This is a genomic window from Gemmata obscuriglobus (assembly GCF_008065095.1).
Classification (GTDB): domain Bacteria; phylum Planctomycetota; class Planctomycetia; order Gemmatales; family Gemmataceae; genus Gemmata; species Gemmata obscuriglobus.
The window spans coordinates 2,986,068-3,101,410 of sequence record NZ_CP042911.1 but is presented as its reverse complement, the minus strand read 5'-3'; the positions used below and the strand labels follow the sequence as shown (position 1 = coordinate 3,101,410).

Here is a 115,343-nt window from a genome sequence, read left to right as displayed (position 1 = left end):
CGGGCGTGATCGGGCGGCCGGCGCACTCGTTCTGTTGGCCCGCCCCCCGCCCCCCGTACAGCGCGCTCGGTACCGAGCGCGGGGTGCTGCTGCCCCCGCTTGACGACAGCCTCGCTCGGTTCGCTCGCGCCTTCGATGTCGTACTCGCTCCCTGACCGATGACGGCGCCGCCCACCGCTTCTGGCAACCCGAAGCGACAGTCCGGAACGTTTATCTTGCCCACAGAGCGCCGACCGCGATGAGAGTTCGGCCCACCGGTGCGGCCCGCCCTGCCCGAACTACTCGACCCGGCCGCAGTCGCTGATGGTGACCTTGGCCGACGTCTGCCCGCTCCGCGAGCCGACCGCTTCGATCTTCTGGACCACGTCGTACCCTTTCACCACCTGCCCGAACACGACGTGCCGCCCGTCCAGGTGCGGGGTCGCGGCGGTACACAAGAAGAACTGGGAACCGTTGGTGTTGGGGCCAGCGTTCGCCATCGACAGGGCGCCCGGGCCGAAGTGCTGGCCGGCTTTGCCCTCGAACGTCTCGTCGTCGAACCGGCCGCCGTAGATCGACTCGCCGCCCCGCCCGTCCCCACGGGTGAAGTCCCCGCCCTGGCACATAAAACCGGGGATCACGCGGTGGAACGACGACCCCTTGTAGGCGAGCGGAGTCCCCGTCTTGCTCGTGGCGCCGACGCACAGTTGGAGGAAGTTCTCGGCGGTTTTGGGGCACGTGTCGGCGAACAGTTCCATCTCGATCCGCCCGGCGGCCTGGCCGCCGATGGCGATGTCGAAGAACACCGTGGGGTTCTTCGGATTCACGGCGTGGTAGGGCTTGTAATCGCTTGACATGGGTTCACTCGTATGGGTGCGGTGGGCCGGCGGCTCGTGGTGTGCGGCGGGTCCGTGGAGCACGCGGGTCAGGGCACTCGGCCGGCCAATGGAACGATTCGACGCAGGAGGGGCCGCGGCCCGTGGCACATTGCCCCCGTTGAGAGCATCGGACTTGAGGAGATTATCGGCCCGCAACTCGGGTAAGACAAGGAAGCGGCGCCCGGAAGGGCCGTGCCGAGCCGCCGGAAGCCGGACGGCCCCGGGGTGCACCCTACGCGCCGTCTCAAGCGGTCATCGTGCGACCGGTTCCCCACACAATTTGGAGTTCCGCAATGCCGACTCACGAGTTCGGATCTCGATCGGAGTGCGAGGCGAACCTGGTGTTAACGTGTGGGGTGGTCCCTCGGCGAGAGCGCGAGACTGTTGGGGCGAGAAGTTCGGGGTGCGAGTTGGAACGGCGGAGTTCGGCCCGGCCCCCGAGATGTCTCCGTCGAACCCGAGGCTTTTGCCGAATGGGTGAGCAGCAACAAAGTGCCCGGAAACGTGGCCGAAATGGCGATGGCAGGGAGTTGGTGCTCCCGGCTGTACACGTTAACTCGTGGGGGCGTTATTCCGCACCCGCTGACTCAGCTCCCCGACTTGGATTCGAACCAAGAACCTAGCGGTTAACAGGAGACCAACAGAACCCCTCGCCCGTCTCTGGAATGCCTTAAACTTCAAGCATTTTCGCACATCGCGGCGGCTTTGCAAGGGGGTAGTTGGGTTGCGTGAAATCACAAGGAATTGCGGGTGTTGCGGGACGTTTTGCGGGAATTGCGGGAGCCCCGAGGGCAGTCATCGCCGTTGGAGCGGCGGGAAGTCATCCAGCATGTCCGGCATCTCCGGCATGGTAAGCGACGATTAAGTAGGTGTAATAATCACGAGCAACGCCGGCTGCGCCGCAGAAGCTGACAGGTGGCGGCCGGATGGGTCAGAAAAGGGTGGCAAAAGGGCGCGACGGTTTGCGAGGTTGAGGCACTCATCGGTCACGAATGCGGCTCGCGCATTCGCCACGCGACAACGCAAGCGACTCGAGAAGACCCGCGGTAAAAACAACCGCGAGAACGTGTCCCCCGCCGAGTTGTCTCCCTCGGCGGGGTTGAGCTACATTTGAGCAGCATGGCAACGCATCGGGTATGCGTTCACCCGACGAGCAGCGCCTGCCGGGCAAGGCCGGCGAGCGCCTGGTCGAGGATCGCGGTCAGGGTGGCCCGCACCTCGGTCGGGTCGTGCAGCGGGCGGCCGTCACGCTCCAACTGCAACCGACCCGTGGCCACCTCACCGGCCAGCACTTCGGTCAACGCCGCACGGTCACGGGTGCCGTCCAGCAGTGGCAACAGCCGGCGTTCCAGATCCGGGAGCCGGGCCAACTCGTGCCGCACGGTCGGGATCGGTCGGTTCTGAGCGGCCCGCACCCGCGCCGGGCCGAACGCCACCGGTCGCTCCCCCGCTACCCGCTGCGCCACGACCGGGACGCCGTGCAACTCGATCAGGTCGGACCCCAGGTAGCTGTCTACCAACCCGGCGGCGAGACCGCGGGCGTCGTTTTCGCCCCCCTCCGTCGAGCCGCACCGCTCGCGGCTTTGGGTCAGCAGTTCGGCGAACGGCACCGTAGCAGGCCACGCGTCGGCCAGCACCGCCATCGCGGCCTTGAGCAGCGGGCGGGCGGTGGACAGCGTCACCCCGGACGGGCCACGGTACTGGACCACCGCATCCGACCGCACGTCCGGTGACTCGGTGCCGACCGGCGCGGCTCCGGACGCGATGTGCAGCCGCCCCACCGGCTCGGGCCGGATCTGCCAGCTCGGCACGTTGCGGGCGTGGACCACTAGGGTCTCGCGAAACGTGCGGTTGCGCAGGAAGTCCAGGTACTGCTCGGTCTGGACCTGGTCGGTGGCGAGCAGCTTCAGGGCCTTCTCGACGTCCGGGCCGAGTGGCCCCGGGAGCATGGTGGCGACCCGCGCCTCGCCCAGGTACCGAAGACCGTGTGCGCCGGCCCGGTCCACGAACTGATGGAAGTACAGGGGCTCGTTCACCTCCTCCAGGTGCTCGTGGAACAGGTAGTGGTCGGCCTGGTGCCGGACCGCCTCGAGTTCCTTCTTGAGCAGCGCCGGGTACAGCTCGGTGCCGGGCTTGGCGGACTCGGCCAGGAAGTCGAGCAGCGCCCGGGCCTGGCGGGTGCGCTCGGCCGGCGCGGCGAACTTGGCGGCGTGGAACCGCATCATGTCGCGGATCATGCCGCGCATGTGCCAACCCGGGTACGTGTTGTAGCTCACGTACCCGATCCCGTGCGGGCTCAGGTGCCGGGCGCACACGGCCAGGATCTTTTCTTGTACCGGGGCCGGGACCCACGAGAACACCCCGTGGCACAGGACGTAGTCGAACGACCCGTACGAGTCGTCCACGTCCAGGATGCTGGCGTGCCGCAGCTCGATATTGGTGAGCCCGAGCCGGGTGACCTGGTCGCGGCCGTCGGCGATCTGCCGGGCGGACAGATCGACGCCGACGAAGGTGGCGCTGGGGAACGCGGCAGCCATCGGGATCAGGTGCCCGCCGGCCGCGCACCCGAGTTCGAGCACCCGCGCGGTCTCGACCGCGGGCGGGGTGAGCCCGAACAGGGTGGCCACGGCCGCAAGCCGGGACGGGTGCGCCTGCGGGTACGGGTGGCTCTCGTACGGCACCTCGTCGTAGCTGGTACGGGGGGGCGGCAACGGAACGGCGTCGTCGGACACGGGCGGCCTCGCCGGGTCGAAAGGGATGGCAGATGAATCGAAATTGTAGCGGCGCAGTGCGGAGATCAAAGCCAGCTTCAGCTCTCAAACGGCACGACCTCTTCCTTCATGCAATTCACCCGGTCGATGCAAATCTTCACCGAACGGCGTGGCGACTACTTGCCCGTTACACAACTCGCTGACAGGCACACCACGTGTCGAACGGTGAGCCGCATCGCGAGCGAGTGCTGGTCGTCGTCGGCCCGATCCACCGCGTCGTAGAACCTGAGGAAGTCTTCGGCGTTGAGAACCCTTGGCAGCTTGCGGCCCTTCCTGGCCGGGCGAAGCTCGCACGCCTGCCGCACCCGCTTGCTGACCTACCGCCAGCCCTCGTAGTCAAGGCCCGCCTTCCGCACCAGCCGCGCGATCTGGCCGATGATCGCGGACTGCGCACTTCCGCTTTGCGTCTCGAAATTGGCCGCGTTCTGCCCCATCGTGGTGCCTCCCGAGCCGGTGAAATCGGCCTCGAACTTCGTGGTTCCACTCTTCTGCGAAATCGACCGTACTCTATGGCGGTGGCAAGAGGGGGCTGAGGTGCAAGTAGCCGAACAAAGTCAACCGTATTGGTGGTTGTCCCAGGGCTGCGCAAGGGTTTAATTTGGGTAGCTTGGGCAGCTAGCCGAGCCACTCGATAAAACGACGAAGGGATTGGAAACCAAGGAGTTACGACATTTCGCTCCCGTTGTCATTCAACCGAGTTTGGATCTCTGCGTAGCCCTGGTGGTTGTCCCTGCTCGGCTGCTTCATGGTGGTCATTCGGGAATGGTCTGGTCGATCACGGCTTGTCGTGTCTCGGCTCTCGGCGCTGCGGACACCTCGCCGGTGTCGCCGTCGATCACGAGCCAGTGAACCGCCTCTTCCTCACTGTTGCCGAAGCTCAGTTCGTTCTCGTCCCGCCAAGCCCACACGTCCTTGCGCCGCAGGAAGCTCAGGTAGAGGTGGTTGTCGGACAACCCGCACGCCGACGATTGCCCGTCGTCAAAGCAGGCTTCATCGCCCATTGATGTCCAGAACAACGCAACGAAACGTCGAGGACCGGGGTAGCCGAACGCCCGCAGGAAGCCGCTCGGAACGAGGAACGGTACTTTTATGAACACGGCTGCTTCCTCCTCAGTATTCGCTGGGTAGGAGAAGGCAGGTCGAGGAGCGGTCGGCTTCGATGATGCCCCAGAGGTCTTCGCCCTTGCGGGTCTGGTAGGCACTCAGCAGACGACCGCCTTCACACAGAGCGATCTGGTTCTGCTTGTAATCGTGCCCGTCGAGGTGTTCGCCCCAGTCGCCGTTGACGTGGCGGCGAAGGAACTGGCTCGGCGTCTGACCTGAAGAACGGATCGCTTAGAGTGCGCCCGGCGTGGCGACGATCTGACCCAACTCGAACTTCGGCATTGGTGAAACCTCTCGTGAAGTGCCTCGGTATTGAGGCTGTTACGAGAGGTGGAAGTATGGTCACCACCGAGAGATTTTTCGGTCAGAGGTGAAGTGCTGCGAGCGATGCCGAGCAATCGAGCAAAGGGTAAGTTCAGGCAGGAGGTAGACTTTGCTCGCTTTGCTCGCTGGGTCAGTTCTATTCCCACCAGCGAACATCTCCGACAAGATGATTGTCGGAGTGATATCATTGAAATTATTCTACTGTGCCAATGCATTCAAGTCAGACTGTTGCCCACCAGATATCTTTAATAGACATCCGTTCGTAGTCAATACTATTCGTTAACTGTCTGCCGAAACAAGTCTCAAGTAGGTTTCTATCTACGGCAAAAAAGACATCATCAAAAGAGGATAATGAATCGACCACAATATCTTTCCCGAGGTCGTGCTGCAGGTTGAGGCCACATGTATCAGGAAGGATGAATATCAGTGGAAATCTGTAACAAACCAGGGCAACGAGACGATCATGGCAAAGCAATCTTGCCCATTCTTCATCACCCTCATCCCAGTCCACACGAGACGAAGGACAATGTTGGAGGAGCAAATCCAGAACGTTCCGCATTTTCGTTGGAGTCCAACTGTTTCGGAGGCTCCAAGCACGAGTAATCTCTTCCTCCAGATGATTCATTGTGGACTCCCTGGCGAACCGTGTATGTGGTTGTTTTTGTTGCGGTAGATATTTAGTACATTTGTTGGCTGTCCTGTTCGGGCATGGATTCCAATAGGCTGGTCAAAGAAGACCTTAGCCTTGCTCTCTACCCAAAGCCCAGCGTGTTCGGCATAAGCAGAAGCATCAAGAAGCAGTTCCCTCGCCCGGACATTAAAGCCAAACTGGCTCTTGCCTTCGGGATTTTTAAAGTGACCCGCTGTATGCACTTCCATGCCAGTTTCATCGAGAGAAAAGATGCGGTTATGCATAACATCATGGTTGTTCCCAAAACGCCCACGGTAAATCTGCGGTGGGGTCCAACCATCAGGTCCAACGATCTTACTGACGCCCGGAACTAAAGGCAGTTGCGGAGGGCGCAGATCTCCCGCTGCTTCCGCCATCTCGACAAGGCGGTTGACGATTCGACTCGCCCGACGTTCCCCAATGTTGGGGAGTTGATCGAGCAACTGTGCCGCCCGGTCGAACTGATTCGCCCGCATCGCTTCCACGACATCCGCTCTCAACCGCCCCCTGCCTCGGAAAGATGCAGTGGATAGCACATCCCTTGTGGCTTCCGTGACCATCTCCGGCGTACAGCCGATATTGTGCGCCCAGACGCTGAACCCCCACTCGTCGCAGCCGACGAAGTAGGTGTGGTGGTCCGCAACGCGGAAGTTATAGACGGTCTCCCACTGGTTCGTAGATTTAACTGCATCCACGGTAGCCCAGCCGCTCGCCTCCGTCCAGATACGCTCCCCTTCGTGGATCTGGTTCAGCGGGGTCCACCCCTTGCCCTCTACGAAGAACGGGTGCTCGTCGGTGGACCGGATCGTCTGCCCCAACACCGTGAGCACGCAGATCAGCCCTTCACGAACGAACACCTCCTCAATCTCCTTCGGCTCGATGTCTCCTTCGGGAGAAAACTCGTCCCGCGAGAGAACGAAATCACCGACCCGGAGGTTCTCGATGTTGCACCACCCACCCGGAGTCCGCATCGGTGTGCCAGACGCAAAGCACACCTCGAACCCGAGTTTGTTTAGGGTCCACGCGACCGGCTTGTGCAACCGCCCGAGAACCGGCACTTGCGGTAACACATTGTGGACGGCCACCGCTGTCGCTTGATTCAGCCTCGGAGCATTTCGAGCAACCACACCTCTCGGGGCCACGGGCACCAAGGGCTCCGCAATGGCGGGTGTGATTTGTGGCTTAGCGCGACCTTGCGGCCCACGCCCTCGGAAAAAGCCGCCAGCCACGCTAACATCCATCACGAGCCCGAAGACACCGGAGGTGATACGTTCCGCCCGCTCACCCGGGGACAATTTGGCGCGATCGTTCGGCCCTCCAGTCTCATACCCGTCAATGCCCTCTTCGATCTGCCAGCCGTTCCGCGCTAACCACATGTTCTTTAGAACGGCTTGCGAGACCGCTACACGGCGATCCAACTTCCGGCCGCGGGCCGCACGGTAGTCCTGGACCGCGCTGTCGAAGGAGAAGAACGGGTTTTGGATAGGTAACGGTCCACCATCAAGCATCCACGCGCCGAAATCCGTCCACAGTTCTTGCTCGCTGGCGGACGGCTTCTGCTTCCACCGCTCTTCGATGTGATACAGCCGTCGTGTCCCCGTGCTCTCGAACATGCTGCGCGGAACGTCGAGCCCCTTGACGATTCCGTGCAGAATACCGGCCGCATCTTCGAATTGCGTGCCGCGGGCCTTGTTCGCGAGCGCCTGCGTCCGCCCGCTCATGAATATGAGTTCCCACCCCGCCGGCGCTCCGGGATATGCTTGCTCGCTCTTGTCCAGTTGGTTGGGCGCGTTGTTATTCGCAACTGGGTACGGGTTCAGTCCGATCCCGCGGCCGCTTTCTGTCAACTGCCGGCCGATGCGGCCGTCATACCACGAACCGCCGAGTTGCGCCAAACCGCTCGTCTGGTCGTACGTCTGGCCGCCCAACTCGAACCGGTCGAGCCCGATCACGCCGCTCCCGACCCGCTCGGCGTTGAGCCCCTCGTACTTGATGCGCTTGAGCGTGGTGCCGTCAATGGTCACGATCTGGAGCACCGAGTTCTGCCGGTCGGTCAGGTAGAAGTGGGGCTCGGTCGCGCCCGGAGCCAGGCCGGCCAAAGGTTGGCCGGCAGGGCCGAACAGGTGCCGCGCGGTGATCGACCCGTTAATGCTCACGTCGGCGTACGGTTGCCCGTCGGCGTATAGGTACAGGTTTGCGGTGGCGCCGATGCCCGTATCGTTCATGTTCGCTGTTTCGTACCGGGCCACCAGCCGGTCGAAGGTGTCGTACACGTAGTTGACCCGGAACTCGGACGTAACGCCGGTTTTCGGGTCGATCTTCTTTACTTTGACCGCCACCAGCCGATTCCGCCCGTCGTATTCCAGTTCCCACCGCCCGGTTTCGACCAAAGCACCGGTACTGCTGGTGATGAAGAACCGTTCGCGGGTCACGTTGCCGGCGGTGCCGGTCGGGAGCTCGGGGCTGGAGAGCCCGTCGTACGTCACTTCCAGCCCGCCCGACGCGGAGACCTGGGACGGCACCCGGTACCCCTTGCCCTGGGCCGCCGCCTTACTCGGGTACGGGCCGTTCCCGCTGGCGTCGTGCGGCGTCGGCGTGCCCTTTGAGGTCGGCTCCGCAGACGGATCTGCGCCGGGCATCGTATCCTGCTGCAGTACCTGCCCAAATCCGTCGTACGTGTATCGCACCGACCGCGGGTTCCAGTTAGCCTCGGACGTGGACGCGATCCCGGCGCGGGTCTCGGTCCATACCCGGCCCTTCAAGTCATACGTCGTGACCAAGTACTCGTTGTGCGCCGTCTTGCTCGAAACGGACCAGCCTCGGGAGACCTCGCGCCCGAGCCCGGTCGTCTCGTACCCGATGTCTTCGCGGATCTTGGGCGTGGCGGCCCCGTTCTGCTCGGCGGTAACGGTCAGGAGTCGGTCCCCGCGGGCGGTGGTGGACTCCGGCGCGTACGTGAACTGCACGGACGCGCCGGCCCCGGCCGCACCGCTCAGCGTGCGGGCGGTGACCCGGTTCGCCCGGTCGTACGCGGTGGTCTGGTACCCGCCAGCGTCACCCACCTTGGTGCCGCGCCCGGCTGCGTCGTACCAGTGGGTGAGCGTCACCCCCAGGGCGGTCTCGGTTCGGAGCCGGCCGAGACCGTCGTAGTCGAGTTGCGTGACGGTGTACGGCACGATGGTGTCGGGGATGATCGGGTCGGGCACCACCCGCACGAACAGCGGCTGCTTCTGATTCGGGAGCAAATTCGGGGCTTGGTCGCGCTGGAGCTGCAGCGTGGCCTTGCCTTGCAGGGCGTACGTGATCCGGTCGCCCGCGTCGTACCAGGTGGCCAGTACCGTGCGCTCGCCGCGCGACAAGGCTCCGGCCCCGAACGGCTCCAGCCCCGGGTTGTCCTTGGTGGGCGAGACGGCCTGGTCCCACGCCTCGTACACCTGCCGGCCGACCGCGTCGTACCCGTACCAAGTGATCTTCCCGTCCCGCGCCCACACGGCCTCGACCCGGCCCAGCGCGTCGTAGTAGTAGTGGGTCGTGTGCCCGGTCGGATACTTGTTGTCCCAGTACGTGTCAGTCTCACTCACCCGCCGCCCTAGCGCGTCGTACGCGTAGTACTGCGTGGTCGTGCGCCGCACGTCGCGGCTCGGTCCCGTTTCCTTTTTGTTCTCCAGCCACAGCGGGAACACGGTGTCGTCCACCCGCAGCAGGTTGCCCGCCAAGTCGTACTGGTACGTGAGTTCCTCCCACGTGCCCTTCTTGACCTGGGTGCGCAGCCGGCCGAGTCGGTCGTACCGGTTGGTCACCTCACCCTCTGATTTGTTCTGGTCGGACTGCTGGACCACCTGATCGAACACGTTCCACACGTACGCGGTGTACAGCGGGTCCGTGGGCGGGTTCGTGGGCGGGTCGACTTTCGCCAGCGGGTCCAGCGCCGGCGTGGTCTGTTTCGTCACCCGGCCTAGCGCGTCGTAGTCGTACCGGGTCCACGACGGGTCGCCCAGCGTCACCTTGCCGACCACTCGGTCCAGCGTGTCGTACCGGACGGACGTGACCCGCTGCTCGGACTGGTTCCCGTCGCCCCCCTCGCCCTCGTTGGTCTGCCACACTCGGCCCAGACCGTCGATGAGGTACCGGGTCACGATGACCGCGTCGGCCCCAGGCGTGGTGCTCGCGTTGGTGAACGTGGCCACCGTGTGCCCGGCCGCGTCGTACGCGAACGTGGTCCACGGGCGGGTGTGCCCGAGCGCCGCGACGTCGGCCGCCGACAGGTTCGCGCCCTCGTCCACCCGGGCGAGCCGACCGAGCGCGTCGTACGTGTACCGGGTCTCTACCGGGCGGTTGTACACCAGCGCGTTGCCGGTCGGGCCGGTCAGCGTGGCGGTGGCCGACACACCGGTGGTCACGGTGACCGTGCCGTCGTCGTTGTACCGAGTGAGGGTGCTCCGCGCGACGGCCGAGGTGGCCCCCTCGGTCACCCCGGTCGGGCGGTCCAGGAGGTCGTACGCGTACGTGGTCCACGCGGTGGTGGCGTCGGTGTTGGCCAGGTTCAGGTTGCGCACCCCGACGGCCGTCTTGCGGTCGGCGGCGTCGTACCCGTACTCGCGCTGCAGGGCGACGAACCCCTGGGTCGTCGCGTCCCCCTGGCTCGCGCCCTGGGTCTCGTCCCGCAGCCGCCCGAGCGCGTCGTACACGTACGTCGATTGCACGCCCCGCGGGTCGGTGGTCCGGATCACCCGGTCGGCCGCGTCGTACTGGTAGGTGGTGACGGGTAACTGGGACTGGTGCCCGAGCCCGCCCGGGTCGGTGACGCCCGAGAACTCGCCCGGGGCCACGTACGCCTGGATCGTCGTCTTGAGCCGGCCGAGGCCGTCGTACGTGTACTTGGTGGTCGGCCGCTGCCGGAACTTCTCCAGTTCCTGCTCGTTGGCCGGAACGCCCTCGAGCCGGTACTCGTTCGGGGTGAGGCGCTCGAGCACCACGTGCCCGGCCCCGTCGTACTCCCGGGTGGTGGTCCGCTGCTCCGGCCGTCCGACGGCCTCGGTCACGGCCACCTGACGGCCCGCGGCGTCGAATACGAAGGCGGTGGTCGTCGTGGCCTCGACCATCGTCGCCACGCCGGTTGCCATGATGCCGCGCGTTTGCCCGACCAGGTTGTCCTGGCCGTCGTACTTCATTGTCGTACGGCGGATGGCGGCGAACGGGGTTGCCGCCTGCGGGTCCCACCGGCCCTCTTCGACCGTCACGGCCCGGTCGAGGGTGTCGTACGTGTAGCTGGTCGCCTGGCTGGTGTTCCGGAGGAGTTCGGTGCTCCAGGTGGCCGGGGCGATCTCGAGGATCTTACGGCCGGCGGCGTCGTACCGGTAGGTGGTTGCGGGCGGGGCGTGTCCGAGTTGAGCATCGGGCACGTTCGCCGCCTCCGTCACCCGCGTCAGCCGGTTCAGCAGGTCGTACTCGTAACGCGTCTCCGGGCGCAGCGCCGGCTCGTTGAACAGCGAGGTGTCGACCACCCGCGGCGTCACCACGGTCCGGACGTTGTCCGCGGCGTCGTACGTTGTCTCGGTGGTGCGCGTCCACACCACCACGCCCAGTTCATCCACCGGCTCAACCACCTGCGTGCGCCGGCCGAGCGCGTCGTACTCGTAGGTGGTGGTGCGGGGCAGCGGCTCCTGCACGGCGCGGACCAGGTCCCCGGCGTCGTACACAGTGGTGGTGGTGCGCTGCAGGGCGGAGACCCCGAACGCCTCGATCACCTGGGTCCGCCGGTTCAGCGCGTCGTACCCGAAGCTGGTGGCCACGTGCCGGGGCTCCCCAGGCGCGAGCAGATCCGAGTCGTGGTACCGCGGGGTCCACACGGTCAGCAGGTTGTCCGCGGCGTCGTACAGCATGGTGGTGGTGCGTTGCACCCCGCCCGGCCCGGCGTCCCCGAACGCTTCAACCAGCTCGACCTGCCGGCCGAGCACGTCGTACCCCATGCTCGTCCGCCGGCCGTCCGGGTCGACGGACTCGATCAGGTTGTCGGCGGCGTCGTACACCGACGTGGTGGTGAGCCGCAGCAGCGGCGCGCCACCCGGCGGCACCGCCCGCTCGGGCTCGCCGACGGTCGACGAGATCGGCCGGTTCACCGCGTCGTACGCGTACGTGGACAGTTGCTGGTTCGTGGTCGATTCGGCACCGCCCACGTTGGCCGTGATGGCGGCGTGCCGGCGGACGACGTTGTCGCTGGCGTCGTACCAGGTGCGGGTGGTGCGGGCCGCGGTCCCGTTCGACTGCCACACCTCGAACGCGGCCACCGGCCGGTCCAGCGCGTCGTACGCGTAGCTGGTGGTGCGGCCGAGCGGGTCGATCACCGACACCACGTTCCCGACCGCGTCGTAGGTGGTGGTGGTGATCGGGTTGGCGTGCCCGAGCTGCTCGGGGGCGACGTTCACCGCCTCGATCACCTGAGTCCGCCGGTCCAGCCCGTCGTACACGTAGCTGGTGACGACGTGCTTCGGCTCCCCGGCCGGCGGGGCCTGGTTGTCGTGGTACCGCGGGGCCCACGTCGCGAGCACGTTACCCACCTTGTCGTACAGCATGGTGGTGGTGCGCTGCACCCCACCCGGCCCGGTGTCCCCGAACGCCTCGATCACCCGCGTCACCCGATCCGCCGGGTCGTACCCGTAGCTGGTGACGGTGCCGCGCGGGTCCCGGGTCCAGAGGACGTTGCCGACGGCGTCGTAGTGGGTCTCGGTGGACCGCTGGTCGCTCGTCCCGAACGCCTCGTAGGTGACGGTCGTCCGGTTCAGTTCGTCGTACCCGTAGCTGGTCACGTGGCCCAGCGGGTCGGTCACCGACAGCACGTTCCCGACGTCGTCGTACTCGGTGGTGGTGGTGCGCTGGAGGCGGGCGTGGCCGAACGCCTCGATCACCTGCCCGAGCTGGTCTTGGAGGTCGTATCCGAGCCGGGAGTACAGAACCTTCGGCTGCCCGGTGGTGGACAGCCCGGAGCGGGTCCACCGCACGTTCCCGGCCCGGTCGTACGCGGTCTCGGTGCCGCGCAGGTACGCGCCCGCACCGGTCACCCCCTCGTACACCCCCTTGACCCGGTTCAGCGCGTCGTATTCGTACGTCACAGTGGTGAGGTGCTGGTACGAAAGCGGTGCGGCCGCTCCGCCGATCGTGACGGTGGGGTTGGCCGGGGCCAGGCCGCTGGTGACGGACTTGAGGTTGCCCGCCGTGTCGTAGACGCGCGCCTCGGACCGCTGGGCGGGCGGCACCCCAGCCGGTAGCCCGGCCGCCGGGGCGATGCCTTCGGTCATCCCGGTCAGCAGCCCGCGCCGGTCGTACGCGTAGGTGGTGCGCCGCCCGAGCGCGTCGGTGACGGCGTCGACCAGCCCGCTGGGAGCGAGTTCGGTGCTGGTGACGCTGCCCCGCGCGTCGATCACCCGGACCAACTGGTTGCGCCCGTCGTAGACGGTGGTGGTGGTGCGCACCTCGCTCGTGTTGCCGGTAAGCGACGGGTTGGTCAGAACCTTCAGCGGGTTGCCGGCGGCGTCGTAGGTGGTGGTGACGATCCCTCCGGCGGGGTCGATCACCTGGCTCACCCGGCGGTGCTCGTCGTACGCGTAACTGGTCACGTGGCCGAGGGCGTCGGTCACGGTCTTCAGGAGCCGCCGGTCGGCCCGTGTCCCGCCGCCGTCGGCGTCGGGGTAGTACTCGTACTTGGTGACGTTGTGCAGCGCGTCCTCGACGGTGCTGAGCAGGCCGGTGGTGCCGTCGTAGGTGAACACGGTCGCTCGGCTGAGCTCGTCGGTGGCCCGGGTGACGGTGCCGAACTTGGGGTGGTACTGGTACGACCGCTCGGTCTCGTCCGGGTTGACCACGGTCCGCAGGTCGCCGTTGAAGTCGTACTCGAACACGGTCTTGCGGTCGAGCGGGTCCGCGTGCCAGACCACGTCCCCCGCTGTGTTTAACAGGTAGCGGTCGAGCGCGCCGAGCGGGGCGTCGACCCGGAGCGTGCGGCCGCGGGCGTCGTACGTGTAGGTGGTGACCGGGTTGATCGGGTCCTTGAGGGTCGCCACCGCGGTGCGGGCGTCGGCCGGCTTGTCGTTGGTGGTCGCCAGTGATTGCGCCGCCGCCGGGACGATCGTGTAAACCGTCCCGAGCCCTCGGTCGACCGACTTCACCATCCCGTTCTTGTCGTACGCGATCCCGGTCTGGAGCGGGCTCCACGTGTCGCTCGTCAGCCGGTCCCCGCTGTACCCGAACGTGCGGGTGCCGGCAGTCTTATCGACGTCCGCGTACGCGCTCAGGTGCTTGGTCGAGTCGACGTCCTGGATCGCGTTCAGCGTCTTGCCCGCGACGTTCAGAGTGACGGTCCGGTTGCCGGGCTCGGTGATGGTGACCTGGGTGGGTGTGTAGGCGATGGCGGTGACGCCCCCGTCCGGCGTCTGCACCCCGGTCAGCCGCCCGGCGGCGTCGTACCCGTAGGTGACCACGAACTGCTGCGGGTCCACCACCTTGGTCAGCAGCCCGGCGGCGCTGAAGTACATTTTCGACGCGTCCCGCGCCGTGTACACGAACGACTTGTACTCGGGCGAGTTCGCGTCCATGTTCCGCTGGAGCGCGCCGAAGTCCTCGTCGGACCAGTAGTCGGTGCCGTCGAGGCGCTCGAACAGCCGGGCGTCGCCGGTGCCGGTGACCCAGATGACGTCCCCGTGGCACTCCCACACCAGCCGGTCGATGCCGGCAATGCCCCACCCGTGGGCGACCGGCACCGGCACCTCCGGGTGGTCCTCGGTCACCACCGTCAGCGACCGGTCCTTCACCTCCACCTCGATCGGGGCCCGGTTCGCCCCCATCGCGATCTGGACGTGCGACCGCCAGTCGTACGCCCCGGTCTCGGTCACCTCGTACGCGGACTGGGTGCCGAACAGGTAGTTCGCAAACTGCGCGCCGGGCGTCACCGCGAACGTGACGGCCGGCTGCTCCTTGCGGTCGGCCCAACTGGTCGTCACGCTGATTCCGCTGGGCGAGGCTTCGCCCAGTCCGGTGAGCTGGAACTCGGCGGTCGGGCGCACGTCTACGGTGCCCGAGTTGTACACCAGGGACGGGCTGCGGCCGACGGCGGTGCCCGGGCTCAGGTCGAAGTCGAGCGGGTGGCTGACGGTCACCGCGCCGGTGTTGAGCGACACCGCGGCGGTGCCCAACTGCACCCAGTCCCCGCGGTCCGGGTCGGACGTCCGCTGGGTGGTGTCCAGCGCGGCCCGGTACACCGGCACGAGCCCGCCGAGCGTGAACACTTTCGGGCCGGCCGTGACGGTCAGTTTGGCGTCGTAGATCCCGGCCTGGGCGTAGGTGTGACGGCCGAGCACCTCGAACGAGGTAGGGCCGGTCTGGCGCAGCCACACCTCGCCCGCTTGTGGCGCGGAGCCGTCGCCCCAGTTCACGGACAGGGCGGCTGCGTTTGCCGCCAGGGCGGGATCGACGATCGCCCCGAGCACGATGTCACCGGTGCTCTGTCCCTGGAGGGCCGCGAACCACTCCGCACCGGTCTGGCTAACCCCGGCCTGGTCGGCCGTCACCCTCGCCTTCAGCGTGGCGACCATCGTTCCGGCGAGCATGTCGTCGTCGACGCCGTCGGGCGCGTCCTTGTGGACGAGCACCGTGATCGCGAAGTCGCCCACCTGGTTGTACGTGTGGTCGGCGTACACCGCGAAGGTCCGGTCGTCGATCCGCACGATGCGCGTGCCGTCGTCGGACGGCTCGGTCCCGTCGCCCCAGTCGATCCGGGCGTGGAACTGGTCAACGGTGGCCTCTGTTCCCTCGTCTGTGAAGGTGGCGATCGGGATAGACCCGATCGCCCGGTCCTCACGCGCCGCGAGCACAGGACGGGTGCCCACCAACCGGTGCGGTGCGGTGGCGACCGGCAGGGACCAAGAGTCGGTTACGTACGGGTCGCCCACGTCGTCAGCCGCGCCACCGGTGACGGTGAGCACTCCGTCTTGCCGAAACACGTGTGCGCCGCTCAGCAGGATGTCACTTCGCTGCGGCAGTCCTCCCCAGACCTGGCCGCGGTCACCCGTGAGGCGCAGGCTGCCGTCGCCCCAGTCGATGTAACTGCGGTCGATGATCTCGTTTGGAATGTTCTCGCTGTTCACCGTAAACGCGGCCCATTGGAGCGGCGTGGTCGGCACCTCCATACGGTACGGCACCGAGAGCACTCCGGCCGCCGTTGGGCGCACGTCTACAGTACCATATCCGGTCGCCAGCCCTCCGGGACTAGACACATTCACCTGGTACTGGTACTGGCCCGCCGATGCGTATCCGCGACTGGCAACGACGTAGTAGTGGCCCGCTCCAAAACGCACGACCCGCGCCGGGCTTGAGGAGGGTGGATAGCCTGCCCAATTGACCGAGGCGGAGAAGGTGCTGGCGGGAGGGTCGCTCGGGTCAGTGAACTCACCTACCACCACGTCCCGCAGGTCGGAGCTCACACTGGTCTGAAGGTCGAACCCCTTCACCGCCCCTGACAAGACGACGACCACGCCGGTGCCAACCGTGTCCGGGCAACTCGCGCTCCGGCTGATCAACGTGACGGTGGTGTCGTACACCCCCGTCGCGCGGTACTGGTGGCTACCGACGATCTGGTACAGCAGCAGCTCCCCGTCCTCGCTCGGGAGCGCTTCGATCCGCCCGCGGGTCGGCGCGGACCCGTCGCCCCAGTGGATCTCCGCCGCGAAGCCCGCGACCGACTGGCCCTGGCCCCGGATTCGGAACCGGGCCACGACGAGATCCTGGGCCTGGTACGCGCCCTGGGCGATAACCGGGTCCACGAACAAATCGACCAGATCGTTGGTCGGGGCCGGCAGTGGGGGGGGAGGCGGGGCGACCGTCACTCCCAACCGCACCGCGTACACCTCCGCTCCGCGGCGCGCGACGACGGCTGCGATAAACGGCCCCGACGCACCATACGTGTGGCTACCGCTGACGGTGAACGTTCCGCCCGTTCCCGCCACCGTACCGAGGGTTTTGGTCCCATCACCCCAATAAATGTCGGCCGTGTACTCAGACGCCGTAACCCCCGGCCGGGGGTCGGTGATGACGGCCAGTGCGACGTTGACGGGTGGCGTGCTCTGAGTTGCCGCGAGCGGATCCTGCGCGGCCGCAATCGACACAGCTGGGACGGTCACCTTGATCGTGTTGGTCGTGCTCGCCGAGTGGACCAGTTGCGTCTGCACGTTCGGTGGCCGCTGTTCCACACGAACGCGCACATTGTACAGACCCTCAGAGGCGTACGTGTGTGTGCCCGAAACGGAGTAGGTTGCTCCAGCAATCACCGCGACCTGCTGCTCCGCGGAACCGTCGCCCCAGTTGATGTAAGCGGTCACGGTACCGTACGCTGGATCGCGTAGAGTGCCGGTCGCAACGACCCCGGAGAATGACTGCCCGACCGTGCCAGCCATTGAGGCACCGGTCACCGACAGCGAGGTGGCCCGGAATGGCGCCTCGCTGACAATAGCTGTTGTAGTACTCTCCGCCGATGTGTCTATTTGATTAGTGTTTGAGTAGGTTTTATAAACTCTCACCTTTACTTGGTATATGCCATCGTAATTATAGCGATACGATGTTGAGATATCGTACGTTCCGTATCCCGTGTTGGTTATTTGGTAAAACTGATACCACGGAACGTTTGCGGCATAATGTCCGTTGCCCCAATCAACAGATACGCTAAAGGTGCCTGTCATTTCGGGGAATGGATCAACAAACTGAGCGATCTTACCATCCCAGCGCTGTCCTTCAACTGCTGTGATCGGCAATGCAGTGACGATTGGCGCAGTGTTCGATATCGGTTGAGATTGAGGCAAAATTACAGGTAGCCCCCAGGTCCAAGGCGTATAAACTTTTGCCGGACCGTCGTCGGGGGTGATCGTGATGGTAATTATGTACGTGCCAGCGGCTGCATAGGTGTGCCGCGGGAGGGCCTCGAACTGGCCTGGTGTTAGCCAATAGTAGATTTCATCAATTCCATCGCCAGCTGGATTGTATGATGAGAAAAACGCATTTCCGTTATAATGATCGCCGTATCCGTACACGCGATGCATAGACGCCGGGGTGCCATCGCCCCAATTGACGGTGGCGGTAAAGTTCTCGCCGCGATCGTACGGATTTTCCTTGAAGCCAACACGCATACTGAATGACAAGTCGCCGTACCCGCTGCCGATCAAATTAACATATTCGATTGCCAGTTCTGCATTTATTACTGTAACATCACTCTGCACTATCGCGGTGCTGCCGCCAAGGTTGTCGCGAATGGTAACTGTGGCGGTGTACGACCCGTTTTGCTCGTACCCTCTGGCGAGCCTAACCTCGAAGTGGTTCCCGTTTTTAGAGATCGGAGCGGACGCTACGTCACCGTTCCCAAGGTCGACCCAGGCCGAGTAGTCTGTTGCGGTCGTACCGGCCACTGCATCTGTGAAGGTTGCGATGACCTGCCCTGACCCGAGCCCGGTACCTTCGCGCACGGTAATTGGGAGCCCGGTGGCCGTGATTTGGCCCCCCAGGACCAGAGCCGATCCCTTGATCGTTCGTGCCCCGTTATTGCCTCCCGCTGCGGGACGGATCGTGACCTGAATCTCGTACCCACCTGAGCGAGCGTACAGGTGGGTGCCAGCGACCGTGAACCCGCCGCCGTCCCGCGCCACGACAGGACGGCCGAAATCGATCGCAGTGCCGTCCCCCCAATTCACATCGGCCAGGACCGTCGCCGGATCGAAATTCGTGTCGAGGGTGGTGAACCAGGCCACCTCGCCGCTGAACGCGGTCCCCTCCGTGGCGGTCACGTTCACGCCGTAATCGCTGGCGACCAGGGCGACGGCGCCGACGGTGGCCGTGCTGGTCACCGCCTGGGCGCTGCCGTCGACGTCCTGGATCAGCACAGTCACCGTGTACGGTTGGGCCCCGGCCACCTGGTACGCGTGCTTGCCGACCACCGCGAACACGCCGGCCCCGAGCGGGCGGATGGACGCACCGGTGAGCTTTTCCTGCGTGCCGTCGCCCCACTGCACCTGGGCCTCGAAGTTGGCCGCCGGGGACAGCGTGTTGGCGTCCTCGAACACCGCGATGGCGCCCTCGTACGGCACCTTCAGCCCGGCCGTGAAGTTGTGCGACCGGCCGGTCAGGGCCGCGTCGGCAATGGCCAAACTGCCGGACGCCGACGCGGTGCTGCCGTCGGCCCGCGTGGTCACCGTAATCACCACTTGGTACGGGTTCCCGGCGGCACTCCGCTCCCGGTACGCGTGCTTCGCCCGGACCTCGAACAGGCCGCCCCCGAGGGGCACGATCTCGACCCCGCTGGTGGTGTTATTGGTGGTCCCGTCGCCCCAACTGACGGCCGCCTCGAAGTCGCTCGGGTCGCTGAACAGGTCCGGGTGAGTAAACGTGGCGAGTAGCGCACCGAACGGGTCGGCCGCGCCGATCAGCTCGCCTTCCTTGAAACCGGCCGGCGGCGTGACCGCCGGGTCGTTGTCCGCGATGACGACGGTCGCATCGGCGGGTGCGCCGACGGCGTACCCGCCGCCCGCCTGAACGGTGAGCGTCGCGGCTTCGGGAACCTCGCTCGCCGCGTCGTCGACTGGGGTGAGCAGCACGTCCACGAACGACGCGTCGGCCGGGATCGTGATCTGGTTGCCCGCCACCGGCACCCCGCCCACGCTGAGCGTGTAGTCGGCGCCTCGCGTCGCGGTGCCCGAGAGCGCAACCGCGACAACCAGTTCGACCCCGATTGGGCCGGTGCGGAAGATCCGGTACGTGCCTGAGTTTGCCGACTCGCCCGCGTCCGCGTCCGTGGCCGTCACGGTGACAGACGGCGTGGTGTTCGCGAGGGTGTCGTCGTCGGTGATGGTGACCGTTGCGGCGGCGAGAGCACCGATCGTGTACGTGGCGCCGGCCTGCAGCGCCAGCATTGCGGTCTCGGGGGTCTCCACGATGCCGTCGTCGGCCGGGATCAGCACCACGTCCACGGACGACTGCCCGGCCGGGATCGTGATCTGGTTGCCCGCAACCGGCACCCCGTCTACAACCAGCGAATAGTCGGCGCCCCGGGCGGCGGTGCCCGAAAGTACGAACGTAACCGTTAGTGGGCCGCCGGCGCCGAACTGCGTGATCCGGTACGCGCCCGCGTTCGACGGCTCACCCGCGCCGCTGTCGATTGCGAACACCGTGACCGTCGGGCGGGTGTCGTTGTCGTCAATGCCGACGACGGCCGCGGCCGGACTGCCGACGGTGTAGGTGGTGGAGCTCAGGACCGTCAGCACCGCGGTCTCGGCGATCTCGCTCACCGCGTCGTCGACGGGGGTCAGGAGCACATCGACGAACTCCTGCCCGTTCTGGATCGTGATCTGATTGCCCGTTACTGGTACCCCGTTCACGCTGAGCGTGTAATCGGCGCCCGGCGTGGCGGTGCCCGACAGCACGAACGTTACCGGCAGCGCGCCGCTGGTGCCGGTGCGCCAGATCCGGTACGCGCCGGTGTTCGCCGGCTCACCCGCACTGACGTCGGTTGCAAAGACCGTAACCGTCGGGAAAACGTCGCTACTGGCGATGAGGACCGTCGCGGCGGCCGGGCTGCCGAGGGCGTACGCGGAGCTACCCTGGAGGGTGAGCACCGCGCCTTCGGTAAACTCCGCTACCCCGTCGTCGATGGGGGTGAGGAGCACATCGACGAACTCCTGCCCGTCCTCGATCGTGACCGTGTCGCCCGTCACCGGCACCCCGCCCACGCTGAGCGTGTAGTCGGCGCCCGATGCGGCCGTACCCGACAGCACGAACGTCACCGGCAGCGCGCCGCTCAACGCCCCGGTGCGGGAGATGCGGTACGTGCCGGTGTCCGACGGCTCACCGGCGGTAGCATCGAAGGCCGTGACCGTGACCGCCGGCGGCTCGTTGTCGGTTATGCTGACGGTGGCGGCCGCCGGGCTGCCCGCGGTGTACGTGGTGCCGCTCAGGACCGTCAGCACCGCGTCCTCGGTGAACTCCGCCGTCGCGTCGTCGACGGGGGTGAGCAGCACGTCGACGTAACCCTGCCCGTCCTGGATCGTGACCGTGTCGCCCGCCACGGGAACCCCGCCCACGCTCAGCGTGTAGTCGGCGCCCGGCGTGGCGGCGCCCGAGAGCGCGAAACGGACCTCCAGCGCCCCTGCCTGCGGGCCGGTGCGGGAGATCCGATACATCCCTGTGCTCGACGGCTCGCCGGCGGTGGCGTCGAGGGCCGCGGCCGTGACCGCCGGCAGGTCGTTGTCGGTGATGCTGACGGTGGCGGCGGCCGGGCTGCCCACGGTGTACGCGGAGCTACTCTGGAGGGTGAGCACCGCGGTCTCGGTAAACTCCGCTACCCCGTCGTCGATGGGGGTGAGGAGCACATCGACGAACTCCTGCCCGTCCTGGATCGTGACCGTGTTGCCCGTCACCGGCACCCCGCCCACGCTCAGCGTGTAGTCGGCGCCCGATGCGGCCGTACCCGACAGCACGAACGTCACCGGCAGCGCGCCGGCCAACGCCCCGGTGCGGGAGATGCGGTACGTGCCGGTGTCCGACGGCTCACCGGCGGTAGCATCGAAAGCCGTGACCGTGACCGCCGGCGGCTCGTTGTCGGTGATGCTGACGGTGGCGGCCGCCGGGCTGCCGACGGTGTACGTGGTGCCGCTCAGGACCGTCAGCACCGCGTCCTCGGTGAACTCCGCCGTCGCGTCGTCGACGGGGGTGAGGAGCACGTCGACGAAACCCAGCCCGTCCTGGATCGTGACCGTGTCGCCCGCCACGGGAACCCCGCCCACGCTCAGCGTGTAGTCGGCGCCCGGCGTGGCGGCGCCCGAGAGCGCGAAACGGACCTCCAGCGCCCCTGCCTGCGGGCCGGTGCGGGAGATCCGATACATCCCCGTGCTCGACGGCTCGCCGGCGGTGGCGTCGAGGGCCGCGGCCGTGACCGCCGGCAGGTCGTTGTCGGTGATGCTGACGGTGGCGGCGGCCGGGCTGCCCACGGTGTACGCGGAGCTACCCTGGAGGGTGAGCACCACGGTCTCGGTGGGCTCGCTCACCGCGTCGTCGACGGGGGTGAGCAGTACGTCGACGAATGATTGGCCGCTGTAGATCGTGACCTGGTTGCCGGCCACCGGCACCCCGCCCACACTCAACGTGTAGTCGGCGCCCGACGCGGCCGTGCCCGACGGCACGAACGTGACGGCCAGGTCGCCGCTGGTGCCGGTGCGCGAAATCCGGTACATCCCCGTGCTCGACGGCTCGCCCGCGCCCGCGCCTGTCGCCGAGATCGTAACCGTCGGAGGAGGCAACGACGGATCGTCGTCGGTGATGTTGATGGTGGCCGCATACGCGGCCCCGAGGGAGTACACGGAGCTGCCCTGGAGGGTGAGCACCGCGGTCTCGGTGGGCTCGCTCACCGCGTCGTCGACGGGGGTGAGCAGCACGTCGACGAACGACTGGCCGCTGTAGATCGTGACCTGGTTGCCGGCCACCGGCACCCCGCCCACGCTCAACGTGTAGTCGGCGCCCCGTGCCGCGGTGCCCGACGGCACGAACGTGACGGCCAGGTCGCCGCTGGTGCCGGTGCGCGAAATCCGGTACATCCCCGTGCTCGACGGCTCGCCCGCGCCCGCGCCTGTCGCCGAGATCGTAACCGTTGGAGGAACGACTGGTGGGGACGAGCTGCCACCGCCCAACAGGGTGAAGTAGATGCCGTTGCCGCTGCCGTCCTGGCCGTCGCTCTGCCAGGCGACCACCGCGTCCCCATCCGCGTTCACCGCCACTGCCGGGAACATCTGATCGCCGGCGGTGTACGTGTTGACCCGAAGTGCCGTACCTTGCGTCGTGCCGGCCGAACTGTACCGTTGGGCGTAGATGCCGTTGCCGCTGCCGTCTTCCCCGGCGCTCGTCCAGGAGATGATGAAGTCTCCGTCCGCGTCCACCGCTACCGACGGGTCAGCCTGGTAGCCGGTGGTGTACTCGCCGACGCGAAACTCGGAACCGAGCGCGGTACCGCCGGCCGAGTACCGCCGGGCGTAAATCCTCCACCCCCAGTCACCTTGCCCACTGCTCTGCCAGGCGACGACGAAGTTCCCGCTCGCGTCCAGGCCGACTGATGGGGCTACCTGGTGACCGTCAGTGTATGTGTTGACCCGGAACTCGGTGCCCAAAGGATCACCGCCGGCCGAATACCGTCGGGCGTACACCTCAGTCCCGCTACCGTCTTGGCCGTAGCTCTGCCAGGCGATCACGAAGTTTCCGCCCGCTGCCACAGACACCGACGGAATCGCTTGGTCGTTGGTGGTGTACGTGTTGACCCGGAACTCGGAGCCGAGCGCGGCACCGCTGGCCGAATACCGCCGGGCCTGGATCTCGTACCCGCCGAGCCCGGACCCCGGTACGTAGGTCTGCCAGGCGACCACGAAATCCCCGTCCGCATCCACACCCACCGACGGTTCGGTCTGGTTGCCGGTGGTGAACGTGTTGACCCGGTACTCGCCCCCCAGGGGCACCCCGCTGGCCGCGTACCGCTGGGCGTAGATCCCATATCCGCTGCCGTCCTGCCCCGCGCTCGCCCAGGCGACCACGAAGTCCCCGTCCGCGTCCATCGCCACCGACGCTCCGGCCTGGTGGCCGGTGGTGTACGTGTTGACCCGGAACTCGCCCCCCAGGGGCATCCCGTTGGCCGCGTACCGCTGGGCGTAGATCCCGGTCCCGCTGCCGTCCTGGTCTTGGCTCGTCCAGGCGACCACGAAGTTCCCGTCCGCGTCCGTTGCCACCGACGCTCCGACCTGGTGGCCCGTGGTGTGCGTGTTGGCGCGAACCTCCGGTCCCGCCGGTGGTGGGTTGGTGGGCGGAACGACCGGCGGAGGGGAGCTACCGCCGCCCAACAGGGCGAAGTAGATGCCGTTGCCGCTGCCGTCCTGGGCGGCGCTCTGCCAGGCGACCACGGCATCCCCGTCCGCGTCCACCGCCACCGTCGGGAACATCTGATCGCCGGCGGTGTACGTATTGACCCGGAACTCGGACCCGACAGCGGTGCCGGTTGAGTTGTACCGCTGAGCCCAGACTCCGTACCTGCTGCCGTCCTGTCCGTAGCTCTGCCAGGTCACGACGAAATCGCCGTCCGCGTCCACCGCCACCGACGGTGAGCTCTGATGACCGCCGGTGTACGTGTTGACCCGGAACTCGGACCCGAGCGCGGTGCCGTTGGCCGCGTACCGCTGGGCGTAGACCCTCGACGCACTACCCTCTTGACCGGAACTCAGCCAGACGACAACGAACCCCCCGTTCGCGTCCGCGGCTACCGCCGGGCCCATCTGCTGGTTTGTGGTGTACGTGTTGACCCGGAACTCGGACCCGAGCGCGGCGCCGCCGGCCGTGTACCGCTGGGCGTAGATCCCGCCCACACTGCCGTCCTGGCCTTGGCTCTCCCAGGCGATGACGAAGTCGCCGTCCGCGTCCATCGTCACCGCCGGGTCCATCTGACTGCTGGTAATGTACGTGTTGACCCGGAACTCGGAGCCGAGCGCGGCGCCGCTGGCCGAGTACCGCTGGGCGTAGACGTCATACCAGTTGCTCCCGGGCCCCTGCCCGCCACTCGCCCAGGCAATGACGAAGTCGCCGTCCGCGTCCATCGCTACCGATGGTTGGAACTGGAGGCCGTAGGTGAACGTGTTGACCCGGAACTCGGAGCCGACAGCCGCCCCACTGGCCGAGTACCGCTGGGCGTAAATTCCCAAGTTGTGGCCGTAATAATTCCCATAGGTGCCCTCTTGTCCGTAGCTCTGCCAAGTGACGATGAAGTCGCCGTCCGCGTCCATCGCGACCGATGGTGAGCCCTGGTCACCGAGGGTGGTCGTGTTGACGCGGAACTCGTTCCCGACCGGTGTACCGTTGGCTGCGTACCGCTGGGCGTAGACCCCGTACCCGCTACCATCCTGACCATCACTCATCCAGGCGATGACGAAGTCGCCGTCCGCATCGCTCGCCACAGCCGGTACGGTCTGATAGTTGGAGGTGTAAGTGTTGGCCCGAACGTCGGATCCGGGCGGGGGCGGGCTGGTCGGTGGGACCACCGGCGGGGTAGTTGGTGGGACTACCGGGGGGTTCGTCGGACGCATGCCCGCGTCGATGGTGGTGTTCCCTGCTCCGTAGGTCACAAAGAAGAAGTTGGAAAAGCCGCTGAGCGGGTCGGCGTCGCTGTCGACCGCGTCGTCACTGCCCGCGTTCGCAGGCGAGAACTGGTAACCTGTTAGCAACTGAAATTGAAGCTGATAGTAGCCCGCGCCAACACCTGTAAACGCGTAGCCGCCGTTGGAGTCTGTGACCGTGCTAGCGTAAAATTCCGAGTTCTCGTCGTACATGCGCACGAGAACACCCGCTAACCCCGGTTCACCCCCATCCTGAATCCCGTTGCCGTTCGTGTCGTTCCACACGCGGTCTCCGATAACCGGCGGAGACGTGGGTGGGCTGACCGGCGGGCTGACCGGCGGGCTGACCGGCGGGCTGACCGGCGGGCTGACCGGCGGGCTGACCGGCGGGCTGACCGGCGGGCTGACCGGCGGGCTGACCGGCGGAGACGTGGGTGGGCTCACCGGCGGGCTGACCGGCGGAGACGTTGGCGGGCTGACCGGCGGGCTGACCGGCGGGCTGACCGGCTCGGGGGGGAGTGGCGGAGACGTTGGCGGGCTCACCGGCTCGGGGGGGAGCGGCGGAGACGTGGGTGGGCTGACCGGCCCGGGGGTGACGGGCGGGCTGACCGGCTCGGGATTGGTTGGCGGGGTGACCGGCGGACTCACCGCCGGGGTGATCGTTACCGGATCGGCGCCGGGCGCCGAGTCGGGGGTGACTGCAGAGGCGAAGAACGTGGGGTCGAGGCTCAGAGAGACAGCCCCGAGCGTCGGCGGGCGCTCCGTGCCTGCGTCGCCTGGTAAGTTGGCCGTCGGGGAGCTGGGGCTCGGGTGCTCGGCACCCGAGGCGCTCGCGGGCGTCAACGCGTCGCCCGGGAGCGGTGTCGCACCCGGGCCGGTGTTGCCGGTTCCCGGCGTATCCGAGCCGACCAAGTTCTGGGGCTCAGTTCCGGTTAAAACCGGCGGCACACCGCTGACCGGGTCCGGTATTGTGTCGGTGACAGCGATGCCATTAAATGCACCGCCGAACGGCTCCGGTTGGTCGCCACCGCCCGCTCCTGTACCACCGAACCACTCGGCACCGGCGTACGAGTCGACGGCCGGGCCGAACGAATCGAAGTCGCCTTCGGACGAACCGGCTCCGTCCAAGGCGAGGTCGGCCCCGTCTCGCGGTGTTAAGTCGGATTCGTCGTCGGCTGGTGCAACGGAACCGGTTGCTTGGTCTAGGGTTGCCGCCGGTTCGGCAAGCGTCGGCGCCCAGTCGGCGTAACCGTCGACCGGCCCGCCCCCACCGCCCCCGGCCCCGACCTGGGCCGCGGCCACCTGCTCGGCCGCTTGCCAGTCGGCCAGCGCGTACACCGCGATCGTTGCGGCGGCGGCCGTCGCCGCCAGCGGTATGGCGGCCGCGCTGAGGGTCTCCGAGGGCGGGTTCCGCCAATCCATCGGGCGCAGCTCGGGCTTCGCCAGAAGGGGCTGCGGGTCAATTTTCCCCGGTGCGGCGAACAGACGCGTCAGCGGCGCCGCGGCGCGTCGGCATCGTCCGGCGACGAACGCACGCAGGTCCATGAGGGCGGCGAACGGGTCGATCCACAGGCGGATGCGGCGGGGCATGGGCGGGATGGGTTGGGGTTTATTCCTGCGACACGCGCAGGACCACATCGGGCCGGGTACGGCACCGACGGACGGTATCTCATCAGATTGAAGAGGCAGGTAGCTTATCCGACGCCGAGAGTTCGTCCAAGGCTAAAAAATGCTCTCGCACAAAAACTTCGCGGATTCGGTAGGCCCGTTTCGAGCTTCGCCCCGAGTGAACTTTCGGCCCATGCCGCCGGCGCAAGTCGTTATTTGCAACGGCCACCGAGCGCGGGTGGTGAATGCGGGAGGTGCCCGCGTCGTCGGCGCCATACTTTTGCCACTATGACCCACTCGTTCGAGTGGGGTGCGGAGAGTAGACTCACAGTCCGAGGCGAGAATGGCCCGGTTCCTGTTCGGCCCGAGTGACGACCCCATCTTTTTCGATCGGTACCTACACACGCCGGTCGGCAGCGGCGCGTGGGCCGTTTTTTCTGCTCGCGCCGCAAATTGGAACGAGGTCGAAGCGCGTGCCGGTCAGCTCCCTGAGGCGGTGCTTGTGTGGCCCGAACGTGCGAGCGTGCCCGCGTGGGTGTGGGCCGCGCCGGTCCCGGTGGTCGTCCTGGCCCGAGACACGCGCTTGTTCTGGAGCGGGTTACGGCACCTGCTGCCCCTGGCCGATCTGGTGCTTACAGACGCACATTCGGCGGACCGGTTGCGGCGGGCCGGAATCGGCCCCGTACGGGCCGCCAACCTGTTCGGCCTTGATCGGCACTTCCGGGCGGAAATTGAGGCCCCGGAGGCCGAGCGGGACATCGACGTTCTCATCGTCGGACGTCGGGAATCAGCCGCCCGAGATGCATGGCCTCCGGACTTCGGGCGACTGGCCACCTTAGGCGAGCGGGTCCGGGTGCAGGTCACCGCCGCAGAACCCGGAGCCGAGTACCGAGCGCGACTGCGGCGCAGCAAGCTCGTGGTTGTGAGTGAAGTTCTGGGCTCGTACGACCCGCGGGCGCTGGAGGCTGCGGCGGCCGGTGCGGTGGTGCTTCAGCGAGCCAGGGGCGACCACGCCCGGAGTTCACTCGAACCCGAGACCGAGTGCGTGACGTATACGGAAGCGGATCTCGAGGCGGTGGTCGGGAGGCTGTTGACCGATGAAGGGGGGCGGCGGACGATCGCCGCTGCCGCCCGGGACCGGGTACGGCCGCTCGCGTTCGACGCACTGGTGGAGGCCGCGGTCGCCGCCGGTGCGGCAGGGTGGGACGAGGTGCGTGACCGAGCCGCCCGACGGTTCCGGAGTGCGACGCAGCTGTCACTGTCCGGCCGCGTATGGCAACAGGCGGCGTCCGACGGACCGGACAGCGATCCGGTACTGGAGGCGGACCTGACGGCCGCAGCCGACCACCACGCCCTCGGGGTATTGGCGCGGCCGGATGCCGGCGCGGAACTGCACCTGGCGGTCGCGGCGGGTACCGGCAACCGCGTTTCGGCCGTCGGCCGCGCGCTCGCGCTGGTCGCCCTCGGGCGCGCCGAGGAGGCCGTGAATGTGGCCCGGGCGGCGGTCGACGAACTGAAGGCGCGTCCCGCGTTGACTGTGGCAGAGGCCGACTGCGTTCCGTACTCGGGACCGTTCGACTGGGTCCGTGTCGGGTGGAACCGGGCCGGGTACGACCACCCGGACGACGCGGAGGCTGAGCGACAGGAGAAGGCGCGGCTGTTACGCGGTCGGGCGCTCGAACTGATCGCCGAGCTGACCAGCGGTGTGTCGGATCACGAGGCCGCAGCCGCATGCTGCCCGGAACAGCCGCACCTGCAGGCAGCTCTGGGGCTTGCACTACTAAGGACCGGGCGGGCCGCCGATGCGGTCGAACGGCTCCGGGTTGCGGTCGAGGCCGATCCGTTCGACGCCGCCAGCGCGACGCACCTGGTCGAGGCGCTGGCGGTACTCGGCCGCACCGCCGAAGCCGCGTGCGTTCGCCACGGGCAGGCGCTCCTGGCGAACGCGACCGGGCTCACGGGGGAGCCCCTGGTGCCGCTCGAAACGTCCCGACCCGCGGCCGAACAGTTGCACCCGCCCCCGGCGCCCGCGCCGTTAGAGGGGGGGCGAAGCCCGTTCGTGCGCCTCACCGCGGACACGTTTACGGCCCGTTTCGGTAGCGTCGAGGTGGCCGAACCGCCGGGTGCCCTCGTTCCGCCAGCAGACGTGCGCGTCGTGCTCGCGCTGGTCGCCCACTTCGCTCCGCGCCGAGTGCTGGCGATTGGAACCGCGGCCGGGCGCCTGAGCGCCGACGTGACCGCGATCGCTCCGCCCGACGCGGCCGTCTACGTGCTGGGGGCACCGGCCGGCGACCCGCTCGGTCCGGTCGCCCGCGCACGGAACCGCATCGGCACCGCCCAGGGGATGCGGTTCGTCGGTGCCACCAATGATCACTTCGAAGTCGGGAACTTGGCCCCGCTCGATCTCGCGATCGTGGGGACCGGGAGCACCCCAACGCCCGGCCGGTCGCACGCGGTTGGCGCGTACAACGCACTGCGGCCCGGCGGGTGTCTGATCTGGCCCGACCCGCCGGAATTATTCGACGGCGAGTGGGCCGCGTGGGCGGGCGGGTTCCCGGAACCGGTCTACGGGGTCACGGGGACCCGGGTGGCGTTCCTGATCAAGGGCGAGGGGGTTGGGGCGACCGCCGGAACGGACAGCGGGCGGGTGGCCGTCGCCTGGGACGGGGAGCTGGACGCGGTTCACTCGCTGGCCCGTGTGAACCGGGCCGTGTGCGCCGAACTGGTGGCGCGGGGGCACGCGGTCGGGCTCGCGCGCCCGCTCGGGGGCACCGCGGTGCCGCTCCCGCCGGAGCTGGCGGCTCTCGCACAGCGGGCTCCGAACCGGGCGGTACACGTGCGGCACCGGTGGCCGCCGGACTTCTCCGCACCGGTCGGCAGCGAGCCGCTGGTGCTGATGCAGCCGTGGGAGTTCGGCCGGCTTCCCCGGGCCTGGGTCCGACCCATCGTCGAGGGCGTGGACGAGGTGTGGGCGTACTCACGGGCGGTGCTCCGGGCGTTTGTCGCGTCCGGGGTGCCCGAGGAGCGGGTCGCGCTGGTCCCGCCGGGCGTGGACCCGGAGCGATTCCGGCCCGGGCTCGCCCCGCTCTCGCTACGCACGGCCAAACGGGTGAAACTGCTGTTCGTGGGCGGCACCATCCCGCGCAAGGGGTTCGACGCGCTGCTCGCGGCGTACCAGAGGGCGTTCACCGCCGCCGACGACGTGTGCCTGGTGGTGAAGGAGATGGGCGCCGGCACTTTCTACCGGGGGCAGACCGCCGAGGCGCTGGTCCGGGCGGCCCAGGCGACTCCCGGCGGCCCTGAGGTACTATACCTGACCGGGGAGCTTGCGGACGTCGACGTGCCGCGACTGTTCGCCGCGTGCGACGTCCTGACGCACCCGTACCGGGGCGAGGGGTTCGGCCTCCCGGTCCTGGAGGCGATGGCGTGCGGGCTACCGGTCGTGGTCACCGCGGGCGGGCCGACCGACGAGTTCGTGCCCCCGGCGGCCGGGTGGCGCGTGCCCGCCCGGGTCCGGTACTTTGAGCGGGAGGAGGTCGGGGGGTGGCCTACGGCCGGGTTCCCGTGGTGGCTGGAACCGGACCCCGGCGCTCTGGTGGCCGTCCTGCGCGAGGCCGTTTCGGACGCCGCCGCGCGGGCGGCGCGGGGCGCGGCCGGTCGCCGCGCGGCGCTGGGATGGAGCTGGGCCCGGACGGCGGCCGCGGTCGAGGACCGCGTCCGGGTGCTGGGGGCGCGCACGCCGGTCCGGTTCCGGAACCCGGTCCCGTCCCCGGGGGCAAACCCGCCCCGTGCCGAGCCGCCGGCCGCGGTGCCCGCGGTCCCCGCAGTGGCCGGGCGGCCTCGCGTGTCGCTGACCATGATCGTGCGGAACGAGGCGCACAACCTGGGCGCGTGCCTTGAGGGCGTCCGGGACCTGGTCGACGAGGCCGTGGTGATCGACACCGGGTCCGCCGATCGGACGGTCGAGGTGGCGAAGTCGTTCGGGTGCGTGATCGGAACCTTCCCGTGGGCCGACAGCTTCGCGGCGGCGCGGAACGCGGCCCTGGATGCGGCCACCGGGGACTACGCGTTCTGGATGGACGCCGACGACCGGCTGGACGGCGCGGGCCGGGAGAAGCTCCGCGCTCTACTCCAGCAGCTGCCGGCCGGCAACGCGGCGTTCGTGCTGCGGTGCCTGTGCGTGCCCGACGGCCTCGGGAGCGGGGGCACCGCCGTGGACCACGTGCGGCTGTTCCGGCGGCACCCGGCGCACCGGTGGACGTACCGGGTGCACGAGCAGATCCTGCCGGCCCTGCGTGCCACCGGCGCCGACGTGCGGTGGGCGGACGTGACGGTGCGGCACGTCGGGTACGTGGACCCGGCGGTGCGGCGCCGGAAGCTGGACCGGGACCTGCGACTGCTGGGCCTGGACGAGGCCGAGCGCCCGGGCGACCCGTTCACCCTCTTTAACCTGGGGTGCGTCCTCCACGAGCGGGGCGACGTCGTGGCCGCGGCGCGGGCGCTCGAGCGGAGCCTGGCCGCGTCGCACCCGCGGGACTCGATCGTTCGGAAGGCGTTCGCCCTGCTGGCCCGGTGCCGCCGCGCGAGCGGCGACCGGGCCGGGGCCGTCGCCGCGTGTCGCCGCGGGCGCGAGCACTACCCGGCCGACGCCGAGCTCCTGTTCCTTGCCGCCGGGTACGCGCGCGAGGCCGGCAACCCCGGCGGCGCCGAGCACCTGTACCGGGAGCTGATCGGCGGTTCCGAGGGGCCGCACTTCGCGAGCGTGGACACCGGCCTGCGGACGGTCCACGGGAGGCACAATTTGGCGGTGCTGCTGTTGGAGCACGGACGCGCGGGTGAGGCCGAGGAGCTGTGGCGGGCGGCGCTGGCCCAGGACCCGCAATTCGCCCCCGCTCTGCTGGGGCTGGGTGAGACCGCGATCAAGGCCGGGGACGGCGCGGCGGTGGCACGCCAGGCGGCCGCGCTCCGGAGCCTGGGTCCGGCCGGGGCGGCCGAAGGGGCCGTGCTGGAGGCCCGGTGGAAGACGGCGCGGGGGGACCACGCGGGGGCGGCCGCGGTGCTCGAAGCGGCCGTCGCAGAGCAGCCGGGGGCACGGGGGCCGCGGGTGGCGCTCGTCCACGCGCGGGTGGCGGCCGGCGCGGCGCCCGCGGCGCTCGAGGCGGCGCTCCGTGGAGTACTCGTCGTGGACCCGAACAACGCGGAGGCGCGGCGCAACCTCGAGGCGCTCTTGTCCCACGGGTCCGCGAGCGGGCCTGAAAGTAATCCCGCAGGCCTCGACTGATGCGAGGTGCCACGGACCTCCCACCCCGTGCACCCGCCTCAAGGCACTGCCGGTGGCTCCGGCAGCGCGTTCGCGGGTCGGAGCCAGTAGCTGAAGGCCGGGGCGGTGAACGCGTCGGTCTGAGCCGGGTGAGCGGGGTTCAGGAGCATCGGCCGCCGCACCCCGGGCAGCCACGCGACCTCGAACACCTCGGTGCACCCGGCCGTGAACTCGAGCAACCCGACCCGCGCTCCGGTCCGCGTGTCCACCACCGCGACCCCGCACAGCAGCGCCGGGTGCGTCTGCTGCACCGGGAGCCCGCCGAAGATGTGCTTCTCGCGGATCTGGCACAGGCCGACCAGCGCGTACGGCCCCACCAGCGACAGCCCGCGCAGGTATCCGGACAGCCCGCACACCGCCTCGCGCGTGCCCCGCTCCGGGTCCGCACGCAGCAGCGCGCCCCGGCCCGAGTCGAGCAGCCACAGCGCGCCGTTGTGCCACCGCGGCGAGTGCGGCATCGACAGCCCGCGGAGCCGCACGCTGCCGTCGGCCACGTCCACCAGCACCCCGCCGTCCGCCTTCTTCCCGCGCCACGCCCCGGCGGCGTCGGTGGTGCCCAGGCAGGTCACGTACCGCGGCCGCCCGTCCACCAGCGCCAGGCCGTTCAGGTGGCACCGGTCCTCGGGCACCGTGTCCGACACGAACGGCGGGCGCCACGCCGGCACGAAGCTGAACGCGTGGCTCAGCCGGGCCAGGCACGAGAACCGAGTGGCGGTGACCCACGGGCCGTCCGCCCCGACCGCCACGTCGTGCACGTTCAGGTCGCCGGTGCAGTACCGGGTGCGCGGCAGGTACAGCGCGTCGTACCGCCCGGGCTCGTCCGGCTTGAAGTCCGCGGCCAGGGCCGGGGCGTCGGCCAGGAGGACCACCTCGTGCCGGGTCGCCAGGAGCAGCCGCGGGCCGTCGACCGCCAGCCCCATCGGCTTGGGGAAGTCGCGGGCCAGCACCGTCACCCGGCGCCCGTCCCAGCCGACGAGCACCACCTTGCCCGCCTGGTACGTGGTCACCGCGAGGCTCCCGTTCGCCCCCGCCAGCCAGCCGGCGAACCCGTCGTCCACGCGGCACTCGATCCGGCTCGGGGCATCGGCGGTCGGCTCGGTCACGGTCGCCTCACGGGAGCGGGCATAGGATGATGGGCACCGGGCAATGTATCAACCTTCCGGCCGAAGCTCCATGACCACCGCCGCCGACCACTTCCGCGCCGCCACCGCCGCCTGGGCGGCCGGGGACCACCCGGAGGCCGAACGGCTCGCGGGCCAAGCCCTGGCGGTCGACCCGGGGCACGCGGACGCCCATTCGCTGCTGGGGCTGGCGCGGCTCCAGTCCGGGGACCGCGGCGCGGCGTTACCGCACTGGCGAGCGGCGGCGGCGTTACGCCCGGACGTCGCGGCCCACCGCTACAACCTGGCCGAGTTGTGCCGGCGGCTCAACGACCCGGTATCGGCGGAGCCAGAGTTCCGCGCCGCGGCGGAGCTGGCGCCGCAGTGGGCCGAGGCGCACTTCGGGCTGGGCAACGTGCTCGGCGATCTGGGGCGGGTGAGCGAGGCGCTGGCCGCCTACGATCGGGCCGTCGCGCTCCAGCCGTCGTTCGCGCGGGCGCTGTACAACCGGGGCAACCTGCTCCGGGAGGAGGGCCGGGTGGTCCCGGCCGAGCGGGACTACCGGGCCGCGCTGGCCGCGGACCCGGACCTGACCGACGCCCGGGTGAACCTGGGGGCCGCACTGGGCGAGTTGCACCGCTGGTCGGAGGCGGAGCGGTGCTACCGCGAGGCGCTGGAGCGGCGGCCGGGGGACGCGGACCTGGAGGCCGCGCTCGCCGGGGCGGTTCTGGCCCAGGGCCGCACGGCCGAAGCGGCCCGGCTCATGGAAGCGTGCGAACCGCGTGCGGCATCTCCGGCCCTGACCCGGATGCGGCGCGAGGCCCTGCTGCCGCCGGTGCCCGATTCCGCGGCCGCGCTCGCCGCCGCCCACGTGCGGCTCCGGGACGCGCTCAGACGGGCGGCCGCGGACCCGCCGCGCCTCGATCCCGGTCGCGTCCACCAGTCCGGCGCGGAGCCCCCGATGGGGCTGGCGTACCACAGTGCGGACCCGCGCCCGGCGCTCGAAGCGTTCGCCGCATTGTACGCGCCGCAGATTACGCCGCTCGAGCCGCTTTCACCGAAAGAAGGTATCCCGCGGGTCGGGGTGGTGGTGACCCACGGCCACGAGGGTGTGTACGACCGGTGCCTGGGGCGTCTGGTGGAGCGGATCGCCGCCCGCGAGCGCGTCGCGGTGGCGCTCGTGTGCAGCCGGTCCGGAGCGAACGTGCTGCGGCACCTGCGGCCCTCCTTCCCCGGCGAGTACCTGGTCCTTCCGGCGCACGTTCACGAGGCCGCAGAGCGAATCCGGGGCGCCCGATTTGACGTGCTGCACTACTGGGAGATCGGAACCGACGCAACCAACTACTTCCTGCCGTACTTTCGCCCGTCCCGGGTGCAGTGCGCGACCTGGGGCTGGCCGGTCACGAGCGGGAACCCGCGGGTCGACTGGTACGTGTCTGGCGCGGACCTCGAACCGTCAGGCGGGGAATCGCACTACACCGAGCGCCTGTGCCGACTCGGTTCGCTGCCGACGTGCTACGAGCGCCCGCCGGCCCCGCCCGCGCCGCCGGCCCCGGCCGCGCGCCGCCGGACGTTCGGGGTGGGGCCGGACGTGCCGGTGTACCTGTGCGTCCAGAACCTGCGCAAGTGGCACCCGGACTTCGACGCGACGGTCGCCGCGCTCCTCGCCGCGGACCGCCGCGGGCGCCTGGTACTGGTGGGGGACGAGCAACCGGCGATCACGCAGGCGCTGATGGCACGGCTGCGGCGTGCGCTCGGCCCGAACGCGGAGCGGGTCGGCGCGATCGCCCGCCAGGAGCGCGGCGGTTACCTGCGGCTGGTCAGTCACGCCGACGTCGTGCTGGACACCCCACACTACGGGTCCGGGGCGAACACCGTGGCCGACGCGGTCGCCTGCGAAACGCCTCTGGTAACCTGGCCCGGGCCGTTCCAGCGCGGCCGGTGGGCTGGCGCGGTGCTCGGACGCGCGGGGCTGAACCCGCTCGTCACACGCTCCGCCATGCAGTTCGTCGAGACGGCGGTGCGCGTCGCGAATGACGAGCCGTTCCGGCGCGAACTGGCGGCGGGGCTGCGCGCGTTCGGCGCGGTTTGGTTCGATCATCCGGACGCCGCCGTCGAGCTGGAGGGGTTCTGGTTGGAGCAGGTCGCGCGCTAACGACCGGCACTTGCCCGGCAACTCAAACAGACATTGCCTGGGGCGGACCCGGTGCCAGATAGGAATACCGGGATCACGTCCTGATCCCGAGCGAGTGGCGCCTGGGGTACGTGGTTCGGGAGTTCGTAGCCCATTCCGACGACGAGCGTTCGCACCGGGTCCCAGGCAACGTGCCGCTCCCCGAGGCTGATAAAACGGAACCGCGGCCCCTGAGCTGCTGACCGGTGAGGTGAAATGCAAGCAGCACCTCAGCGGGCGATTGAAGCACGGCTATCGGGCCGTAGCGTGGGTCGCGAGCGGCCTCAGTACATCGGTGCGCGTGGGCGCGATTTCGGACCGCTTCGCGACAACAGGGCGTCCAAAACTGTCCTCGCCACTCTACCCGTTTAAGCGTCGCTGTTGGCCCCTGCCTCCGCACCCGTCGTCGCGCTCGCGCGTGAGCCGTTCGGATCGAGCCGAAACGGATCCTGCACCTCCTTCAATTCCGGCGCCCGCTGTGACGGAGATGCAGGAGGTGCAGGGTACGTGCGGCAGCACGGCTTCTGCACCGCTCTTGGATCGGCGCGTCGGCCCGGTTCGTGGTGCCCGGCCAAAACGAACCCACCGTATCACCCCGGCCCTTCGACCGACACGTTCAGGTCCGCGACGACGGGCGGCGGCACCGACTGGCCGCCGCGCCGGGCCTGGAGCCGCTCGAGTTCGTGGAGCGTTGACGTGAGCAAGCCGTGCAGGTGCCGCTCGTACTTCGCGATCCGCTCGTCGCGCCCGTCGCCGGGCAGCAACTTCGCCACCCGCTTGCGCTCGACCCGAGTGTCCAGGAGCCGCGCCACGGCCACGCACTCCGATTCCAGCCGGCGGACCTTCCGTTCCAATTCCTCGGCCCAAATCTCGACGTCCTCCCGCACCGCCGCACCGAACCGCTCGGTCGGTTCGTGCGCGAATTCCGCGTACAGCATCAGGCCTCGACCGATGAGTTCTCGCGTCCACGCAACCGGTGCGGGGGCCGTGCCACCGAGCCCGAGCTTGCGCAGGAACGCTTTGCCCCCGAATTCGGGCGGGTCGCTCTTCAGTCCCTCGGCGGCCACCGCCCGCCCGTACGCCGCGTCGAGGATGGTCTCCGCGACGGCGAATGAGCCCACCTCGGCCCCACCACCGTCGGTCCAGAATGTGAGGGCCGGGGCCACCTCGGCGAGTTCCTGTTTGGCCTCGCGCAACTCGCGCCGCAGGTCGCGCAGTTGGCCGTCACGCGTGGGGTGGTCGCGCGTCACCGGGAACGGATCGTCGGACGGAAGAGGGGGCACACCGGCGTCCTCCAGCGTCCCGGCCACCGTCTCGGCCTCGTACCGCGCGAGCCGCTGGAGCCGCCACAGCAGCAGGGCGGCGCGCTCGGCCAGGTTTATTTCCAGCAGCCCGACCGGTGCGAGCGACGCGACCACCCCGGCGCGGTGCACGTCCCAGGCGTCGGCGCGCTCGCCGGGCAGCACCGGCACCGCGGCGAAGATGCCGTGCGTGGTCGCGTTCCGGGCCGCCGCCGCCTTGCCCTCGGCGGTCCGCGGTCCGGTCGAACGTTGCGCGTTGCGGCGGTTCGCGTCGAGCTTCGCGAGCGTCGTCATGTCGGTCTTCCTCATCGGGTCGGGAGCAGGCTACCGGGTGCGGCGGTTGAGCCGCTTTTTGATCAGAGTGAGGGCCTTCAGGGCGAGGCCGAGTTGTTGCACCGACGCGCCCTCGATAAGGGACATCCCGCTCGGGCCGGCGCGGGCCAGGGCGTACACCCGGGCGTCGCTCTGCTGGGTACTGGTGTAGGTCAGCTCGTGGCAGCGCCGGCACCCGAAGTACCGGCCGCACAGGTACAGTTTGCGCGCCCGCCGGCCGCACGCGACACCGCCCTTCGTGAGCGGGCACCCGAACCACCACCGCACCCCGCCCAGGTGGCACCGGGTGGTGACCAGCGGGACCGGGTAGTCGAGGTCGGCGTTTGCCGACGCGATCCGGTACAAGAGCCGGAGCGTTCCGGCGGTCGCACCCACGGTGAGCGCGTACGTGACCGACGAGGCCGGTTTCCCTCCGCCGGGCCGGCCCCACTGGTACGAGCCGACCCGGTTGGTGGTGCCCGGGACCAGCCGGTTCCACCGTTTCAGGTCCGCCGTGTCCAGCGCGTAGTGCCCCTCAACCGTGGCCTTCTTGGACCACCGCGCGCCGCTCCCCGAACCGCCCATCGCACGCTCCGGTTTTCCGAAATCAATTGGCCGGTTAACACCCGCTACGCCGCCCCGCATTGCGGCAACCCATTGATGACGAATCGGTTGCGCGCTGTGAGTCGCTCAACACGTCCGACACCGGTCCCACGCCGGGTTCATCCGGTTCGTGCCACTGTTCTGGCCGGGCGGGCCGTTTCAGGGGCGGCGAACAGCTCCGGGAAGTCGATCCGGGCATCCGGGCGGACCCGGTCCCAGACTCCGTCCCCTTCGACCGCGAGCAGCGCGACGTCGGCGGGGATCGGGACCGACGGATTCAGCTCGACCACGCGCGGCTTGCCGTCCGTGGAGCCCCACCAGCGCCGCCCGGTGAGGACCGCGCGGATGCCGGTGTGCAGCACCCGCAACAGGACGTCCAGCTCGGGCGGCGGGTCGGTGGCAAAGACCAGCTCCGCGCCTTCGGCCGCGGGTCCGTACCCGCGCACCCGTGCCAGCAGTTCGGTGGCGGTGGTCACGCGACGTCCCTCCGGTCGTGCGGGCGGTCGTCGCTCCGGTACCGCGGTCCCGCGCGCGACGGCTGCGGGCGGGCGGGATCGGGCCCGTCTTCTCCGGCACCTCCAGCGGGCACCGGGGCCTCCGGCACCGGGCCGGGGCGGACCTCCGCACCGCTCGCCGGGACCACCTCCCAGCGGTTCGAGTTGGTCCGGTCGGAGCCGCCCTTGCACAGCATCCGGCCGCCGAAGTTGCGCCGCTGGAAGTGCCGGAACCGGCCCCCCAGGGCCCGCCCGTCGAGCTTCCCGCATAGCTCCTCGACCGCGGCCCGCAGCTCGGGCACCCAGTCCGGGGCCGGTCCCGTCGTGTCCCGGATTCGCCCGATCACCTCGGCCGTGGTGACCCCGCGCCGGTTCGGGTCCATCTGTTCCAAGCACGCGAGCAGCGCCTCCATCGCGACCGCGTCCCGGTCGGCGCTGGTCTGGAGCGCGAGCCGGGCCTCGCCGGGGTCGGGCAGCCCGGCGAATACCACCGCCTCGCGCACCACCGCGGACCAGCCCTCGAAGCTGCCCCACGGTGCCAGCCCGTGCCGCGGGCGCCCGGCGCTGTACCACGCCCGCAGGATCGTGAGCGCCGCGGAGAGTAGCGCACCGCGGTTCACGCGCACGTGCCCGCGCAGGTCGGTGTACGTCACGTCGGTCCGCAGTTCCGGTCGCTCGTCGCGGGTCTCGAGTCGGCAGTGCGAGCACCGGCGTGCCGTGTCGGCCGCGAGTTGCACGTTGTTCCCGGTCGCCACCCAGGTGACGTGCAGCGGGCCGTCGTACACCTTGTTCCCGCCCAGCACCCGGTCCCGCCACCGGTCCCCGGTGAGCGCCATGTCGAGCACGTCGTTCCCCACCGCGCCGGCCAAGTTGTCGAGCAGCACCAGGCGCTCGCCCTCCATCGCCAGGCTCGTGATCTTCTTCCGCAGCTCCTCCTTGTCCGCGGAGTAGGACATGACCGCGAACCGGCGCCCGGTCAGGATCAGCGCGATCAGGTCGGCGAGCAGCCCCTTGCCCACGCCCCGGGTGTTGCCGTCGATCAGGAGCATCGGGGCCGGGCCGTCGAACCCGAACCACGCGAGCGGGGTGAGCAGCCCGCCCAGCCACGCGGCCCGGTGCGCCGGATTCGCAAACGGGAAGTCCCGCAGCACATCTTCGAGGGTCGCGACCGCGTTTACCGCGTCGCGCTGTGTTGGCCGGTCGGACACGTTCAGGTGCAGGTCGGGCGGGAGGCACACCAGCAGCTTCGAGGGCGCGTTGTACCCGTTGGCCGCGAGCAGGGCGCCGTTGCCCAGCACCACGGGGTGGTTCACGACGGCCTCGAGGTGCCGGACCCCGGGCCACGCGCCGCGGGCGTGGACCGCGTTCACCGACCACATCGGCGGGTGGACCGGCTTGTAATCCTCGTCCTCCTTCCCCACGTACCTCACCCACCGGGCGCACCGGGTCAGGCGCTCGCGGAGCAGGGGCAGCGGGACCTCGCGCACGACCCGCGCCCCGGGCGGCCGCCGCACCGCGGCGCCCGCGGCGGCATCCGCTTCGGTGCTCACCACCTGGACCAGCATCCCGCCCCGCTGGTACAGGTCCGGCTCGGCCGCGAGCGCGCGCACCGCCTCGTCGTTCACCCGGTGCTCGTCGGTCCCGAGCACGATCTCCGGCCCGCCGCCGTCGGGGGCCGGCGGCTCCGGCGGGCCGGCCCCGCGGATCAGGTCGCGGAGCGCGCCCGCGCCGCGGCCGACCAGGACGTCGTCCAGCGCCACCTTCTCGCCCGCCGGGCCGCCCGGGAACCGCAGCACGCGGACCACGGCCCCGGCGGTCCGGAGCGCCTCGGCCAGGTGCCACTCGGCCCACCGCACCTGGGGGTTGGAGGCGACGTCGGAGTCGAACGCCAGCACCACCGGGCGGCCGGCCCAGACGACCCGGGCCAGGTCCGGGATCAGCTGCCGCGGCCCGGTGCCGCGGCCGTGCGGGTCCTTCGGGCGCTTCACCTGCCACGCCCACACCCCGCTCAGCCCGACGCACGGGAACCCGTGCTGGTCCGCGGCGGCCGCCTTCTTCTCGCCCTCGGTGAGCACCAGCGGGACGGTCGGATCGGCCAGCGCGGAGCGGGTGCCCGGCGGCAGGTACGCGCGGTTCGGGGCCCCGGCCGGGGCCTCGTACTTGACGACCTTGTCGCCCCCCGTGCGGGTCCGCGGGCGGTCGGGTTTGAGCCGCACGTACCCGGTCGGGGTGCCCTCGGGGGCGTGGTACGGGAATGCCAGGCACGGGCCGAGCTTCGCCGCCCGCGCCGGCGTGAAGTGACCGCGGAGCAGCCCGGCGACGACCTCCGGGTCGCTCTCGGAGTAGAACCCGCACGCCGCGATCTGCCCGTCGGTGAGCCCGGACGCGTGCAGGTCGGCCCGGTGCTGCGGCAGCAAACCGGGATTGCGGGAACGGGCGCTGTCGGGTACCGTTTTCATGAAGTGTTTGTCGCACCGGGTCGCGGGACGCTCGCCAGCTCTCCCCGCGGCCCGGTGTGCTTTTTGGTGGTGCCGGGAAATGGTGTGCGGCGGGACCGCCCCGCCGCGCGGGGGAGCGGTTCACGCGCCGATCGCGCGCAGCTCGTCGGCGGCGCGGGCGCTGGCCTTCTGCCGGGCGGTCGGGGAGCGGGGGCCGCACGGGGCGGGGGCGGTCGCATGCGAACCGTCGGACCCGCCGAGCGCGTCCGAGAACCGCCGGAGCGCGGGCTCGGAGGTGAGCCAGCGGGTCCCGGCGCGGACCGCCTCGAGCTTCACCCGGCGGCCGTCGCGGGCGCGGACCCCGTTGAGGATCCAGCGGGTCAGGGTGGCCGGGTGCAGCCGCGCGGCCCCGCGGTGCCCGGGGAACTTGGCGGCGGCCTGGGCCAGGGAGATGAGCACTTCGTCGCCGAGCATGTCGGTCCTCGCGTCGGGTGTTGCCGGACGCAAGGATCTTCGCCCATTTCCGTGTCACGCGGTGTCTACGCCGTCTGGACACCCGTGGACAACTTCGGCGGGAGCCGCAGCGCGTACCCGGTGGCGTCGCTCTCGATGAGGTTCCGTACCGCCGCCGGCAGCGCGTTCAGCACACGGGTCTGGTTCTTGCCGCGGCACCCGGGCGCCGCGTTGGTCACGGTCCGCCACGGCACCGGGTCGGGGTACCGCGCGGCCAGCATCTGCACGAACGCGAACTCCTCGCGCTTCAGCTCGGTGGCGAGCACCCGCCCGTCGAGCCGCACCGAGCGGTCGGTCTCGTCGCACCGCAGGCGGGGCGGGGGCGGATCGATGTACGGCACCCAGCGGCGCCCGAACCCCTTCACCTGTTCGACGTGCTGGTCCAGGTCCCAGAACAGCACGACCCGCCCGGTGATCGCGCCGCGGACCGTGGCCTCGATCTCGGTGAGGTCGTCCTCGAACTGGGGCAGCATGGGCGGCGGGCACAGCTGGCGGGCGCGGCGGCGCATCGCGGCGAAGTGCGTCTCGAGTTCGTCGGACCACTCGCGGCGCCGCTGGTCCGCACCCGGGTCCGCGGGGGCGGTCCCGAGGGACAGGGGGGACAGGTGGCTGGTCGCGCGGACCAGGGCGGAGACGACCGCGGCGACGGACCGCTCGATCGTGAGGCCGGCCGACACGATGTGGTACGTGATGCCATCGGACTGCTGAGACACCGTCATGGTGGTCGCATCCAGTTGAGCCGCGGCACGTCTTGAACCGCGTACGTACTGTTTATCGCACCAAAGTGCGTGCCGCCAGCGGTGTGCATACGTGCAACGAGAACTTGCCCACCAAAAGCTGCCGGTGACGTCGAGTGGGACGGTTTTGACGCGCAACCGGTGTGCGGGAGGTGTCCGGCACACCCGTCAGGTCTGCCTAACGTGCCGCTGTTTCGGGACCGGCACATACGAGCGGTAAGCTGTATTCGCGTCGAAGGGTGATCGGGGTGAGACGGTTCGGGCGCGGGGAACGGGGGGGCCGGAGATGCCGGAGATGCCGGAGCACCTCGCCGTCGAAGCGGAAGCTCGGTGCAGAAGGGCTGATCCGCGAGAATCCGGAAGCAGAAACGTGCGTGAGTGGCGTGCGCCCCATCTCTGTCGAACCCGGCGACGGTTCACCGACCGCTTGCCTTCGGGCGCTGGACCCCGTTGCTTCGAAGTGATGCGAACCGCCGCGCGGGCGGACGGAAACGAAAACACCCCGCCGGACGTCGGCGGGGCGCGGTCGGGCCGCCGTTCAACCGATTTTCGCGGCAATTTCCGCGGCCAGGGACTCGTTGCGTTCGGCGTACACCTGGGTCACGTCGGCCCGCGAGTGCCCGAGCAGCACCTGGGCCGCCTCCAACCCGTACACGCGCCGCACCTCGGTCCCGAACGTGTGCCGCAGCTGGTTCGGGTGCCAGCGGGCCACGCCGGCCTTGGCGGCCGCCTTGCGGATCGCGTGCCCGTACGCGGTCACCGTGAACTCGGCTCCCGGTACGCGCTCGGGGGCGCCCTTGCGTCGATTCTGCTGTGACGGGGGCACCTTGCTCTTACGGTTCTTCCGCGCGGCCTTGAACCGCTCCTCGCGGGCCACGGCGGGGCTGAACAGCGGAGCGCCCGGGTCCACGACACACCCGGCGATGAACACGATGGGCCGCGCGAGATCGCGGAGCAGAGCCGCGTCACGCTCCCGGCCCGCTTCCTGGTACGCGTCCACGAGCACCAGCCGCGCGGTGTCGTCGCCCGGGGCGGGCGGTACGAACCCGGCGGGCGGCGGACCGTCGCGGAGCAGGAATGCGAGCAGAGCGGCGCGGGCCTTCGGGCCGATCGGGATCACCCGCCCACGCCCGTGGTGCGCGGTCTTGTGCCGCTCGGGCCGGTAGAACCACACCTCCCCGGTGCGGTCCACCTGTGCGAGTCGGAACCCGCACGCCTCGCCGGGGCGCATGCCCGTGAACCGCTGGAGCTCGATCATGGCGCGCAGGTGGGCGTCGAGTCGAGGCAATGTGGCATCGACGGTGGCGCCGTCCACGGGTCCGACGGGCTTGCTCTCGCGGGCCTCGGTCCGCCCGCGCCGCAACCCGGTGACGGTGCGAAGCGCCTGGTACACCGCCACCGGCACGAGTTCTTCCGACGAGGCCCACTTGAACACGCGCTTGATGCGGTCGGCGCGGCGGTTGATGAGGGTGCGGCTGAGCCCCGCGTCGATCATCTGCTGTCGGACCGCGGTCAGGGCCTTGGGGCCGAACTCGCGGGCCGGGGTGTGCCCGTACAGCTCGCGCACCGGGCGTGCCGAGAGCCGCAACTCGACGACCTCGTGGGTGGGCTTTCCGTCCGGGGTGCGGTAGTACCCGTCGGCCCAGCGGAGGAACGCGAGGAGCACCTCGTTGACCGTCGGGTTGGATCCGACGGACCGATCCGGTGTGGCCGCAACTTCGGCGAGGATTCGCGCGAATTCCCGTTCGGCCTCGGGCGAACCCCAAGGGCCGAGGGTGACGGTGCGACGTTTGCCGCCATCATAGAAATCGATGACGGCCCGGTTTTTGTGGCAGCGGGGCGTGGGGATGGGATTCTTCGGACGCGGCATTCTGACACCTCTTGTATTGCGGGAGTTCCCGCAAAACTCGGCATCCAGAGACCGCGCTCCCGAACGCCGGGAGGTAAGCTAAGTAGCTTCGGCGAAAGGACTTCTGTCAGCTCCCCGACTTGGATTCGAACCAAGAACCTAGCGGTTAACAGCCGCAACGTCTCAGGTTCGCCAGCTCGGTTGAAACGCTTGAAAACTAGGCACTTTCGAGTGTGACAGGTACCAGTCCGGCGGACGGCACTTCTCTATAGTTTACCGCGTTTTGCCGGGTTTGCTACGGGTTCTCTGCCACGAACTCTGCCACTTCTCTGCCACACACTGCGGCTATGGCGTCTTTTGTTTGGGGGCAGCTTTTTCCTTCACTTCCAATGAGTCCGGATCGACTCCCCACTTGCTGCAGAAGTACTTAAAGCTGTCGGGATTCTCGGTCCTCCACTGCTTTGCAACCTGTGTGGCCTCGACGATCAAATTGCCACGAAGTGACGAAAATGAAATTCCGCTGTGAATCACTATTTCCTGACGCTGACCGCGTGAGCCTTGCTTGTTCCCACCGGGGGGAGATTTAGGGCCGAAAGCGTCCACGCTCGATGGGTTGGTATTAAGTGCTTGGTCGATTTCTTTGCTAAATGCACCGCCTTCGAGATAGCGGGTGAAATCTAGCATCCATTTATTTATGGTTGTTTGGCGGGCCGCATCTGGTTGGCCGCTTCGCGACGACTCAACAAAATAATGGAGGCCCATATGCCATTCAGTATGGAAGCCTCCTTCACTCTGCCATTTGGCCTTGAACCCTTCACCCTTGAGGTACATCAGGCCGGCGTGAAAACAGCTCCCAGCGTGGCCTTTGTCGGCCCCACGGCGAAAGGCAGCGAGGGCTTGCTCATCACTCCGTTGGTACACTTTGCCGGTTTGGTACCATTTGCCCAGCATGAAATCCGATTCCGGAGCCCCGTATTTGACAGCTTGCTCGAGTCTTGCTTTCGCTTTCTCTGGGTCTTTAATGCCACCCGACCCATCGGCCAGCATTAGAGCAGATAGGCATAGAGCAGTCGCTTCGCCGAGCTCCCCCGCCTGCTCGAAAAATTCGAATGCGCGAGGGAGATCTTTGGCTATGCCCCAATTGGCATCACCGGTAAAATAAAGCGTACCAAGTCCAAGGAGAGCCGTCGCGTGGCCCGCTTCACATGCCTGTAAGAGGTGGGATCTCGCCTTCTTGAAATCTCTCGCAGTGAGAAGAGCTTTGCCACGCACAGACTGGCCACTGTAGAGTTGAGACAAAAAAAAGTGAGCTCGGGAGAACCCTTTGCTCGCAGCCGACTCCAGCAGCTGGATGGCGCGGGCCTCCAGTTTGGCGTCCGCCGACCGGAGGTTGTCCTCGAGCAAGCAAAGCCCAAGCTCAACGTTCGCAAGGAGTACACCCTCGGCGACCGCTTTTTCAAGTAGATCGTATACTGCTTGCCGCTGATCCCGGGAGAGCTGCGTACCGTCGCCGTAAAGATTTCCGGCGTGCGCCAACTGGGCCGGCCCGAACCCTTTCATCGCACTCTCTGCGAAAAGACGCTTTGCTTGCTCTTTGGAACGGGCTTCCGAATTCGGCGTAATGTACCCTTTGTTGTAGCAGTACCCTATCAGATAGCTTCCCACGCCCGGTGACTGCCGCACCCGATTTGCTTGCCGTGCCCAATAGACAACTTGAGCCAAGTCCTTCTCGACTCCGAGACCCTTCTCGTAACAGCAGCACAATGCCGCCATCGCCCACACATCACCCATCAGTGCGTTCCGATGGTAGCGGGCGAACTTTTGTTCCCAGCCCTGGCGCTGCTCTTCCGCGTTCACGGCAAAACGGTATTCGGTTGCGGCGAGGGCGGCGAGGAACTCCGCGTAGGTGGTTTTCTGCTTGGCCTGGTTGGCGGCGCGATTAATTACCCCGGCGACGCCCGCGTTACGGTTGGCGAGTAAGGTAGCGTTCTCGGCGTTCAGATCGCTTTCGATTTCTTCCTTCGGAATCGACATCGGGATGAAAACGAACATGCCGGTTCCCTCGCCGAACTGCGCAAACTGCGGCTGCATGTTGCCGTTAACTTTCTCGGGGACGACCCGCGATAGCGGGTAGTAGATGTCGAGCACGCTGGCCGCGTCGGTCTTGCTTAACTCGTTGAGTAGAGCGGCGGTGAAATACCCGTGCTTACCGGTTGCGTCCTCCCGCGCGAGTTGACGGCGGTTGGTCGCGGTAATCACCGTGCGTGATTTGCCAGTCAAGAAGTTCTTCAGGTCCCAGCGCTCTAGAGAACCGCGTGCTGTCATGTACCCGCTGCAACAGGCGTCAGCAATGAAGACCGTGTGCTGGGCGGTCGCCTCTTCCATTTGGGCGGTCAACTGCTGCATGTCAATCGCCTGCTCCGCCCAGCGAGACGCATCTCTAGCGTCTTTCAGATCGAGGCGAGCGTCTGCCGGGATGAGGTACCCCGCCTCACCATGTCCCGCCAACTCAATCACCTGACCATGTCCGGCGAAGTAAACGACCAGTGCATCGCGTTCGCCCAGCTCTCGGCCATTTTTCTGGATGGCTGTCTCAATGGCCGCTTTGGTAGCCTGTGCCCCGAGGAGTGGGACGATCTGGTAGCCGTAATGGCGGTCGAGCAGGTCACCAACCGATCGAGCGTCGGATTCGGCACACGCCAAGTTAGCTGTGCCCGTGAGGTGCGGGTAATTGTTAATCCCGATGACGATGGCCACTACCCGGCGGAACGGGAACAGTCTTCTCTCGGTACTGGCCGCCTTCGGCGTGCCGGCAGAAGGAGACTCGGAATTGGGCGTGACAGGTGTAGCTGATCCGTCACGTTCAGTATCGCGGAACGTTTGCTCGGTAGCCTTCTCGTGGCGAGGTTTGGCCAGCAGCCAGTACACTCCACCGACCCCAAAGCCTGTCGTGCCGAGAACCATCAGGGTCAGCAGCACCTTCGACCGAGACAATTTCATGGGGCTGGTCCTCAGCTATCGGTCGCAGCTGGCTGATGCGATACTTTGGGCATTTTACAGGAACTACGGCTTGATTCGCACGATCTCGGCTGCGATTCCTGTGTACCCCGCGTCACTGAGTTTGGTTTTCAATGCGTCGCCGAACTTCGCGGCGTCGGTCGGGGCAATCGGGTCCGTGGCCATCCCCCGCACCACTTCTCCGGCAGGTGTTCCCGTCAACACGACAACCACCACCGGACACCCGTCGAAGGCGGCAGGAAGGTTTTTGACTTCCCGGTCGCCACTTGGCGCAACGCTGATGAACTGTTGCTCTTCGCGGTAGTGGACGGCCGGGCGGCGGTCAGCGGCCAGCCCCACGATGGTCAAATATGTCTTCCGACTAGTCCGATTCGTAACGGCGACGCCGGCTACGGTACCGGGACCACGGGTCGGGTCTTCTTGTGCCGTTACCCGCGCTGCGAGGGCAACCTCGAGTGCTCCGTCGTCTCGGCCACGCTGTCCGACAAAAATGCCGAGGGCGATTAATATTGATGCCGCAAGCGCTGCGCCACCTGCGTAGGCCAGATAGCGAATTCGATCGGGCCGACGAGACTCCGTGCGCATACTCGGTGCGGGATCTCCAGCTTGGGGAGGCGGTTGCTGATCCGACGCTTCCGCCCAGGCCCAGTTTTGCCCGAACGGGTCTGGCCCGAAGGGGTCTTCCTCCCATTCGGGAGACGGGGGCGGGACGTACCCGGGAGCCGAAACCTCGGCATCCAGCCGGGCGCACAGGGCGGCCACCTCAGGCGACCGAAGGTGCTCCTCAAACGCATCAAGCCGTGACATCGGGGTGCTCCTCGAGGCTTCTCCAGCCGCCAAGTAGGCCGACCCGAAATAACAGGTAGGGTCGGAGCCATTCAGAGATAGCGACCGGGACGAGCCCGGCCGCGACTTCTGGAAATCGAAGCCTGACTTTATGGAAAACGTCGGTAAGAACCTGCGCTTCTAACTCGGGATTTTGAGTATTCCGTGAATGTCCCTCCGCATATGCCCTCGACTGCACGTGGCGCGCGAGCCATCGGACGCAGGCGAACTCCTGCCTTGAAAGCGTTCGAGGACCGCGACCTAAATCCTCTTGACGAATTACATTCATTGTCTGGCTGACAGCTTGCCAGGCGATCTCACGAATCGGCGGGAGGTCAATGTCTTCAATTTCTTTCACGAGAACGATGACCAGGCTGCCGAGCACCTTGTCAGCTTGAGGCGGCGTTCTTCCGTTCAGCCATCGGCTGATCGTTCCTGAGTTTTGCCCGAGCAGGCGCAGTAGTGCCTGCTCGGGCAACTCGTTGTCTCTTTGCAGTGGCGGCTCGACCGTTCCAGCATAACGTACCACCGCCCGCCAATATGCATTGGTTATTGAGTTAAAAATTCGTTGCCTAATAATTACATTTTGATATTCACAATCATTAATATTAGCATCGCCTAAAAGGCGATATCCTTCGTTTATCCAATCGATCGCAATGTCCGATCTAAAACGAGCCATTCTGACACTCCCGCTACTGTCGCCGGACGAGTAAGCCTGACCGAAACTTCGTTCGACCTTGTTCTACTTTTTGCTGGTCGTTGCGTCTGGATCTTTTAACTCCGCCCGGTCAAAGTGGGAGCCGGACGGGTCCGACAGCCGTTCCGGCGACGTGGGCGGGACGTAGCCGGGAGCCGAAGCCTCAGCATCTAACCTGGCGCACAGAGCAGCCACCTCAGGCGACCGAAGGTGCTCCTCAAATGCAGCGAGCCGTGATGGCTGACTGAGACCATCGAATCCACCTTGCTCGGTAGTACTTTCTTGCGCCGGTCCTGCATCTCGGCCTTGAGGCTCACTGCTGTTGGTCGTTGCGTCTAGGCCTTTTGGCTCCGCCCAGACAAAGTCGCCTCCGAACGGGTCGTTCCCGAACGGGTCCGGAAGCCATTCCGGAGACGGTGGCGGGACGTAGCCGGGAGCCGAGACCTCGGCATCTAGCCGGGCGCACAAGGCAGCCACCTCAGGGGACCGAAGGCGTTCGATGAACGCATTCAGCGGTGATGGTTTACTAAGATCGCCTAATCCGCCTTGCTCAGTAGTAACTCTTTGCGATGAGGTTGTACTTCGATCTTGCGGCTCTCTCCCGCCTTGGTTTTGGTTGACTTTGTCTGCTAGCATATCCAGTTCTCCGAATCTATTACCCCTCATCTAGGGGTAAATAAGTCATCGGAGCAGTTATGCTACTTGTGACCAATCGTGAAGCTTTAGGCCACACATGTTCCCGAGCCCAGCAGAATTTGACACCAGCATAAATGCGTCGCCGCCAATTTCTCCGGGTTCCTGATCGCTCGTACCTCAGCGAGTACGGAATCAACTTAATGAGTACCATCCTCGCTGCGGTAGATACCAGCTAATTTAAGCTGACTATCTAGAGTTTCAGGTGCTTCGATTGCGAACGTCGAGTCGCCCACGTGCGATCAATTTGCGGAACAGACGAGCGTTGCCGGTACTCCGTTATCGCCTCAGGGGCGATGCGGATCGTGCCGCGCCCGAGGCCGAATCGCTCGTGCTTCAGCTTTCCCGCGTTGCACAATCGATAAATCAGTGACGGGGACACGCCCAGTTCCTTTGCAGCAGTTTTAACAGAGTGCATGTACGTGACCCGATTGGGAATGAAAAAACGCCCGAGGCATTCGTGGCAAAGAGCGTCACTCCTCCTTAAGAATAACGATGTCATCGTCGAACAAATTGGCGCAATCGACCTGATCCCCAAAAATCGTCCATCCGGAAATAGCTCTCCTCCCGAAGAGCTCAAGGTACGGTCCCGGACTCACCCTGTGAATCAGGCGCCGAACGGCTTCCGGTTTGCGGCTGTGGTCAGCCCGGTCATGGATTAGCCAGTTTCGGATCGAACGATCGCGGAACGTGCATTTGCCGCGCACTCCAAGTACCAAAAACTCAACCGAGCTTCTCCAATAGTAGCCGGTTCCGAGCTGGGGCTTAGCCCATACGAAAACCCCTCGGTACTCAAAGCCCCAAGCGGTCAGGATGTCTCGGGCCTCAAAGAGGAACGAGTGCGTCGCCCAGAAGTGTAAATGCGCGTTCGGCAGCGTCAGTGCCGGCACCGGCAGCGCAGCGATCTCCTCAAGGCTCATCGTTCGATAGGGCGTTGCACCGCGTGGTGCGCGGTCGTAACGCCATGGCACGTCGGCGTAGATGCAGCCGAATTTCGACCCACGATTCACCAGGACGTCGAGTCGGTCAACGACAAAGCCACTTGGCAGCGAATCGTCGGACGAGGCATTAGGCATTGGGGAGGGCCCTCGGTGTTCCGGTTTGTGGCGTCAAGCGAGTGAAGATCCAGTCGCGATCAGGTGCCATCGTGAAGCCGTAGACGCTCCCGTTCACTCAAAGCTGTGAACCGCTCGAGGCCTGCGGTCGTGTGGATGAGGACCTCCTCGAACGCGTCTCGTAACTCCTCGTCGCGCAAGAGGGGCGCGAACACCTGAACGATTTTTTTGGCCGTCTCGCGCGCCGTATCGTTGATCAGCCGTTTTTCGCCCACGGATGCTTCTCCTCAACGAAAAGCGGGCGAGGTGTCTTAAGCCCCGCCCGCATGTTCGGATCATTTTCGCAAGTGACGCGCTATTGCTCGATCTTAAGTTGGATAAATAATCGATATGCTGGCAAGTTAAATGACAGCTGCGTATCGCCTCAGTCTTCTTTGTTCGCCTTAGGCGCTGGGAGCGTCTTCTGCTTCATCACCTCCTTCAGCTTGTCGACACTCTTGCTAAACGCGGCCAGATCTTCGCTGTAGAGCGACAGCGTTGTGAACCAGTTCGCAAGGCTCGGGCTGTCGAGCGCGGACGGGTACGAGTTGAACGTTTCGTCCCACTTTTGATGCATCGCCTGCAGCTTCTTCATGTTCTCGATCGTGCGCCGCAGGTTAGTAGCGTTCGCGCGCTGCGACCGCTCGCTGCTTCCTTCGCCCGCCTTGACCTCGCCGAACAGCTCCTGGCTGCGGCGCTCGCACAGGGCGGCGGCCGCCTCGCACGTTTCGATCATGGCGGTGTAGTTACTTTTCTCCACATCAAGCGTAGCTGCCGCCAACAGCCGGCGCCGTTCCTCAATCATCTCCCGGAAGACGGCCGGGGCGTCACCCAACCGCTGCCGGAACGTGTCGAGGTGGCCGCTCAACTTGGTCTCGTAAAGAGCCACGACCTCTTTGTTGCGGGCCAGGAGAGCTGCGTTCACCGTTCTGGCGCTGGCGACCGAGCGGTCCATGGCGTCCCACTTCTGGCGTTCGGCTGCGAACTCGGCAGTGGACCGGGCCAGTTCCTCGAGGCCGCTCTGGACCTTCGCGTCGAGCGACTCGATGTCGTCCTTGAGCACCTCGCCTTTGGTCGGCGGGGGCGATTTCTTAGCTCCGGACTCAGCTGCGGCCGCCGTGCGTTCAGGCACGAAACCCCGCGCGACAAAAATACCGACCGCGCCAGCTCCAACAGCGGCGATCACCAACATGGCCTTCATCTTCACTGGGCACCTCTGTGGAACGAGTCGAAGGGACACCGCCTATCAGTTCCGGGGGCGCGGCAAGCCTAGGCGCTTGTAGTCGTCCTCGGACCAGGGCCGAAGCAAGAAGTCTTTCGGGTCGCGCGGGGCCGGCGGGGCCTGGGGCGCGACTGTAGGAACCAGCGCCTTGAGCAGGTCCGGGATGCGGACCCGGAACCGGAACGGGCGAAACGGGAGCGTCACCATGAACCCTTCGATGAACGGGGTCGCCGGGGTCGGCACGGGGAGCGACTGGATCATGGCCGCCGTCACGTTCTCCACCGTAGTGAGCTGCTCGGACCAACCCGTGCTCGGGTTCTTGCCCCCCTGGGCGGAGTTGAACTTCATGAAGCCCTGTTGGTCCGAGAAGACCTTCGCGCAATACTCGGCGTCTTCCCGCGACGGCTGGTTGAGCACGATCGTGGTCTTCATCAACCCAGTCATCGCGTCGAATTTTTCCTTGCCGTGAACGGTCCGGCAGTGGGAATGGCTCTGGTACGCGAACAACGGGCAAATACCCGTCTCTCTGCCTTTCACGAGCGTGAGGTCCAGGTTGATCCCCCCTGGGAGGAGGGCCAATTCGTCGAGGAGCAACAGGAGATACCGGTTGCGCACAACGGTACTCAGGGCCCGTTGCTGGAGCACTACGAGCAGGTAGCGGACGACCGCAGCGAGTGTGGCAACCGACTTGTCATCGTAGGGCAGTGACAGGAGCGCGAACCGCTGCTTGAGGAACGAGCGGATTGTCACGGTTCGCCCTCGGTCGTTTGAGTCCCACAGAGACGCCACGTACTCGTATTTGCCCACCTCGTTCATCAGCGTCGAGATCACCGAAAGACCTGACTCGGTTCGGTTCACCAGCGGTAAAGCGTGGCGGCTCTGCGGATGGCTCCCGATGACCCGGCGGATGTTGTTCGCCGACATCCCCGACAGGAACACGTCACGAGTTGTTGCGCGGCCCGGCGTCACCAACCAGTGACGCAGCATCGCGGCTCGGAACACATGCTGTGCGGCCTGAGGGAAGTACGGCTGGCTGTCCTTCTCCCGCACCTCAATGATGTTGGCCGCCATCTGGGCGATGTCGCGCGGGTCCTCAAGGTCGCCCATGAAGTCGTAGCGGTCGCCCCACAGAAACGGGTTCAAGTCGAAGACCGGGGCCCACTGGGGAAATAAGCGAAAGATCTCATACAGATCGCGCTTGCCCCCATCGAAGTCAACGGCAAGGATGTCATAATCTGGTCTATTTTTGATTATAGTGGCAAGCGTTGCGCGGAGAGCTTTAAGCATGACGCTCTTGCCGCTGCCGGGCGAGCCGATGAAACGGATTCCATGCCGCAGCACCTCCATGTCTAGCCAGATGCCGCACCAGACCTGGTCGCTAGTCGTCATCGTCCCCCCGTTTTTTTGGCCTGCGGAACTGCCAACGGTGCTCGTTCTGGGCCTCGTCGCGCGAGGCCACAGTCGGGCCACGCCAGTGCATGAACCGCTCGCAGCGCGAGAAGGTCAGCCACAAAAACAAAGCGATCACCACAAGTCTCTCGGTGTCCACAGTGGTTTCCAGTTAACGTGTCCGGGGGCTTAAAATGATTGACTCTGTTGTGCGACGTGCGCGCGGTAGGAGCCGTACGCGGAGGCGAGCAGGTAAACCATGCCCGGTGTGCGGGTCCAAGCTTCGTCATGCATTCCGAGTACAAGCGAGAGGGCCGCTTCCCACGACGACGGCGCGGCGAAGAACAAAAACAGGAGGGCAATAAGGCCCTGGGGCACGAGATACGCGAGCACGAACTGCACGCGCAGGCTTTCGTTCTCGTCCAGGTCGCAGTTGCGCCAGAAGACCACCGCACCCGTTATCAGTGCGATCAGAAACGCATGGGAGTTTCCGTGCGGCACCACGTACATAGCGACCCCGGCGTGGAACGCACCCAGGATGCGCAGGTATCCGCTGAAGAAGGCATTCATCGCCGTGGCCCCTTTCTCTGTTGGTTGAGCTGCTGGCGCTGTTGTTCCACCAGAGGAGCCAGTTCCTTGGCCCCCTCGCCTACCAGCAGCAAGTGCCCCTTTGCCTTGCTCACCAGCTTGGTGATCCGGGCGATCTCTGCGGAGTCGGTCACGCGAACATCGGCAATTACGAGCGATCCTTTCTTCGGCCCACCTTGACTCGCGCGGCGGATGTGCTCGGCCACGCCGAGCTTTTCCATGAGCGACCCGCGCGTGCGCAGCCCACGCCAGAGCGCCACCATGTGCGGGGTGCGCGTGGCCGCCGCCACGAATTCCTTGGGAGTGAAAGACCCGTCGCTGCCGGTGCGGTCGATGCGGTAGACCTTGCGTCCATTGCCTTCGTAGGCCCCGATCACTGCCGCCCGCGTTTCGTGACTCTTGGTCAGGCCGGTGGAATCGATCGTGACCCCGCCCGAGCCTACAAGTGACTGCACCCGCCGCAACTCACGGGCGTCGTGCCCACGGCCCGCCAGTGCCCGGGCCACCTGTTTGGAGGAGAGCTTGCCGTGCGTTCGGTAGGTGCCGGCCGCGAGCGTCTCGACGGCCCGGCGCTCCGACTGAGCCTGCACGGCCCCAGTAAACTCCGCCTGCCCGCCGCCGAGGTCGCGCACCTTGGTCACGCCCAAGTGCTCTATGCGGGCCATCTCCTGACGGAACGCACGCACGAACACGCCCGGCCGCACGTGGGGCAGTGCCATGTGGGCTGCTGCCGCCTTCACGTCGCGGGTGCTGAACCGCAGGTTGCCGTCACTGCAGAACCGGACCGCCGCGCGCACGCACTGCCGTGCGAACCGCCGCTGGCGCGATTTGGAGAGCCGAGTAATTTTGCGTTCGACCGCGCTGCGGAGTTGATAGACCGTGTTCTTGACGGCCTGACCCCACGAAACGTCCGGCTTGGGCGCCCGGGTCTCGCGGGCCGCACGGTCGCGCGCTCGAGGCCCCCGAGCCTTCATCTGCTTGAGTCGCTTACGCACCTGGCGCGTGCGCTTGGGCTTCACCTTCTGGTCGATACCCAGGGCACGCATCGAGTGCCCCTTTGGGACGCACTTGATGCCGGCCTTTTGCCCGAGGTCGTAGGCGAGCCCCAGGTGCCAGACGGCCTTGACCTGTTGCTGCGCGTTGTAGAGCCCCTTCCAGTCGAGTGCGTAGTGCTTGCCGTTGGCCGCCTGCCCCATGTTGAGCGCGTACGCGCTAATCTGAGGTGACACCTCGCCGGCACGGGTGCGAAAGCCGCGATAGACCAAGTGGTACAGGTCAACCTTCACCTTCCGGGTGACCCGTTGCACCTTGGGCTGGCCGTTGACGTTGACTTTGCGGAACTCGGTCGTGCGGCCGTAGGCGTACCAGTTCTGTTCGCGCATCGCCCGGATCGCGTTACGTTCCAAGTACGAGAACGCTGTGTGCGGGTCGTTAAGAAGGCCGCGTTCCTTCATCGCGGCGGTCACGGTCCAGGGGACCGTGAAAGACATCCCCTCACCCTCTTTCAAGCGCGGGTGCGGACGGCGAAGCTGCACGCCCGCCAGGTTCTGCCCCCGGCCGAGTCGGAGCACGCCCGCGTGGTCGACATAACCCACTAACCGACCGTTGCGGTACAGCATCGCTTTGTCGCCGAGTCCGAGCGCCGTCTGCTCAGGGATCTCGTACAGATCCATAGCGCCAGCGGACCGGTGCCCGTTGCGCCCGTGCATGGCGAAACCCATGACTGCCTCCGCTGTTACCTGAGGTTCTGCCACGAGCCGGTGTTTTTGGGCCTGCGCGTCGGCGCCGTCGGTTCTTCTGCTGCTTGGCCGCTGTCTGTCCCCTGCGTACCGGCTTGAGACGCTGGGAGCGCCGGTTCTCCCGGCGATCTTGGCGCAAACAAAGCTTTGGGCGGGCCGGCGGCGGCAAGGACCGTAAACGTCACCGCGAGCAGCATCCAGCGGTGCGCTCGAACTGCCGCACAGGCCGGCCACATGGCCTGAGCGATGGCCCTTCCAAGACCCTTCAACCGACCGGTCTTGAGGCGAGGCAGCGTGGGGCGCCATCGCGTGTCGATTAGCTTCAGCGCATGCAACCACTCGCGCGGCGCAGGCCTTACGGCTGGGTCGCCGAGGAACGCCCGCTCGAACAACACGATCACCTCGGCCGGCAGAGTGTTGAACGCGGTCTCAACACTCGGGGGCACTTTGGTGCCGCGCGGGTTGGTGAACATCGCGAATTCTTTACGCGCGACCCGCTCGGCCGCCGTACCCTTGCCGCGTCCGAAGTTCCACGGGTACGACCCGCCCGTGAGTAACGGGAACAGCAGGCACGCTAAGCTGTAGCGGTCGACATCGCGCGTAAACTCAACGGTCGATAAATCGCTGGAGTGAAGCTCTGGGGGCAGGAACTCAAACACCGCTGCATCACACCCGAAATAGGTGCCGCTCCAGTGAAACCCGAACGCAAGCGCGTCGACCCGGAAGACCGTCGGGCGATTGGCAAACCGGGGCCAGTCGACGAGGTAATTGCCCCCGTGTGAGTCGTTCTGAGTGATCCCCAGTCGTTCGAAACGGGCGAACAGCCGCGCGAACTGCAGGGCCACATCGCGTACCTCGCGTGGCCCCCAGTTGAGCCCTTGTGCGGCACGCTCGGCCGGAATCACGATCTGCGTGTGCGGGATGCCCGAGGCCTTCTTCATCCCGAAGCCGAGCGGAGTCTTGCGGTCCCGTGGGTCGAGCAGCAACTCGTCCGGGAACGCTGCCTCAACGCTCGGGTCGGCCAGGGCAATGAGTGCTTCGATCTTGGCCCAATATGACGGGGCCCAACTCCCGCCTACGGGCACCCCCGCGCAGCGAGCGGGGTCGTCTTTGAACCAGAACAGTTCGGTCTGCCCGCCGCTCACCCCGGCCGGAGTGAGGCGGACGGTGCACTGGTTGATGGGAGACCAGACCACGAGGTCGGCCATGGCGGAATCACCCGTTGAGGTCGTTGAGCTTATCAATGACGGACTGCCGGTCTTCGGGCCGCGAGCAGCTGAGCTCGCGCATCGAAGTGGCGACGATCTTCAGGAAGTCAAAAATCCGGAACGAGTTCAGATCCACTGGCTTAATGCGAACCGAGACCTGCTCGGCGACCTGTGGCACCCAGTTCCCGAACCCGGCTGGGATCACGACCAGCTTCGGGTCCGCGTGCTGGAGTTCCTGGAACTCGCGTAGGGCACTGACGAAATCGTCTCCAAGCAAGAAGTCCGAGGCCACGACAACGAAGGTGCCACCGACGGCAACCCCCAGGTCATCCAGGTGCTCGCGGTAGTCCTTGCACACGCGTGTGATACCACGGAACCACGGCGCCCCCGCTGTGCCACGGCCATACTCCACGTGCTGCGGCATCACGAAATTCTTGGCGTGCTGGCAGTCGATGACCTTGAAATCTTCAGCACCGTAGCACAGCGCCACATCAACGAGGTTTGCGGCGAGCCGGTCTGCGGCGAGCACTGGGCCGATTGCGTTGGCCCCTTCATGGAACTCCTTCTCGTGCGGCTGCTCACTCGGGCTCGTGTCCCGCACCAGCAAGATCAGCCACCGGTCCGCGCTGCCCATGGACTCGAAGTCGAGCTTCTCTAAGGCATCGCGCATCGCCCGTGAGACGGCTGCGTCCTCCGGAGTATTCTCGATGGTCTGCGGTGCGGGCGATTTTGGGGGCTCGGTCGGCAGCTCCTTCGTTTTGTTCTTGCTGCCGGGCGGCCGCCCTCGGCCGCGCTTGGCGATTTCGGCCTCGGCCTTCGGCGCGGGAGCCAGGATCTCGTCCGAAATTGTGTCTTCTGCTTCAGCCACGAAATCGCTCCTGAGTTGGTGAGATGCTCGCGTCGGCTGGCCGCGATTATCAGCAGCCGGCCGACATGTAATAGTTCCCGAAAGAGCTCAATTCGTGACGGGCGAGACAGAAAAAATGTGCGCTGCTCGGCGGCGACGAGTTGGCAACCGGGGCAGGAAATATTGAGTCGGAAAATCCGAACAACGGGTGTTATGCAGCCAATGCTGCGCCCAAACCAATCTCGATTATCGAGATTGGAAAATTGACCGCACCCGCCAGATGATCAGTCAACTGCGCCTAGAAGAGCCTGAAAGAGGTTGTCGATGGGTAACCCGGTAAACCAGTAGCCACGTTTCATGAGCGCGGCCTACTTACTGCTGCTCCAACAGAACACGTGTGTCGATCACCTCGCATGACGGTCCGTGGCTTTATCATCCGAACCAGAATCTCTCCTTGCCGCCCGCAGAGAGCCTACCTGCACGCGCGCAACACCGTCCGGCCGGGCATTCAGTTTACTTCCTTCGTGCCCCGATTTCTCGAAGCTCGGAAGGAGAACATCATGACGGTCTGTGCAGATCAGATTTCTGGACCGATGGACCTCACCGCGCTCCTCGCGTCCCTGGCTCAGAAGGTCGGCCTCGGTACCAACGACGCCAAGGCTGATGCCGATGCCGCTGCCAGGTGGTTGGGCCGCGAGATTGCCGGGACCGTGTTCAGTGTTATGGCTCGTGCCGGGTTCGCGCAGGATGCGGAAGACGCCTTGCAGACAATCTTCATCAAGGCCATCGAGGCCAGTAGCAACTACCGACACGGGGCAACCAGTTGCGCGTCTTATTTCCGCGCCGTCGCCCGTAACCAAACCCTTAAATGGGTTCGTCTCGAGCGACAACGCCTTCAGCGAGAAGCCGACTTGAAAGATGTTCTCGCGACGTCTTCGCCAGACAACGACCATCAAAAACATGGTGAGGATTTCGACGGTGAAGGCGAGGCTCAGGGATGTGTTGCTAGGCTCCGCCTTGCGCTCCGGCGGTTGCAGCCGCGCGACCAGGAACTGGTGCAGTTGCACCTGAAAGGCTTGAGGCCCAAAGCGATCGCGGAGATGCTAGGAATCACCTCTGAGGCTGCTCGCCAACGGTTTCATCGTGTGCGGCAGGCCCTGAGCGGCCTCCTCAGCACACCCGGCGCGTGCTGCCTGACGGACTCCGAACCAACTAGCGAGCCAGCCCGCAGCGCTGTCGTTTAAAGACTATCAGGCCGGCGGAGTTAGGTAGGTCGATCCTCCCCACTCGCCGGTGCCGTTCCGTTGAGCGCTCTCGATTGTGGATCCGCGTCTGTCCCGTACACCATGGCGGACCGGTTGCAACAGGTTCGGGAGCGATGTTTAATCGGTTCGAGCAGACCCGAATCGTCTGAAATGTTCGAGGAGGATGCTCTGCCGTGACGCATGCCACAGGTGGCCTCGTGCTTCCTTGTCTCGGTGGTACTGCTTTTGCAGAAAACCTGACGCGCCCGCAACCGCTTGGTCTTCGAACTCGCGCTGCTGCTCTTCGGTAAGCGCTTCCCAGTACCGCTCGAAAGCCTCAGCCTTCGATTTCTCGGCCCGCTCCCGCTCGCTCACTTCGACAGTCGCGAGCGGTGTTACGACTGCTACGACCGGGGGCGGGTGAGCCGACGCAACCGCCCCGACGGTAAAGTCCTTGACGATGGCTGCGTACAGCCATCCCGGTCGGTTGCGAATGGTCCCCTCGCCTACCCGTTCTTTCAGCTGATCGAAGAGCTGAACCTTCTCTCGAATCTTCTCGGGCGGGTGTTCGCGCAGCAGCTTTTGGGCGCTGCGGGGGTTAAGGCCACGGCCCACTAAATCCCGAAACAGTGGGTCGTGTTCGGCGTCGGTGCGCGGGAGCACCGCGAGCTTTTTCGTGGCCTTTACAAACACCGCCCGCCACTTGCCGCACCGCTCACGTACGAACCGTTCGTCGTCCGAAAGCGGGGCCAGAAATCCATTCGTTTCGAGCTCCGATATTGCCGGTGCGAGCTTCCGCTTGAGCTCCGAGTTCGAGTAGTTTTTCGACAGCCCGATGTGCTCACACGCGAACACCTGGAGGTCGAACTCCCAGCGCCCGGTGTTGTAAAACCGCTTGTCCAGGAACCGGAACATGCGCTTCGAGATGGCACTCGTCAGGCTCTTGTAGAAATCGAAGTCGAGCTGCTTGATGTACCCGGCCTTGAAGCTCTGAAACACCTGGTCGCTCCACACGAACGACGAGAGCGCCTTCTCGGGCGCGTCCTTGGCCATCATTCGCCGCCGGGCGATGCGTTCGCGGTCGTACACGGTCACCGAGTTGAGCACGTGGAACGTCTCGGTCACCCAGCTCTTCTCGTCGTTCACCCACCACGATTTTCGGTACTGGAGCGTGACTCCGGTCCAGCGGTTGAGCCCGTCCTCGATGCGCCGGTACGACTTCGACTCGTCCCGCCACCCGAGCTTCTTGATGAGCTCGTACCGCGAGAAATACACCTTGGGGTCGGTGAATCCCTGCTCCACCGACAGCTTGATGAGCCCGAGCAGCAGTTCGTCGTCGAGAGCCGTGGGAAGACCGAACTTGTCGGCCGCAGTGATGACCAGCGTGCGGACCACGTCTTTGCCGGTCGAGGAGTCCTCAATGGTGTCGGTGAACTCGAGTGTCTTCTGATTGTCCGCAACCCGATCCGAGAGTGAGGCCAATGGGAATTCGGCGAAGTTCATCTCGTCCCGGAACCCGGAGTTTGGGTGAGCACTCGTGGGAAGATTTGCAGCTACCGGACGCTTAGACATGTTCCTCCTGAATCTCACCTTAAAAAAAGACCACCACGAGTTATTGTATTTTTATACATGTTTAAAAGAACAGAGTTGTCGGTCCGTTTCCTCAGCAAATCCAAGTAGTTAAGGGGGTACTTCGTGCCCCGATTCCCGGTACTCGAGCTAAATCGTGCGTCCCAAATCCCGGTACCCTGTGCCCCAAATCCCGGTAGGGTTGTGTCCGAAGTCCCGGTACGCCTGCCCGAAATCCCAGTACTCCCCTCTTCCGACCGTTCGCGATCGTGAAGCGTGCCCCGTTTCCCAGTACATATGTGCCCGAAATCCTGGTACCGCAGCCCCACTCCCCCGCTTCGGCCTCTGGGCCAACGCAATCGGCCGCATGGCCCGCAAGCGAATGGCGCCAGTCTCGTGACGGTACTTTAACCGTGTTGAACCATTTACCACCAGCAGCGGTACCTGTCATTCGAAATAGTGTCCCGGTGCCCCGGTGGACCGGAGTGCACGGTTTGAGGCGGGCGCGCTCGTGTCCCCCGGCGCCCCGGGGCTCTCAGGGGCGTTCGTTGGGTTTCGGCTCTGGGCTTTCAGGCCTGTCCCCCGGTGGACCGGAGTACCGGGGGTAGCAGCAGCAGCGTGGGAACTATTTTTCTCCTGGCCACACGGCAGCGAGCCGGTGCCCCGGTGTGCCGGGGGAGTCGCATTTCGGCCGGAGACCTCACTCAGTTGAGCCCCGGTGCTCCGGGGGACCGATCGACTGCCCACGCGGCGTCACGCCAGGGCCTCTTTCGGTTCCCCGGTAGCCCGGGGGAGTCCGTCCCAACGGGCCGGTCGGGGCAACTCGGTGTGCCGGTGTACCGGGGGAGTGGGGCAGATCGCTGCCGGGCGCAAGAAAAACTGATCGAGATCCGCAGCTTGGTGCGTCGTTAAACCGCCTGACAGGCGCGAAGTGAGGATTCCGAGGGCTGATCCGACGTCGAGGGTAGGGGGCGAGCTCAAAATCGTTCTGGGCCAAATTAGGTATGCCCGAAATCCCGGTACGAGACCTCGCGACCTTCGTCGGCTGCGCGTCCTCCGGTGCACCGGGGGGTAGAAGAGGGGGCAGGCGCTGTGTCTGCCGGTACTCCGGGGGACCAAAAGTGATGCGAAAACAGTTCGCTTGAATGAGGCCCGGTGTACCGGGGGAAAGCTGAGCGGGATTGGAGCGCCGGCACTCGTATCCCCGGTGTAGTGGGGGACTCGTTGCCGGATGCATTTTCCCTCTTGTCCGGTCCTCCGGAGTACCGGAATACTTGGCCCGTGTTTAGGTTTTCCGGGGCGGGCGTATCGAGGATATGAAATTTCGAGAGACTCAGGTCATTGTGTTTGCGAACCAGAAAGGGGGGTGCGGGAAAACGAGCTCTCTCGTTTCTACCGCCGCAGCGTTTGCGGCGTCTGGTTACTCTGTGTGCGTGGTCGACACCGACCCGCAGTGTGATTCCACCGGCAATTTGGGCGTCGATCCCGATGCGATGATCCGGCAGCGGCGGTACACGCTTGCCGACGCGTACCTGTCGAAGGTTCCGGCGGCCCAAATCGCGGTCACACCGGAGGACCGGTTCGGCGGCCTCATCTCCGTCGTGCCGGGCCACCGCGCGCTCTCGTCCGTCGAAATCCGTTTGGAGCGAGAGGTGTTCGGGCTCCTGGTTCACAACGGCATCAGCGAAGATAGCATGGAGGAGCTGCGCCACGAGCACCGGTTCCGACTGCGGGCGTCGCTCGACTCGCTACGGGGCCGGTTCGACGTGGTCCTCATCGACACGCCCCCGAACCTCGGGTTCCTGATGACCTCGGCCCTCGTCGCCGCCGACTGGTGCGTGATCCCGACGTTCCCGAGCGGGTACGATCTGAAGGCGCTACAGGTGATCACGAGGACCGTCGAGAAGATTCGAAAATCGTACAACCCGGGCCTTAGTCTCGCCGGGGTGCTGCTCGGAAACTACGACCGTAAGGCAATCCTTGATAAAGAGATTCATGTGGCCCTATGTAAGCGGTTCACTCCGGCGCTCGTGTTCGCAACAACCATCGGTCGCTCGGTGCGCTTCCGGGAATCGACGGAGCGGGGCATCACGATTTTCGAACACCCGGATGCGAAGGAGCAGGCGGCCAACTGTGCGGCGCTCGTCAAGGAGATGATCAACCGTGGCGCCAAGGGCGCGTTCGGCGCAACGCTGAACCCGTTCCCGGGTACCGAACTCGTCGAGCAGGTGATCGACTCCGGCTTGGAGGATGTGGAGACAGTCAATGGCTAACAAGTACCGGCCCGGCCTCTCTGACACGTTCACCTTGGATGTGGCCCCGATAACCGACCTCGGCGACTACTTGGCGGAAGTGGGGCCGAGTCCGGTGGCGCCGAAGCGGGTAGGGGAGCCGGCCGCCCCGAGTCGTGCCGCACCTGTGATCCTGAAGCCAAAGGTTTTCAGCGAGCCCCCGCCAATCGGTTCGGTACCCGCATTCACCCCTTCAACGATTTCGGCGAATGCCGACGCGCACAAAGTGGGGGAACTGCTTCCACCTCCACCGGTCGTTTCTCAGGCGGCGGCAGAGCAGCCACCCCTTGTCGAGTCTCGGCCCCCGCGGCACACCGGCCCCCGGCGCGAGATCAACATGTCGCCCGAGGCGCTCCGCATGTCCGAGGAGTTGCTCGATCTGATCCGGAGCGGGAGCGGGCAGCGCGACACGAAGGCCAACGAATTGATTCATGCGCTGCTGCTGCTCGCGCACGAGGTGAGAGGTGAGCTCGACCCTCATTCGCTTCCGAAGCGGGGAAGGTGGGGAACTCCGACGGCTCGTGCGTACCCGCTAGAGATCAAAAACGCTCTGCTGCAAGCGCTTCGAAAGAAGCTCGGCAGAGGCGCTTGAGCTTGAGCGTCGCTGAGGGAACTGATGCCTCTTTGCTGATCACATGGGCAAGTGGTTTTTGCTTCGGGCAAGGAGGCCGACCGCTAACGAGCTTGCCGAAAAAGTGATTCAGACGCTGGCTATCACGCGGAGCTTGGCGTTGTACGTTTCGCTCAAGTAAAGCTCGGTCGCCGCCAGCAGATCCAGCTGGCTCGCCTCGGCCTGTGCTACTGATAGGCCGGGCTGAACGATGAAGATTTCGAACTCGCACGTCATCTGCTGCAGCAGGCCCTTGAGCCGCTTGAGCGCTCGCATGTCCCCGAGCTCGAAGCGGGAGACGCCGCCCTTCTTGAGTCTCCTCGTCTCGCGGAGGATCAGGTGTTCGATCAACCGCTCCGGCTGCCCCTTCCAATAGACGCTCCGCTGCGCTTGTCCGCACACCTCGTACAGGTCCTCGAGCCGGTTACTTGGGTTCAGGTCTTTGGAGTACTTGCAGTGGTAGAGCTGCACGAGCAGACGGCCCGACGCAGTCCTCAGGGCCACGATGTCAGCCGCTTCTCCGGACGCGTCGTCATCGAAGATGACCTCAAATTTGTTCGGGGCTGTTGTCGAGAGTAGGTGCTCGATCACATGGCGCTGGATCGAATCGGTACGCTTGGTTTGTCGCTGCGATTCGACCTTAAGGTTTACCCCGGTCCAGGCCCACGTCGCGATGCGAGACGGGTCGAACGGGACGCGAGACGTGACGTTCGCCTCGAACAGGTCGTTGCCGATGAGAAACGCGCCGTCGTGGAAGCGGATCACCGGTGGCTCTTGCTTCAAGTACTTCGTAAGCGCCAGGGTGCGTCGGCCGACGATCACGTTCGGGTCGGTGCCGGTCGCGGGGACGTACTCGACGCGGTCGGCGGAGAGGCGGACCTCGAACTCAACGGGCAGGGGCCAGACGTCCGAAGAGATGCGAAACCGGATCGGGTCCGTGTCGGAATGGCCCACGAGCTCCAGTTCCACCTCGTAAAAGGGGGCGCGCACGTTGGCCACCTCGAACTGGACGGCGTCCTCGTCGCGGCACAGCAGGTCCTCGGACCACTCGATGGTGATAGGGACTTTGGTCGGCCGAGCCGAGACTGGCTTGGTCACCATCGCCCCCTTCAGGAGCCCAGCGACGTCGATGGTGTTGTCTTTGAGTTTCGGCCCGATCGCCCGGCACCAGCGGAGCCAGTCGTGCACGTCCTCGGCCGAGTGGAACGACCAAATGCGCCCCTTCTTCGAGCAGCCGATGCTCACCTTCTCTCCGCCCTCGTAGCCGCGACCGAAGAGGTTCGTCTTGTACTTGTTCTTCGCGTGCATCTCGGTGAGGCCCTCGCGGATGTCGGGCCCCACGTGCATCGTGAAGCGGACCGCGCGGCTCAGTGAGTGACCGAGCCCGAGGTTGGTCAGGATCAGACGGTTGACCCCGTGAAGGGCTCGAAACACGCGCTCGCCAGTCACCGCAGCGGCATCAGGGCCGCAGACGGCTTTGGCGATGTCCTCGTGGGCCGTCCCGTTGTCCGAGCTGTGGATGTAGAGGAGGTTCTGCGCGTCGTCCCAGTGCACGATGTACAGCTCGTAGACGACGTCGCTGATGCCGCGCACGTCGCCCCACACCACCGGGAACTGCTCGCGCGTGACGAAGATTGCGACGTTCTCGCGCGGGTGCACCGCGGGCTCGTCGTACAGGTTCCTGACGACCCGCTCGATCGCTTCGGGCATCCACCGCGGGCACGAGGTTTCGAACGCCACCGTGCTCATCTTGGGGAAGATGTTTTGGAGCGGGATGCGGTCGGGCAGGTTCGTAAACCCTTGGAGGAACTCCGACCGCAGCACCTGCCCGCCGGTGGCCGCCTCCGACAGCTCGCGCAACAGGAGGTTCCAGTCCGGGTCCTCGGCATAAAGGTCCTGGAGGGCGCCGCCCACATCGACGTTACCGATGTTGGCGACTATCGTCGCTTCGCCGACCCCGTCCTCGGTCCGCGTGAAGCGCCCGGTGAACTGGAGCGTCACGGCCAGGCTCTTGTGCACGTCGTGGAGGGCGGCAACCTTCAGCTGCGGCAGGTCGAAGCCCTCCCCGAACATGTCGACGCACACGACGACCCGCGTCGTCCGGTTGCGCAAGGCCTCAACGGCCGATCGCTTCTGGTTCGCCGACAGCTCACTGTGGGCGAGGACGGGTTGGTGGCCCGCTGCCAGCTTCTTGTAAATCTCGAAGACCTTTTCCGCGCGCGTGATGTTCGAGCAGCGCGCCATGAGCAAATGGTCGCGCCCCGCCCGCAAGTCGTCTTCTAGCTGTGCGAGGGCTTCGGCGGCGATGCACTTGTCGCTCTGGTCCTCGTCGTAATCCTCGACGGGCCGGAACCGGATCGGGCGAAAGTAGCCGTCCTGCTGTGCTTTCCGCAACGGGTAGTTGTAAATGACTTTCCCGTCGACGAGTCGGCCGTCGCCTCGAAACGGCGTGGCCGTAAACTGAAGAACCCCTTTGCCGGTGAACGCCGTCCGGATCCGTTCCCAGGTCGGAGCCCGCACGTGGTGCGCCTCGTCCACGAAGAGGTGACTGCAGACCGCGGCCATCCGCGCGAGCACATCGGGCACGCACGCCCCGGCAATTTGCGCGGTCGTCACCACGACGTTGCAGCGTGAAAAGAACTCGTCCACCTCCTGCACCGTGGTCGGCTTGCGGCGCAACGTCCCCACAACGGGCAAAAGGGCGCCTGACGCGACCACGCCCGCACTCTTTAAAATTCCGAGCGACAGGAATTTCGTGCTCAACTGATCGCGCAGCGCGTCCGTGGGGACGATGACGAGCACGCGCCGGAGCCGGTCGGCCACGAGCAACCCGAGCATGGTTTCGGTTTTGCCGGTGCCGGTGGGCATCACGACGGTGGCCGGATCATTGGTCACCGTCCAGTGAGCCAGCGCGGCGTAGAGCGCACCGATCTGCGGCGGACGGAGCCCGCGCTCGAGGACCGTCTGGCCGGTTCGCCGCTCCGCCTTGAAAGAAAAGCTGCCGACCCACGAGTCCAGGATGGACGCGCACTCGGCCTCGCACGCGGCTAGGTCCGCAGAGAACCCGTGTGGAGCTGGACGAAACCACCGGCACCCGTCACGGGAGGCCGGCGGCAACTTTCCGTCGGCCGTGATGAGGATCTGCGCCGGCAGCCCTTTGGCTGCAGTCGCCCGCGGCGCGATGAGCACGGGGTCGGGAAGAGGGGAGGCGGGGCCGGGAGTAAACGTCGACCAGTCGGCGCCGCGATTCAGTAGCGGTTCGAGCAAACCCTCGGCCACCCCCGCAGGCTGCTGCAACCTCACGATCGGGCTGCCTAAATACTGGCCACGACGACTCTCGATTGCGGGGTAGTAAAGTAAGGTTGTCACGTCGTGGGCTCGACCATTCAAGAATGTAAAACCACCACTCGACTATACGGAATTCCACAGCTAGCAGAGGGCAAATTTTCGTCTTCGAGACTGAAAGCAAGTCGACAAACTGGTTGCGAGTCCCGGTTGTAACGTTTTTGCGAGAATTCAGCGGGGTGGCATTGATTCGCCCCGTTACTGACCATCAAATCACATTTCTGCGTTGCATCGTCACGCCTGAATAGCCGAAACGCCAAATTCGCGCTGCGACGGACGAGGTGCATGATGAGTTTGAGCTTTCAGTCAGCTTTGACGGGTATCGTGATTTGCTGGCACGGTCGATCGGGCAAAGATCCCCACCCCAGGACGCCAAACAGGAACGCTTGGCGTGCGTGGCGCGGGAGATCGCGCCGCCACAACGCACGGATCGCCGAAGCCGCCACGCTGATGCGATGAATCGGGGAGATGGACTCGTTTCCCAGAGTTTCCAGTACCTGGGGAACTGGCCAGCGCATGCGGTCCCACTCTGCCACCTCGACCGCTGCGATTAAGGTGTCGCGCCGAACTCATTTGGGGCGCATCATGGTGAGGGACGGGCCGGGGTGGGCCACCTCACGACTGAAATCGAGAGCAAGTCCGAAAGGCGCACCATCTCGCATCGCGGACCACTCCGAGGCTGGCGGATTACGAGCATAGATGGGCTTTCGTCAGTAGTGTAAACTCGGTTAGAAGAGGAGTGTTCGAGACGGTTGTGTCTCGAAAAAGGAACATGTTGTGGCGACCGCTGAGCAGCTCAAAGCCCTGATTCGAAGTCATTCTGCTCGTAACGATGAGCAGTTCCGGGCCGTTACGCTTCAGATCGCAGCCCACAACGCGAAGCACGGTAACCCACGCCTAGCCGAAGAGTTACGGGGGCTCGTCGAAGAGAGCCGGCGGCAAGCGGCTGCGGGTACGCCCCGGGCGGTCCCGATCGCGCGCCCTTCGGGAGAGCTCGCAGGCCTGGTAAGCGCTTCGTACCCGAACACGCGGCTCAGTGACATGGTGCTGCCCGGCCGCATCCAGCAGCAGCTCCAAGACATCGTCCATCAACAGCGCCAGCGGGAGCGGTTGCGCTCGCACGGCCTGGCCCCGAGGCGAAAACTTCTCTTGGTCGGCCCCCCGGGGTGCGGCAAAACGATGACCGCAGCGGCGCTTGCTGGAGAGTGCCAGCTGCCGCTAATGTTCGTGCAACTCCACGCCCTGATAACGAAGTTCATGGGCGAGACGGCCGCCAAACTGCACATCGTGTTCGATGCGATGGCCGAGACCCGTGGCGTGTACCTGTTCGACGAGTTCGACGCGATCGGCGCCACCCGCAACGCGTCCAACGACGTCGGCGAGATCCGTCGCGTGCTCAACTCGTTTCTGCAGTTCATGGAGCGCGACGACTCGGACAGCATCGTCGTGGCGGCGACGAACTTCATCGGCATGCTCGACGACGCACTGTTTCGGCGCTTCGACGACGTCATCGAGTACGAGCTCCCTGACACCGGTGCGGTGCGGATGCTCATTGAGAATCGACTCAGTTCGTTTACACTGTCCGAAGTGCGCTGGCCGGCCATTACTGCCGCCGCCCGTGGCCTTTGCCACGCTGAAGTGGCGCGAGCCGCTGAGGACGCCGCGCGGGCCGCGGTCTTGGCTGACGTGACCACTGTAGCCGGGCCGCTGCTGGTCGAAGCAATGGCGGCGCGTCGCTCGATGCGCGCCGAGAAGAAGAAGAGGGGAAGGAAGCGTCGCCCGAATGAGTAAGCTGCCCCACCTACGTCTCGTTCAGAATGCCGAACCGATTTCTTACACCTCAACCAACACGGGCGGGGGCGGTTCTTTTAAAACCCCGGCCCGTAACCCCACAACGCACGCCCCCGAGCTGAAAAACGGGTTCGCCGCCGCTCGAGATCAGGCCGCAGAGATCCGCGTCCGCGAGCGCGGGTCGGGGCTCGATGTGCTCACACACGAGCCCGGCGGACTGGTGCTGACGTTCGAGAGTGATAAAGGAGAGGAGCTGAACCTCAAAGGGCTCGAAAAGGTTAGAGACGGGATCGAGTTGCGAAGCGTCCTCCCGCGCGACGGCGTCGAGACGGCACAAGTCTTTGTCGCCGATGGGAAACTCGAGCACTTCTTTAAGCTCGTCGAGACGTACGCGACCCGAACGGTGCTCACCATCAGCGCCGACGAGAGCATGCGCGCGACACTAGAAGGGCTGGTTGACAAAAAGCGAAAGGTTTCAGTCAGCATCAAGGAACCGTCGGACGGAAAACTCCCCGCATCGATCACTTGCCCGGTCAGCGAAAGCGACCGCATCATCACCGCGCTCGGTGAACGGGCCACGGTCTCGAAGCAGGTGCGAAAGAACACTCCGCTCGTCGCGAGCATTGCCAGGGTGCGGCTGGCCCTCGTCCGCGATTTTTGGGCCGAGAAGGAAGAGTTCCCCGACGAGGCTGAGGAACGGTGGTGGGAGGTGTGGTTGCACGCGCTTCGCCCGCAAGCCGAATCCGTTGTCGCGCGGTTTCGTTCTTTGACCAGTGCCCTCGGGATCCGCACCACCACGCGTTACGTGAGGTTTCCCGAGCGGGTCGTGCTCTTGGCGTACGGTAGTGCGGCCCAGTTCTCCCGGTCCTTGGAGCTACTGAGCCTCATGGCAGAGCTCAGAAAGGCGAGGGAACTCGCCGGCCCCTACCTCGAGTTGCCGGCTCGCGACCAAGCCCAGTTTGCCGCCGCGATGCTCAAGAATGTAGTCGCCGCTGGGAACGAGGCGCCCAGCGTTTGCATCTTGGATCGTGGTGTTCATCGCGGGCATCCGCTTCTTGAGCAAGCACTGGCCGAATCGGACGCCCAGAGTGTTGATGAGAGCTGGGGAGCGCACGATCACGATCAGGAGCAGCACGGAACCGGTATGGCCGGCATCGCGTTATTCGGGTGCCTGACCGAGGTGTTGGGCACCAATGAGGTGATTCGGCTGCGCCACCGGCTCGAGTCGGTGAAGATCCTTCCGCCGCCCCCGAGCGAAAACGCTCCGGAGGTGTACGGCGCGGTGACCCAACAGGGCGTGTCCCTGGCGATGATGAGGCGGCCCGATCGGAACCGAGCGATCTGTATGGCCGTGACGGCGAGCGCGACGCCGCAGGGGTTGCCCTCCTCGTGGTCCGGGGCCGTTGACGAAATCTGCGCGGGCGTTCTCGACGAGACGCCCAAGCTCATGTTCATTTCGGCCGGGAACGTGCGTGCGGAACTCTATTCGCCTGAATATGAGTACCACCGGTGGAACACAACTTGCGCGGGGATCGAGGACCCGGCCCAGTCCTGGAACGCGATCACCGTCGGGGCGTTCACGAACAAGGTGACGATCCAGGATCCGACGTACGCCGGCTACGAGCCCATAGCCGAAGCTGGTGACCTGTGCCCGACGAGCCGCACCTCACTTGCCTGGCCCGAGGATCACCACCCGGGCTGGCCGATCAAACCGGACATCGTGTGCGAGGGCGGGAATTACGGGGCCCACGGCGGGTCGCGCTCGAGCGTCGAGGACCTGTCGCTGCTGACGACCATGCTGCACCCAAGCGGGCGGCTGTTCGACACGACGCGCGACACGAGCCCGGCGACGGCACTGGCCGCACGGATGGCGGCCCAGTTGTGGAGCCACTACCCGAAGCTGCGCCCCGAAACCGTCCGCGCCCTGTTGGTTCACTCGGCCCAATGGACCCGTGCGATGACCGGGCGCTTCGGCCTCGAAAACAAGGCCAACGTCCAAAGATGTCTTCGCTGCTACGGGTACGGCGTTCCGGACCTCGACCGGGCGGTGTACAGTCTGAAAAATTGCGCCACGCTGATACACGAAGGGGCACTTCAGCCGTTTAAGTTCGATTCGGAGAAGAAGAAGCCCGCGACAAACGAGATGCACCTTCACGCGCTGCCGTGGCCGCGAGAAGAGCTGGAAAAGCTCGGGGAAGTGCCCGTTACCATGCGCGTGACATTGTCTTATTTTGTGGAGCCGAGCCCGGGCAGTGTCGGGTGGGGAGCCAATCACCGGTACGCATCACACGGGTTACGCTTTGACGTCATTCGGCCACTCGAGAGCGTTGCGGAATTCAAACAGCGCATTTCGAAGACACAGTGGGAAGACGAGAAGGTGAGGCCGAAGTCGCAGTCGGAAACGCGCAACTGGGTCGTCGGCGACAAGGGCCGAACCCACGGTTCGGTTCACAGTGATTGGTGGGAAGGCTCAGCGGCCGAACTCGCCGCGTGTGGCTCGATAGCCATTTATCCAGTGACGGGCTGGTGGCGCGAACGGGCCCATCTCGGGCGGCTGCTTCAGAAGGCGCAATACAGTCTCGTCGTAACCCTACTGACGGAAAATGTGGAAGCAGATCTGTACACGCCAATCAAAAATGTCACGTCGGTACGAGTAGAAACGTTGACCGAAACGACGATTTCATGACTAAAAATGGAACGGCGTTTGTTTCGATTCGCGTAACCATCCCTTTTAAATGACACTGCTTTTTCGAGCTTAAGAGTCGCTCGAAGTCCCCTAACCTCCGATAAGCATCTATTATCGGAGGTTAAAAAGTGGTGGCCCTAGAGGCCTCAGCGCTGCGGATCGGCCGGGGTCGTGTAGCGAAATGTGTTGCATTTTGTATAACCGCTACTTATACTAGTCTAAGACTAGTTTGACACATTCGATGGTTATGGTTACAGTTGGATTGTACGAAGCGAAGACAAAGCTCTCCGAGTTGCTCGACCGGGTTGAAGGTGGCGAAGAACTCGTCATCACCCGCCACGGTGTTCCGGTCGCCCGACTCGTCCCCGCCGCTCACGTCAGCCGAAGGGACATTGCAGGGGCAATCTCCGAGTGGCGGCGCCTTCGCACCGATACGCAACTGAACCCTCCCGGTGCGGACCATGTGACCGTGCGGGATCTGATCAACTACGGAAGGAAATGACGGCGCTTTTTGTTCCCGACTGCTCACTTACGATGGCCTGGTGCTTCGCGGACGAAGCGACTCCCGAAACCGATAAAGTTTTAGACCTGCTCTCGCAGGGCGCGGAAGCGATCGTTCCCGGGCACTGGTCGCTCGAGGTGACCAACGTTCTGCTTGGCGCCGAGCGGAAAAAGCGCCTCACTCAAGACAAGGCTACGCAGTTTCTGACCCTTCTCGAAACGCTCCCGCTATCCGTCGACCCCGACACCGCCGCTCGGGGACCCACTCACACCTTGGCCCTTGCTCGTGAAACCGGGCTCACGTCCTACGACGCTGCCTACCTCGAACTTGCGATACGTAAAGGCGCTGCTCTCGCGTCGCTCGACGGTGATCTGTGTGCGGCAGCTAAATCGCGCGGGATCACGGTTCTGGGCCGGTAGCTCGCTTAACATGCGAGACTTCATTCCGTGCCGAGCTTCGAAAAGGTCAGCGCGTCCGCTGGTCAATTAAAAACGGGCGGGCTCGATGCCCGCCCGCCGTTCGACATTCTCAGTAGCTCCACGAGCGCGGCCGAAACTATTTCGCCGCGAGGTCCACGCAGATGATTTCCTTATCGTTGCGGACGAACATCTTCTTGTCGGCATAGGCCGGGGCACACCAGACGACCTTGCGACCGAACGCGGCACCGGTTTGCTCGATCACCTTTGCGCGGTCAACTTCTTCGTACTCTTTTGCGGTGAGCTTCCCGATCACCAACTCCCCACTCTCGTTGAAGAAGAAGAATCGGTCGCCGTTCTTCACGATGAACGACGTGTCGGACCCCTTGGGGTCACCGGCGAGCGGACCGGGGGAGTCCCAGAGGCGCTTCCCACTGGGAATTTCAACGGCCCTGAGCGCCCCGCCCTCGTCGTGCCCGTAGATGATGCCGTCCTGCACGAACGGCTGCACGTTCACCGGCGAGAGCCCCGAGCCCTTCTTGTCTTTGAACAGCACCTCGACGCCGGGCTTGTCCGCGTTCAACTCGAGCATCAGGTTTTTGGTCGAGTAGCCGCCCACGTACACGTACTCGCCGCTTCGCACCGGGGTCATGATGATGGAGGTGCTGGTCGCGTTGTACGGCGTGGTCCACAACTGTTTGCCGGTGTCCGGGTCGACCGCGTAAACGGACTTGGGCGCCGCAACGATCATCTGCCGCACACCGGCGGCCTCGGTGATCAGCGGCGGGGCGTACCCGATCTCTTTGTCGTCGCCGGCCTTCCACAGTTCCTTACCCGTGTCCTTGTCGAACGCGACGACGTGGGCGCCCTCACCGCCCACCACCGTGATCAGCTTCTTGCCGTCGAGGATCGGGTGCGCGGCGTAGCCCCAGATCGCGGGCTTGGCCTTGTATGCCTCTTTGAAGTCGACCTGCCACACGAGCTTGCCGGAGTCTGCTTCGAGACAGCGGAGGTCGCCCATCGCGCCGAGCGCGTACACCTTCCCGTCGCTCACCAGCGGCGTGCACCGGGGACCGGCGGGGTAGCTGATCTGGTACGCACACGGGTACTCGTGTTTCCACAGTTCCTTGCCGGTCTTTTCGTCGAGGCACAGCACCCGCTCGGTGCTGGCGACCTTTTTCTCCGTGTCGAACGGGTCGGCCGGGTTCGCGGCCCCCTTCGCGAGTTCGCGGTCGGTAACGTACACCTTGCCGTTCGCGACGGCCGGGCCGCTGTACCCGGCGGCGACGGGAGCGCGCCAAACGACCTTCGGCCCGCCCGCTGGGAACTTCTCGAGGATGCCCGTTTCGCGCCACACGTTGTCGCGCTTGGGTCCCATCCACTGGGGCCAGTCGTCGCCGCTCGCGAGTGAGGCGGTGCCGAGCGCAGCGGACGCCGCGACGAACAGGGTGCGCAGATTCATTGCGATCTCCGTGACGGGTTCGACGGGAGCACCTTGGCCGCTCGCGCCGGACGGGGTCAGAGCTTATTGTTAGCGAGTCGCGGTGAAATCTGCGCCTCGGGCGAGACGTCGATTTCCGTCGCAGCCGTCGTTTCTCGAATAGTTGTCAGGCGATACTTCTCGAATCGAACCAGCTGCGGCTCCGGTTGCACATCGCACACACGTTGAGCATCACCGGCACTTCCACCAGTACGCCCACGACGGTCGCAAGCGCGGCTCCCGATTCGGGGCCGTACAAGGCGATCGCGGTGGCCACGGCCAGCTCGAAGAAGTTACTCGACCCGATGAGAGCCCCCGGTGCCGCAACGTTGTGGGGCACCCGCACGAGCCACATCAGCCCAAAGGTCAGCGAAGCGTTGAAGTAGACCTGGATCAGGATCGGGACCGCGATGAGCGCGACGTGCAGCGGGTTCGACAGGATGTTGTCCGCCTGGAACGCGAAGATGAGCACGAGCGTTCCGAGCAGCGCACCGATCGCGGCCGGCTGGAACCTCGGCAAAAAGCCGTGCTCGAACCAGTGCCGTCCTTTTGCACGTACGAGCACCGTGCGAAGCAGCACCCCAACGGTCAGCGGCACAACGATGAACACGCCCACCGAGAGCAGGATGACGTTAAAGGGGACCGCGAGCCCAGCAACACCGACCAGGAAGCCCACGATCGGCGCGAACAGCACCAGCATGATGAGGTCGTTGACCGCGACCTGCACGAGCGTGTACGCCGGGTCCCCGTCGGTGAGGTAGCTCCACACGAACACCATCGCCGTGCACGGGGCGGCCGCGAGGATGACCACGCCCGCCGTGTACTGCCGCGCGAGTTCATCTCCGATGAGCGGCAAGAACAGGCCCTGGAAGAACACCCACCCGAGCGCGAACATGCCGAACGGCTTGACCAGCCAGTTCACGAGCAGTGTTACCGCGAGCCCCTTTGGGCGGCGGGTGACGCCCGCGACGGCCGCGAAATCGATCTTCATCATCATCGGCACGATCATCAACCAGATGAGCAGTGCGATGGGCACATTGATCGGGCTGCCGGAGCCGAACTCGAGGCCGCGAAGCGCGTGCGTGGCCCCCGGGAGCGTTCGCCCAATAGCCACGCCGAGCGCCATGCAGAGCGCGACCCACACCGTCAGGTACCGTTCGAAAACGCTCATCCGTTTCGGGGCCGCCGTCTCGGGCGGCGTCTGTGTCGCACTTGCGCTCATGCCGCACCTCCCTTTATCGGCACACCGAGCGCCTCGAGCATCGTTTTGACCTTGCCCTCGATGAGGTCGCGGATGTTGCGGAACTCGTCATCTGGGAGCTCCTTCGGGTCCGGGATCTGCCACTCCTCGCGCCGGTCAGCCAGGACCAAGGGGCACGCGTCCCCGCAGCCCATCGTCACGGCCACATCAATGGCCCGTCCGTTGAACTCGTCGAGCGCCTTTGAGCCGTGCGCGGCGAGATCGTACCCGCGCTCTTTCATGAACTGGATCGCGCGCGGGTTCACCTTCCCCGAAGGGCGGCTCCCCGCCGAGAACGCTTCCACAGCGTCGCCGCCGTGGATCCGCGCGAACGCTTCCGCCATCTGGCTCCGGTTGGCGTTCTCCACGCAGACGAACAGCACCCGCTTCTTCCCCTCACCCATGTGTCTGTCTCCCTGAAAATATGCTTGGTTTCGCGCGCACGCTCCTATCGCGCCACACGGGCACGTGTTCGTGCGGACCACAGTGATTCGATGGCGCGAGTACCGCTACGACTTGACCGCGTACACCTGAACGCTGGCTGCGAACTCGTTAATGTCGTACTTGGCGGTGAGGTGCGAGAGGCCGCCGTGCACACTCGCCGTGCCCTGGGCCTGCGGGGTGCAGCAGGACGACGTCGCCTCGTCCATCGCCGGGGAGCAGCACGCCGCCTGCCCTTCCACCTTCGCGTACGCGTTCAGGTCTTTTTTCGTGTCCACGATCTGAACGGTAGAGAACCCGGCCGCTTTGAGACCGCTCTCGTACTCCTCAACCGGAATGGCCCCCGCCACGCACCCGATGTACGCCATCAGATCGTTTCCGACCTCGGGCGGCAGTTGTTTTTTCAGGGCGATGTCCGAGATCGCCACGCGCCCGCCGGGCTTGAGGACTCGAAAGATTTCGCGGAACACGGCCGCCTTGTCCGGAACCAGGTTGATCACACAGTTCGAGATGACGCAGTCGGCCGAGTCGCTGTCGAGCGGCATCTGGTTGATCGTTGACAGGTGAAACTCGACGTTCGAAAAGCCCTGTCGCTGCGCGTTAGTGGTCGCACGCGCGACCATCTCCGGGGTCATGTCGATCCCGATCGCACGCCCGGTCGGCCCGACCTTCTTCGAAGCGAGGAACACGTCGAGCCCGCCGCCGGAGCCGAGATCAACAACGACCTCACCCGGGCGCAGGTTCGCTGTCGCGGTCGGGTTGCCGCAGGACAGCCCCATGTTGGCTTGCGCCGGGATGCTCGCGAGCTCCTCGGCCGAATACCCGAACGCCTCGGCCACGGCGTGGACACCACTGTGCGTCCCGCTCAAGTCGCTTGCTGCGACCGCCGCGTATTTGTCCCGTACCGCATCAGTTATCGTCTTGCTCATCGTTATCCTTCTCCACCGCGCAGTTCGCTCCCGGGTCTTCCATCAAACAGAGGGCCAGATCCAGGAGCGGTCCCACGCACACGTTCACGACCCGGTAGTACACGTTGTTCCCGTCGCGGCGCGACAGGATCATGCCCGTATCCGAGAGCCGCGTGAGCTGGTTCGAAACCGCTTGCGGCTTCATGCCGAGCGTCTTCGCCAGGTCCGTCACCGTCGCCTCTCCGCTCCGCACGATGTGGTGCAAGAGCCGGAGCCGGGTGTCGTTGGCGAGCACCTTAAAAAGCGCCATCACCTTGACCGCCTCGACGAACGACAACAGCGGCCGGTCCTTCAGCTCCGGTCGGGTGTCGCAGCACTCGTCAGCCTTCGGCTCCGGAACTTTTGCGGTCTTCTTGGTGCTCATCGCGCTCTCCCTGATTAACGAATACACGAAGTCGTGTATTCGTGTCAATAGTACTCGGCTGCTTTTATTCCACGGCTCGGCCGAAGCGGGGGCAATGCGGGTTGAAAAAGAATCGGTTCGTAGGGGCTTCCGGCGCGAGGTGCGGATGACGGGGCGTTGGAAGGTAGCCGGTGGTCGAAGGATGTGCGTTGTTGGCTGACAAATGAGATGAACGGGGCCAACCCAAAGCGAGAACTCATTTTCCGCCGGATCCCACCTCCAAGTGCCTTCGCAGCTGCATGAACACGCTGAGCATCAGGCGGCCGATGTCGTCGCGCCGCTCGGCGTACTTTGCGGACTCGAACGGTGCACCGTCGAACAGCTTTGGATCGAGGTACGGGAGCGGAATGCGGGCAGCGGCGCCGGTCACCTTCGGGCACGCCGTGTCGGCCTCACTACACACGAGGATCGCGGCGCAATCGCGCTGCGGGTTGTGCGGATCGGAGTACACCTTCGAGAACTCCCGGGTCTTGAGCCCCTTGCCCCACCTCACGCTGTAGACGGGGTTCGCGGCCCCTTTCTTCCCGCGCGGCGCGTGCTTTCCCGTCGGCTCGATCTGGACCCCGATTTCGCCGAGCGTTGCGATCGTGCGCGGGTTGATGGCTTCGGGCTCACCTCGTCGGACGCCCTCTTTTGCGTGAGTTCCGAAACGGGCAAAACCTCCTGGACCGAGCCACTCCCCGGTGGACGCGGGTAAGGCAACATCGTCGACGCCGGTGCGGTGCTGCTCGCGCTTCCGCCCAACGGACAGCTCACCGTGTTCGAGCCGAGTGACAAGGAGTTCAAGAAACTCGCGAGTTATAAGGTGGGGGCGAGCGCGACGTACGCGTACCCGATCGCGATCGGGAACCGCATATACGTGAAGGACAAGGACTCAGTCATTCTGTGGACAGTCGAGTGAGTCTCGCCGAGTGCGTTCGCGTCTGCGTCACCTCGCCTCTGGGTGAGGCCACGCAGGTTGCAACGTTCGTTTGGGAGCAATTTCGTGTTTAGTAAACAGTGCGCGACGCACGGATGCACGGCAACGAAGGGGCCACACACACAGTGATACTGTACGTGTGGCCACATTTCTGATGCTTTCAGCCATCGATACAATCATCAGAATCGGGTTAACCCGCGAATTCCCCGCAGGGGGCAGACATGGCTGACGATGCGCCCGCTCTCGTGACGAGGTCACGCCACGGTTTGTGCTGTGGCACCCTCTGATTTGTGGCAGAGTGTATCTCGTTTGCGGAACGAGGAGCCCGGCCGTTCGGCGAAGAACCGTGGGAGCCGGTCGTCTTGGCTCAGCACGGCGGCCCGCAGTTGCAGGATCGATTCGGCACCGTCGGGCCGGGTCCAATGCTTCTGTGTGCTCTTCACCCGGGCGTTGATCTCGCCCACCAGTGACTCGACCAAGCTACTCGTCGTCGGTAGCCCGTTGCGCCGGTATCGCGGGTACGCCATGCGATCCCGATTGTTCCCCAAGTAGGTCCGCGCGTGCGCCACCACCCGGCGCGGGTCCCGGCGCTCCTCGGCCGTCGCCGCCTCACCCGGTGGGGGCTCACCCAGCCGCGCCTGCCACTGATCCAGTTCGGTGAGCACTTCTCCAACGCGACCCTGCCAGCACGCGCGCATCCAGGCCACGTATTGGGACCAACCCGACGCCTCATCGGGGCTCACGGCCGCGGCCGACGAGAACACGTAACACACCGCGTGCAGGAAATCCACGATCGGCTCGAACGCACCAAAGTACCCGCGCCAGATGGTCCAGTTGTACGCCTGACCGTCGGCTACGAACGCCCGACGCGGGGCCTCATAGAAGCGCCGCTCCTGGGCCTCGGCGGCCATCATCGGGCCGAACGCGGTACTCCCCTCCAGGCTCGCCACGCACGTCCGCACCAACCGCGTCGGGGACCACCGCTCGGCCCCTTCGGGTTCCCCGGCCGGCACCGGGGGCGTCGATTCGTCCACGGTTTCCGGGGGCGCGACCTCGCCCGCCGGGCCCTTCATCTGCTGCACCAGGCGCCGCACCCGGCGCGGGCAGCGGAACGACTCGGGCGGCTCGGGGCACGGGTCCGTGGCGAACGTGGGGCCACTCAGGGTGGCCAGGCACGCCACCTTGTCCTCCTTGTTCTGGGCCTCGTGAACACCCGGGCCGGCGCCCGCGGCGCGGGTGCGGATGCGCCCCCCATCGACCTCGACCACCACGGCCACGGGCACCACCGCGGTCCGCGGCTCTAACTGGCGGCGCCGGTGCTCGACCGCCTTCCGATCGCGCCGCGCGATCAACTCGTGCCCGACCTCGTGAGCCAGTCGGCGCACCTGGTTGTCGCTGATCGTGACCCCGGTCATCCGCACCGCCTCGGCGGCATCCCGGAACGAGGAGAACCGGGCGGCGGCCGTGACGATGCGTTGAACGACCGAGGAACTGTACCCGTGCTCATCCAGCCCGAGGGCCAGCCGCAGGGGGGAAAAAGTCCCGCCGGCAGGCGGGACAATGGGCGATCCGTTCGGCCTGTTGAACCGTGGCCCCTTGGGCCGCCAGGGTGCGGGTGTGTGGTCGGGTCGGGCACGGCTCGCCACACACCGGACACGGAACCTGTTCGGGCACCTTCCGGGCCTGCTGGTGGAGCATCTGCTGGAGGGCACCTTCGGTGAGCCCTTGTGCCGCCGCGGTGGCGATCTGCTCCATCGTCCGGAAGTCCACGTCCAATCCCGGCCCGTCGTCCCCGAACGCCCGCTTGGAAACGATTTTGCCCCACTCCGCCGCCAGTGCTCGAAGGCGGTCGAGTTCCTCGGCCGTGAAACGCGGTGTGCTCATGACTCGCCCCGCACGAGAGTTGCGGCGAAATCGCCCCGCGCTTTTCCTATCCCGTGCCCCGAGGACCGCAAGGCCTACTGCAAACCGTGGCGTGACCTCTCTCGTGACGACTGGCAGCAACCAACGTAGCAGCTTCACCACAGGGCAGCATAAAATGGCTGGCCTGGGGGAAAAAACCAAATCAGTACTCGAATCGCTTCTCGACGAGAGTGCGAGGATTGACGATACGTTTCATCCTCTCGCAAAACTGTCAGATGAAGATTGGGCGGCGATGGCTACCGCTCTCGATCATCCCTGGACGGATGAGAATGCAGCGAGCCTTTTGAGCAAACTCATTGAGCAGCTCAGCAACGGTCCTCAGTCTCCGATTGATTGTAATTTTATTGTTAAATTCATCCGCGCGCACCAAAACGATCCTGATGCCGTCATTGATTGCATCAACCTCATTCCACCCGAAGGGTTCACGATTATCTCCGCGATGTCTCGAACGGGGAGCCAAAAGAGGGTCTACCACGCGAAGTGGAAGCAGGCGCAGCGCGAAGTTGTACTCAAACGGTTACTCGGGAACCGCACCCAGCAGGAGCTCATTCTAGACCGAGAACTTCAGTCGCACCCGCTCGCGATGCGCCACCCGAACATCATCGCCACACATCCGCTGCAGAACGTCAAAGGCGACAAGTTTCTCGTTGAAGAAAAGCTACCCTTCGCCCTCAATGACGCCTGGCGTGCCAATGGCACCCACGAGGCCGCGAACCTTTTGTACGACATCGCCCAGGCCATAGCGTACCTGCACGGCGAACTGGCACTCGTTCACGGGGACATCAAGCCGGACAACATCGGGCAGAAGGACGGTTCGTACATTCTGCTTGATTTCGGCATCTGCCGCACGTCCTGCGATTTCACACACGAACTGTCGGTCACCGGCAGTCTTCGCACGCGCGCGCCGGAACTTTTTGAAGACGGCCCCTACCCCTCAGAGCCCAGAAAGTTCGATGTCTGGGCGCTAGGGGCAACGGTGTACAAGGCGGTGACTGGGAGTTTTCTCTTCATCGACGACAATGAGAGAGTTCCACGCACATCGACCCCCGCTGAGAGAAAAGCATTCGAGGGAAAAATCCGAGACCGGATGCGCACCCAGTGGGAGCAACGCGTCAGGCTGGACTCGGTGCCAGACCCTCTTCGGGCGGTCTTGGCGCGGGCGCTGGTAGCCGCTCCAGAAAGGCGAGCGACCGCGAAGGAACTCGTTCATCTGTGTGGTCAGAAGTTGGGCGCCTTTTTGTCCGGGATCGGTAGCGGGAGCGTGGCGATCGAGACGGAACTCGAACAGCTCTTGCAGCACCTGCCGCGCACCAACGCAGTGCTCAGAATGCCGGCGGCGAGTAAGCAGCGCCTCAGAGAACGGCTAAGGCAGTTACGGACATTCTCTAGGGCGGCCCGAGGCAGAGAATCCGAGATCGATGCGCTTATTGAATTGCTGGGGTGAGCTATGCGGTCGAGTCGTGTAAGGCGTATCCAAGACAGTGTCCACGGCCTCATGGAATTTAGGGGCATGGAGACGCTCATCGTGGAGGTGCTTCGTACCCGCGAAATTCAGAGGCTCCGCCACATCCGCCAGCTCGGGCTTGTGCATCTAGTGTTCCCCGGCGGCGAGCACTCTCGACTCGTTCATTCAATCGGCGCTGCCTACCTCGCGGTACTCTTTGGCAGGCACATTCAAGAAGTAGGGCGCGACTCGATCACACCGTTTCTGCTCCCCGACGAGGTGGCGATCAGGGACTTCGCACTCGCGGCGCTGTTTCACGACCTCGGGCACGGGCCCCTCTCGCACGCATGGGAGCGCGAGATCATTGGTGAGGACTACGACGAGGGTAATTGGAGACAGGGGCTCGGGCTTCCAGCCGCAGCAGGCGCCGTGGGAGGGCGCAGGCTGAAGTGGCACGTTCTCGTGGGACAGGCTCTGCTCGCTTGGCCCGAGGGCGAACTGCACCAAATGCTCGAATCTTACGAGCGCGGGATGGCTGAACGGATCGGTGCATTTTTGCTTGGCGAGTATCACCTGCCCTACCTGCCGCGACTACTGGATAGCGATATCGACGTCGACCGCAGCGATTTCCTTCGCCGTGACAGCCAGCAGTGCGGCGTTACGTTTGGGGGATATGACCTCAGTCGGTTGATCTCGACGTGCGCACTGGGGACAACAAACGAAAAGACACTTGTCGTGGGATTCGATCGGGCCAAATCGAGACGCGTGGTCGAGCATTTTTTGGTGGCACGACGTGCCATGTACGAAGCCGTGTACTACCACCGCACCGTCAGGGCGGCGGAGGGGATGGTGGCGCTCTTTCTGCGCCGCTTAAAAACCGTCGTGCGCGACGGACAATTCGCGGCTTTCTCTCGCGACCGAATCGTTGGGCCTTTGATGGACATGGTCGCCGGCAAAGTGGTGACACTTCAAGCCCTGTTGTCCGCTGATGACTTCGCCTTGCACGTGCTTGTCGAAATTGTGGCTCAGGCTGATGGAGCGGATCCCATCGTGGTCGATCTCGCCAAGAGGATACGAACCCGCACCTTATTCAAATCTGTTCCGCGATCTTCTGAACAGATTAGTAGTTTTCTGAAATCACCCGAGGCGTATCCGAAGATCAACAAGGCGCTTATCGATAGTGGCTTCAAGGAGCCAGAATCTTATCTCGTCCGGGACCACCCGAAGTTTTCATTGTTATCGAAGGCGCCGAGCGAATGGGGTTATTTTGTAGATGACTCAGGAGGGGCGGCCCCTATTCGGGACGATGACAGCTTCAGAACACTTTCCCAGCCCTTGCCAGAGACGGATCGTCTCTTCGTACCAGAAGAGGCACTGGATGCGGTGGCCAGGGTAATCCGCTAGGCAATTCCAGGTGCCGGCGGCGTGCATTGCCGGCCCCTCAGAGCCTCTAATACTACTCCGTTACCTCGCCGCAACTGCTTGTTTTACAACGTGTTATGCACACCCCTCCGGAATGCACCTTGACGGAACATCTTGTAGGATCTGGACTTGAGTCAAATGGAATGCTCACTGCCACGGCGGAATGTTTGCTGCTCTCGTGAACGGACTAGCCAGAATCGCTGGGATTTGAACCCATTGCGGGGGCACGGACCTGTAGGTGTAGATCGCCATAAATCGCGACAATTTAATTAGTTGTGGCGAAGTAACGGAGTAGTACTAAAGTCTCAGCTATTTATCTCCTGGTGTAGGCGTTCACGGTTGTGGCCGCTGTGAGTCTTGCTCCGTATTCCTTCTGCGGCATGGCATCTCCAACGCTACCACCTGAGGTCTTCGACGCGCTTCCCCCGGCGGTGCAGGCATACATCCGTTACCTCGAAGCCCGGCTCGGGCAGAACTCGACGAACTCCTCAAAGCCCCCGTCGTCCGACCCGCCGCACGTCAAGGCCGCCCCGCCGAAGGCCCCATCCAGCAGGCGCAAGGGCGGCCAGCCGGGGCACCCTAAGCACTCCCGTTCCGACCTGCCCGCGGACAACGTCATCGAGTTGCGGCCGAGCACCTGTGACCGGTGCGCACACGCGCTCTCCGGGGGTGATGCGCAACCGCTCCGCCACCAGATCATCGAGTTACCGCCGGTTTGCCCGCAGGTGACCGAATATCGTCGGCACCGGCTCGCGTGCCCGAACTGCGGGCGTATCAACCGCCCGCCCCTACCGGGTGATGCCCGAGGCGGGTACGGGCCGCGGGTCCAGGCGGTGTGCGCGCTCCTCAGCGGGGCGTACCGGATCGGCAAGCGGGGCGTCGCGCGGCTGTGCCAGGACCTGTCCGGGGTACCGATCAGCCCGGCCGCCGTATGCGGCCTCCAGCGGAAGGCCGCGGTCGCCTTGGGGCCGGTCGTTGAGGAGGCCCGTGCCTACGTCGTTGGGAAGCCCGCGAACGTGGACGAGACCGGGTGGCCGGAGGGGCGCAAGCGGGGCTGGCTGTGGGCCGCGGTGACCGCCCGCGTGACCGTGTTCCTGGTCCGCCTGTCCCGTGCCCGGAAGGTGCTGGGCGAGTTGATCGCGGGCCATCCCGGAGTGCTGACCACGGACCGATACTCGGCCTACGACCACCTCCCTGTGTGCGAGCGCCAAGTCTGCTGGGCGCACCTCCGACGAGACTTCCAGGCCATGATCGACCGGGGGAACGGCGGGTCGGGGGTCGGCGAGGACCTGTTGACCTACGCCGACATCCTGCTCGACCAGTGGAAGCGGGTGCGGGACGGGACGCTGACGCGGCGCGGGTTCCGACAGACCTACCTCGGGTGGCTCCGGGCCGGGGTGCGGGGCTTCCTCAAGCGAGGGGCTGAAGGCGCGTGCGCGATCACGGCGGGCGTGTGCCGCGAGTTGATGGCCGTCGAACCGGCCCTGTACAGTACGCGCCCGGTGAATCACACCCTCGACGGGCGGGTACCTTCACCAGCGAATGGGCCTCACCGGACCGGTTCCAGTTTTGCCGAGTACGCAATCGAGACCGCACCAACGAAACGTTCGAACGCATCACCTGTGTTCACTTGGTGTTGGTGGCAAACATTCGTTGCCGCGCTCCCATTTGGGAACCAAGACTTTAACAACTCGCTCCGCGCGAGCGCCAGATCGCGACCCGTATCTTCGCGCACTCGGAGAGCGAACTTTACCGCCGGTGTATCGGGAATCGTGTGGCGGAAGGCTAGCAGGTGCGAGACCGACCCCTGCTCGAGAATGTTGGACAACAAGCTGTGACTGATCGGCTCGTCAGCACCTGACCACCCGAGTCGGCCTATCGTGCACGAGACCAGGAACAACGTGTCCAACTGGGCCGCCCCAAGGGAATCCACCAACTCATCCCAAAGCACGACCGCGCCTCGGTCCCAGCAGCCGTGGGCCAACACGAGAAGGTCGCTGAACTGACCAGCCGAATACGACCGCAGATTCCCTGCGGTCGCCTGCGTCCCTTGGCACCCACGGCCCTTCGTTCGCTGGAGGAACTTCGCCCCGGGCGACCAGCGATCCTTTTCGCTCTCGACCTCCTTCTCTCTGAAGAAGCCGCCGAACCGACCGTTTGGGTCGTGTTCGGGCAGGTACGCGAGCCACCCCAGCGAGCGGCCGGTCCCCTCACCCGACCGCCTGCCGGTGGTGTCCATTCGCTCCTGAAGCACCAGCCCCGGTGTCCAACGAACGGTGCTCCCGCAGTGCACGAGCGGCCGCTCCGAACCGCCGGCCAACCGGACGGTCAACAAATCAAGCGGGAGGGCTTGGGCCGCGCCGGCGGCGGTGAGCAGGATGTTGGGCTCGGGATCGTGGGCGGCCAACAGGTCGGACACCGCCGCGCTGAGCAGGTCATCAACCTCGGCGAGATGCGCGCCGAGTTCGTGGAGCAGTGAGTCGGCCAGCGCGCGGCTCCGGTCGGGCACCTCGGCGCGCTTATGATCCTGCCAGGCCCGCGCGATTGAGCCGTCGAAGGTTTCGACGGCGCGTTGGATCGTGTCCACGGCGCCATCAAGAGCTCGCGCTCGCCAGCGAAGTGGGTTCCCTTCCGACGCTTCGACGGTGTAGACGAGCAGGCGTTGGCCGACGGGCTGAAAACCGAGCAAGACGACGGGTCGCTCCGGGTCACCGGGATAGCGGCCGAGCAGCGAGGCGAGGCGAGGGTCACTTTGGTCAACCACTTCGCCCAGAGTGCGGTGGCCATCGCCTGGCAGCCGGGGCGTGTTCTCGAGCGCACCGCGGCGCGGAAGCGTCTCGTCCGCACGCTCAGCTTCCAGGGCGGCCGAGCTCAGCTCGTCGTACGAAAAGGCGCCCACGGCCCTCGGTTCCTCTTCCCCGGCCGCCGAAACCGTCAGGCCGGGCGCCCCGTCCGATTCGCCAGCCGCCAAGACGTCCGCCCCGACCTCGTCCGTTGGTCCGGTAATAGGAGCCGAACCCCGCTCGAGCTCAACGACGGGGGACGCCTCGCGCGGCGCGGGCGGTCCGGGGAAGCGGTCCAAGCACAGCACGACCACAGGCCAGTTCTCCCGACTATGCCCGCTGGCCTGGTTCGTGAGCGCCCACTCAACGGCCTGGCCGAGCAACCGCTCGCGGTACTTGCGGGCAGTCGGCGGAAGCTGGGCCAGACGTTCGACCACTCGCCCGGTTAACTCGGCCCGGCCCGCGTCGGTCAGCCCCTGGTCGTGTTCGAGGGCGAAGAGCGCGAGTTCCACGGCGCGTTCCGGTTGAACGCGCCGACGTTCGAGCTCCGCGAGGAAAGAGCCGGTAACGGCCTTGCCGAACACGCCCTTGATGAACGCCGGAATCTGTGCCTCAGACGAGCGGGCTTTGAGGCCGTGAGCCAGTCCAATTGCGATGGCGACCGCACCTTCGGGGATAGAGCCATCACGATGCTCAATCGCGTGCATGAAGGCGTCGATGTCGAGCGTGGCGATCTCCCGGTCTGTTACCGGCTCGCCCGCCAAGTATTCGGCGAGTGCCTCGGCGTTGGCAGGTTGATCGATCAAGAGATGCGGTTGTTCGAACCACTCGTTCAAAGTGTCCCGACCGACGACGTCCTCAATCAATTCAGCCCCGCTAAGTTCGCGAAGAACGCGAACCCCTTCTCGCGCCCAGCGAGCAAGCCGAGCCGCGGTTCCCCGTTGCAGGTTAAGGTCGCTTACTTTCTCCAAAACCTCGAGCCAGTCACTCGCACTCGAAAAGACCTTGTGGTTGCCGTTGACGGTCTGCACCAGCCCGTTTGCCGCCATCGCGACCGCAAGGGCATCACGAATCTGGCCGGTCTGCGCTGCCGCCACCAACAAAAGTGCGCTGGCTTCCGGCACAACCTCCGTGATCTTCGACGAGAAGTTGGATGGGGACGGGAGGAACGGACGCCGGAGGTGAAACGAGTGAGGTTTGAGGCCAAACACCGGATAGAGGAAACAGAGCGCGGCCTCTGGATTATTGTTCGCGAGTGCCTGCCGCGCGAGCCGAAGTTGCAAAGTAAACGGCGGAGTACTGACCTCGTCAGGCGCCGACTGGTCGGTTTCCTCGTGACTCTCACCCGATTGGTTCGGCGAGTCGGTGTGCGAGTTCATCTTTGAGCCGGCTCCAGGCACCTAGGCACCTGCCCAGGAACAGCAAGTTGAAAGGCTTTCAAGTCGCAAGCCGGGGCTCGAGGATGGTCCTCGAACCCCGGCGACGTAGATTTTATTCGCACTTGACGGAGTCGCTGACGCAACCGTTAAGGTTTCATGTTCTTAATCAGCCACTTGGTGAACTCTTCCTCGCTCATCTTCGTCAGCTTCGCCACCTCGTCCTTAGTCGCCTTGCCTTGCCGGTCCAAAGCCCAGTAGGCGTGCTGGGCGATGAACCGCGCCTCGTTGGGCTGCAGGCCAAAGGTCTTGGCGTACTGCTGGATGTCACCGACCAAGCCGGCGGCTTCCTTGAAATCCGCGACCTTCGTGCCCTCGGCCCCGAAAACCGTCGGTTCGCGGAAGGTGACCCGCACATTCCCGTCGAGCGGCTTAGTACCGGGCCTGATCTTGATCGCGTCGAACCGGCCGATGGTTTCCCCCGTGTCGGGATGGCGGCCCTGCGTGATTCCCTCGATCACGAGGTGACCGTTCGTCACAGCGTCCGCGAGGGTAGAGTGCTCGACCCACTTGGTGCCATCGTGGACCTCGACGACTACCTTGCCCTCGTGCAGGCTGAGCGAGGTACCGGCGGTGGGCTCCTTCAACTTCTTCTTCAAGCACGCCGCGTCGACGTTGACGCCGTTCTCGCCCACCGTCCAGGAGCCGGCCTGGACGGCCATCGGCTGGGTTCCATCGGCCAGAGCGGCCAAAGGCAGCCAGAGCGCAGCGACGACCGCGAGCACGAGGCGAGAGAGCACGTTCATGAGTTCTCCTCCAGTTGTTGGCCACGGGCGACATCAGAGCCGAATGGGAATCGGCTGGGCGACGAGCTCGGTCTTCTTCCCCCGCCGTTCGGCGAGAAAAACGTACAGCTGTTGTGCGCCCGCTCTCGATGATTGGTCGAGTTGCAGCGTACGCGCCTTGAACTTCGACGTCCGAAACCAGGAATCGATGGGAATGGCGGGATTCCCGACCGCGACCAGTACCGCTTGGTAACGCGCCGTGCTCACGTCCTCGAGCCCCTTGATGGTGACTTCCAGGTCGCCGTCAAGAACTTCGTAAACCACCGACAGTTCTTCAGGCCAATCGGACGGGCGATTCGACCACGCCGGCTTTCCCGTCCACACGCGAGACGCGGAAGTGAACTCCTCTTTCGGCGCGGCCGCGGCACCGGCGTGGGCTCCGAGGCCGGCCGCCACGACCTCATCCTCACACGGAGCGTCTTTGAACTTTTTGGGTTCGCGCCAGGCGACGGGGCCCTTTGGCTTCGCATCGGGCGGTGTCGGTTTGGGACCCAGAAGAGGGGCGTACATCGCCAGCATCAGGCGAGTGATCCTCTGCCGAAGAACGGGGTCTTGTTCGATCGCGTCCTGCTCCTCCGGCGTCCACTCCGATTCGCCCGTGAGGACGGACAGGTACCGCAGGGGCGAAATGTTCCTGGGTTCGTATTTTGGCTCGCTCGGCGAGTCCCGGCCGTTGCTATCCAGCTCGTTGTCGTTCACGGAATGACTCCTTGTTGCGAGGATGACAAGGTCACTTCAACCTTGTTACTCCCGCGCTGCGGGAACTCGGGCGACAGAATTCTGTCGCCCGGTGGTTTGCTGGCGTTTAGCCGTCGCACTGGTCAAGAAGGCGGGCGTGCAGAATCGCATAACTGCCCCACAGCGACTGATAAACGGCGTACGGGGCGCAGCCCGCTTGCTGCGCGATTTCCGCGGCCGAGAGGCCGTCCCTGTGGCGCGCGAGGAAGACGTTGCGATCCCATTCGTTCGGGATCAGTTCCGCGAGCTCTTCGATCCAGATGCGCTCGTCGGTCTGGCGTTGTGGCTCGTCCTGGTCGGCCGGTTCCGGCACGGCGCCGGCGGCCAAGCCGTCGTCGGGGTTGACGAAGGAGACCGGCAAAATCGGACCGATCAAGGTGTCAGTGTGGTAGAAGCCGCGGTACCACTCGCGCGCACTGTTCCAGGCAATCTGAGCGAGGTACCGGCTGAATTGATCATCTCCCTGCTGCTCGTCGAAGTTCCGGTTGGTGAAGAGGAGGTGGACTTTCCAGGCGTGCAGCGCTGCGCTGGCATCGCAGTCTGCGCTTTGTTGGCCCAGACGGCGCGCCGTTGCTTGGCCCCGCGCCACTTCAGTGGTCAGGACGCAGGTACACGCCGGGGAGCAGATCGTGTACCGCGTGTAAACGAAGCACCGGTACTCCTCGTCGGCGTAGTGCCACCGGCGCGAGCAACCGCACGGCTGGTCGGTCCAGCCCGGCGGGAGGGGCGATTCGAGCGGAACAGGCGGGTCAGGCCCCGCGTTAACGGCGTCGTTAATCGGCACCTGGTTCGGGCCGGTGGAGTCAGCCACGGGGTGTTCTCCTTCGTGGTGAGGCTTTCTCAGTTCCAACCTTCGAACACATGAAGCTGCTCGGCTTGCAGCGAAGATTTCGCGAAAGTCAAATTCCAAGACGGTTTTCTTGCTGGCTGATTTCCCCTCTACCCCCCTGAACGGGCGCTGAACGGGCGGTTGTTGCACGAAAAAAGTGATGCGGTGAAAAATAAGTTCTCATGGCCTCTAAGTCATTGCTCTGCATGGGTTAACGGCATTGAAAAAAACCACAGCAACATCTCTGCAACGACGGAAATACGCTCGCCCGTAGTCGGGGTAGCCCGGCCGAAGGTCGGTCGGGCTGCTCACTGCCACCCGACGCGAGTGTCATCATGGCCCAGCCCTTCCGGTCCGCCCTGTCCGACGCCTCCCGCCTCGACAAGCTGTCCATCCTCCCGGAGGCGTGCAAACAGATCGAGGCAGGGCGCACCTTCCCGCCGCCGCCGATGACGGTCCTGACCCCGGACGCCCTGCAGTCCCTCACCCTGGAACTGCGCCAGGGGCGCGAGCACTGGAAGGACGAACTCCTGAAAAAGTGCAAGCCCGACCTGAGCCCGGCGGAGAACGCCCTGGCCGTCCTCAAGGCCGCGTCGCTGAGCGTGAAAGCGACCCTGTTCGACGATCTGGGCGTCCGCACCGGGTTGCTCGACAAGATCAACGGGATGCTGAGCCACAAGCAGTTCACCGTGGCCATGATCACCGGCGGCGTCAAGATCGGGAACGAGCTGAAGACGGGCCGTACGCTCACCCCCGACCTCGCAGACTGGACGTCCGTCAACGTGCTCCAGGGGGTCGCCGACGCTCTGACCGAGGTGACCGACGTGCCGACCCGGCTCGTGCTCGTCGCTGACGGGCACCTGCACTCGGCGGACGCGGGGTTGGACGCCCGCCAGGCCGACCTGTTCCTGGAGACCCTGCAAGACGACGCGCGGGCGTTCCTCGGCGCGCTCGACGTCGTGCTGGCGTCTCCGCGCAACGTGCTCGACGACCGGTGGTTTGAGTTCGTTATCGACGAGATCGTCAACGTGCGCGAGCAGGCGAACAGCAACGAAGACTTCCGGGCTCAGCTGGCGTCTCAGGCGGACAGCCTGGTGTCGAGCGTCAACCTCCGCGCCCGCGGCTGGTCCTACGAGCACACCGTCCAGGTGTTCGGGGCCGTCGGCGGGCACCAAGTCGGCAGCATCGCGGCGAAGGACGCCGAGGACCTGTGGTTCCTGGCGGCCGACCTCTCGGTCGGGTACACCGCGAACAACCACGCCGTGCGCGACCTCGGGCTGGTCGAACGGGTCGTGCGCGAGGCCGTCGGCACCGATCTGTACATCCGCGCTTCGGTGCACGCCAAGCCCGGTGAGCCGCGACTGGCGCTGGCCCCGTCGAACTCTTACGCCCGCCCGTACCTGCTGCCGATGCACTCGAACGGGCAGGTCGCGCGCAAGGAGGGCGGCGAGCTGGTGTACGGGCCTCTGTTCGACCTCGAGGGGCGGTACCACGGGCTGAAGCTGTTCGGATTCCGCGACGAGCGCAAGAACCGCACCCGCCCACTGTACTACGCGAACGCGGAGTGATTCAGACCCGTTCGACCTAACGAAACCACACGGCCTTGGCGTACCATTCGCCAAGGCCGTGTGGTTTTTGAATGCAAATACTTGAAACACCGACGAGGACTAAGTCCGTTAGAGAGGTGCAGCCGGCCAGCATCGAAAGCCGGTTGGTTCCTACCCTCGCGGAGGTGACAATGACGAACAACTCCCGCCCTCAAGCGGCCCCGTGGTGGGCGCGCCTGAGCCCGCTCGGCATGGCCTGCTTCGTGGCCCTGTGTGTCATCACCGGTACGACGTTCCTCGCGATGCGGGTCGCCGTTGGCCCGCACGGCGGCTGGCCGCCCTTCACCATGGCCGCGTCGCGATTCGCGGCCGCCGGGACCGCGGTGCTCCTCGTCCTGCGGGCGCTGGGCCGGCCGGTGATGCCCGCCCGCCAGCAAATCCTGCCGCTCGCGGCCGCCGGGCTGCTGCTCTGCGGCGGCGGGACGGGGCTGGCGACGCTGGCGTCCCGCTCGGCCGGCTCCGGGCTCGTGTCGCTCTTCTTCGGCCTCGGGCCGATCATCGTGACCGGCCTCGAAGCCGTCATCGCGCACCGGCGGCCGAGTTCCCGCGGTCTGCTCGGCATGACCCTCGGGGCGGTGGGCGTGGGCGTGCTGGTCCTGCCCGCCGGCGTCACGGTCGATGCGGGCCTGACCAACCTCGCGGCCCTGGTGCTCGGCCCCGCGTGCTACGCCGCGGGTGCCCTGACGGTCAAGTACCGGGTGAACAAGGACGCCCTGTGGACCGTCATCGGCTGGCAGATGATCGCGGGCGCCATCCCGCTCGCGGTCGCTGCGGCCGCCGCCGGCGAACCGCTCCCGGCACCGACGGCCCCGGCTTGGGCGGCCTGGGGGTACCTGACGGCGGTCAGCTCGGTCCTCGGGTTCGGGGCGTACATGGTCGCCCTTAAGCGCCTGCCGACCCCGGTGTTCATGTCGCACACCTGGGTCATCCCCATCATCGCGATGATGCTCGGCTGCGTCTTGTTGGGTGAGCCGTTGACCTGGCAGTCGATCGCGGCCGGGGCGTTGATCGTGGCCGGGTTGGCCACCCTGGTGACGGCGAGCGGGAACCGCCCGAACCCGCCGCCTTCGTCCCCGCCGAGCAGCAACTGCGGGGCGCCTCCGCCAGCCCCCACGCCCACGCCCACGCCCACGCCGGAAAAGATGCCCGCGCGTGCGTCGAAGCAGGCCCGACCGTTCTCGCTCCGGTTGATGAACGCCTTGGCCGCCCCGCACTGGTAAACCGAGTTGGGTCCGAAGCAACTTCAGGTCGGGCGGGGGCGGCATGGTAGCCGACGCCCCGCCGGGGCTGCCCCGTCGGTCGTCGTCCTTCTCGGAACCGGTGCTCTGGCGGCGTTGTCCTCCCGCTTGACGCGCCAGAATGTGTCCGCCCGGTCGGCTGAATATCGAACTGTTCGGATGTCGTATCCCTGAGGTAGTTACGCACGGAGTGCGACCCGCCGGCCTTGGACCGGCGGGTTTGAAGCGTGGGAGGTGCCGAGGTTTACCGGGTGGCCGCATCCGGGGCGGTTTGGTCCCGTGTTCGATTCAACAGCCATCGGTCCGGTAGCCCGTCCATTAGTCGTTCGGTCGTCTGATTCTCGCCTGGCGCGAACACCCCCGGCAGCGCCTCCCGCAGGTACGCGAACGGATCGAGCCCCAGATGCTTGCACGTGCCGATGACCGAGAACAGCACCGCCGCCGTCCGCCCGCCTCCCGCACTGCCAAACACGCCCCAGTTGTTCCGTCCGAGTGCGATTGCCCGGAGCGTTCTCTCGCTGAGGTTGTTGTCCAGCGCCAGGAAGCCTTGTTCGAGGTATCGCTTCAACGCCCCCCAGTTGTTCGTGGCGTACCCGATCGCGGTTCCCAGCGGCGACTTCGGCAGCGCACCCGGCTTCTGCTCGGTCAGCCACTTCGACAGTTCATCCCACACCGGTTCGGCGTCACGCCCCCGCAGCGCCCGGCGTTGCTCTTCGCGATGCCGTCGAAGTTCCCGAACTGCCGGGTCGTCCGACGGCGGCAGCAGCGGTGGCAGCGCCCGCTCGATCGCGTACAACCGGCCGAACAACCCCAAAGCCTGGGCCGCCCGCTCGTCACCAGTGTCGTGTGCGGCCACGAACTTGCGGCGGGCGTGCGCGACGCAGCACACGTGCTGGACCTTGCGCTCGCCGTACAACCCCTCGTACTGGGCCAGTGCGTCCGCCTGCAAGTAGCCCTTGTAGCCCGCGAGGAACTGCTTCGGCCCGTCGGCCGTGTAGTCGGTCGTGAAGTCAAACAGGACGTACGGGTGGTCGGCGTCCCCGATGTACGCCTTGGCCGTGCGATGGCTCCCCGGCACCCGCAACTTCACGCCCGTGTCGTCCCCATGAATCACCCGCGACCGGAGCACTCGCGCGTGCATCAACTCGTACAGCGGGGTCAGCAACTCAGACGCCCGGAACAGCCAGTCGCCCAGCGTCGAGGTCGCGATCGTCACCCGGACCGGCCCAGTTGGCCGGCGAGTCGATGGACCGGCGTGTGGTCGGCGAACTTGGCGGTGACGGCGTGGGTCAGCAGCCCCGGACCGCACAACCCCTTGGCGATCGGGCCGACCTGGGCCGGACCGGCGGTCGTGATGCGCTGCTCGGCCGGCACCGCCGCCGGGTCGCAGTGGCGGCAGGCGTAGCTCTTCTTGACCGTGCGGAGGACGAAGAACGTGGCCGGTTCGAGATCGAGTTGCTCGGCCGTCTACTCTCCGATGCACGCGCGGGGCCGGCCGCAGCACGGGCAGAGCTTCTCGGCCGCGGTCAGGTCGTGGACGACCTCCCGCCGTTCGAGGTGCTCGGGCAAGGGCGAGCGACCGTGCTCATCGCGTCGGGGTGGCTTCTGGGCGGCGGGCACCGGCGGTGGCGTCCGGCGTTCGCTCCGGCGGCCGAACCGGTGCTTCAGGGCGGCGTCGAGTTTGGTCTTCAGTTCGGCGTTCTCGGCCCGGAGCTTCTGGAGTTCGGTGAGCAACTCACGAACCATCGCCTGGAGCGTGGGCACGTCGTCCGGCAGCGGCGCATCGGGGGCGAGCGTGGTGGCGTCCATGCCCCCTTCAACCCCGCGGCCGCCGTCAGGTAGCGCGAGGTGGCGGCGGGGCGGCGGAGAACCGCTTGAACCGGCGGACGCGGGACAGGTCGATGCCGTCCAGGATCATGGCGAACTGAGCCGCCGTCAGTTCGATCCCGGTGGCGGTGGCTTCAGGGAAGTGGTACCGCCCGGCCTCCAACCGCTGGCACCAGAGGCACAGCCCGTGGCCGCCCCAGTACAGCACCTTGACCCGGTTCGCGGACCGATTCGTGAACACGAACAGGTGGCCGCTCAGCGGATCGCCGGACAGCTGGGTGCGGACCAGGTTGGCCAGCCCGTCGTACCCGAGCCGCAAATCCACGGCGGCCGCGAACCAGAGCTTGGTGGTGGCGGGCAGGGTCAGCACGGCCGCCCCTCCAGCCCGCGCAGGATGGCCACGACCAGTTCCGGGCCGGCGTCGGCGGGGAGCCGAACGACCGTGCCGGACGGCAGGGCCAGCTCGATCGGGGCGGCGGGCGCAGGAGGTGGTGCGACGTGCATGGGCACGACGGCCGGGCCGTCGGCCGGTTCGAGACCAGCCCCGGTGAGCCTCCGCCGCCACAGGTAGAAGTTGGACGGTGACACGCCCTCGGCGGCGCAGAAGGCGGCGACCGTCGTGGGGCGGGCGGCGTAGCGCTCGAGGCGGTCGGCCCAGCGGCGGGCGGCGGCCGGGTGGTAGCGGGGCCGGGCGGACGAGTCGGACACGGGCATCCTCCGAAGAAGGGAACGGATGCCGCCAACATAACTTACCCGTCAAGCACGTGATTCGCCGAGCGCGTACCCTGTACACGTTCGCTGCCGTCGAAGGGGTCGAGCCGACGAACAATGCGGCCGAGCGGGCATTGCGGCACGCCGTATGTTGGCGGAAGATGAGTTTCGGGACGGACTCGGCCGGTGGAAGCCGGTTCGTCGAGTGAATGCTGACCGTGGTGGCGACCTGCCGGCAACAAGGCCGCGATGTGTTGGCCTTCCTGGCCGAGGCCATGCAGACCGCCAGGACCGGAGGGGTGGCACCCTCGATCATCCCTGCACGCACCTCGACCTGAGGAACTGACACGGCCGGAAAAGTGCCAGCTCGAGTCGAACGGAAATGAACATGGCCCGTGCATTGCTGTGCATCGTTCTCACCACACTGCTTCTATACCTCGTGGGTTTGTTCTCGATCGCGTTCGGCTTGTTGCCGGGTTGGTGGCCGTCCATCGGGGCGTTCGTTACCAGTGCCATCACGTTTGTGCTCGTGCAGCTAGAGGCCGCGTCTCGTAACGAGCAAGGGCTACCATCACCATTCCCGAACGCGCGGCGGGTCGCGGTATGGCGGGCCGTTCGGTTGTCTTTAGCCTTGTCCCTCTTGAGTTTTGTTGCACTGGCTGCGACGTCCGGTCCATACGGGGTTCCCGAAGATGGGAATCGGATTTTCGCACCACGGGATGTTTACCAGTTAAACAATCACGGGAAGAAGACGGAGGTGTCACGGGCACGGTATGTTCTCGTCGGGGCCGCATTCGCCCTCGCGTGGCATGCTGCTGCGATCGCGTTCTCTCTCCTCCAACTCTATGTCGTACTCGCTGGAGAACTACCGCCTTACTTCCAGCGCACCGAGAGGCCTACTCGGGGGGACGGAGCTTAATCAAGCTACGTGAACGGTTACCTCCTGGTTCCAGCCTTCCTTGCTCGCGGCTCGGCGCTGCTTGAGCCAGAACGCATTAAGCCGTTGTGCGACAGCGACGGCAACGATTTCGGGTTTCGCAACCGGTCCGCTGTGAGCGATACTGAGTGCTGACGCTCACGTTTACACCCGCCATGTCGCCCGAACGAGCCAATTTGCAAGCCTCCCGAACCTCTTCTCCGAAAGAGGCGAAACACCACGCCGAGCGGTTCGAAGACATCGGCAGTGAGGCCGACAGGTACGTTGAGAAGTCCAGAGCCCCGAACACTCGCCGCGCGCAACGCTCGGATTGGAAGGATTTCTCCTCTTGGTGCGCCAAGTACGCTCGCTCCCCGCTTCCGGCCGCGCCAGACACGGTTGCCTACTATTTGGCCGACCGCTCCCAGGAATTGAAGACGAGTACGTTACAACGCCGCCTGATGTCCATCTCCGATGCCCACCGCACGGCGGGTTTCGACTCGCCCACGAAATCCGCACAGGTCAAGTTGGTCTGGGCAGGGATCCGGCGCGATAAAGGTGTTGCTCAAAATCACAAGAAGCCCACCCTCACGAAGCACATCCGCGAGATGGTCGAGCACCTGCCTCAAGGGTTGTTAGGTGTTCGCGACCGCGCGCTCCTCCTACTCGGGTTCGCTGGCGCCATGCGGCGCAGCGAGCTTGTCGGGATCGACGCGACTGATGTGGCCCTCACGGACGAGGGGCTCGTCGTCACGATCCGAAAGAGCAAAACGGACCAAGTGCAGGAAGGTCGGACGCTCGGGATACCGTACGGTGAGCACGAGGGTACCTGCCCGGTGCGCGCGGTGCTCGCGTGGGTCGATCAGGCAGCAATTCTCGAGGGTCCCCTCTTTCGCTCTGTAAACAAGCACGGGCACGTCATGGGTACGCGGCTCTCCGACCGCACGGTGGCTGAGGTCGTCAAACGCAGCTTGGTCGCAGCGGGACATACCGCGCGGGGTTACGCCGCACACTCGCTTCGCGCAGGGCTCATCACGCAGGCCGCCATAGCGGGGGCGAGCGACCGCGATATCCAAGACCAGTCGGGACACAAGTCGCTGCTGGTCATGAGAAGGTACATTCGCGACGGATCGTTGTTCAGGCAGAATGTCGCAGCAAAGGTAGGGCTGTGACTTCTTCGAATGCCGCCCGCTTAACTCTTGAGCAGGACCTTCCCGCAGAGCCCCGGAGTTTCTGCCTTGCGGACCGCGCGGTGAACGTCCTGTAGCGCGAACGTCTCATGTACGTCCAGCCGAAACCGGTGCTCGGCGATGATCTGGAAAACGGCAGCGGCCGCTGTCGTACGAACGGAGGCCGGGGCCGATCGGAGCCAGTTCCGCAGCCAGAATCCCTCGACACGAATCCCCAAGCTGTCGATCGCGGCGAGGTCGGGAGAAACGCCGGAAAGCAACCCGTATTGCACAACCGGTGCGCCCGACCGGAGCCCGCGCGCGAGTTCGACGGCGTCGCGCCCGCCGACACACTCCAGACCGGCGTCGGCACCCGCTCCCGCTGTAAGAGCGATTACCGTCTGCGCTACGGGTTGGCGGCTGGAATCGATTACTGCGTGCGCACCGAGACGCAACAGCTCTTCTGTGTGGTGCGCACGCCGAACGATTGCGATCAAACGGAACTGACAAACGCCAGTGAGTTGGGCCAGGAACCTCACCGCCGCCGATCCGCCAGCGTTCGCCACAACCACCGCGCCTGGTGCGAGCCCGAGTGCGCGGACCATCAGCCACACGCTCACCGGGTTGATAAAGAGCTGGGAGGCGTAGTCATCAGGGATCTCATCGGGCACAGGCACGCACTCGGCTTCGGCCACAGCGACGTATTCTTGCCACGTCCCGAGGTGAGCCATCGGAACAACACGCGTGCCAGCCTTTAGAGCTTGTGTCCCTTCCACCACGACCCCGAACCCGTCGTAACCTGCGGTTTGCGGTAACGAGATTCGTGCCTTGTAGGCGCCGCGAACTGGAATGAGGTCGGACGGATTAATGGCCCGTCCCACCATTCGTAGGAGAACCTCACCGGCGGCCGGGTGCGGAACGTCCACATCCTCCACTTTGAGCGCCTCAGCCGGGTGGCCGAACTCGTGATAGCGGATCGCAATCATGTCGTGAACGTCCGAAAGTAAAGCTGTGCCAAGCCGCGACTTGGTCCCCCACCTCATTTTGAGTGGCCGAGCGACTCGATGAACAGGTTTCTGATTTGCGCACCGATCGACGCATCGAGCTCCTTCTTTTAAAGCGGAACGAACCAGGGACCCGGCGGCCAAATGGCGTGGTCCCCCTGTTAGCTCTAAAGGCAGTACCAAAGAAAGGTGTCGCAAAGTCACAACAGCGGGGCATCAGCAGCAGAAAGGTCGAACACAACCGTGTGAACCGTTGCACCGAACCCGCTGACGGAATTTTTGGGCTGGCCGGCAGTTATTAAGGTCGGTCGAACTGAGATTCCGCTTCGGTCCTTCGTCTGCTCTAAATGGTCAGGCTTGAGAAATTGTGTTGAGGATTGAATGGGCACAGAACGTAACGATTTCGTGTCGGCGTCCGAAATTGCCTCTTGGGCATGGTGCCCCGAGTCGTGGCGGCTCGAGACACTCGGCGACGAGCCCGGCAACCAATCTGCGATTGCCAGCGGCCGAGCGCTGCACGCGGATAGATCCGCTTTCGAAGTGACCTCTCGGCGCGCGGCGGCGCGCGCTGTTTGGCTCCTCGCCATCGCGCTGATTGTCGCGGCGCTCTTTTACCTTGTTCTTGGCGGAGCGGGTTGATGCACCCTGTGTTTCTACTCGCCGCTGCTATCGGGCTTCTCGGTATCGTGTTGCTTCTCTTCGCGGCTTGGGGGCGAAGAGTGCGTGGGCTCGGGGCCGGCGAAACAGTCGCACTGGACAACGTCACCCTTGTTTCATCAAAGCATCGACTGGTGGGGCGGCCTGATCGCGTCGTGAAGCAGGGCGATGCGCTCATTCCGGAGGAATGGAAATCGGCGCGACGCGTCAGCCACGGTCACCGGCTTCAGCTCGGCACGTACTTCATCCTGATCGAAGCGGAATATGGCCTACGTCCGCCTCACGGGGTGATCGTCCTCGGTGACGGCTCCCGGGTGACGGTGGCCAATACGGAGGCCCTGCGGGCTGAGGTCTTGGCGACGGCGGCAAAGATCCGCGCGCAGCGGCGACATCTGATGAGCCCGGTCCCCGTGGATCAACCAAAAGCCAAATGCGGGGCGTGCGGACAGAGGGGCAACTGTACCCAAGCGAAGGCTTGAACCACATCTGGTACGTGACTGCCGTTCCTTTGTGAAAGCTGCAGACACCTTCTTGGTATCCAGAAGATCACACACGCGGCGGAGAAGGTTTTTCATGGCGGTCGGGACGCGTTGCATTTCTGGTGCGCTCTTCTGCCACCGGCACGAACTGGCGCTCGTTGTCATCACGATCATTTGGGGCGCGACCTTCACGATCATCCACGAGGCCATGAAGCACTGCGGCCCGCTGTTCTTCGTTGGTGTTCGGTACTTGACGGGTGGCGCGCTAGCCTTGCTGCTGTTTCGCAATTCCCTCAAGGGCCTGACCGCGCGAGAGCTTGTCGCCGGCGTCGCAATCGGGGTCTCGATCGTCTTTGGGCTCGGTTTTTTGGGGGCCGGTCTCAAGACAATTAGCAGCAGCCGGTCCGCATTCATCACCGCGCTCTACGTGCCGATGGTGCCACTGCTTCAGTGGCTCGTGCTGCGTCGCCTCCCGCGCCTGATGAGTTGGATCGGGATCGGGCTGGCGTTTACGGGATTAATGTTCGTCGCCGGTCCGGGCACGGGGGAGCAGGCGCTCGGCTGCGGGGAGCTGTACACGTTGCTCGGGGCTTTCGCCATTGCCGCCCAGATCATCCTCATCGGCCGCTTCGCCGCAGAGGTCGACAGCCGCCGGGTCACCGTCGTCCAACTCCTCGTCGCCGGTGGCTTGGCTACGTTGGCAACGCCACTTGCGGGGGAAGAGCTGCCCACCGTCTCGTGGGGGTGGCTGGTGAGTGCCCTCGGGCTCGGCGTCGCGAGCGTACTAATTCAGCTCGCGATGAACTGGGCGCAAAAAAACGTGTCGCCGACGCGAGCCACCGTGATTTACGCGGCCGAGCCCGTGTGGGGCGGGCTGTTCGGGTACGCGGCCGGCGATCGACTTCCGCCACTGGGGATCTTGGGCGGGGTGTTCATTGTTGCCGGCGTGCTGGTGAGCGAACTGAAACCACGCAAGCGCGAGCGTAACCAAGTCGGGTAAGCGCGTCAGCCGCATACATCGCAGCGTCCGTTCATGCTCGCACGCGCACGCTGGGTTTTCCCTAGGCGATTGCGCGTGCCTCGCCCTCGCCTCACAGCAGAACGCTACGGCAATGACCTGTGACCGGGCGTGGGCGGGAGCGGACCTGTCGATTTCCGTCACGGTGATTCGTTAGCCCCCGTTATTTTCGGGCTCAGCTTTTGTTGCGTTACTGCTGTTTCGAGGCGGAAGAACCGGCACACGGCCGATCGGCGGTGCAACATATTCGGGCTGATCTGACATGAGCCGCACGAGCCGCTCAAGCTCTGTCGGCTTCGACACGTCGAAGTAAACATCGCCCGCGAATACCGAAGGCATCGCCGCCACATCGGACTTGTTCAGTACTACGGGGAGAAATTTTCCGTTCACGAATTCGTTTTGGTAAATCTGGCGAATCATCAGACCCGTTTCCCATTTCACCCCTTTCCCTTTCCCCGGCTCCTCCTCGCCCTCGCAACGTTTACGGTAGGTCTCCGTAATAATCATCAAGACGTAATCGGATTCGCGAATGTTCTTTATCATCCATTTGGGAAGCCCCTCTGGCGGGTTGGGCTCATAAAGATCCATTGTCGCGTTGAACCCGTAACCGCGCAGATCGTCCACCAGCTGTCGAACCCGCTGCTGGTGCTCGTCCGTGTCCCACGAATAGCTCACGAATACCTTCTTCACAGGTCCAGCTCCTTTCTCTGCCGTTGCGCGGCTTTCGATGCGGTTAGGCTCACCGACGACGCCCGAGGCAACGGTTCCGTTTTTAAGGACATCGAATGCTGCCGCGCGGATGACCGAACGCGCGAATCCCAACTCTTCCTCGCTGTCACCGAGGAGCAGCGGGAGAAGGTGTGCCTCGTCCGCGCGGCTGTCGGCTACGTGCGTTTGTGGCAAGGCCCCGCGTGCCCGAAGGGCGAGTCGACAATCGGCGATATTCGGCGCGCTGGGCACGGTTGAAGCGTTCGGCAACTGCAGCCGGTAACCCACTGCGGCAATCAGGCACTGCTCCCACGGAGCAACCATCGGCAGATTCGCACGTGCTGATAGAACGCGCAGCATCCAATTGGACGCAAGCTCCTCCACTTTGGCATCTCCGCAGCAACGGATTCCGCTCGCGATCCCCAGAAGGGCCACCGGATCGAGGACGAACCCGGCCATCGTGTTGACGATGGTCATGGGGCGCTGGCTGAGCCAGACGAGCGCTTCACAGAGTTCACTTCGGAATGAGCACGAGGGGCTCATTCGCAGCGCTGCGAAGCCAAGTGCCGCCACTTGGCGGTAACTTCGGGTTCGTTCGACGACGAGCGTTTGAAGTTCGACCGTGTCGTCGAAGGGAAATTTGTCGACACCGAGCAGCCAGGCCGCGAACAGACGGTCGGCGAAATCGACGTTCGCCGAGGTCCGGATTTGCCGCTCTAGGGCAACCCGAGAATCTGAAAGCAGTCGTTCGCGGCCGGTGCTCACAAGAACCACCTCGTCCAGCCGATGTTTCCTATCAGCGCTGCGGGGTTCCACCCCGGCAGCGTAGCGAGATTCCCGAGCAGCTTTGCGATCATCGCAGAATACTCGATCGTAACCGGCATGTCGCACGGGAAGAAGCCCTGCCAGGAGTGTCCGGCGAACGCGTACACTTGACGCGCCAAGTAGACCGGATCGGTAAAGGTCGAGTCTTCGTGGATGCGAAGCAAGACCGGTCGCGGAACTCCGTCTTCTGGCCGCTTCACCTCCTTGAACCCGGTGAGGGTAAGCAACACCTCGCGCTCGGAAAGGAGCATAAAGAGCCCCCGGTTGGGACCCAGGACGCCTTTGGTCGAGCGGGTCTTCTTGTCCAGCTTCCCTCGCTGGTTCAGATCGAACAACCGGTACGGGTGATCCTCAACGACGTGGACGAAGGCGAACTCGGCGTTAAATTCGCCGAGTTCCTGCATCACTTCCTTCACGGCCGTGATCTCGGCATCCCGAAACGGCTTGAAGGCGTGAAACACAAGTCGGACCGGGCGAGCACGCTGCCACCCGGTATCCGTACGCACCTGTCGCACCGCGAGACGCAGCGTGTCCAGCAACTCCTCTTGGTAGGTTTCAAATAAGGCGGCCCGCGACAGGTTCGAAAGGCAGTAATTCCCGTCGCCGGTGAAGACGGTCGTGATTCCCACGACCCGCTGCCCAGAACCGAGCCGAGAGTCGCCGATCCGAGCGCTACCGAGGCCAACCACCATTTCTTGCAAGAGCGGCTGATCCGATTTCAGAAGCCACGGTGTCCCATTCATCTTCGCGTAACAAGCGAGTGACAAGTTGTTCAGAGCGAACTGAATCGAGTAGGTGGACAGCTCCATCGTCTCGACGGTGAACGCCTGAACCGGAACTTGATGCGTCAACAGCTCGGATTTGCAGATGAGGTACGGGTTCTCGGCGTTCGGGAGGTTCCGAAATCGCTCCTCGATTTGGACGAAGCAGATGTCCCACTTCTGCCCGCCCGGCCCGAGGCTCGAGATCGCGCTTCGGGCCGCTTTGCGGTACGCTGCAGCCGAGTTGTTTTCGGTTACGAAGAACTCGAAGTCGATCCCGCCCAAGTGGTACTTGTCGAGAAACCCCTGCTCAAACGGCTGAATGCCATCTCCACCTGCCGCAACACCGTCTTTGAATTTCACGAGGAACTGTTCGACCTGCCCCTTCTTGGCCTTGTGGCACAGGACACACACCTTCGGGCGATTCGGGGTGAACCCCCGGCTCGAGTACGGGCCGTAGCGGGTAATGCCAGCATCCACCGGCCACTCGCATGCCTTGCTCGTCGTCGCAGGGTCGAAGAGGTAAACCGGACTTCTGGCGCGGTGAATTTTTGGGAACGGGTGCGGATCGTTTTTGGCCGCAGTCGCAAGGAAATAATCGATGGCGCACGTTACCCCCTGCGGCAGCGGGAGCGGCGTTTTCGCAAAGTGCTCACGCACCGAGCTGAGGCGATCGAGCAACTGCCCGCCCTGACGGAAATTTGCCGTCGCCTGCTCGATACTCGTAAGCATCGTCTCCGCGTGCCTGGGGAACAGCGCCTCAACGCAGCGATCGAAGAAATGACCGCGAGCTTGCGGGAAGGCCTCGCTCGCGAGAATCGTTGGCTAGGACTTACGCAGTTGCGCTGGCGCAGGATTTGCGCATGGTGTGTTGTTGGTCTATGATCGGGCCATGAACGCACCACGTGCGAGCGCCGAGGACTACATCCAATTCCTGATCGCCACCCCCAAGGTGGCGTCGGCCGCGGAAGCCGCGCGAGCCCAACCGGACCATCCGACGGCGCCCGCGCATGATGCGTTCACCCGACTGCTGCACCGGCTGGAACCGGACCCAGCGGCGTTGTGGGACGAAGCCCGGTCGTCGGTCCGCCCGGGCGGTGCCGTGGTGCTCGACGACTCGGTGCTGGACAAGCCGTTCGCCCGGCACATGGGGCTGGTGCGCCGGTGCTGGTCCGGGCGGCACCGCCGGGTGGTGAGCGGGATCGGGCTGGTGACCCTGCTGTGGACCGACGGGGCCGCCCTGGTACCGTGTGATTACCGGCTCGCCGACCCGGCCCGAGCCGAGACCAAGAACGACCACTTCCGAGCCATGCTGGCGGTCGCCAAGGGACGGGACCTGTCGCCCCGGGTGGTACTGTTCGACACCTGGTACTCGGGCAAGGACAACCTGAAGGCGGTGCGGGCCCTGGGGTGGCACTTCCTGACCCGGGTGCGGAGCAACCGGCGGGTGAACCCGGATCGCACGGGCAATCGGGCCATCGAGGGGTGCCCGATCGGGGCCGCCGGTACGGTGGTGCACCTGGAGGGGTTCGGATTGGTGAAGGCGTTCCGGATCGCCACCGGTGATGGGGGCACGGAGCATTGGATCACCAACGACCTCGACATGGACGAGGCCACTCGTGCGGTTCTGGCCGGGCACGCGTGGGGCATCGAGGAGTATCACCGGGGCCTCAAGCAGCATTGCCACGTGGACCGGTGCCAGGTGCGCATGAGCCGGGCCCAAGCGGTCCACATCGGGCTCGCGATCCGCGCGTTCCTGCGGCTCGAGTGGCACCGGCTCAAGTCCGGCGTCAGTTGGTTCGCGGCCAAGACGGCCATCGTGCGCGAAGCGGTGCGAACCTACCTCGCCGCACCTACATACCTACTTACCCAAAAGTCAACTACGTAAGTCCTAGTTGGCGTTTCTTCCCGGTGATCAACGAGCGTAAGCGTGTCGCCGTCGACCGACGAGACCTGCCCAACCGTTTCGAGCTTCGGCGCGAGACGGTGGTCACTCGTCTCGGCGATCCGTTTTACGTAAACGCCGCGCAAGTCGACACCTGCGCGAATAAGCTCCGCACAGCTCGCCAGGACCCGGCGGGAGACGAATCCGTTGAAGATAATTGCCACGTATGCAGGCTGATCTTCAGGCGAGATGACTCGAACATCAAGGGCGAACACCGGGCTCACCCGCAGCTGCTCAGAATTCTTGACCCCTTCGGGAAGGGCTGCCGCGAGGTAATCATCGTTACCCCCACTCGCCAGAAAGGTGACAGGGCGGTAGTGAAGGACGGTCCGGTCGATGCTGTTTAGGTAGGCGAGAAGCGCATTTCGCACCAGACTCGCGCAGAGGAAAAGATCATCCCTTAGTTCGATGATTTCACTTGCCCCGCCGAGTGAAGCACCCGTGCGTTTCAGCGGCACGCAGACGACAGTGTCTCCATCTCGCCGCACCACGTGTGTTTCGCGAGTCCGGATGTGCAGCTCTCGAAGCCAATCGGCATCCACGTAACGCAACCGCTCGACCTCAAGCGGGCCACCGGCTAATTCGAGCGGGGCGACGTTCAGTACATGGCCAGATTGAAATGAGTTGGCGTTACCCATGTGATTCTCGGAAAACGATGCGCGATGCGGCTTGAAGGAGTATATCCGCTGCCTGAACGCATAGGGAACACAAGTTCACAAGGCGCTCAGTCATGAGTCCCACCGACCGCGCTGACGCTACTGAATTTGTCAAATTACGTGAAGGTAACGAGTGGCTCGCGGTCGCGGTAGGTCGGTTAGTAAGCAGGCGAAAGAGCTACTGAGCATCTCGGCTACCACATGACGGCGGTGATTTCGAACGATTCGATAATTGATTGGGTGATTTTAGTCTGCGAACGCGCTTGCAAGATATCCGAGTTGACCATGTCGTGAAAAGCGATGTACTTTCGACATCGAAATTGTCGCGAAAACACCATGGACATAGACGACATCACCACCGAACAGGCGCGGAAACTCTACGACGCTTACCACCCCGTGCTCGGGCACTTGAGCCGAGTGCGGCAGCGGCTCGACCAACTCGGGTTCCCTTTGGATGACGCGTTCCTTAAGGCGGTCAGTAGAGCCCAAGACGCGATGCGAGACCTCACCGTCGAACTCAACTACATGGCTTGCCCGGCCGGCACCGGGTGTCGCAGGCGGCAATAGCATTGCGGGGCGTGGACGGCGCCATCCGCTCATCACTTTCCGCAGTTCCGGGTCAACCACCAGCCAAAATCGTCGGTTGCATTGCCTCTAAGTTTCGCGCATAATCCTCCAAGATTTTTGGAGGATTTTACATGCCCCGTTCAGCCAGGCAGTCTGCCCAAACTCTTGCCGCACTGGCCCACGAACAGGGCGGGTATTTCACCACAAAGCAAGCAAAGGAAGCTGGTTACGGCTACAACCACCTCGATTACCACGAGACGGCGGGCAACTTCGAACGGGTCGACCACGGCCTCTACCGCATCCCAGCGGTGCCTCGTGACGAGCACGACGAGCTTATTCGCCTTTCGCTCTGGAGCCGAAACCAAAAGGACGAGCCCCAGGCCGTTGTGTCGCACGACTCTGCCCTCGTGCTCCACGAGATGACGGACCTGCTTCCCGACCGCATCCACCTCACCGTGCCGCGAACGTTCCGCAAGCCCACACCAACCGGCTGCGTGCTTCACAAAGCGGTAATCGCGGAAGGTGACGTTGAAGAACGCACGGGTTTTCGGGTCACGAGTCCGTTTCGCACGCTGCTCGACTCGGCGCAATCGGAGGTGAGTCAAGAGGAGCTCGAAAAGGCGGTCGCGAACGCGCTCACACGCGGGCTCGTCCGGCGCACGAAGCTGTCTCAAGCGGTGGAACAGAATCCACGGCTGTCACGCCTGAAAGCGGCGCTGGGCCGAATTAAGGCAAACACAAAATAACGCTGTCGGTGGCAAAGGAGTGCCGTGGCAAAACAATTCAGAACCGCTGCCGCGTTCAAAACGGCTCTCGAAACGCACCTGCGTCGTCATGCGATCGAACGGGGCGTTCCATTTAGCACCGTGCAGCTGAAGTTCGTAATCGAGCGACTGCTCGCACGGCTCTTCGCGGGTGAAAATCCGCCGTGGCTGCTCAAGGGCGGATTCGCGATGGACCTGCGGTTTCGACCGCGAGCGCGAACGACAAAGGACGTGGACCTATCGGTCTCGCTCATCACTGGTGGGGGCGACGCACGGTCCGCCGGGCTGCGAGATCGGCTGCAAGAGGCGCTCGACGTCGACCTCGGCGATTATTTGACTTTTCGCCTCGGAACCCCCAAGCGCGAGCTCACAAACGCGCCCGGCGGTGGAGCGCAATTTCCCTGCGAAGCGGTACTGGTTGGCAAGACGTACGCCGCGTTTCACATCGATGTGGGCGTTGGGGACGCGCTCATCGGTACCCCCGAGCGGCTCGTCGGAGAGGACCTGCTCGAGTTCGTGGGCGTGCCACCGGCAGCGGTGCTCGCGATTCCCAAACCGCAGCAATTTGCCGAGAAGGTCCACGCCTACACGTTTCCGTGGGTCGGGCGGCTCAACAGCCGCACGAAAGACTTGGTCGACCTGGTGCTCCTCATCGAACGCGGAGCGCCCGCTGTGGCCGAAATTCGTGCGGCACTCGTGACCACGTTCACCACACGCAGTACCCACCCGTTGCCAGCCGCACTCGCTCCTCCTCCGCCTTCGTGGAAAGAGGATTTCGTTGGGATGGCGGCTCAAGCCGGAATCTCGACCACCGATTACCTCGAGGCGTTCACGTTGCTCGAGAGGTTTTGGTCAACGAACGCGCTTGCGGGTTAATCTGCTGAGCGCGGCAGCCAGAGCGGCACCGAGGACGTGATTCGAGACAGGACGGTCGTTACACCCGGCTCTGCCACCCGCGCCGGATGGCTTACGCGGTCTCGAACGCGCGAAGCGTCACCGAGATCCGCCGACCGCTGTACTTGGTCGATTTCGGTACAAGGTGCTTCCACGCCCTGTTTGTGTCGGCGGGCAAAACGAACACCGTTCCGCTCGGGGCGGCAAAATCCCGCTTCTCCCGGCCCCGGATGAGCCGAAAGTTTCGCGTCTCTCCAAACGAAATGGTGACGATCGGCGTGTGCGGAACGAGTTGCTCGTCCTCATCGTGATGCGCGCCGATGTAGTGGCCGGGGCCTTCGTACCAGTTCAAAAGCAGACCGTTGAGCCGTGGGTGGATGTGCTTCTGGCACCACCCCCGAAGCGGCTCAAGCAGTTCGGGCACGGGAGCCGCAACGCTGGTCTGATTTGAGAAGCGGTAATCGTGGCCAAAGGCCATCTGCCACCGGGGGATGGCAACCGGCTTCCCGATCATTTGGATGACCGGTCGCTCAGTCGGGTGGAACGCCCAGGCGTTCTCAAAAAGTGACTGGTCCCAGGTCAATTCGTCGGGGAGCCGGCCTGCGAAAAACGCCAGATCGTCGCCAAGGTCGTGGGTCACGAGAGCCGGGATACGAGGAGTTTCCATCCGTACCGTCCTCCAAGAGGGCTTTAGCTTCGGTGACTTCACCAGTTCGGGCCGGTCGGGGGCAAATAGCTTACTTGTCGAGTTGGTGGGTTGCTGGCATTGGGCGAATCCAGTGGCGGAAATGGATAGAGCCTTTTGAGGCGCAGCAGGTTCACTTGTCGCATTCGGCGCATCGCTCAAATGGTGGCAGCGAAACGCCCAAGATAAACGCGGAGGGAAGCCTCACCCTTTGCAGGAACCTGCGGTTCCCGCACCCTCCCTTTCAAGACCTACCCACGAATCGCCTCTTTAAAGGAGGCCTCGAAAGCGAACGTGGCGGGCAGACGTGAGCACCGCTCCCGGCTCCCTCGGGCTCGAAGGTGCCCCAAAGACGGGCTCATCAGACAGTCGAGCTACCCCCTTTCCCGCCACCGTCGGCCGCCTCTGCGGTGCCACTCGCCGCGAGCACCGCGAGAGGCGGCCAACGGTGACGGGGTGACCGAGTTGGAAGGGGGGAAATGCGCCACGGGGGTGAAAACGCACACGGAAGAATCGCCAACACACTCGCAGCCGAAATCCGATCACTCGTAGGTGAAAAGGCAAAGCCGCCCGCACGTTCGCCATCCGCACCATCCGCTCGGGAGGTGCCGTAGTCGACGATCCGAGGCAGAGCTGTCGCGGCTGCTCAAAACGTCTGCGGCTTGGCGGTTTTGTGAACTTGTTTAAACGAAGAGTGCCGGACCACAGGAGCGGTCCGGCACTCTTGGCTACGCTTTCTTTTTCGGTTCTTTCTTCTGGTCCTTTGGAACCATCTTCTTTTTGGCCAGCGTCGTTGTGTCCTGCTTTTCCTTCGTCTTGGTCTCGTCTGCCTTCTTCCCGTGGCCGTGGGGGCTGCCGCCGTTGGTCATGTGGGCCCTTCTGCACCGAGTTGCGATTGAATCCTTTACGTCACCGTGACGTAAAGGATGTGGACCTATCGTATGCGGTCCCCGAGAGTCACGTCAAACGGTATTTTCGTTTGTGGCTCTCGTCGGGTGCGCGGTCTTGGCCAATGTCTGCGAGCGATTCGGTGAGCGGCTGCGCGAGGTCCGGGAAGGTGCCGGCATCTCGCAGGAGAGGCTCGCCGAGCTCGCGGGGCTCCACCGCACGTACGTGAGCAGCGTGGAGCGGGGCAAACGAAACATCTCGCTGGAAAACATCGAGCGGCTGGCGGTTGCCCTGGAAGTGGAGATGGCGGCCCTGATGCCGATCCGGGCGCCCAAGAACGGGGTCTAGGACGACGAACTCAGAAGACGGCCCGATCGCTCGTAGTACTTCATGAGCGTATCGCGTGAAGCGACGAAGAAGAGTGCTGCAAGCACCCCGTACCAGAGCCCTCGCCACCCGTACGCGTAGCCCCCGGCCAGATACGCCCAAACGAGCGCGACGACCATGTTCGCGTAAAACTTATAATAATGGTAATGGATCTGGATCAGGAGCTCGAACGCGTCTGCCGCTTCGTCCAGCACCCGAAAATCCCAGCGCGGCGGCCGGAGCCCGGTGCGGTGGTGGATCGTGTCGACCACAAGCCAGCGGACGGTACTGACGGTCAGGCCCGTTGCCACCGCCTCGACCGTACCCGAGAGGAATTCGGTGATCGAGGGATCGGAACCGTCCGCGGCCGTTCCCCAGCCAGTAGCACCGGCCAGGAACGGCAACCCACCGAGGGCCGTAAAACCCGGCAGCACATAGCCGATGAAGAGCCCAAAGTTGGAAATCGTCAGTTCGCGAGCCACGGACGAACCGTATCAGCTCATGTCGGATGGGGTCAAGTTATTCAAGTTTCACCTCTCGGCCCGGCCGGCCGGCCATTCATCACGTCACCGAGGCTGAGCGGACCAAGATCGCTACGGCAGCCGGAGGCTCGTGCTGCGATGCTGGAGCGGGGCACGCGACCTTCCGCCTGGACAACTCGCGAAGCGAGTCCCAGCACGTCCGTTTCACTCGACTGGTCCGTGTTTTTCGGGTACTATTAGGGTGGTAATGTGTGAAGAGAGGCTGAAGTTATGGCACAAACTGCCGCCCAGAACCGCCATCAGGTGCTCGACCGTCTGCTGAACCCGGTCCGCGACATCCTGACCCCCGAGGTCGCTCGCGCCATCGCCGACCTGCGCGCCGACCAGGTGACCCAGGACCGAATCGAAGACCTCGCACACCGTCACCACGAAGGTCAGCTCGCCCCCGAGGAACTAGCCGAGTACGAGGCCCTCGTCAGCGGGGCGAACCTCATTGCCGTGCTCCAGGCCAAAGCCCGCTCGGTTCTTAACAGGTCGCGCGCGTAATGGTCCTCGCCGCCGTCCGCAGACTCGTCCGCGATCGAGCCGGTCACCGCTGCGAGTACTGCCGCACCCGGCAGAGCGACGAGCCGTTTATCACGTACCAGACCGAGCACGTGATCGCGATCCAGCACGGCGGCGGCGATGACGAAAGCAATTTGGCCCTCGCGTGCTCCCACTGCAACCTGCACAAGGGCCCAAATCTGTCGGGCATCGACCCGGTCACAGACGCGATCGAGCCCCTTTTTCATCCGCGCCGGCAGACGTGGGACGACCACTTCGAGTTTCAAGGGCCGGTCATCGCCGGTAGAACCCCGTGCGGACGGGCGACCGTGCGCGTGCTGGCCATGAACGCCGAGGCCCGTGTCGACCTGCGCCAAGAGATTCAGCGTTCCGATGCCGAGTAAACAATTATCTCTGCCGGGTTGGTGAGGCGCACCAGCTTGTCATCTTTACCGAGCACAACCAGGCCATCGGGCTTTGGAAATCCCACGGTCAGACTTCTGCTGTTCACGCCCACCATGGATTAACGACCCAAGCGAGAAATGCGGCTCGGTGCTGGGGCCCCAGAGCCTCAAAGCTTGCACGACGTCGAACCGTCCGCACTTCCACGTGTTACCCGAGTCCCACACGGCGAGCAGGAACTGGGCGGTGATGCGTTCGCCGTGCGAGATCGGTGTTTCGTCGGCCCACCGGTCAAAGGCGCCCGCATCCCAGGGGGCTACGCCCATGGCATCTGTCATGCTGGGGAACGTCTGTGCGAACGCGGTCATCTTCTCTTCAAGACTTAAGTGCTCTCCCGTCATGTTCCTCTGTTTTCAGTGAATGGGCACCCCTTTGGGTCGGGTCGTGAGCGTAAGACGTTCCCGTCCAGGTCCTCGACCCAAGCGAAAAACTTCTGCACCGGTCGAACGCAACCCGAGCGTTGTTGATGTCGCGTATCGTTACCGAGAAGAACTTTGCCTCAGCACGTGACCCGGGCCGGCTAATGACTGCCGGGAGTGCCGACTTCGTGTCGAGCCGAACAAGTCGGTCGTCTTTTCCGATCACCACGAGGGATTCCGGCATCCCGCCTCTGCGTCGTCACTTGGTTCTTCGCAATGAGCTAAAAGGGTGCGAATCAGGTGGTCGTAATCTTTGCTCTTCGCTTCATCGAACACGGTGCGGATCTCCTCGTCCGACCAGCCCTGTTTTACTGCTGCTCGCCGAAACACTCCGAGCAGGTGGAAAGCGTTCCCATTTTGTCCGGCAAGACTCACTCTGACCTTGTCCATTGGCCTCCTTGCGTCGCCATTTCGTTGTTTACGGCTACCACGGCTCACGAGTCCAAACGAGCGGTGCTCTCCCGTCACCACCGCTTGCGTTTAGATTTTCATCATGATTCATGTCGTCCATAAGCAATAAGGGTAATTCGGGAGAGTGTCGTAATTTCGTTTGGACAATAGCATATTCTGCATTTCTCGTACAGTGATTTAAGAAGTGTAACCTGCTGCTTTTTCACGATATTTGGCGGCTGATCGGTGTTTTTCGCGGTGCGCACGAGCTAACAAGAACATTGTTCGTTCGAAATGGTTTCGCTCGCCCACACCGTTCCCGGCGCCGTGCTCCAGTATTCGGCGCTGAAAAAGGGCCGGTGGCATCCCCGCTCATTGCTCGCGAGAAGCGCAGCCGGTCGCAAAATCGTTGCAACCGGCATTGCGCAATTTTACATTCGCGCTTCAATGAACCCTTCCGTGGTTTTCCAGGAGGGTTCAACTCATGACCTGTGGGTGCTGTTACCGCCGAGGTAACCTCCGGCACTGCGACTGTGTCGTTGGCCTCTGTCGCCGCTGTGCGTACTGCGTCCGACACTGCGGGTGCGACGGGCCAAAATGCCTTCGAGAATCGATCGACGAGGTGATGCAACTGGCGCTCACAGAACTCAACGCGGCGGGCGGTCCGTTCGCCGACCTGCACACGCACCGGCCGCACGGTGCGTTAGGAACCCAGGGCTCGAGGATTTGAATCACAACTCACTTGGCCGCGCGTGGCTCGGGTGCCGCATGCGGTCAGAGTTGCGTTACGCAGCGTCGCCCGTTCGCTTCTGTTCCGGCGGTGCCGGAATCCGCTCCCACCACTCGTGCGCACACGACCGGCACCGGTACTTGGTCTCGACGAAGTTCCCCTCGCCCGGTTTGCCGTCGACTGCTCTCCGGGCTCGGAACAAATACCCTTTGTGCTCACATTTCGGACAGCAGCGGTCGGGGCGCTCAAACGGTGTCATCCAGCCGGCTCCGTTCTCATTGGGACATTCGACCCCGGGTATCGGCAGGCCAAGCAACGGGGCTTGAGTTTCCACTTCGTCGGTGCCCGTTCGATCCCGAGCGCATGTTGCGAATTATTTCGGGTGTCGCGATTCGCAGGCTCTGAAGTTCTCCCACCGCTACGCGGCAGCACGGGCGTGCCAACCTAACGGTCGTTCCGCTCCGCTTCGCTGCGCCACTACCCGTGCAACCGCTGCGCTGATTTCTCGAGGGTGCGTGACGACCTTTCTTGTCACGGCCCCAGGGCGGGCCGTGCGTGGAATTGCCTTTTTCGACAGGTGGGGGAATCGGGTTTCCAGAAGGGGTGAGAAACCCGATTCCCCCACCTGCCGAAAAAACGCGATTTGGGGCTGGGAGTTTTAAGGTCGCCCGAAGCAGCCAGAATCGGCGGGCGTTCAACAAAAAGCCGCCAGGGGGGAAAGCCCTGGCGGCCTTTCACAAATGAGGAATATGACACACGAGTTTGAATCAGGTTTTTTCGTCCGTCAACCGGCTTGGCACCGTCTCGGCGTTACGCTCCACGAGGCGCCCAACGTCGAAGACGCGATCCGTCTCGCGGGGCTCGACTGGCGGGTGCGAATGGTGCCGCTATTTACCGAGGCCGGCTGTCCGGTGCCGACGCACCGTGCGACCGTTCGCGAATCAGATGGGAAAGTAATAGGGGTCGTCGGAAGCGGTTACACCCTCATGCAGAACGATCGGGCGTTCTCGTTCTTCGAGCCGTTTCTATCAGCCGGCGCGTGCTCGCTCGAAGCGGCCGGCTCACTCAAAGAAGGAAAGCGGATTTGGGTCCTCGCTCGAATTAATGGAGCCGAGGCCGAAGTCGTCGACGGTGATCCGGTGCGCGGGTATTTCCTGCTCTCCAACGCACATGACGCGAGCCAAGCAGTACGGGCGCAGTTTACCAGCATCCGCGTGGTGTGTGCGAACACGCTGAACGCTGCCGACCGGCGGGCCGAACGCGGATTCGAGGACTGCGTACGCGTGCGGCACACCACCGGCCTTGAAACGAGTCTCGTTCTGGTGCAACACACCATCGACATGGCGGCGAAGACTTTTTCGGCCTCGCTCGCCGACTATCAACGCATGGTGTCGCGGCGGTTGCCCGTCGACGGGTTTCGCAAATACGTCATCGATGTGCTGGAGGTGCCCGAATCGGTTCAACGCATGGGTAAAATGCCAAAGGCGTGGGACACCTTGCAATGGGCCTACCACGCGGCTCCCGGTGCGCGGATAAATGGCGTCTTCGGAACGTACTGGGGGGCCTACAACGCGATCACCGACTGGGTCGACCACACGCGCGGCGTTAAAGACGCAGATAGTCGACTCGATTCGGCGTGGTTCGGCAGCGGGGCGCGGCTCAAGCAACGGGCTTTTGAATTAGCGTTGCCGTAACGCGAGCGATTTCTCGCCGGGGGTGATGAGCCCCCGGCACTTATTTGGGTCCCCGGCGGCGCTTGCAAGTTGTGCCCGATGACCACTGTGTTGTGGGACGGGGGCCCGCCCAAATATCGACCGATTCTTCACGCACCGTCAAGCGCGTGAAAGAGCTGAGCAGCCGTAGAAGCCGTTGCTGATCGGAGCAGGAACGGTTGTTGCGAGCGCGAGCCCCCGAGCGGTGCGTCGCACAACTCGGGGGCTACACACCACGCACTATGAGCGCAATTTGACCATCGCGGCGGAGCACCCGTGGCCGGTGCGGGATCACTCCGGTTGCGAATCTGGCTCGGCCGTGAGTTGCCTGTACCAAGCGACCACTTCGTCGCGCGAAAGTTCCCAGGTCGTCCGGGCAAGTTTTGCGACCACACGGGACTTAAATTTCTGATAACTTGCGAGCGCCCGCTCCGCGCCCAGAGCGTCAGCAAGAACTGCCAGTGCGAGTTGTGCCGGTCCCGAGCCACCGTATCCCCACTCGAACCCCGCCGGCGAGTGATTTTTCAGATCGGTTCGAGCGGCCAACGGGTGAATCCCTCCCCGGTCGTCCTCGCGCGCGACGGTCACACCGGTGTCGGTTCGCACGCCGACGTATTTCACTGTTGGCCGGTCCGTGACGCTCGCGCCGTCACCGGCAACTCGCTTGTGAAATTGATCCGGTCCGAACATATCCCCTCACCTACCTGTGCCCGGCCCTTATCGTCCGCGCACGTTTAACTCGACCACCACCGACTCGACGAGCGGCGCCCCGCTCGGCACCAGCCGGGCAATTCTCTCGTCGGCCTCCTGCACCCACGACACCTTCTGGTCGCGGAGCGCGGTGTATAACGTGGACAGGTTCCGCCCGGTGAGCGTCACCACCGCGTCTCCGAAAATGAGCTCGATTCCGTGCGACAGGTTCCGGTCCACCCGGCCGAGTAGGTGGTACGCGAAGAGGTGCCCGTTGCCGGTGCGGAGACGCACCTCGAGCATCGCCACATGGCGCATAAATTCGTCGCCAGCGATTCCGAAGGCTCGATAGTCGGTGTTTGCCGGCTGCTCGACCACCTTCTCGTCGAGCAGCGACTCGAGACGCGGAATGCTCGCCCACTTTTCGTCCCCCGTGCCGCTCATCGCCCGACTAAAACCTCCGCCACCCCTCGCGCTCGTTTATTCGGTTGTGGCTCCCGTACGATGCGCCTCTGGGCCCACGAGCGCCAGAGCGCCGAGGGGGCAAATATTTCGGTCGCCGCCGGCCGCGGGTCCGAGCGTTCGGCGGCCAGTCGCAGCCCGGCCTTATCGTCGGTGATGAGCAGCACGCGCTCGCGGCCGCGTGACACGGACACGTACAACTGCTCGACGGAGGATGCGGCAAACGACTCGGCGCTTTGGGAGACGAGCACCTGATCGACGGTTCTACCCTGTGACGCGTGCGAAGTGACGCAGTAGCCGTGCGCCACGTGCCCAACGTCGTACGGCACCACAGCCCCCGACTCGAGCTGAATATCCCCGTTGGAGGTGAACCGCTTCACCACACCGTGAGCCCCGTTGTCGAGCCGGTGTCCGTCGCGGGTTCTCTCGTTGCTGGTCAAACGCACACGGTCCCCGATCCGGAGTTCGAGTTCGCGCGACTCGAAAACCTGAAACCGGTTAGCGAAGTGAAGCGGAAGCAGAGCGTCATCGCCGCTGGCATCCTGAACCCGCAAGACATTGGGTGCGGCCGATACGACCACCCACCGAGACGCGCTTCGAAATCCCGGGGCATGACGGAAAAACTGGAGCACCATTCCGGGCTCGTAGTTCGCTGCGTCGCTCCGCTCTGCGATCGTGAAATTTGCTGCAACCAACTGCGGAAAGAATCGCGGCTCCCCGCTCAGCACCTGTGCGGATAGGAGCTCGGTGCGGATCGTTCGGGTGACGCGCTCACCCTCGGCATGCGTCGGTGACACCACCAGAACGGATTTTCCCTCACGATGTGCGAGTAGATATTCAGCCGCGATCAACTGCGCGCCAGCCTCGTGATCACACTCGCGCACCCATCCGAGTCTGTCGAGGACGTCGAGCGCGTCGACGGCCCGTCCCTCGCTCAGCAACCCGACCGCTTCACGGTATCGACCGTGCTGGCGGCGAATACCGGTAACCGCGAACGGGGCTAGTCCGGCCTCACACTCGAGGAGCTTAAGTGCGGTCCCACGAGCGACGCCAGAGTGCTGGCGGGTATCACCGACCAATACCACCCGCGCGTCGAGTCGCCCAGCAGTATCAAACAGAGCGGCAAGCGCCACAGTGCCCAGAAGTCCCGCCTCATCAACCCAGATAACGTGCCCACGGGCACGTTCCTGGAATTCGGCGTCGACGAGAAACCGCGCCACCGTGTCGGCCGAGGAAAAGCCTTCGGCGCGAAGGACGCCGCGACTCGCTGCGGCTGATGGTGCCAAGGGAATAACTCGTGTCCCGGATTTTTCGATCGCTTCGACGGCCTCAATCATGAGGGCCGTTTTCCCGACGCCGGCCGCACCGCGTAACAGCGTCACCCGGTCATGTGATCCGAGCACATGGGCCACGGCCGCTTTTTGCTCATTCGATAACCACTCGCGCGCGATTGGCGAATGGTTCGGAACCAAGCGGGCACATATGCCGCGCCCGTCTCGGGCGAATGCCAGCATGCGGATTTCTTCAGCGAGCACCTCACGCGCGGTCGCGTATTCCACGCCGTCTCGCTCCTGCACGAGAAGCCCCAGACCCTTAAACGCCGCGCGGATCTCATTAACCGCGACCTCGCCCACGCCGCGACGGAGTGCAACCGCGAGCAACCGGTCGACCGACACGGCCGACTCGCGTTCGAAGCAGTGCTCGACGGCATAGTGCAGAGCGTCTCGGACCGCGTTGAGATTTCGAGGGGGACGGTCGAGGGCTTTGGCAGCGACCAGTTCGAGGGCCCGCAGTTCGTCGCCGGTGATGCGAGCGCGCCAGCGCGCACGCAACTTCGAAAGCG

General features: G+C 65.0%; 83 protein-coding genes and 3 pseudogenes (2 of these 86 cut by a window edge). 29 read left to right on the top strand and 57 right to left on the bottom strand.

Translation table 11 applies throughout. From position 1 onward, the window contains the following. On the top strand, positions 1–155 hold the 3' end of the coding sequence (locus GobsT_RS12860; RefSeq protein ID WP_010036513.1) for a sugar nucleotide-binding protein. It extends 2,020 nt beyond the left edge of the window; only the last 155 of its 2,175 coding nucleotides appear in the window; its start codon lies beyond the left edge, outside the window; it ends in the stop codon at positions 153–155. A gap of 123 nt (positions 156–278) precedes the next feature. Here GobsT_RS12860 and GobsT_RS12855 read toward each other — a convergent pair whose 3' ends face one another. The 6 genes from GobsT_RS12855 to GobsT_RS12825 all read right to left on the bottom strand — a co-directional run bounded on the left by GobsT_RS12855 (position 279) and on the right by GobsT_RS12825 (position 26,482). Beyond that, positions 279–836, bottom strand: coding sequence for a peptidylprolyl isomerase (locus GobsT_RS12855; protein ID WP_010036512.1), 558 nt, complete (start codon positions 834–836; stop codon positions 279–281). Between the two features lie 1,163 nt (positions 837–1,999). Next, positions 2,000–3,589 carry a methyltransferase regulatory domain-containing protein gene (locus tag GobsT_RS12850; protein ID WP_010036510.1) on the bottom strand — a complete coding sequence of 530 codons (1,590 nt, stop codon included), beginning with the start codon at positions 3,587–3,589 and terminating at the stop codon, positions 2,000–2,002. A 155-nt stretch (positions 3,590–3,744) separates the two neighbouring features. Further along, positions 3,745–3,933, bottom strand: a complete 189-nt coding sequence (locus GobsT_RS12845) for a hypothetical protein (RefSeq protein ID WP_010036509.1) — start codon at positions 3,931–3,933, stop codon at positions 3,745–3,747. Positions 3,934–4,380: 447 nt separating this feature from the next. Next, on the bottom strand, positions 4,381–4,725 hold the full coding sequence (locus GobsT_RS12840) for a hypothetical protein (RefSeq protein WP_010036503.1): 345 nt from the start codon (positions 4,723–4,725) through the stop codon (positions 4,381–4,383). Between the two features lie 551 nt (positions 4,726–5,276). Continuing rightward, complete coding sequence (locus GobsT_RS12830; RefSeq protein ID WP_148087722.1) at positions 5,277–5,681, bottom strand: hypothetical protein; 405 nt, start codon at positions 5,679–5,681, stop codon at positions 5,277–5,279. Continuing rightward, positions 5,678–26,482: an SdrD B-like domain-containing protein gene (locus tag GobsT_RS12825; RefSeq protein ID WP_010036501.1), complete on the bottom strand. Its 20,805-nt coding sequence runs from the start codon at positions 26,480–26,482 to the stop codon at positions 5,678–5,680. Before GobsT_RS12825 ends, GobsT_RS12830 begins: the two co-directional genes overlap by 4 nt. Positions 26,483–26,843: 361 nt before the next feature. Here GobsT_RS12825 and GobsT_RS12820 point away from each other — a divergent pair, with 361 nt between their 5' ends. Continuing rightward, entirely contained in the window at positions 26,844–31,781 is a 4,938-nt protein-coding gene (locus GobsT_RS12820) for a glycosyltransferase (protein ID WP_010036497.1), read from the top strand. A 38-nt stretch (positions 31,782–31,819) separates the two neighbouring features. Here GobsT_RS12820 and GobsT_RS12815 read toward each other — a convergent pair whose 3' ends face one another. Next, positions 31,820–32,923 carry a TIGR03032 family protein gene (locus GobsT_RS12815; RefSeq protein WP_010036495.1) on the bottom strand — a complete coding sequence of 368 codons (1,104 nt, stop codon included), beginning with the start codon at positions 32,921–32,923 and terminating at the stop codon, positions 31,820–31,822. A gap of 70 nt (positions 32,924–32,993) precedes the next feature. Between GobsT_RS12815 and GobsT_RS12810 the strand changes: the two genes are divergently transcribed. Then, positions 32,994–35,075, top strand: a complete 2,082-nt coding sequence (locus GobsT_RS12810; protein WP_010036493.1) for a tetratricopeptide repeat protein — start codon at positions 32,994–32,996, stop codon at positions 35,073–35,075. A 608-nt stretch (positions 35,076–35,683) separates the two neighbouring features. On the opposite strand, the gene GobsT_RS12805 is transcribed toward GobsT_RS12810, so the two are convergent. From GobsT_RS12805 to GobsT_RS12715, 19 genes are all read right to left on the bottom strand, one after another. Further along, positions 35,684–36,688 carry a condensation domain-containing protein gene (locus tag GobsT_RS12805; RefSeq protein WP_010036489.1) on the bottom strand — a complete coding sequence of 335 codons (1,005 nt, stop codon included), beginning with the start codon at positions 36,686–36,688 and terminating at the stop codon, positions 35,684–35,686. A 30-nt stretch (positions 36,689–36,718) separates the two neighbouring features. Beyond that, positions 36,719–37,291, bottom strand: coding sequence for a hypothetical protein (locus GobsT_RS12800; RefSeq protein ID WP_010036488.1), 573 nt, complete (start codon positions 37,289–37,291; stop codon positions 36,719–36,721). A 137-nt stretch (positions 37,292–37,428) separates the two neighbouring features. Continuing rightward, complete coding sequence (locus GobsT_RS12795) at positions 37,429–37,785, bottom strand: hypothetical protein (protein ID WP_010036487.1); 357 nt, start codon at positions 37,783–37,785, stop codon at positions 37,429–37,431. Then, complete coding sequence (locus tag GobsT_RS12790; RefSeq protein ID WP_010036486.1) at positions 37,782–40,262, bottom strand: DUF3854 domain-containing protein; 2,481 nt, start codon at positions 40,260–40,262, stop codon at positions 37,782–37,784. Before GobsT_RS12790 ends, GobsT_RS12795 begins: the two co-directional genes overlap by 4 nt. Positions 40,263–40,382: 120 nt before the next feature. Then, complete coding sequence (locus tag GobsT_RS12785) at positions 40,383–40,715, bottom strand: DUF1580 domain-containing protein (RefSeq protein ID WP_010036484.1); 333 nt, start codon at positions 40,713–40,715, stop codon at positions 40,383–40,385. Between the two features lie 65 nt (positions 40,716–40,780). After that, entirely contained in the window at positions 40,781–41,473 is a 693-nt protein-coding gene (locus GobsT_RS12780) for a hypothetical protein (RefSeq protein WP_010036482.1), read from the bottom strand. Between the two features lie 556 nt (positions 41,474–42,029). Beyond that, on the bottom strand, positions 42,030–43,361 hold the full coding sequence (locus GobsT_RS39565) for a tyrosine-type recombinase/integrase (protein ID WP_010036480.1): 1,332 nt from the start codon (positions 43,359–43,361) through the stop codon (positions 42,030–42,032). 324 nt (positions 43,362–43,685) lie between these two features. Further along, positions 43,686–46,340: a caspase family protein gene (locus tag GobsT_RS12770; protein WP_010036478.1), complete on the bottom strand. Its 2,655-nt coding sequence runs from the start codon at positions 46,338–46,340 to the stop codon at positions 43,686–43,688. 63 nt (positions 46,341–46,403) lie between these two features. Beyond that, on the bottom strand, positions 46,404–46,706 hold the full coding sequence (locus tag GobsT_RS12765; RefSeq protein ID WP_010036476.1) for a hypothetical protein: 303 nt from the start codon (positions 46,704–46,706) through the stop codon (positions 46,404–46,406). A 445-nt stretch (positions 46,707–47,151) separates the two neighbouring features. Beyond that, positions 47,152–47,862, bottom strand: coding sequence for a hypothetical protein (locus tag GobsT_RS12760; RefSeq protein WP_148087721.1), 711 nt, complete (start codon positions 47,860–47,862; stop codon positions 47,152–47,154). Positions 47,863–48,766: 904 nt separating this feature from the next. Further along, entirely contained in the window at positions 48,767–48,991 is a 225-nt protein-coding gene (locus GobsT_RS41025; RefSeq protein WP_071529257.1) for a helix-turn-helix domain-containing protein, read from the bottom strand. Positions 48,992–49,046: 55 nt separating this feature from the next. Further along, positions 49,047–49,649, bottom strand: a complete 603-nt coding sequence (locus GobsT_RS12750; RefSeq protein WP_081471524.1) for an MT-A70 family methyltransferase — start codon at positions 49,647–49,649, stop codon at positions 49,047–49,049. Positions 49,650–49,708: 59 nt separating this feature from the next. Beyond that, positions 49,709–49,903, bottom strand: a complete 195-nt coding sequence (locus GobsT_RS12745) for a hypothetical protein (RefSeq protein ID WP_010037031.1) — start codon at positions 49,901–49,903, stop codon at positions 49,709–49,711. Positions 49,904–50,052: 149 nt separating this feature from the next. Next, positions 50,053–50,799, bottom strand: a complete 747-nt coding sequence (locus tag GobsT_RS12740; protein ID WP_148087720.1) for a hypothetical protein — start codon at positions 50,797–50,799, stop codon at positions 50,053–50,055. A 114-nt stretch (positions 50,800–50,913) separates the two neighbouring features. Next, on the bottom strand, positions 50,914–52,236 hold the full coding sequence (locus GobsT_RS12735; protein WP_261340042.1) for a type IV secretory system conjugative DNA transfer family protein: 1,323 nt from the start codon (positions 52,234–52,236) through the stop codon (positions 50,914–50,916). Between the two features lie 231 nt (positions 52,237–52,467). Beyond that, entirely contained in the window at positions 52,468–52,848 is a 381-nt protein-coding gene (locus GobsT_RS12730; RefSeq protein ID WP_010037019.1) for a hypothetical protein, read from the bottom strand. Beyond that, positions 52,845–54,587, bottom strand: coding sequence for a hypothetical protein (locus GobsT_RS12725; RefSeq protein ID WP_109571119.1), 1,743 nt, complete (start codon positions 54,585–54,587; stop codon positions 52,845–52,847). The genes GobsT_RS12730 and GobsT_RS12725 overlap by 4 nt, the downstream gene beginning before the upstream one ends. A 14-nt stretch (positions 54,588–54,601) precedes the next feature. After that, positions 54,602–55,813, bottom strand: coding sequence for a hypothetical protein (locus tag GobsT_RS12720; protein WP_010037012.1), 1,212 nt, complete (start codon positions 55,811–55,813; stop codon positions 54,602–54,604). A gap of 7 nt (positions 55,814–55,820) precedes the next feature. Next, complete coding sequence (locus GobsT_RS12715) at positions 55,821–56,681, bottom strand: hypothetical protein (protein ID WP_010037008.1); 861 nt, start codon at positions 56,679–56,681, stop codon at positions 55,821–55,823. 392 nt (positions 56,682–57,073) lie between these two features. Between GobsT_RS12715 and GobsT_RS41020 the strand changes: the two genes are divergently transcribed. Next, the gene (locus GobsT_RS41020; RefSeq protein WP_081471523.1) at positions 57,074–57,904 is read left to right on the top strand and encodes an RNA polymerase sigma factor; all 831 of its coding nucleotides are present in this window, start codon (positions 57,074–57,076) and stop codon (positions 57,902–57,904) included. 138 nt (positions 57,905–58,042) lie between these two features. Here the strand turns inward: GobsT_RS41020 and GobsT_RS12705 are convergent, their stop codons facing one another. After that, the gene (locus GobsT_RS12705) at positions 58,043–59,407 is read right to left on the bottom strand and encodes a replication initiator protein A (RefSeq protein WP_010037004.1); all 1,365 of its coding nucleotides are present in this window, start codon (positions 59,405–59,407) and stop codon (positions 58,043–58,045) included. Between the two features lie 1,382 nt (positions 59,408–60,789). Between GobsT_RS12705 and GobsT_RS12700 the strand changes: the two genes are divergently transcribed. Further along, complete coding sequence (locus GobsT_RS12700; RefSeq protein WP_071529256.1) at positions 60,790–61,746, top strand: ParA family protein; 957 nt, start codon at positions 60,790–60,792, stop codon at positions 61,744–61,746. Beyond that, positions 61,739–62,356 (top strand): hypothetical protein, encoded by a 618-nt coding sequence (locus GobsT_RS12695; protein ID WP_010037000.1) that lies wholly within the window; start codon positions 61,739–61,741, stop codon positions 62,354–62,356. The genes GobsT_RS12700 and GobsT_RS12695 overlap by 8 nt, the downstream gene beginning before the upstream one ends. 108 nt (positions 62,357–62,464) lie before the next feature. Here GobsT_RS12695 and GobsT_RS12690 read toward each other — a convergent pair whose 3' ends face one another. After that, positions 62,465–65,653: a DEAD/DEAH box helicase gene (locus tag GobsT_RS12690; RefSeq protein ID WP_050790236.1), complete on the bottom strand. Its 3,189-nt coding sequence runs from the start codon at positions 65,651–65,653 to the stop codon at positions 62,465–62,467. An 843-nt stretch (positions 65,654–66,496) separates the two neighbouring features. On the opposite strand from GobsT_RS12690, the gene GobsT_RS12685 reads away from it, so the two are divergent. From GobsT_RS12685 to GobsT_RS12670, 4 genes are all read left to right on the top strand, one after another. Then, complete coding sequence (locus GobsT_RS12685; protein ID WP_010036996.1) at positions 66,497–67,510, top strand: AAA family ATPase; 1,014 nt, start codon at positions 66,497–66,499, stop codon at positions 67,508–67,510. Further along, positions 67,503–70,196, top strand: a complete 2,694-nt coding sequence (locus GobsT_RS12680) for a S8 family peptidase (protein WP_010036993.1) — start codon at positions 67,503–67,505, stop codon at positions 70,194–70,196. Before GobsT_RS12685 ends, GobsT_RS12680 begins: the two co-directional genes overlap by 8 nt. Positions 70,197–70,458: 262 nt before the next feature. Next, complete coding sequence (locus GobsT_RS12675) at positions 70,459–70,698, top strand: type II toxin-antitoxin system Phd/YefM family antitoxin (RefSeq protein WP_197905113.1); 240 nt, start codon at positions 70,459–70,461, stop codon at positions 70,696–70,698. Beyond that, a complete protein-coding gene (locus GobsT_RS12670; protein ID WP_010036990.1) occupies positions 70,695–71,117 on the top strand; it encodes a type II toxin-antitoxin system VapC family toxin in 423 nt (140 codons plus the stop codon). Before GobsT_RS12675 ends, GobsT_RS12670 begins: the two co-directional genes overlap by 4 nt. Positions 71,118–71,253: 136 nt before the next feature. On the opposite strand, the gene GobsT_RS12665 is transcribed toward GobsT_RS12670, so the two are convergent. The 6 genes from GobsT_RS12665 to GobsT_RS12640 all read right to left on the bottom strand — a co-directional run bounded on the left by GobsT_RS12665 (position 71,254) and on the right by GobsT_RS12640 (position 76,139). Further along, complete coding sequence (locus tag GobsT_RS12665) at positions 71,254–72,576, bottom strand: outer membrane protein assembly factor BamB family protein (protein ID WP_010036988.1); 1,323 nt, start codon at positions 72,574–72,576, stop codon at positions 71,254–71,256. A gap of 145 nt (positions 72,577–72,721) precedes the next feature. Beyond that, on the bottom strand, positions 72,722–73,816 hold the full coding sequence (gene arsB / locus GobsT_RS12660) for an ACR3 family arsenite efflux transporter (RefSeq protein ID WP_010036986.1): 1,095 nt from the start codon (positions 73,814–73,816) through the stop codon (positions 72,722–72,724). Next, positions 73,813–74,238, bottom strand: coding sequence for an arsenate reductase ArsC (locus tag GobsT_RS12655; RefSeq protein ID WP_010036983.1), 426 nt, complete (start codon positions 74,236–74,238; stop codon positions 73,813–73,815). Before GobsT_RS12655 ends, arsB begins: the two co-directional genes overlap by 4 nt. Positions 74,239–74,343: 105 nt before the next feature. Further along, positions 74,344–75,204 (bottom strand): arsenite methyltransferase, encoded by an 861-nt coding sequence (gene arsM / locus GobsT_RS12650; protein WP_029600761.1) that lies wholly within the window; start codon positions 75,202–75,204, stop codon positions 74,344–74,346. Beyond that, positions 75,185–75,607, bottom strand: coding sequence for an ArsR/SmtB family transcription factor (locus GobsT_RS12645; RefSeq protein ID WP_010036981.1), 423 nt, complete (start codon positions 75,605–75,607; stop codon positions 75,185–75,187). The genes arsM and GobsT_RS12645 overlap by 20 nt, the downstream gene beginning before the upstream one ends. A 235-nt stretch (positions 75,608–75,842) precedes the next feature. Then, the gene (locus GobsT_RS12640; protein WP_010036977.1) at positions 75,843–76,139 is read right to left on the bottom strand and encodes a low molecular weight phosphatase family protein; all 297 of its coding nucleotides are present in this window, start codon (positions 76,137–76,139) and stop codon (positions 75,843–75,845) included. Between the two features lie 228 nt (positions 76,140–76,367). Here GobsT_RS12640 and GobsT_RS12635 point away from each other — a divergent pair, with 228 nt between their 5' ends. Next, positions 76,368–76,547, top strand: a complete 180-nt coding sequence (locus GobsT_RS12635) for a hypothetical protein (protein ID WP_010036975.1) — start codon at positions 76,368–76,370, stop codon at positions 76,545–76,547. Positions 76,548–76,819: 272 nt separating this feature from the next. Here the strand turns inward: GobsT_RS12635 and GobsT_RS12630 are convergent, their stop codons facing one another. Both GobsT_RS12630 and GobsT_RS12625 read right to left on the bottom strand, forming a co-directional pair. After that, positions 76,820–77,980, bottom strand: a complete 1,161-nt coding sequence (locus GobsT_RS12630) for a hypothetical protein (protein ID WP_010035719.1) — start codon at positions 77,978–77,980, stop codon at positions 76,820–76,822. A gap of 88 nt (positions 77,981–78,068) precedes the next feature. After that, positions 78,069–78,449: a hypothetical protein gene (locus GobsT_RS12625; RefSeq protein ID WP_010035721.1), complete on the bottom strand. Its 381-nt coding sequence runs from the start codon at positions 78,447–78,449 to the stop codon at positions 78,069–78,071. Positions 78,450–78,540: 91 nt separating this feature from the next. Between GobsT_RS12625 and GobsT_RS12620 the strand changes: the two genes are divergently transcribed. From GobsT_RS12620 to tnpC (GobsT_RS12610), 3 genes and pseudogenes are all read left to right on the top strand, one after another. After that, entirely contained in the window at positions 78,541–79,932 is a 1,392-nt protein-coding gene (locus tag GobsT_RS12620; protein ID WP_157506621.1) for a protein kinase domain-containing protein, read from the top strand. Positions 79,933–79,998: 66 nt separating this feature from the next. Further along, a complete protein-coding gene (locus GobsT_RS12615) occupies positions 79,999–81,336 on the top strand; it encodes an HD domain-containing protein (protein WP_010036973.1) in 1,338 nt (445 codons plus the stop codon). Between the two features lie 398 nt (positions 81,337–81,734). Next, positions 81,735–82,814, top strand: a pseudogene (gene tnpC, locus GobsT_RS12610) (IS66 family transposase); the annotation flags it as partial. Between the two features lie 89 nt (positions 82,815–82,903). Here tnpC (GobsT_RS12610) and GobsT_RS41425 read toward each other — a convergent pair. From GobsT_RS41425 to GobsT_RS12590, 4 genes are all read right to left on the bottom strand, one after another. Further along, positions 82,904–85,516, bottom strand: coding sequence for a hypothetical protein (locus GobsT_RS41425; RefSeq protein ID WP_029600758.1), 2,613 nt, complete (start codon positions 85,514–85,516; stop codon positions 82,904–82,906). Between the two features lie 146 nt (positions 85,517–85,662). Further along, positions 85,663–86,319: a hypothetical protein gene (locus GobsT_RS12600; RefSeq protein ID WP_010036969.1), complete on the bottom strand. Its 657-nt coding sequence runs from the start codon at positions 86,317–86,319 to the stop codon at positions 85,663–85,665. 33 nt (positions 86,320–86,352) lie between these two features. Next, positions 86,353–87,057 carry a hypothetical protein gene (locus GobsT_RS12595; protein WP_010036967.1) on the bottom strand — a complete coding sequence of 235 codons (705 nt, stop codon included), beginning with the start codon at positions 87,055–87,057 and terminating at the stop codon, positions 86,353–86,355. A gap of 106 nt (positions 87,058–87,163) precedes the next feature. Further along, the gene (locus GobsT_RS12590) at positions 87,164–87,907 is read right to left on the bottom strand and encodes a sigma-70 family RNA polymerase sigma factor (RefSeq protein ID WP_010036965.1); all 744 of its coding nucleotides are present in this window, start codon (positions 87,905–87,907) and stop codon (positions 87,164–87,166) included. Positions 87,908–88,260: 353 nt separating this feature from the next. Here GobsT_RS12590 and GobsT_RS12585 point away from each other — a divergent pair, with 353 nt between their 5' ends. Continuing rightward, positions 88,261–89,493: a hypothetical protein gene (locus tag GobsT_RS12585; RefSeq protein WP_010036962.1), complete on the top strand. Its 1,233-nt coding sequence runs from the start codon at positions 88,261–88,263 to the stop codon at positions 89,491–89,493. Between the two features lie 170 nt (positions 89,494–89,663). Next, on the top strand, positions 89,664–90,752 hold the full coding sequence (locus tag GobsT_RS12580) for a DMT family transporter (RefSeq protein WP_010036960.1): 1,089 nt from the start codon (positions 89,664–89,666) through the stop codon (positions 90,750–90,752). A 262-nt stretch (positions 90,753–91,014) separates the two neighbouring features. Here GobsT_RS12580 and tnpC (GobsT_RS12575) read toward each other — a convergent pair whose 3' ends face one another. The 6 genes and pseudogenes from tnpC (GobsT_RS12575) to tnpA form a co-directional block, all read right to left on the bottom strand. After that, a complete protein-coding gene (gene tnpC, locus GobsT_RS12575; RefSeq protein WP_010036958.1) occupies positions 91,015–91,986 on the bottom strand; it encodes an IS66 family transposase in 972 nt (323 codons plus the stop codon). After that, the gene (locus GobsT_RS37730) at positions 91,983–92,144 is read right to left on the bottom strand and encodes a hypothetical protein (RefSeq protein WP_010036954.1); all 162 of its coding nucleotides are present in this window, start codon (positions 92,142–92,144) and stop codon (positions 91,983–91,985) included. Before GobsT_RS37730 ends, tnpC (GobsT_RS12575) begins: the two co-directional genes overlap by 4 nt. A gap of 21 nt (positions 92,145–92,165) precedes the next feature. Continuing rightward, positions 92,166–92,222 (bottom strand): annotated as a pseudogene (locus GobsT_RS41015) (hypothetical protein); the annotation flags it as partial. Positions 92,223–92,237: 15 nt separating this feature from the next. Then, entirely contained in the window at positions 92,238–92,579 is a 342-nt protein-coding gene (locus GobsT_RS12570) for a hypothetical protein (protein WP_010036953.1), read from the bottom strand. A 25-nt stretch (positions 92,580–92,604) separates the two neighbouring features. Continuing rightward, a complete protein-coding gene (tnpB, locus tag GobsT_RS12565) occupies positions 92,605–92,967 on the bottom strand; it encodes an IS66 family insertion sequence element accessory protein TnpB (protein ID WP_010036952.1) in 363 nt (120 codons plus the stop codon). Beyond that, positions 92,961–93,305: an IS66 family insertion sequence element accessory protein TnpA gene (gene tnpA, locus GobsT_RS12560; protein ID WP_148087719.1), complete on the bottom strand. Its 345-nt coding sequence runs from the start codon at positions 93,303–93,305 to the stop codon at positions 92,961–92,963. The genes tnpB and tnpA overlap by 7 nt, the downstream gene beginning before the upstream one ends. 50 nt (positions 93,306–93,355) lie before the next feature. On the opposite strand from tnpA, the pseudogene GobsT_RS12555 reads away from it, so the two are divergent. Then, positions 93,356–93,646 (top strand): annotated as a pseudogene (locus GobsT_RS12555) (IS66 family transposase); the annotation flags it as partial. 727 nt (positions 93,647–94,373) lie between these two features. Then, a complete protein-coding gene (locus tag GobsT_RS12550; RefSeq protein WP_010044806.1) occupies positions 94,374–95,396 on the top strand; it encodes a site-specific integrase in 1,023 nt (340 codons plus the stop codon). Positions 95,397–95,416: 20 nt separating this feature from the next. On the opposite strand, the gene GobsT_RS12545 is transcribed toward GobsT_RS12550, so the two are convergent. Continuing rightward, the gene (locus tag GobsT_RS12545) at positions 95,417–96,541 is read right to left on the bottom strand and encodes a zinc-dependent alcohol dehydrogenase family protein (protein WP_148087718.1); all 1,125 of its coding nucleotides are present in this window, start codon (positions 96,539–96,541) and stop codon (positions 95,417–95,419) included. Between the two features lie 237 nt (positions 96,542–96,778). On the opposite strand from GobsT_RS12545, the gene GobsT_RS12540 reads away from it, so the two are divergent. The 3 genes from GobsT_RS12540 (at position 96,779) to GobsT_RS12530 (ending at position 98,533) form a co-directional block, all read left to right on the top strand. Further along, complete coding sequence (locus GobsT_RS12540; protein WP_010044802.1) at positions 96,779–97,036, top strand: hypothetical protein; 258 nt, start codon at positions 96,779–96,781, stop codon at positions 97,034–97,036. Further along, complete coding sequence (locus GobsT_RS12535) at positions 97,036–97,533, top strand: CRISPR-associated protein Cas4 (RefSeq protein ID WP_010044799.1); 498 nt, start codon at positions 97,036–97,038, stop codon at positions 97,531–97,533. The genes GobsT_RS12540 and GobsT_RS12535 overlap by 1 nt, the downstream gene beginning before the upstream one ends. Before the next feature lie 94 nt (positions 97,534–97,627). Further along, positions 97,628–98,533: a DMT family transporter gene (locus GobsT_RS12530; RefSeq protein WP_010044797.1), complete on the top strand. Its 906-nt coding sequence runs from the start codon at positions 97,628–97,630 to the stop codon at positions 98,531–98,533. Positions 98,534–98,704: 171 nt separating this feature from the next. On the opposite strand, the gene GobsT_RS12525 is transcribed toward GobsT_RS12530, so the two are convergent. Both GobsT_RS12525 and GobsT_RS12520 read right to left on the bottom strand, forming a co-directional pair. Beyond that, complete coding sequence (locus GobsT_RS12525) at positions 98,705–100,024, bottom strand: toll/interleukin-1 receptor domain-containing protein (RefSeq protein ID WP_010044795.1); 1,320 nt, start codon at positions 100,022–100,024, stop codon at positions 98,705–98,707. Next, entirely contained in the window at positions 100,021–101,325 is a 1,305-nt protein-coding gene (locus GobsT_RS12520) for an argonaute/piwi family protein (RefSeq protein WP_157506873.1), read from the bottom strand. The genes GobsT_RS12525 and GobsT_RS12520 overlap by 4 nt, the downstream gene beginning before the upstream one ends. Before the next feature lie 412 nt (positions 101,326–101,737). Here GobsT_RS12520 and GobsT_RS12515 point away from each other — a divergent pair, with 412 nt between their 5' ends. After that, positions 101,738–102,733, top strand: coding sequence for an IS701 family transposase (locus GobsT_RS12515; protein WP_010033997.1), 996 nt, complete (start codon positions 101,738–101,740; stop codon positions 102,731–102,733). Here the strand turns inward: GobsT_RS12515 and GobsT_RS12510 are convergent. Next, positions 102,685–103,428, bottom strand: coding sequence for a hypothetical protein (locus tag GobsT_RS12510; RefSeq protein WP_148087717.1), 744 nt, complete (start codon positions 103,426–103,428; stop codon positions 102,685–102,687). The genes GobsT_RS12515 and GobsT_RS12510 overlap by 49 nt on opposite strands. A 354-nt stretch (positions 103,429–103,782) precedes the next feature. Here GobsT_RS12510 and GobsT_RS12505 point away from each other — a divergent pair, with 354 nt between their 5' ends. The 3 genes from GobsT_RS12505 to GobsT_RS12495 all read left to right on the top strand — a co-directional run bounded on the left by GobsT_RS12505 (position 103,783) and on the right by GobsT_RS12495 (position 105,653). After that, a complete protein-coding gene (locus GobsT_RS12505; RefSeq protein WP_010044788.1) occupies positions 103,783–104,013 on the top strand; it encodes a hypothetical protein in 231 nt (76 codons plus the stop codon). A gap of 131 nt (positions 104,014–104,144) precedes the next feature. Beyond that, on the top strand, positions 104,145–104,759 hold the full coding sequence (locus tag GobsT_RS12500; RefSeq protein WP_010044786.1) for a type IV toxin-antitoxin system AbiEi family antitoxin domain-containing protein: 615 nt from the start codon (positions 104,145–104,147) through the stop codon (positions 104,757–104,759). 24 nt (positions 104,760–104,783) lie between these two features. Further along, positions 104,784–105,653 (top strand): nucleotidyl transferase AbiEii/AbiGii toxin family protein, encoded by an 870-nt coding sequence (locus GobsT_RS12495; protein WP_081471800.1) that lies wholly within the window; start codon positions 104,784–104,786, stop codon positions 105,651–105,653. Between the two features lie 91 nt (positions 105,654–105,744). Here GobsT_RS12495 and GobsT_RS12490 read toward each other — a convergent pair whose 3' ends face one another. Continuing rightward, complete coding sequence (locus tag GobsT_RS12490; RefSeq protein ID WP_148087716.1) at positions 105,745–106,518, bottom strand: alpha-ketoglutarate-dependent dioxygenase AlkB; 774 nt, start codon at positions 106,516–106,518, stop codon at positions 105,745–105,747. Positions 106,519–107,084: 566 nt separating this feature from the next. Beyond that, positions 107,085–107,225, bottom strand: coding sequence for a hypothetical protein (locus GobsT_RS37725; protein ID WP_010044779.1), 141 nt, complete (start codon positions 107,223–107,225; stop codon positions 107,085–107,087). Between the two features lie 136 nt (positions 107,226–107,361). On the opposite strand from GobsT_RS37725, the gene GobsT_RS12485 reads away from it, so the two are divergent. Further along, on the top strand, positions 107,362–107,592 hold the full coding sequence (locus tag GobsT_RS12485) for a helix-turn-helix domain-containing protein (protein WP_033199039.1): 231 nt from the start codon (positions 107,362–107,364) through the stop codon (positions 107,590–107,592). Here the strand turns inward: GobsT_RS12485 and GobsT_RS12480 are convergent. Further along, positions 107,589–108,092, bottom strand: coding sequence for a hypothetical protein (locus GobsT_RS12480; RefSeq protein WP_010044774.1), 504 nt, complete (start codon positions 108,090–108,092; stop codon positions 107,589–107,591). The genes GobsT_RS12485 and GobsT_RS12480 overlap by 4 nt on opposite strands. A gap of 270 nt (positions 108,093–108,362) precedes the next feature. Between GobsT_RS12480 and GobsT_RS12475 the strand changes: the two genes are divergently transcribed. Next, positions 108,363–108,638 (top strand): hypothetical protein, encoded by a 276-nt coding sequence (locus GobsT_RS12475; RefSeq protein WP_010044772.1) that lies wholly within the window; start codon positions 108,363–108,365, stop codon positions 108,636–108,638. Continuing rightward, a complete protein-coding gene (locus GobsT_RS12470) occupies positions 108,638–109,039 on the top strand; it encodes an HNH endonuclease (RefSeq protein ID WP_010044770.1) in 402 nt (133 codons plus the stop codon). The genes GobsT_RS12475 and GobsT_RS12470 overlap by 1 nt, the downstream gene beginning before the upstream one ends. 639 nt (positions 109,040–109,678) lie before the next feature. Here the strand turns inward: GobsT_RS12470 and GobsT_RS12465 are convergent. Next, positions 109,679–109,906 carry a hypothetical protein gene (locus GobsT_RS12465; RefSeq protein WP_071529320.1) on the bottom strand — a complete coding sequence of 76 codons (228 nt, stop codon included), beginning with the start codon at positions 109,904–109,906 and terminating at the stop codon, positions 109,679–109,681. Between the two features lie 1,479 nt (positions 109,907–111,385). On the opposite strand from GobsT_RS12465, the gene GobsT_RS12460 reads away from it, so the two are divergent. Next, entirely contained in the window at positions 111,386–112,330 is a 945-nt protein-coding gene (locus GobsT_RS12460; protein WP_029600932.1) for a DUF932 domain-containing protein, read from the top strand. Between the two features lie 309 nt (positions 112,331–112,639). Here the strand turns inward: GobsT_RS12460 and GobsT_RS38740 are convergent, their stop codons facing one another. From GobsT_RS38740 to mobF, 3 genes are all read right to left on the bottom strand, one after another. Next, complete coding sequence (locus GobsT_RS38740) at positions 112,640–112,969, bottom strand: DUF6166 domain-containing protein (protein WP_063744596.1); 330 nt, start codon at positions 112,967–112,969, stop codon at positions 112,640–112,642. A gap of 96 nt (positions 112,970–113,065) precedes the next feature. Beyond that, a complete protein-coding gene (locus GobsT_RS12455) occupies positions 113,066–113,482 on the bottom strand; it encodes a hypothetical protein (protein ID WP_010040982.1) in 417 nt (138 codons plus the stop codon). Then, positions 113,479–115,343: the 3' portion of a MobF family relaxase gene (gene mobF, locus GobsT_RS12450; protein WP_010040979.1), read on the bottom strand. It continues 826 nt past the right edge of the window; 1,865 of the gene's 2,691 nt are visible here — the last part of the coding sequence; the start codon falls outside the window, past its right edge; it ends in the stop codon at positions 113,479–113,481. The genes GobsT_RS12455 and mobF overlap by 4 nt, the downstream gene beginning before the upstream one ends.

What these genes read in the sequence shown, in the direction of transcription:
- GobsT_RS12855 (WP_010036512.1), bottom strand. Translation starts at nt 836, where the DNA reads ATGTCAAGCGATTACAAGCCCTACCACGCCGTGAATCCGAAGAACCCC.
- GobsT_RS12830 (WP_148087722.1), bottom strand. Translation starts at nt 5,681, where the DNA reads ATGAATCATCTGGAGGAAGAGATTACTCGTGCTTGGAGCCTCCGAAAC.
- GobsT_RS12825 (WP_010036501.1), bottom strand. Translation starts at nt 26,482, where the DNA reads ATGCCCCGCCGCATCCGCCTGTGGATCGACCCGTTCGCCGCCCTCATG.
- GobsT_RS12820 (WP_010036497.1), top strand. Translation starts at nt 26,844, where the DNA reads ATGGCCCGGTTCCTGTTCGGCCCGAGTGACGACCCCATCTTTTTCGAT.
- GobsT_RS12810 (WP_010036493.1), top strand. Translation starts at nt 32,994, where the DNA reads ATGACCACCGCCGCCGACCACTTCCGCGCCGCCACCGCCGCCTGGGCG.
- GobsT_RS12805 (WP_010036489.1), bottom strand. Translation starts at nt 36,688, where the DNA reads ATGACGACGCTCGCGAAGCTCGACGCGAACCGCCGCAACGCGCAACGT.
- GobsT_RS12800 (WP_010036488.1), bottom strand. Translation starts at nt 37,291, where the DNA reads ATGGGCGGTTCGGGGAGCGGCGCGCGGTGGTCCAAGAAGGCCACGGTT.
- GobsT_RS12790 (WP_010036486.1), bottom strand. Translation starts at nt 40,262, where the DNA reads ATGAAAACGGTACCCGACAGCGCCCGTTCCCGCAATCCCGGTTTGCTG.
- GobsT_RS12785 (WP_010036484.1), bottom strand. Translation starts at nt 40,715, where the DNA reads ATGCTCGGCGACGAAGTGCTCATCTCCCTGGCCCAGGCCGCCGCCAAG.
- GobsT_RS12780 (WP_010036482.1), bottom strand. Translation starts at nt 41,473, where the DNA reads ATGACGGTGTCTCAGCAGTCCGATGGCATCACGTACCACATCGTGTCG.
- GobsT_RS39565 (WP_010036480.1), bottom strand. Translation starts at nt 43,361, where the DNA reads ATGCCGCGTCCGAAGAATCCCATCCCCACGCCCCGCTGCCACAAAAAC.
- GobsT_RS12770 (WP_010036478.1), bottom strand. Translation starts at nt 46,340, where the DNA reads ATGAAATTGTCTCGGTCGAAGGTGCTGCTGACCCTGATGGTTCTCGGC.
- GobsT_RS12760 (WP_148087721.1), bottom strand. Translation starts at nt 47,862, where the DNA reads ATGGCTCGTTTTAGATCGGACATTGCGATCGATTGGATAAACGAAGGA.
- GobsT_RS41025 (WP_071529257.1), bottom strand. Translation starts at nt 48,991, where the DNA reads ATGCACTCTGTTAAAACTGCTGCAAAGGAACTGGGCGTGTCCCCGTCA.
- GobsT_RS12750 (WP_081471524.1), bottom strand. Translation starts at nt 49,649, where the DNA reads ATGCCTAATGCCTCGTCCGACGATTCGCTGCCAAGTGGCTTTGTCGTT.
- GobsT_RS12735 (WP_261340042.1), bottom strand. Translation starts at nt 52,236, where the DNA reads ATGGAGGTGCTGCGGCATGGAATCCGTTTCATCGGCTCGCCCGGCAGC.
- GobsT_RS12730 (WP_010037019.1), bottom strand. Translation starts at nt 52,848, where the DNA reads ATGAATGCCTTCTTCAGCGGATACCTGCGCATCCTGGGTGCGTTCCAC.
- GobsT_RS12725 (WP_109571119.1), bottom strand. Translation starts at nt 54,587, where the DNA reads ATGGGTTTCGCCATGCACGGGCGCAACGGGCACCGGTCCGCTGGCGCT.
- GobsT_RS12720 (WP_010037012.1), bottom strand. Translation starts at nt 55,813, where the DNA reads ATGGCCGACCTCGTGGTCTGGTCTCCCATCAACCAGTGCACCGTCCGC.
- GobsT_RS41020 (WP_081471523.1), top strand. Translation starts at nt 57,074, where the DNA reads ATGACGGTCCGTGGCTTTATCATCCGAACCAGAATCTCTCCTTGCCGC.
- GobsT_RS12705 (WP_010037004.1), bottom strand. Translation starts at nt 59,407, where the DNA reads ATGAACTTCGCCGAATTCCCATTGGCCTCACTCTCGGATCGGGTTGCG.
- GobsT_RS12700 (WP_071529256.1), top strand. Translation starts at nt 60,790, where the DNA reads ATGAAATTTCGAGAGACTCAGGTCATTGTGTTTGCGAACCAGAAAGGG.
- GobsT_RS12695 (WP_010037000.1), top strand. Translation starts at nt 61,739, where the DNA reads ATGGCTAACAAGTACCGGCCCGGCCTCTCTGACACGTTCACCTTGGAT.
- GobsT_RS12680 (WP_010036993.1), top strand. Translation starts at nt 67,503, where the DNA reads ATGAGTAAGCTGCCCCACCTACGTCTCGTTCAGAATGCCGAACCGATT.
- GobsT_RS12670 (WP_010036990.1), top strand. Translation starts at nt 70,695, where the DNA reads ATGACGGCGCTTTTTGTTCCCGACTGCTCACTTACGATGGCCTGGTGC.
- GobsT_RS12665 (WP_010036988.1), bottom strand. Translation starts at nt 72,576, where the DNA reads ATGAATCTGCGCACCCTGTTCGTCGCGGCGTCCGCTGCGCTCGGCACC.
- arsB (WP_010036986.1), bottom strand. Translation starts at nt 73,816, where the DNA reads ATGAGCGCAAGTGCGACACAGACGCCGCCCGAGACGGCGGCCCCGAAA.
- GobsT_RS12655 (WP_010036983.1), bottom strand. Translation starts at nt 74,238, where the DNA reads ATGGGTGAGGGGAAGAAGCGGGTGCTGTTCGTCTGCGTGGAGAACGCC.
- arsM (WP_029600761.1), bottom strand. Translation starts at nt 75,204, where the DNA reads ATGAGCAAGACGATAACTGATGCGGTACGGGACAAATACGCGGCGGTC.
- GobsT_RS12645 (WP_010036981.1), bottom strand. Translation starts at nt 75,607, where the DNA reads ATGAGCACCAAGAAGACCGCAAAAGTTCCGGAGCCGAAGGCTGACGAG.
- GobsT_RS12630 (WP_010035719.1), bottom strand. Translation starts at nt 77,980, where the DNA reads ATGACCGGGGTCACGATCAGCGACAACCAGGTGCGCCGACTGGCTCAC.
- GobsT_RS12625 (WP_010035721.1), bottom strand. Translation starts at nt 78,449, where the DNA reads ATGAGCACACCGCGTTTCACGGCCGAGGAACTCGACCGCCTTCGAGCA.
- GobsT_RS12615 (WP_010036973.1), top strand. Translation starts at nt 79,999, where the DNA reads ATGGAGACGCTCATCGTGGAGGTGCTTCGTACCCGCGAAATTCAGAGG.
- GobsT_RS41425 (WP_029600758.1), bottom strand. Translation starts at nt 85,516, where the DNA reads ATGAACTCGCACACCGACTCGCCGAACCAATCGGGTGAGAGTCACGAG.
- GobsT_RS12600 (WP_010036969.1), bottom strand. Translation starts at nt 86,319, where the DNA reads ATGAACGTGCTCTCTCGCCTCGTGCTCGCGGTCGTCGCTGCGCTCTGG.
- GobsT_RS12585 (WP_010036962.1), top strand. Translation starts at nt 88,261, where the DNA reads ATGGCCCAGCCCTTCCGGTCCGCCCTGTCCGACGCCTCCCGCCTCGAC.
- GobsT_RS12580 (WP_010036960.1), top strand. Translation starts at nt 89,664, where the DNA reads ATGACGAACAACTCCCGCCCTCAAGCGGCCCCGTGGTGGGCGCGCCTG.
- GobsT_RS12570 (WP_010036953.1), bottom strand. Translation starts at nt 92,579, where the DNA reads ATGGACGCCACCACGCTCGCCCCCGATGCGCCGCTGCCGGACGACGTG.
- GobsT_RS12540 (WP_010044802.1), top strand. Translation starts at nt 96,779, where the DNA reads ATGGGCACAGAACGTAACGATTTCGTGTCGGCGTCCGAAATTGCCTCT.
- GobsT_RS12535 (WP_010044799.1), top strand. Translation starts at nt 97,036, where the DNA reads ATGCACCCTGTGTTTCTACTCGCCGCTGCTATCGGGCTTCTCGGTATC.
- GobsT_RS12530 (WP_010044797.1), top strand. Translation starts at nt 97,628, where the DNA reads ATGGCGGTCGGGACGCGTTGCATTTCTGGTGCGCTCTTCTGCCACCGG.
- GobsT_RS12515 (WP_010033997.1), top strand. Translation starts at nt 101,738, where the DNA reads ATGAACGCACCACGTGCGAGCGCCGAGGACTACATCCAATTCCTGATC.
- GobsT_RS12510 (WP_148087717.1), bottom strand. Translation starts at nt 103,428, where the DNA reads ATGGGTAACGCCAACTCATTTCAATCTGGCCATGTACTGAACGTCGCC.
- GobsT_RS12505 (WP_010044788.1), top strand. Translation starts at nt 103,783, where the DNA reads ATGGACATAGACGACATCACCACCGAACAGGCGCGGAAACTCTACGAC.
- GobsT_RS12500 (WP_010044786.1), top strand. Translation starts at nt 104,145, where the DNA reads ATGCCCCGTTCAGCCAGGCAGTCTGCCCAAACTCTTGCCGCACTGGCC.
- GobsT_RS37725 (WP_010044779.1), bottom strand. Translation starts at nt 107,225, where the DNA reads ATGACCAACGGCGGCAGCCCCCACGGCCACGGGAAGAAGGCAGACGAG.
- GobsT_RS12475 (WP_010044772.1), top strand. Translation starts at nt 108,363, where the DNA reads ATGGCACAAACTGCCGCCCAGAACCGCCATCAGGTGCTCGACCGTCTG.
- GobsT_RS12470 (WP_010044770.1), top strand. Translation starts at nt 108,638, where the DNA reads ATGGTCCTCGCCGCCGTCCGCAGACTCGTCCGCGATCGAGCCGGTCAC.
- GobsT_RS12465 (WP_071529320.1), bottom strand. Translation starts at nt 109,906, where the DNA reads ATGGACAAGGTCAGAGTGAGTCTTGCCGGACAAAATGGGAACGCTTTC.
- GobsT_RS12460 (WP_029600932.1), top strand. Translation starts at nt 111,386, where the DNA reads ATGACACACGAGTTTGAATCAGGTTTTTTCGTCCGTCAACCGGCTTGG.
- GobsT_RS12455 (WP_010040982.1), bottom strand. Translation starts at nt 113,482, where the DNA reads ATGAGCGGCACGGGGGACGAAAAGTGGGCGAGCATTCCGCGTCTCGAG.